General features: G+C 68.9%; 100 protein-coding genes. 62 read left to right on the top strand and 38 right to left on the bottom strand.

Annotation, left to right across the window (positions count from 1 at the left end):
* Positions 1-9 precede the first annotated feature (9 nt).
* The 15 genes from QZM72_RS12055 to asnB all read left to right on the top strand — a co-directional run bounded on the left by QZM72_RS12055 (position 10) and on the right by asnB (position 16,373).
* The gene (locus QZM72_RS12055) at positions 10-843 is read left to right on the top strand and encodes an autoinducer binding domain-containing protein (RefSeq protein ID WP_301738181.1); all 834 of its coding nucleotides are present in this window, start codon (positions 10-12) and stop codon (positions 841-843) included.
* Positions 844-1,094: 251 nt separating this feature from the next.
* Complete coding sequence (gene sctV, locus QZM72_RS12050; protein ID WP_301738179.1) at positions 1,095-3,302, top strand: type III secretion system export apparatus subunit SctV; 2,208 nt, start codon at positions 1,095-1,097, stop codon at positions 3,300-3,302.
* Positions 3,299-3,577, top strand: coding sequence for a type III secretion system export apparatus subunit SctS (gene sctS, locus QZM72_RS12045; protein WP_006480854.1), 279 nt, complete (start codon positions 3,299-3,301; stop codon positions 3,575-3,577). The genes sctV and sctS overlap by 4 nt, the downstream gene beginning before the upstream one ends.
* A complete protein-coding gene (sctC, locus tag QZM72_RS12040) occupies positions 3,577-5,622 on the top strand; it encodes a type III secretion system outer membrane ring subunit SctC (protein WP_301738177.1) in 2,046 nt (681 codons plus the stop codon). Before sctS ends, sctC begins: the two co-directional genes overlap by 1 nt.
* Positions 5,603-6,961, top strand: a complete 1,359-nt coding sequence (gene sctD, locus QZM72_RS12035) for a type III secretion system inner membrane ring subunit SctD (protein WP_301738176.1) — start codon at positions 5,603-5,605, stop codon at positions 6,959-6,961. The genes sctC and sctD overlap by 20 nt, the downstream gene beginning before the upstream one ends.
* 138 nt (positions 6,962-7,099) lie before the next feature.
* On the top strand, positions 7,100-7,312 hold the full coding sequence (locus tag QZM72_RS12030) for a hypothetical protein (RefSeq protein WP_006480857.1): 213 nt from the start codon (positions 7,100-7,102) through the stop codon (positions 7,310-7,312).
* Positions 7,313-7,436: 124 nt separating this feature from the next.
* Positions 7,437-7,913 (top strand): hypothetical protein, encoded by a 477-nt coding sequence (locus QZM72_RS12025; RefSeq protein WP_301738174.1) that lies wholly within the window; start codon positions 7,437-7,439, stop codon positions 7,911-7,913.
* 55 nt (positions 7,914-7,968) lie between these two features.
* Positions 7,969-8,853 carry a type III secretion system inner membrane ring lipoprotein SctJ gene (sctJ, locus tag QZM72_RS12020; RefSeq protein ID WP_301738173.1) on the top strand — a complete coding sequence of 295 codons (885 nt, stop codon included), beginning with the start codon at positions 7,969-7,971 and terminating at the stop codon, positions 8,851-8,853.
* Entirely contained in the window at positions 8,850-9,608 is a 759-nt protein-coding gene (locus QZM72_RS12015) for a SctK family type III secretion system sorting platform protein (RefSeq protein WP_301738171.1), read from the top strand. Before sctJ ends, QZM72_RS12015 begins: the two co-directional genes overlap by 4 nt.
* Complete coding sequence (sctL, locus tag QZM72_RS12010; protein ID WP_301738170.1) at positions 9,590-10,219, top strand: type III secretion system stator protein SctL; 630 nt, start codon at positions 9,590-9,592, stop codon at positions 10,217-10,219. The genes QZM72_RS12015 and sctL overlap by 19 nt, the downstream gene beginning before the upstream one ends.
* Positions 10,216-11,592, top strand: a complete 1,377-nt coding sequence (locus tag QZM72_RS12005) for a FliI/YscN family ATPase (protein ID WP_301738169.1) — start codon at positions 10,216-10,218, stop codon at positions 11,590-11,592. The genes sctL and QZM72_RS12005 overlap by 4 nt, the downstream gene beginning before the upstream one ends.
* Positions 11,585-12,274, top strand: coding sequence for a hypothetical protein (locus QZM72_RS12000; RefSeq protein WP_301738168.1), 690 nt, complete (start codon positions 11,585-11,587; stop codon positions 12,272-12,274). The genes QZM72_RS12005 and QZM72_RS12000 overlap by 8 nt, the downstream gene beginning before the upstream one ends.
* Positions 12,268-13,077 (top strand): type III secretion system export apparatus subunit SctT, encoded by an 810-nt coding sequence (sctT, locus tag QZM72_RS11995; protein ID WP_301738167.1) that lies wholly within the window; start codon positions 12,268-12,270, stop codon positions 13,075-13,077. Before QZM72_RS12000 ends, sctT begins: the two co-directional genes overlap by 7 nt.
* 16 nt (positions 13,078-13,093) lie before the next feature.
* On the top strand, positions 13,094-14,125 hold the full coding sequence (locus QZM72_RS11990) for an EscU/YscU/HrcU family type III secretion system export apparatus switch protein (protein WP_301738166.1): 1,032 nt from the start codon (positions 13,094-13,096) through the stop codon (positions 14,123-14,125).
* 277 nt (positions 14,126-14,402) lie between these two features.
* Positions 14,403-16,373, top strand: coding sequence for an asparagine synthase (glutamine-hydrolyzing) (asnB, locus tag QZM72_RS11985; RefSeq protein ID WP_301738165.1), 1,971 nt, complete (start codon positions 14,403-14,405; stop codon positions 16,371-16,373).
* Positions 16,374-16,429: 56 nt separating this feature from the next.
* Here asnB and QZM72_RS11980 read toward each other — a convergent pair whose 3' ends face one another.
* The 5 genes from QZM72_RS11980 to QZM72_RS11960 form a co-directional block, all read right to left on the bottom strand.
* A complete protein-coding gene (locus QZM72_RS11980; protein ID WP_301738164.1) occupies positions 16,430-29,941 on the bottom strand; it encodes an LWXIA domain-containing protein in 13,512 nt (4,503 codons plus the stop codon).
* Positions 29,942-30,192: 251 nt separating this feature from the next.
* Entirely contained in the window at positions 30,193-30,981 is a 789-nt protein-coding gene (locus QZM72_RS11975; protein WP_301738163.1) for a lytic transglycosylase domain-containing protein, read from the bottom strand.
* Positions 30,981-31,655, bottom strand: a complete 675-nt coding sequence (gene sctR / locus QZM72_RS11970) for a type III secretion system export apparatus subunit SctR (RefSeq protein WP_006480865.1) — start codon at positions 31,653-31,655, stop codon at positions 30,981-30,983. Before sctR ends, QZM72_RS11975 begins: the two co-directional genes overlap by 1 nt.
* 4 nt (positions 31,656-31,659) lie before the next feature.
* Entirely contained in the window at positions 31,660-32,799 is a 1,140-nt protein-coding gene (sctQ, locus tag QZM72_RS11965; protein ID WP_301738162.1) for a type III secretion system cytoplasmic ring protein SctQ, read from the bottom strand.
* A 401-nt stretch (positions 32,800-33,200) separates the two neighbouring features.
* Positions 33,201-33,599 carry a winged helix-turn-helix domain-containing protein gene (locus QZM72_RS11960; protein WP_089470209.1) on the bottom strand — a complete coding sequence of 133 codons (399 nt, stop codon included), beginning with the start codon at positions 33,597-33,599 and terminating at the stop codon, positions 33,201-33,203.
* A 414-nt stretch (positions 33,600-34,013) separates the two neighbouring features.
* Here QZM72_RS11960 and QZM72_RS11955 point away from each other — a divergent pair, with 414 nt between their 5' ends.
* Positions 34,014-35,216, top strand: a complete 1,203-nt coding sequence (locus tag QZM72_RS11955; protein WP_301738161.1) for a Fic family protein — start codon at positions 34,014-34,016, stop codon at positions 35,214-35,216.
* 120 nt (positions 35,217-35,336) lie between these two features.
* Here QZM72_RS11955 and QZM72_RS11950 read toward each other — a convergent pair whose 3' ends face one another.
* Both QZM72_RS11950 and QZM72_RS11945 read right to left on the bottom strand, forming a co-directional pair.
* On the bottom strand, positions 35,337-37,547 hold the full coding sequence (locus QZM72_RS11950; protein WP_301738159.1) for a xanthine dehydrogenase family protein molybdopterin-binding subunit: 2,211 nt from the start codon (positions 37,545-37,547) through the stop codon (positions 35,337-35,339).
* 2 nt (positions 37,548-37,549) lie between these two features.
* Positions 37,550-38,011: a (2Fe-2S)-binding protein gene (locus QZM72_RS11945; RefSeq protein WP_050015050.1), complete on the bottom strand. Its 462-nt coding sequence runs from the start codon at positions 38,009-38,011 to the stop codon at positions 37,550-37,552.
* Between the two features lie 181 nt (positions 38,012-38,192).
* Here QZM72_RS11945 and QZM72_RS11940 point away from each other — a divergent pair, with 181 nt between their 5' ends.
* Positions 38,193-39,116 carry an AraC family transcriptional regulator gene (locus QZM72_RS11940; protein WP_301738158.1) on the top strand — a complete coding sequence of 308 codons (924 nt, stop codon included), beginning with the start codon at positions 38,193-38,195 and terminating at the stop codon, positions 39,114-39,116.
* Between the two features lie 1,034 nt (positions 39,117-40,150).
* Here QZM72_RS11940 and QZM72_RS11935 read toward each other — a convergent pair.
* The gene (locus QZM72_RS11935; protein ID WP_301738157.1) at positions 40,151-40,342 is read right to left on the bottom strand and encodes a hypothetical protein; all 192 of its coding nucleotides are present in this window, start codon (positions 40,340-40,342) and stop codon (positions 40,151-40,153) included.
* Positions 40,343-40,977: 635 nt separating this feature from the next.
* Here QZM72_RS11935 and QZM72_RS11930 point away from each other — a divergent pair.
* From QZM72_RS11930 to QZM72_RS11920, 3 genes are all read left to right on the top strand, one after another.
* Positions 40,978-41,301, top strand: a complete 324-nt coding sequence (locus QZM72_RS11930; RefSeq protein WP_089470204.1) for a hypothetical protein — start codon at positions 40,978-40,980, stop codon at positions 41,299-41,301.
* Positions 41,302-41,412: 111 nt separating this feature from the next.
* Positions 41,413-42,003: a hypothetical protein gene (locus tag QZM72_RS11925; RefSeq protein WP_089470203.1), complete on the top strand. Its 591-nt coding sequence runs from the start codon at positions 41,413-41,415 to the stop codon at positions 42,001-42,003.
* A gap of 72 nt (positions 42,004-42,075) precedes the next feature.
* Positions 42,076-42,354, top strand: coding sequence for a hypothetical protein (locus QZM72_RS11920; RefSeq protein ID WP_301738156.1), 279 nt, complete (start codon positions 42,076-42,078; stop codon positions 42,352-42,354).
* On the opposite strand, the gene QZM72_RS11915 is transcribed toward QZM72_RS11920, so the two are convergent.
* On the bottom strand, positions 42,338-42,631 hold the full coding sequence (locus QZM72_RS11915) for a hypothetical protein (protein WP_256979757.1): 294 nt from the start codon (positions 42,629-42,631) through the stop codon (positions 42,338-42,340). The genes QZM72_RS11920 and QZM72_RS11915 overlap by 17 nt on opposite strands.
* Here QZM72_RS11915 and QZM72_RS11910 point away from each other — a divergent pair.
* The 4 genes from QZM72_RS11910 to QZM72_RS11895 all read left to right on the top strand — a co-directional run bounded on the left by QZM72_RS11910 (position 42,621) and on the right by QZM72_RS11895 (position 46,926).
* Positions 42,621-44,021, top strand: a complete 1,401-nt coding sequence (locus tag QZM72_RS11910; protein ID WP_256979756.1) for a chemotaxis protein CheA — start codon at positions 42,621-42,623, stop codon at positions 44,019-44,021. The two genes, QZM72_RS11915 and QZM72_RS11910, sit on opposite strands and share 11 nt — an antisense overlap.
* Positions 44,022-44,176: 155 nt before the next feature.
* Positions 44,177-44,761 carry a hypothetical protein gene (locus tag QZM72_RS11905; protein WP_301738155.1) on the top strand — a complete coding sequence of 195 codons (585 nt, stop codon included), beginning with the start codon at positions 44,177-44,179 and terminating at the stop codon, positions 44,759-44,761.
* 131 nt (positions 44,762-44,892) lie between these two features.
* Positions 44,893-46,290 (top strand): sigma-54 dependent transcriptional regulator, encoded by a 1,398-nt coding sequence (locus tag QZM72_RS11900; RefSeq protein WP_301738324.1) that lies wholly within the window; start codon positions 44,893-44,895, stop codon positions 46,288-46,290.
* Positions 46,291-46,419: 129 nt separating this feature from the next.
* On the top strand, positions 46,420-46,926 hold the full coding sequence (locus QZM72_RS11895) for a hypothetical protein (RefSeq protein ID WP_089470613.1): 507 nt from the start codon (positions 46,420-46,422) through the stop codon (positions 46,924-46,926).
* Between the two features lie 78 nt (positions 46,927-47,004).
* Here QZM72_RS11895 and QZM72_RS11890 read toward each other — a convergent pair whose 3' ends face one another.
* Positions 47,005-47,496 (bottom strand): hypothetical protein, encoded by a 492-nt coding sequence (locus tag QZM72_RS11890; RefSeq protein ID WP_301738154.1) that lies wholly within the window; start codon positions 47,494-47,496, stop codon positions 47,005-47,007.
* Positions 47,497-47,874: 378 nt separating this feature from the next.
* Here QZM72_RS11890 and QZM72_RS11885 point away from each other — a divergent pair, with 378 nt between their 5' ends.
* Positions 47,875-48,552, top strand: coding sequence for a response regulator transcription factor (locus tag QZM72_RS11885; protein ID WP_089470612.1), 678 nt, complete (start codon positions 47,875-47,877; stop codon positions 48,550-48,552).
* 22 nt (positions 48,553-48,574) lie between these two features.
* Here the strand turns inward: QZM72_RS11885 and QZM72_RS11880 are convergent, their stop codons facing one another.
* Positions 48,575-50,128, bottom strand: a complete 1,554-nt coding sequence (locus tag QZM72_RS11880; protein WP_089470198.1) for a methyl-accepting chemotaxis protein — start codon at positions 50,126-50,128, stop codon at positions 48,575-48,577.
* Between the two features lie 248 nt (positions 50,129-50,376).
* Here QZM72_RS11880 and panE point away from each other — a divergent pair, with 248 nt between their 5' ends.
* From panE to QZM72_RS11840, 8 genes are all read left to right on the top strand, one after another.
* Positions 50,377-51,324, top strand: a complete 948-nt coding sequence (panE, locus tag QZM72_RS11875; protein ID WP_089470197.1) for a 2-dehydropantoate 2-reductase — start codon at positions 50,377-50,379, stop codon at positions 51,322-51,324.
* 261 nt (positions 51,325-51,585) lie between these two features.
* Positions 51,586-52,545, top strand: coding sequence for an AraC family transcriptional regulator (locus QZM72_RS11870; RefSeq protein WP_301738152.1), 960 nt, complete (start codon positions 51,586-51,588; stop codon positions 52,543-52,545).
* A gap of 120 nt (positions 52,546-52,665) precedes the next feature.
* Positions 52,666-53,607, top strand: a complete 942-nt coding sequence (locus tag QZM72_RS11865) for a substrate-binding domain-containing protein (protein ID WP_301738151.1) — start codon at positions 52,666-52,668, stop codon at positions 53,605-53,607.
* 62 nt (positions 53,608-53,669) lie between these two features.
* Entirely contained in the window at positions 53,670-55,190 is a 1,521-nt protein-coding gene (locus QZM72_RS11860) for a sugar ABC transporter ATP-binding protein (RefSeq protein WP_301738149.1), read from the top strand.
* Positions 55,177-56,184: an ABC transporter permease gene (locus QZM72_RS11855; protein WP_089470194.1), complete on the top strand. Its 1,008-nt coding sequence runs from the start codon at positions 55,177-55,179 to the stop codon at positions 56,182-56,184. Before QZM72_RS11860 ends, QZM72_RS11855 begins: the two co-directional genes overlap by 14 nt.
* A gap of 46 nt (positions 56,185-56,230) precedes the next feature.
* A complete protein-coding gene (locus QZM72_RS11850; protein ID WP_301738148.1) occupies positions 56,231-57,319 on the top strand; it encodes an alcohol dehydrogenase catalytic domain-containing protein in 1,089 nt (362 codons plus the stop codon).
* Positions 57,320-57,348: 29 nt separating this feature from the next.
* Positions 57,349-58,896, top strand: coding sequence for an FGGY-family carbohydrate kinase (locus tag QZM72_RS11845; RefSeq protein ID WP_301738146.1), 1,548 nt, complete (start codon positions 57,349-57,351; stop codon positions 58,894-58,896).
* On the top strand, positions 58,893-59,651 hold the full coding sequence (locus tag QZM72_RS11840; protein ID WP_301738145.1) for an SDR family oxidoreductase: 759 nt from the start codon (positions 58,893-58,895) through the stop codon (positions 59,649-59,651). The genes QZM72_RS11845 and QZM72_RS11840 overlap by 4 nt, the downstream gene beginning before the upstream one ends.
* A 50-nt stretch (positions 59,652-59,701) precedes the next feature.
* Here the strand turns inward: QZM72_RS11840 and QZM72_RS11835 are convergent, their stop codons facing one another.
* The 9 genes from QZM72_RS11835 to QZM72_RS11795 form a co-directional block, all read right to left on the bottom strand.
* Positions 59,702-59,842, bottom strand: a complete 141-nt coding sequence (locus QZM72_RS11835) for a hypothetical protein (RefSeq protein ID WP_012339712.1) — start codon at positions 59,840-59,842, stop codon at positions 59,702-59,704.
* Between the two features lie 170 nt (positions 59,843-60,012).
* Entirely contained in the window at positions 60,013-60,597 is a 585-nt protein-coding gene (locus tag QZM72_RS11830; RefSeq protein ID WP_301738144.1) for a nucleotidyltransferase family protein, read from the bottom strand.
* A 102-nt stretch (positions 60,598-60,699) separates the two neighbouring features.
* Positions 60,700-60,963 carry a hypothetical protein gene (locus tag QZM72_RS11825; protein WP_301738143.1) on the bottom strand — a complete coding sequence of 88 codons (264 nt, stop codon included), beginning with the start codon at positions 60,961-60,963 and terminating at the stop codon, positions 60,700-60,702.
* Between the two features lie 13 nt (positions 60,964-60,976).
* The gene (locus QZM72_RS11820) at positions 60,977-61,372 is read right to left on the bottom strand and encodes a type II toxin-antitoxin system VapC family toxin (protein ID WP_089470610.1); all 396 of its coding nucleotides are present in this window, start codon (positions 61,370-61,372) and stop codon (positions 60,977-60,979) included.
* Entirely contained in the window at positions 61,369-61,608 is a 240-nt protein-coding gene (locus QZM72_RS11815) for a type II toxin-antitoxin system Phd/YefM family antitoxin (RefSeq protein ID WP_021158157.1), read from the bottom strand. The genes QZM72_RS11820 and QZM72_RS11815 overlap by 4 nt, the downstream gene beginning before the upstream one ends.
* Before the next feature lie 85 nt (positions 61,609-61,693).
* Positions 61,694-62,377, bottom strand: a complete 684-nt coding sequence (locus QZM72_RS11810; protein ID WP_089470189.1) for a Fe2+-dependent dioxygenase — start codon at positions 62,375-62,377, stop codon at positions 61,694-61,696.
* Complete coding sequence (locus tag QZM72_RS11805) at positions 62,374-63,129, bottom strand: tetratricopeptide repeat protein (RefSeq protein WP_089470188.1); 756 nt, start codon at positions 63,127-63,129, stop codon at positions 62,374-62,376. Before QZM72_RS11805 ends, QZM72_RS11810 begins: the two co-directional genes overlap by 4 nt.
* 3 nt (positions 63,130-63,132) lie before the next feature.
* Positions 63,133-65,376 (bottom strand): TonB-dependent siderophore receptor, encoded by a 2,244-nt coding sequence (locus QZM72_RS11800; protein WP_089470187.1) that lies wholly within the window; start codon positions 65,374-65,376, stop codon positions 63,133-63,135.
* 472 nt (positions 65,377-65,848) lie between these two features.
* Complete coding sequence (locus QZM72_RS11795) at positions 65,849-67,144, bottom strand: aspartate carbamoyltransferase (RefSeq protein ID WP_089470186.1); 1,296 nt, start codon at positions 67,142-67,144, stop codon at positions 65,849-65,851.
* 235 nt (positions 67,145-67,379) lie between these two features.
* Between QZM72_RS11795 and QZM72_RS11790 the strand changes: the two genes are divergently transcribed.
* Positions 67,380-67,514, top strand: coding sequence for an entericidin A/B family lipoprotein (locus QZM72_RS11790; RefSeq protein WP_050017418.1), 135 nt, complete (start codon positions 67,380-67,382; stop codon positions 67,512-67,514).
* Positions 67,515-67,615: 101 nt separating this feature from the next.
* Here QZM72_RS11790 and QZM72_RS11785 read toward each other — a convergent pair whose 3' ends face one another.
* The 3 genes from QZM72_RS11785 to QZM72_RS11775 form a co-directional block, all read right to left on the bottom strand.
* The gene (locus tag QZM72_RS11785) at positions 67,616-68,164 is read right to left on the bottom strand and encodes a permease (RefSeq protein WP_089470185.1); all 549 of its coding nucleotides are present in this window, start codon (positions 68,162-68,164) and stop codon (positions 67,616-67,618) included.
* Positions 68,165-68,364: 200 nt separating this feature from the next.
* Positions 68,365-69,297, bottom strand: a complete 933-nt coding sequence (locus QZM72_RS11780; protein WP_089470609.1) for a DMT family transporter — start codon at positions 69,295-69,297, stop codon at positions 68,365-68,367.
* 190 nt (positions 69,298-69,487) lie between these two features.
* Entirely contained in the window at positions 69,488-70,282 is a 795-nt protein-coding gene (locus QZM72_RS11775; protein ID WP_089470184.1) for an AraC family transcriptional regulator, read from the bottom strand.
* A gap of 170 nt (positions 70,283-70,452) precedes the next feature.
* Between QZM72_RS11775 and QZM72_RS11770 the strand changes: the two genes are divergently transcribed.
* A complete protein-coding gene (locus tag QZM72_RS11770; RefSeq protein WP_089470608.1) occupies positions 70,453-71,286 on the top strand; it encodes a molybdenum cofactor biosynthesis F family protein in 834 nt (277 codons plus the stop codon).
* Entirely contained in the window at positions 71,283-72,092 is an 810-nt protein-coding gene (locus QZM72_RS11765; protein ID WP_089470183.1) for an SDR family oxidoreductase, read from the top strand. Before QZM72_RS11770 ends, QZM72_RS11765 begins: the two co-directional genes overlap by 4 nt.
* Before the next feature lie 96 nt (positions 72,093-72,188).
* Here QZM72_RS11765 and QZM72_RS11760 read toward each other — a convergent pair whose 3' ends face one another.
* Complete coding sequence (locus QZM72_RS11760; protein ID WP_301738142.1) at positions 72,189-72,866, bottom strand: dihydrodipicolinate reductase C-terminal domain-containing protein; 678 nt, start codon at positions 72,864-72,866, stop codon at positions 72,189-72,191.
* A 373-nt stretch (positions 72,867-73,239) separates the two neighbouring features.
* On the opposite strand from QZM72_RS11760, the gene QZM72_RS11755 reads away from it, so the two are divergent.
* The 5 genes from QZM72_RS11755 (at position 73,240) to QZM72_RS11735 (ending at position 78,140) form a co-directional block, all read left to right on the top strand.
* On the top strand, positions 73,240-73,953 hold the full coding sequence (locus tag QZM72_RS11755; protein ID WP_301738141.1) for an SDR family NAD(P)-dependent oxidoreductase: 714 nt from the start codon (positions 73,240-73,242) through the stop codon (positions 73,951-73,953).
* Positions 73,954-74,029: 76 nt separating this feature from the next.
* Complete coding sequence (gene creB / locus QZM72_RS11750; RefSeq protein ID WP_301738140.1) at positions 74,030-74,743, top strand: two-component system response regulator CreB; 714 nt, start codon at positions 74,030-74,032, stop codon at positions 74,741-74,743.
* A gap of 15 nt (positions 74,744-74,758) precedes the next feature.
* Positions 74,759-76,210, top strand: a complete 1,452-nt coding sequence (creC, locus tag QZM72_RS11745; protein ID WP_301738139.1) for a two-component system sensor histidine kinase CreC — start codon at positions 74,759-74,761, stop codon at positions 76,208-76,210.
* 102 nt (positions 76,211-76,312) lie between these two features.
* The gene (creD, locus tag QZM72_RS11740) at positions 76,313-77,701 is read left to right on the top strand and encodes a cell envelope integrity protein CreD (protein WP_301738138.1); all 1,389 of its coding nucleotides are present in this window, start codon (positions 76,313-76,315) and stop codon (positions 77,699-77,701) included.
* A gap of 241 nt (positions 77,702-77,942) precedes the next feature.
* Positions 77,943-78,140 (top strand): oxidoreductase-like domain-containing protein, encoded by a 198-nt coding sequence (locus tag QZM72_RS11735; RefSeq protein ID WP_301738137.1) that lies wholly within the window; start codon positions 77,943-77,945, stop codon positions 78,138-78,140.
* A gap of 90 nt (positions 78,141-78,230) precedes the next feature.
* Here QZM72_RS11735 and QZM72_RS11730 read toward each other — a convergent pair whose 3' ends face one another.
* The gene (locus QZM72_RS11730) at positions 78,231-79,691 is read right to left on the bottom strand and encodes an MFS transporter (protein WP_301738136.1); all 1,461 of its coding nucleotides are present in this window, start codon (positions 79,689-79,691) and stop codon (positions 78,231-78,233) included.
* A 147-nt stretch (positions 79,692-79,838) separates the two neighbouring features.
* On the opposite strand from QZM72_RS11730, the gene QZM72_RS11725 reads away from it, so the two are divergent.
* Together QZM72_RS11725 and QZM72_RS11720 are read left to right on the top strand one after the other, a co-directional pair.
* Positions 79,839-80,711, top strand: coding sequence for a LysR family transcriptional regulator (locus QZM72_RS11725; RefSeq protein ID WP_089470607.1), 873 nt, complete (start codon positions 79,839-79,841; stop codon positions 80,709-80,711).
* Between the two features lie 60 nt (positions 80,712-80,771).
* On the top strand, positions 80,772-81,092 hold the full coding sequence (locus QZM72_RS11720; protein WP_089470175.1) for a hypothetical protein: 321 nt from the start codon (positions 80,772-80,774) through the stop codon (positions 81,090-81,092).
* A 31-nt stretch (positions 81,093-81,123) separates the two neighbouring features.
* Here QZM72_RS11720 and QZM72_RS11715 read toward each other — a convergent pair whose 3' ends face one another.
* Positions 81,124-82,026 (bottom strand): LysR family transcriptional regulator, encoded by a 903-nt coding sequence (locus QZM72_RS11715; protein WP_301738135.1) that lies wholly within the window; start codon positions 82,024-82,026, stop codon positions 81,124-81,126.
* Between the two features lie 99 nt (positions 82,027-82,125).
* Between QZM72_RS11715 and QZM72_RS11710 the strand changes: the two genes are divergently transcribed.
* Positions 82,126-83,103 carry an NAD-dependent epimerase/dehydratase family protein gene (locus QZM72_RS11710; RefSeq protein ID WP_089470174.1) on the top strand — a complete coding sequence of 326 codons (978 nt, stop codon included), beginning with the start codon at positions 82,126-82,128 and terminating at the stop codon, positions 83,101-83,103.
* Between the two features lie 358 nt (positions 83,104-83,461).
* Here the strand turns inward: QZM72_RS11710 and QZM72_RS11705 are convergent, their stop codons facing one another.
* The 5 genes from QZM72_RS11705 to QZM72_RS11685 form a co-directional block, all read right to left on the bottom strand.
* The gene (locus tag QZM72_RS11705) at positions 83,462-84,163 is read right to left on the bottom strand and encodes a DUF2848 domain-containing protein (RefSeq protein ID WP_089470173.1); all 702 of its coding nucleotides are present in this window, start codon (positions 84,161-84,163) and stop codon (positions 83,462-83,464) included.
* A gap of 49 nt (positions 84,164-84,212) precedes the next feature.
* Complete coding sequence (locus tag QZM72_RS11700; protein ID WP_301738323.1) at positions 84,213-85,532, bottom strand: MFS transporter; 1,320 nt, start codon at positions 85,530-85,532, stop codon at positions 84,213-84,215.
* 45 nt (positions 85,533-85,577) lie between these two features.
* Positions 85,578-86,267: a DUF4286 family protein gene (locus tag QZM72_RS11695; RefSeq protein ID WP_089470171.1), complete on the bottom strand. Its 690-nt coding sequence runs from the start codon at positions 86,265-86,267 to the stop codon at positions 85,578-85,580.
* A 99-nt stretch (positions 86,268-86,366) separates the two neighbouring features.
* A complete protein-coding gene (locus tag QZM72_RS11690) occupies positions 86,367-87,410 on the bottom strand; it encodes a LysR family transcriptional regulator (RefSeq protein WP_301738133.1) in 1,044 nt (347 codons plus the stop codon).
* A 100-nt stretch (positions 87,411-87,510) separates the two neighbouring features.
* Positions 87,511-88,302 carry an SDR family NAD(P)-dependent oxidoreductase gene (locus QZM72_RS11685; RefSeq protein ID WP_301738132.1) on the bottom strand — a complete coding sequence of 264 codons (792 nt, stop codon included), beginning with the start codon at positions 88,300-88,302 and terminating at the stop codon, positions 87,511-87,513.
* Between the two features lie 429 nt (positions 88,303-88,731).
* On the opposite strand from QZM72_RS11685, the gene QZM72_RS11680 reads away from it, so the two are divergent.
* The 11 genes from QZM72_RS11680 (at position 88,732) to QZM72_RS11630 (ending at position 101,644) form a co-directional block, all read left to right on the top strand.
* On the top strand, positions 88,732-89,610 hold the full coding sequence (locus tag QZM72_RS11680; RefSeq protein WP_089470168.1) for a neutral zinc metallopeptidase: 879 nt from the start codon (positions 88,732-88,734) through the stop codon (positions 89,608-89,610).
* Between the two features lie 162 nt (positions 89,611-89,772).
* On the top strand, positions 89,773-90,501 hold the full coding sequence (locus tag QZM72_RS11675) for a LuxR C-terminal-related transcriptional regulator (RefSeq protein WP_089470167.1): 729 nt from the start codon (positions 89,773-89,775) through the stop codon (positions 90,499-90,501).
* A gap of 221 nt (positions 90,502-90,722) precedes the next feature.
* Positions 90,723-92,225 carry an aldehyde dehydrogenase family protein gene (locus QZM72_RS11670; protein ID WP_301738131.1) on the top strand — a complete coding sequence of 501 codons (1,503 nt, stop codon included), beginning with the start codon at positions 90,723-90,725 and terminating at the stop codon, positions 92,223-92,225.
* Positions 92,226-92,277: 52 nt separating this feature from the next.
* Positions 92,278-93,618, top strand: a complete 1,341-nt coding sequence (locus tag QZM72_RS11665) for an aspartate aminotransferase family protein (protein WP_301738130.1) — start codon at positions 92,278-92,280, stop codon at positions 93,616-93,618.
* A gap of 237 nt (positions 93,619-93,855) precedes the next feature.
* Positions 93,856-95,358, top strand: a complete 1,503-nt coding sequence (locus tag QZM72_RS11660; protein ID WP_301738128.1) for an APC family permease — start codon at positions 93,856-93,858, stop codon at positions 95,356-95,358.
* Positions 95,355-95,960: a DUF3156 family protein gene (locus QZM72_RS11655; RefSeq protein ID WP_301738127.1), complete on the top strand. Its 606-nt coding sequence runs from the start codon at positions 95,355-95,357 to the stop codon at positions 95,958-95,960. Before QZM72_RS11660 ends, QZM72_RS11655 begins: the two co-directional genes overlap by 4 nt.
* 70 nt (positions 95,961-96,030) lie before the next feature.
* Positions 96,031-96,969, top strand: a complete 939-nt coding sequence (locus QZM72_RS11650) for a helix-turn-helix domain-containing protein (RefSeq protein ID WP_301738126.1) — start codon at positions 96,031-96,033, stop codon at positions 96,967-96,969.
* 172 nt (positions 96,970-97,141) lie between these two features.
* Positions 97,142-98,350: a porin gene (locus QZM72_RS11645; protein WP_301738125.1), complete on the top strand. Its 1,209-nt coding sequence runs from the start codon at positions 97,142-97,144 to the stop codon at positions 98,348-98,350.
* Positions 98,351-98,638: 288 nt separating this feature from the next.
* Positions 98,639-99,877, top strand: a complete 1,239-nt coding sequence (locus tag QZM72_RS11640) for an ABC transporter substrate-binding protein (protein WP_301738124.1) — start codon at positions 98,639-98,641, stop codon at positions 99,875-99,877.
* Between the two features lie 40 nt (positions 99,878-99,917).
* Positions 99,918-100,787 carry a carbohydrate ABC transporter permease gene (locus QZM72_RS11635; protein WP_124555964.1) on the top strand — a complete coding sequence of 290 codons (870 nt, stop codon included), beginning with the start codon at positions 99,918-99,920 and terminating at the stop codon, positions 100,785-100,787.
* Positions 100,784-101,644: a carbohydrate ABC transporter permease gene (locus tag QZM72_RS11630; protein ID WP_301738123.1), complete on the top strand. Its 861-nt coding sequence runs from the start codon at positions 100,784-100,786 to the stop codon at positions 101,642-101,644. The genes QZM72_RS11635 and QZM72_RS11630 overlap by 4 nt, the downstream gene beginning before the upstream one ends.
* Before the next feature lie 32 nt (positions 101,645-101,676).
* Here the strand turns inward: QZM72_RS11630 and QZM72_RS11625 are convergent, their stop codons facing one another.
* Complete coding sequence (locus QZM72_RS11625; RefSeq protein WP_301738122.1) at positions 101,677-102,699, bottom strand: LacI family DNA-binding transcriptional regulator; 1,023 nt, start codon at positions 102,697-102,699, stop codon at positions 101,677-101,679.
* Positions 102,700-102,705: 6 nt separating this feature from the next.
* Between QZM72_RS11625 and QZM72_RS11620 the strand changes: the two genes are divergently transcribed.
* Complete coding sequence (locus QZM72_RS11620) at positions 102,706-103,626, top strand: phosphatidylinositol-specific phospholipase C (RefSeq protein WP_301738121.1); 921 nt, start codon at positions 102,706-102,708, stop codon at positions 103,624-103,626.
* Here QZM72_RS11620 and QZM72_RS11615 read toward each other — a convergent pair whose 3' ends face one another.
* Positions 103,627-104,583, bottom strand: coding sequence for a prolyl oligopeptidase family serine peptidase (locus QZM72_RS11615; protein ID WP_301738120.1), 957 nt, complete (start codon positions 104,581-104,583; stop codon positions 103,627-103,629). It lies immediately after the preceding gene.
* A gap of 159 nt (positions 104,584-104,742) precedes the next feature.
* Positions 104,743-105,354 carry a LysE family translocator gene (locus QZM72_RS11610; protein WP_089470155.1) on the bottom strand — a complete coding sequence of 204 codons (612 nt, stop codon included), beginning with the start codon at positions 105,352-105,354 and terminating at the stop codon, positions 104,743-104,745.
* An 87-nt stretch (positions 105,355-105,441) separates the two neighbouring features.
* On the opposite strand from QZM72_RS11610, the gene QZM72_RS11605 reads away from it, so the two are divergent.
* Entirely contained in the window at positions 105,442-105,969 is a 528-nt protein-coding gene (locus QZM72_RS11605; protein WP_301738119.1) for a GNAT family N-acetyltransferase, read from the top strand.
* Positions 105,970-105,987: 18 nt separating this feature from the next.
* Here the strand turns inward: QZM72_RS11605 and QZM72_RS11600 are convergent, their stop codons facing one another.
* Positions 105,988-107,049: an alkene reductase gene (locus tag QZM72_RS11600; RefSeq protein WP_301738118.1), complete on the bottom strand. Its 1,062-nt coding sequence runs from the start codon at positions 107,047-107,049 to the stop codon at positions 105,988-105,990.
* An 81-nt stretch (positions 107,050-107,130) separates the two neighbouring features.
* Positions 107,131-107,439, bottom strand: coding sequence for a helix-turn-helix transcriptional regulator (locus tag QZM72_RS11595; RefSeq protein ID WP_011547377.1), 309 nt, complete (start codon positions 107,437-107,439; stop codon positions 107,131-107,133).
* 247 nt (positions 107,440-107,686) lie between these two features.
* On the opposite strand from QZM72_RS11595, the gene QZM72_RS11590 reads away from it, so the two are divergent.
* Entirely contained in the window at positions 107,687-108,397 is a 711-nt protein-coding gene (locus tag QZM72_RS11590; protein WP_089470152.1) for an HAD family hydrolase, read from the top strand.
* An 85-nt stretch (positions 108,398-108,482) separates the two neighbouring features.
* Entirely contained in the window at positions 108,483-109,652 is a 1,170-nt protein-coding gene (locus tag QZM72_RS11585) for an alpha/beta fold hydrolase (protein ID WP_089470151.1), read from the top strand.
* 152 nt (positions 109,653-109,804) lie between these two features.
* Here QZM72_RS11585 and QZM72_RS11580 read toward each other — a convergent pair whose 3' ends face one another.
* Together QZM72_RS11580 and QZM72_RS11575 are read right to left on the bottom strand one after the other, a co-directional pair.
* Complete coding sequence (locus QZM72_RS11580; protein ID WP_301738117.1) at positions 109,805-110,146, bottom strand: cupredoxin family copper-binding protein; 342 nt, start codon at positions 110,144-110,146, stop codon at positions 109,805-109,807.
* Positions 110,147-110,165: 19 nt separating this feature from the next.
* Complete coding sequence (locus QZM72_RS11575) at positions 110,166-111,110, bottom strand: metallophosphoesterase (protein ID WP_301738116.1); 945 nt, start codon at positions 111,108-111,110, stop codon at positions 110,166-110,168.
* A 254-nt stretch (positions 111,111-111,364) separates the two neighbouring features.
* On the opposite strand from QZM72_RS11575, the gene QZM72_RS11570 reads away from it, so the two are divergent.
* From QZM72_RS11570 to QZM72_RS11560, 3 genes are all read left to right on the top strand, one after another.
* Positions 111,365-111,550 carry a phosphate transporter gene (locus QZM72_RS11570; protein ID WP_089470149.1) on the top strand — a complete coding sequence of 62 codons (186 nt, stop codon included), beginning with the start codon at positions 111,365-111,367 and terminating at the stop codon, positions 111,548-111,550.
* Positions 111,551-111,636: 86 nt separating this feature from the next.
* Positions 111,637-113,388, top strand: coding sequence for an ABC transporter permease subunit (locus tag QZM72_RS11565; RefSeq protein WP_089470148.1), 1,752 nt, complete (start codon positions 111,637-111,639; stop codon positions 113,386-113,388).
* Positions 113,389-113,399: 11 nt separating this feature from the next.
* Positions 113,400-113,743, top strand: a 344-nt coding sequence (locus QZM72_RS11560; protein ID WP_301738115.1) for an ATP-binding cassette domain-containing protein, incomplete at its 3' end; no start/stop codon positions are given.

Here is a 113,743-nt window from a genome sequence, read left to right as displayed (position 1 = left end):
GGGCTCCTCATGACATATGCTGACGGCGCACCACGCGTCGAGTGGTTCTCACAAGCCGATATAGCGGCCGCTGCCGCTTATTCGAACGAATATCACGCAATCGAGCGCGACGTTTTTACCGGTATTCAAATAACGCCCGGTAAAACCGACCTGGCGTCATTCGATTTCGCGCAATGCCATGCGCGATTGCGGCAAATCGGATTCGGTACGCTCGGTTACGGCGCGTATGAAATGATCGGGCGGCGCATTCTGCGCGCGCATCTGCTGCGCGATCTCGCGCCGGCGACGTTCATGCAGCCGTTCATCGAAGGGATGCTGTACGAAAGCGACCCGCGCTTCGCGCAGGTGCGGCAAAGCGGCTTCCCGGTCGCGTGGCGGCTCGACGAGATCGAGGCGGTCGCGCAGGGCAGCGGCGACCGCAAGGTGCTGGCGCTCGCCGGCCACTTGCGTGCGCATGCAATGAACAGCGGCGTGATCTTCAGCCTGTCGGCGCCGCGCCTCGATCTGCGCGTCGCGGTGAACCTGACGTCGGAAACGCACGGCACCGAATGGATCGACGACCGCGTGATCGGCGGCGCGCTGTCGGTCAGTCTTGCCGTGCACCGCGTCGCGCTGCCGTTCCTCGAGGCGCGTGTCGCGCGCATGCGTGGCTTCGCGCTCGCCGACGAGCAGCAGCAGGTGCTCGACCGGCTCGTGCACGGGCTGTCCGACCAGGAGATCGCGAGTGCGCTGCGCACGTCGCTGCACAAGGTCGGGCACCACATCCGCTCGCTGGAAAAGCAGTTCAACGTACAGAACCGCGCGCAGCTCGCGTACCTCGCCGCGCGGCGGCTGCCGTCGTGACCTGATGCCTGCCCGATGCGCGCCGGCAGCCGCCCGGCGCGCGATGGAAGCGGTTCCGGCCGCGCGTGCCCGAACCCGCCGCCGGGTTTCGTAGTCCGATTCGATCGTCTGAGGAAAACGCGCTTTCACGCTACGAGGCGCGCTTCTTTTTCCTTCAGTTCCCGTCGCTACACTCGTCCCATTCAACGGTCCGCGCAGCACGGGGAAGGGTTGCCCGTGCCAGCCGGCGATAACGACAGGACGACGGCACGATGGCTGAACCGAAGGCGCTCCCCCGCGACTGGCAGCGGTTGTTTTCCGCCGGCCGCGGCGTGTCCGGACGGCGCCTCGGAGGCGCGTCGCCGCGCGCCGACCTGTTTCTCGCGACCTTCATCGTCGCGGTCGTCGCGCTGTTCATCCTGCCGCTGCCGCAGACCGCGCTCGACGGGATGATCTCGCTGAATCTCGCGGCGAGCGTCGTGCTGCTGACGGTGTCGACCTACGTGCCGTCGGCGGTCAGCTTCTCGTCGTTTCCCGCGCTGCTGCTGTTTACGACGCTGTTCCGGCTCGCGCTGAACATCGCGTCGTGCAAGCTGATCCTGCTGCATGCGAACGCCGGCCACGTGATCGACGCGTTCGGGCGGCTGGTGGTCGGCAACAACGTCGTGGTGGGCGGCGTGGTGTTCCTCGTGATCGCGGTCGTGCAGTTCATCGTGATCGCGAAAGGGTCGGAGCGCGTGGCCGAAGTCGGCGCGCGCTTCTCGCTCGACGCGATGCCGGGCAAGCAGATGAGCATCGACGCGGACCTGCGCGCGGGCATCATCAGCGCCGACGAGGCGCGCGAGCGCCGCGAGCAGCTCGAGCAGGAATCGCAGATGCACGGCGCGATGGACGGCGCGATGAAGTTCGTGAAGGGCGACGCGATCGCCGGCCTCGTGATCGCGTTCATCAACATCGTCGCGGGGATCGCGGTCGGCACGCTGATGCACGGAATGGACATCGGCGAGGCGCTGCAACGTTACGCGATCCTGACCGTCGGCGACGGGATGGCGTCGCAGATTCCGTCGCTGCTCGTGTCGATCGCGGCCGGCATCGTGACGACGCGCGTGGCGACGCGCGATGCGCGGCAGCGCCAGCTCGGCGAACAGCTCGGCGAGCAACTGGGCGCGCATCCGCGCGCGCTGCTGATCGCGGCGTTCGTGCTGACCGGTTTTCTCGTCGTGCCCGGTTTTCCGAAATGGTCGTTCGCGCTGATCGCGCTCGGCCTCGGCGCGTTCGCGTTCTCCCAGCTCAGGCGCAAGACGGCCGCGCCGAGCTTCAACCTGATTCATGTCGCGGGGCGCGTCGGCGCGGCCGACGACGGCCAGCCCGCGAAGGTGTCGCACGCGGCGGGCGTCACGTCGCTGATCGCGGTGTCGCTGTCCGACGACCTGCGCACGGGCCTGAACCTCGCGCAATTGCAGGCGGCGCTGTCGAGCGCGAAGGCGCGCGTCGACGCGGACATCGGCACGGTGTTTCCGCGCATCACGCTGAACGACGACGAGGGCGCGCCGGCCGGCACGTACCGGATCTACCTGCAGGACGTGCTCGCCGCGCACGGCGCGCTGAAGCCGGGCTGGCTGCTGTGGGACGGCGTCGCGCCGCTGCCCGAGCGCGCGGAGCGCCAGCCGGCCGAGGCGTTCGGCCCGTTCGCGACCGCGCTGTGGATCAAGCCGGACGGCGCGGCGCCGGACGGCAAGTGGCTGTCGAGCGAGAGCGCGCTGGCCGCGCACGTCGAGCAGATCGTGCGCCAGCATGCGGACGAATTGCTCGGCATCCAGGAGACGCAGGCGCTCGTGCATCTGGTGCGCCGCGATCATCCGGAGCTCGTCGGCGAACTGACGCGGCTCGTGCCGCTGCAGCGCGTGACCGAAGTGCTGCGCCGGCTGCTCGCCGAACAGGTGCCGATCCGCAACTTGCGCGTGATCTTCGAGAGCCTGATCACGTGGGCGCCGAACGAGCCCGACGACGTGATCGCGCTGGTCGAACTCGTGCGCGTCGACCTGCGGCGGATGATCACCGATCGTCATGCGGGCACGGCGCGCCAGCTGCGCGTCGTGCTGTTCGAGCAGAACCTGCAGGAGCGGATCGAGCGCGCGGTGATGCGCACGAAGCAGGGCAATTTCCTCGCGCTGTCGAGCGCGGTCAAGCAGGACATCGGCGAGCAGGTGCGCGCGATCGTGCAGGCCGCGCAGGCGGCCGGCCCCGGCGGCCACGGCAACGCGCCGGGCGCCGCGCGGCTCGCGGTGATGGTCGCGCTCGGCGCGCGCCGCTACGTGAAGACGATCCTGCAGCCGGTGCTGCCCGAACTCGCGGTGCTGTCGTACCAGGAAGTCGAGGAGGACGTGCAGTTGCATACGGTCGGCTGGGTGAAGAACCCGCCGGACGACGGCACGGTCGGCGCGGGCGCCGACGTGCGCGCGCCGGGAGCCGTGCAATGACGAGTTCGACGATCCTCGACCTGACGCGCCAGGCGCTGATGCTCGTGCTGCTGCTGTCGCTGCCGATCGTGCTGATCGCGACCGTCACGGGTCTCGTCGTCGCGATCCTGCAGGCCGTCACGCAGGTGCAGGACGCCAACATCGGCATCGCGGTGCGCCTGATCGCCGTGATGGTCGCGCTCGTGCTGCTGTCGGGCTGGCTCGGCGGCGAGGTGCTGCGCTTCGCGCAGCAGGCGCTGGAACGCATGTTCGTTTCTTCCACAGGAGTCCTTTGATGCGTCGACGCGTCGCCTCGATCCGGTTTCAACCGCGCAGCCTGCAACGGGCCGCGCTTGCCGTGTGCGCGACCGCGCTGCTCACGGCGTCGCTGTGCATGGCGCCCGCGCAGCATGCGCGCGCCGCGGACCTGCGCTGGCGCAACAAGCCGTTCACGATCGTCGCGAACGGCAAGAAGATCGGCGACTTCATCCGCGAGCTCGCGTCGTCGCAGGGCGTGACGGCGGTGGTCGACCCGAAGGTCGACGGCGTGATCAGCGGCCGCTTCTCCGGCACGCCGCAGCAGACGCTCGACACGATCTGCGCGACCTACGGGCTCACGTGGTACTACGACGGCTCGTTCCTGTACGTCGATCCGGCCGACCAGTCGCAAACGCAGATGATCCCGATCCCGCCGAATGCGTCCGGCGAAATCGGCCGCGCGCTGCAGGCGATGCAGATTCCGGACAAGCGCTACACGCTGGTGATCAACGATCGCGCGAACAGCGTGTACGTCGCCGGCCCGCGCCGCTACGTCGAGCTCGTGCGGCAGGCGATCGGCTCGGTCGGCGATCCGTCGGCGAACGGCGCGCATGCGGACATCCGCGCGTTCCGTCTGAAATACGGCTGGGCCTCGGACTTCACGATCAACCGCTCGGGCAAGGAAGTGACGGTGCCGGGCGTCGCGACGATCCTGCGCCGGCTATTCGGCAAGACCGGCGAAACGGTCGCGGCGCCGTCGAGCACGCCGCTCGGGCAGGCGGCGCGCCAGGTGAAGCTCGGCTCGGGGCTGACGATCGCGGTGCCGCGCCTCGATTTCCCCGACATCTCCGGCGGCCCGCGGCAGGGCGGCTATGGCGGTGCGGACGGCAGCATGGGCGGCGGGTTCTCGCCGTTCTCGAACAACGGCGGCGGCGACACGCTGCCGCAGATCGTCGCCGATCCGGCGATCAACGCGGTGATCGTGCGCGACCTGCCGGAGAACATGTACCGCTACCAGTCACTGATCGGCGAGCTCGACGAGCGGCCGCGCATCGTCGAGATCAACGTGACGATCATCGACATCAACGAGGATTCGCTCGACAGCCTCGGGATCGACTGGCGCCTGCACACGACGCACGGCGACGTGCAGATCGGCAATGGCCAGAACGCGCTGAACGGCAACACGCAGTACAACGGCGCCGGCAACCCGCCGCTGACGTTCGGCATCGGCACGTCGGAAACCGGGCAGACGGGCGCCTTCATGCCGACCGGCATCGCGTTGACCGCGTCGATCGGCGGATCGCTGCGCAACTACCTGCTCACGCGCGTGAACGCGCTCGCGCAGAAAGGCCAGGCGCAACTGCGGTCGAAGCCGAAGGTGCTCGCGCTCGACAACACCGAGGCGATCCTCGAGAACCTCACGCAGTTCTACGTGCAGGTGCCGGGCTACCAGGATTCGTCGCTGTACAGCGTGACGACCGGCACCAGCATCAAGGTGACGCCGATGATCGTCGACGAGGCGATCCGCAACGCGGCTGCCGTGTCGGGCAACCTGCAGAGCGTGATGATGTCGATCGACATCCAGGACGGCAACATCGTGCCGGGGCAGGCCGTGTCGAACGTGCCGGTGATCCAGCAGCGCAACATCGTCACCAAGACGATGATCGACGAAGGCAAGAGCCTCCTGATCGCCGGTTTCAACGACGACGAGGTGCGGCTGAACAAGAGCGGCGTGCCCTGGCTGTCCGACATTCCGCTGATCGGCAACCTGTTCAAGTACACCGACAAGTCGGGGAACCACATGGAGCGGTTCTACCTGCTGACGCCGCGCGTCGTGACGAGCGCGTCGATGTATGCGCCGGACGGCTCGCCCGTGAATCCGGGCGTCGACGGTCCGGCGAACCCGGAAGGGCTGTCGATGTATCGGCCGCCGGACAACGACGTCGCGGTGCCGCTGACGCCGAAGCCGCTGCCCGGCACGAAGTTCGGTCCGCCCGCGTTGCCGCCGCCGCCCGTGGGCGCGGCGTCGCAGCCCGCGGCGACGACCGCAGGAGTGGTCGCGCATGTCGACGAGCATCATTGATCCGCACGGCGACGGCGCGTTGCCCGGCGGCGCGGGAAGCGCGGGGGCCGGCTCGGCCGCGCTCGCGTCGCCGTGGAACCTGTGCTTCCTGAGCGGGCCGATGTACGGCCGCACGATGTCGCTCGCGCGCGGCGCGAACTGGGTCGGCACGGCGGCCGACTGCGAAGTGATCCTGCCCGATCGCGAGATCGGCGCGAAACAGGTGTGCCTGCAGGTCGGCGCGCTCGCGGTGACCGTGCAGAACCACGGCGGCGACGCCGGCGCGCCGGTGCTGTTCAACGACGAGCCGCTCGGCGCCGGCCGCCGCTCGCTGACGCCGAACGACGTCGTGACGGTCGGCTCGATCCGGCTCGGCATCGCGCGGCATGCGCAGGCGAGCGTCGCGGTGCCCGACGAAACCGATGCGCCGGCCGCCGCGCGCGAGGCCGCGTGGCTCGGCTGGCTCACGGGCGGCCTGCGCCGGCTGGGCAGCCGGCGGCTCGTGATCGCGCTGGTCGCGCTGTGGGTCGGCGTGCTGCTCGGCGCGCTCGGCTATGGCTTCGTCGCATGGTCGGGGCGCCTGCCGTGGCAGCACGAATCGGTGCTCGCGCGCACGCACCGGCTGCAGCAACTGCTGCACGCGTATCCGGAGCTGGCGGTCGCGCCGCGCGACGACGGCGTGATCGTGTCGGGTTACGTGAGCGATCCGGCCGCGCGCGAGCGCGTCGCGCAGATCGTCGCGGGCGTCGACAACGCGGCGCTCGGCAACCTCTACGTGGTCAGCGATCTGGTCGCGACCGCGCAGACCTATTTCAGCGATACGGCGCTGACGGTCACGTATCTCGGGCGCGGCCGGATCGAATTGACGGGCACGGCCGCGCGCGCGCAGATCGAGCCGCGCATCCGCAACTACATGAAGGACGCCCGGCCGGCGCTCGAGGTGGTCGATCACGTGCGCGACGCCGATGCGGCCGCGCCGCGCACGGCGACGACACTTGGCGGCACGGCGGGCATTCCGGAGATCACGACCGTATTCGCCGGCGACGGCGATCAGCGCTACATCGAGACGGTCGACGGCAGCCGCTATTTCGAAGGCGCGCGGCTGAAGGAAGGCGCGACCGTCGTGTCGATCGGCCCGGACGAAGTGGTGTTCGAGCGCAACGGCCAGCGCATCACGATGCCGCTCGGCGGGCCGCCGGCGCATGCGCCCGAGCAGGCGCCGGCGCCGCCCGTGGCGCCGCTCGCGAGCGGCGCGGCGGCGGGCGTCGCGCAGCCGGTGCCGGGGCCGACGCTGTTGCCCGATGCGCCGGCGGCGCCGGCCGTCGCGGCGGCCCGCGCATCGAAGGGCGCGACACACTAGCGTCGCGACAGGATTTGCGCAGCGCGTTTCGCGATGCGCGCATTACGCGACACGCCGCGCATGCGGCGCGTCACGTCGCCGGCGGGGCATGGGGCCGCCGCCGGAAGGTGAAGTGTGGTTCACGTAAAGGAGCGAAGCATGGGTACCTCGGCAGCAGGTGGTGTGACGAACACGGGCGACGTGCAGAAGCAGGCCGACGACCTGACCAAGACGCAGCTCGAACTGACCAAGATCAATTTCCAGGTTCAGCAATCGACTGCGACGTTCGAAACCAGCAACGCGGTGACCGCGCAGGAAGGGACGGCGAACGCCCAGGTTGCGCAACACCTGAGTTCCGCCGGCCGCGCGTGATGCCGGTCGCCGGCCGTGCCGCGCGACGCCGGATGCCGGGGCTGCCCGTGACGGGCGCTCGGCGTGGCGTACGTGCGTGCCGGCCGGCCCGTTTCCGGCTTTGCCGGTCAAGGAGGACACGATCATGTCGGTAACAGGCGTAGGCGCGGCGCCGCCGGGCGCGGCTGCGCTCGCGAGTGCCGCGCAGCAAACGGGCGCGACGTCCGATCCGGCGCAGGTGCGCCAGTTCGATGCGCTGATGCAGCCGGGTGCGTCGACGGCCGCCCCGCCGTCTGCGTCGGGCGTCGCGATGGCGCGTGCGCCGGCGGATGCGGCGCCGGCCGTGCAGATGACGCCCGCGCAGGCGAACCAGTCGTCGCTCGTCGAGCGGTTGCGCACGTACGGCAACGATCTCGATTCGCGGTACGCGAACATCGACAAGCACCGTAACGAGATGTTGACGTCGATGGCGGACAGCCGCAGCGACCCGCTGATGACGATGGTGAAGGCGATGGATTTCCAGTGGACGGCAACCACCACGATTTCGGAATACCAGTTGAGCCTGTCGGTTGCGCAGGCGGCGAACGGCTTCACGCATACGGTGCTGAAGACGCAGGAGTGAAAGCGCGCGTGCGGGCTGGAGGATCTGGCCTCACGCGCCCTGAAGCGGACAAACGATGACGACGATCGATTCGACGCCGCGCACGCATGCGTGGCGCAGCCGGGCGGCGCGCGCGCTGCTCGCGGGGCTGCTCGTGCTGTTGGCCGGGTGCCAGAAGGAGCTGTACTCGGGCCTGTCGGAGCGCGATGCGAACCAGATGATCGCGGTGCTCGGCGACGCGGGCATCAGCGCGTCGAAGGACAACGACGCGCGCGACACGTCGGACCGCAACGCGTGGCTCGTGAGCGTCGCGGACGGCGACATGCAGGCGGCGCTCACGGTGCTGCACGCGAACGGGCTGCCGAAGCCGAGCTATGCGAGCCTCGGCGAGCTGTTCCAGAAGCAGGGCCTCGTGTCGACGCCGGCCGAGGAGCGCGTGCGCTACCTGTACGGCGTGTCGCAGGATCTGTCGCGCACGCTGCAGGACATCGAGGGCGTGGTGGTCGCGCGCGTGCAGGTCGTGATTCCGGAGAACGATCCGCTCGCGGACAAGATCAAGCCGTCGTCGGCCGCGGTGTACATCCGCTACCGGCCGGGCATCGACCTGCGCGCGATGGCGCCGATGGTCAAGGATCTCGTCGCGCACAGCATCGAGGGGCTGCAGTACGACAACGTGTCGCTGTTCCTGCAGCCGGCCGCCGCGCGCGCGACGCGCGTGGACGGGATCGGCAGCGCGGTGTCGGACATCCTGCGGCTGCGCTCGCCGCTCGGCTGGCTCGTGTTCGCGTTGATCCTGCTGACCTGCGCGGTGATCGCGCTGTCGGCCGCGCGGCGCGGGATGTTCGGCGCGCGGCTCGCGGGCCTGCTCGGCGCGCCGCGCGGCGCGAACGGCGGCGGGGCGGCCGCGCAGCAGGGGGGCGGCGGGCTGCGCACGCCGGACGGCGCGCGCGACGGCGCATGAGCGATTCGCGCGCGCTGCCGTCGGGCGAGCCGTACGATGGGGCCGTCGCGTCTAAGGCGGCGCCGCTACCGTGGCTGCACCCGCTTGCGCCGCCGCCGGCCGCGCGCGCTGCCGCGTTCCATGCGCTCGTCTGCGATTTCAACCTGCGGCCCGACCGCTATCTGCACGTGACGCGCGTGCCGGCCGACTGGCCCGCGCGCTACCGTTCGCCGGACGCGTTCGGCGCGGCCGGCCGCAAACTGCTCGCGCGGCATCTGCTCGCGTCGAACGGCGTGGCCGACCGGCACGACTTCGACGTCGCGAACCCGTGCGCGCGGCTCGCGCTGCTACCGGGCGCGGCGCTCGAGCAACTGGCCGCGTATGCGGGGCTGCTGCTGCATCGCGCATGGCTGCGCGACGCGCTGGCCGGGCGCCGCATCCGCGCGGAAGTCGCGGCCCGGCTCGGCGGCGATGCGCTCGAACTCGCGCTCGAACGCGCGCCGGAATTCGGCGCGCTCGCGGAAACGCTCGAACCGTGGCGCGCCGATCCCGCCGCGCTGCCGATCGTGATCCGTGCGCGCGGCGGGCGGCTGCTCGCGGATTTCATCGGCGTGGCCGGCGAGGCCGTCGCGCGGCGCGTGCGCCTGAAATTCAACCGCGCGATCGACGACGAGGCGCCGTACTGGCTGAACCGCGCGCAGCGCGATCAGTTCGGCGAACTGATGTTCCTGTTTCTGATTCCCGAGAGGCTTGCGTCATGGGACTGGCTTTTCTGATCACGAGCGACAACCTGCAGCTGCTGTCGGAGCGCAAGGTGCTCAAGGAGCGCGAATACGCGGCGCTGCTCGACGCGTCCGCGGTGATCGCGACCGCGCATGAAGAGGCCGCGCGCATCGTCGCCGACGCGCAGCGCGAATTCGACAGGCGTCAGGCCGCCGGCTACGACGAAGGGATGCGCCGCGCGCAGCGCGAGCAGGCCGCGCAGGCGTACACGCAGGCGCTCGCCGCCACGCGCACGATGGAGACGATGAAGGACGCGATGGCCGATATCGTCGTGAAGGCCGTGCGCGCGATCGTCGGCGAGATGAGCACGCAGAAGCTGTACGAGGCCGCGCTCGCGCGGATCGCGCCGCTGGTGCGCGACGAGGCGTTCCTGATCGTGCGGATCGCGCCCGGCCGCACCGACGAGATGCGCGATGCGCTCGACGGCGCGTTCGCCGGGCAGTCGAATCGGCAGAAGATCCGCATCGTCGAGGACGCGCAGCTCGAACGCCACGCGTGCACGGTCGAGACGCCGTCCGGGCGCATCGACGCGAGCCTCGACCTGCAGATCGACGCGTTGCGCCAGGCGATCCGCCGCGACGCGCTGAAAGGCGCCGCGCGATGAACGCGCCGCTCGACGAGCCGCAATCGTTCGGCGACGACGACGGCGCACCGTTCGATCGCGGCCGCCTCGTCGGCGAACTCGACGCGGGGCTCGCGTTCTTTTCGCCGGTGTCGGTGCAGGGCCGCGTCAACCACGCGGTCGGGCAGATATTGAATGCGACGGGCATCCGCGCGCGGCTCGGCGAGATCTGCGAGCTGCGCACGCCGAACCAGCCGACGCTGCTTGCGGAGGTGGTCGGCTTCTCGCGGCAGACGACGCTGCTCACGCCGCTCGGCGACGTGGCCGGGCTGTCGCCGGAGACGACCGTCGTGCCGTCCGGGCGCGAGCATGTATTCCCGGTGGGCGAAGGGCTGTTCGGCCGCGTGCTCGACGGGCTCGGCCGCCCGCTCGACGATCGCGGGCCGGTCGCGGGCGCCGCGTGGGTATCGACGCAGCAGGACCCGCCGAATCCGCTCGCGCGCAAGCTGATCGACACGCCGTTTCCGACCGGCGTGCGCGTGATCGACGGGCTGATGACGCTCGGCGTCGGGCAGCGCGTCGGCATCTTCGCGCCGTCGGGCGTCGGCAAGAGCACGCTGCTCGGGATGATCGCGCGCGGCGCGCAGGCCGACGTGAACGTGATCGCGCTGGTCGGCGAACGCGGCCGCGAGGTGCGCGAATTCATCGAGCACAGCCTGTCGCCGGAGGTGCGCGCGCGTTCGATCGTCGTCGTGTCGACGTCCGACCGCCCGGCGATGGAGCGCGTGAAATCCGCGCTGGTCGCGACCGCGATCGCCGAGCACTTTCGCGATGCGGGCAAGCGCGTGCTGCTGCTGGTCGATTCGCTGACGCGCTTCGCCCGCGCGCAGCGCGAGGTCGGCTTGGCGAGCGGCGAGCCGCCGACGCGGCGCAGTTTTCCGCCGTCGACGTTCGCGGTGCTGCCGCGCCTGCTCGAACGCGCGGGGCAGGGCGCGCACGGATCGATCACCGCGCTGTACACGGTGCTCGTCGAAGGCGACGAGGAGTCGGACCCGATCGCCGAGGAAGTGCGCTCGATCCTCGACGGCCATATCGTGCTGTCGCGCAAGATCGCGCTCGCGAATCGTTATCCTGCGATCGACGTGCTCGCGAGCCTGTCGCGCGTGATGCCGCTCGTCGCCAGCCGCGCGCACCTGCATGCGGCTGCGCGCGTGCGCGAGCTGATCGCGAAGTATCAGGAGATCGAGCTGCTCGTGCAGATCGGCGAGTATCGCGAAGGCAGTGATCGGCTCGGCGATCTCGCGCTGCGCGCGCGCGACGCGATCGGCACGTTCTGCGCGCAGGCGTCGGACGAGGACGTGCGCTTCGACGCGCTGCTCGCGAAACTGACGAAGCTGGCGAACGATCATGTCTGACGCCGACGACCGTCTCGTGCTCGCGACGCTCGCCCGCCTGAAACGCGTGCGCGAGATGCGCAGCCAGATCGCGCGCGTCGCGGCCGCGCGTCAGCAGGGCATCGCCGCGCAGAGCCGGCACGCGCTCGCGGCCGCGCAGGCGCAGCTCGCGCAGCAGGTCGCCGCGAAGGCGGCGATCCAGACGCGGCTCGCCGACGACGTGCGCGAAGCGCGCGTGTTGCAGGACGCGGCGGCCGATACGCGCACGTTCGACCGGCATATCGGCACCGCGAACGCGTCGGTGAGCGAGGCCGCGCACGTGCATCGCGGCCACGAGGCGACGCTCGCCGACCTGCAGCGCGCCGCGCGCAAGGCGAAGGCCGCCGAGGACAAGCTGGAGAAAGCCGGCGAGAAGGCGCTGCACGCGCGCGCCGCGCGGGTCGAACGCGATGCCGACGAAGTGGCGGACGGCTACGCGGTGCGGCGCTTCGCGACGGGCGGCACCTGGGTGGCCGGCGCGGGCGATGCGGCCGTTCATGCGTTCGCGCCGCCGCAGGCCGCGGCCGCGTTCGATGCGGCCATGACCGAAGCGGCCATGACCGAAGCGGAAACGGGCGCGAACGCTGAAATCGCCGCTGAAGCCGACGCATCCGCCGCGCCCGACGATCCCGCCCCGCCCGCCGCCGCGGAGCGCCGATGCTAGACCAGGCCGCGGGTTTCAACGACGTCGCCGGCATGCTGCGGCCGCTGCTCTACGTGATGCCGCGCCTGCTGCCGATCATGTTCGTCGTGCCGGTGTTCAACGAGCAGATCATCACGGGCCTCGTGCGCAACGGGATCGCGGTGGTGATCGCCGCGTTCGTCGCGCCGACGATCGATGCCGCGCAGGTCGCGGCGCTGCCGTTCCTGATGTGGTGCCTGCTCGTCGCGAAGGAAGCGATGGTCGGCATGCTGCTCGCCGGCGCGTTCAGCGCGGTGCTGTTCGCGATCCAGGGCGTCGGCTACCTGATCGACTTCCAGACCGGCAGCGGCAACGCCGCGTTCTTCGATCCGATGGGTGGGCACGAGGGCGGCCCGACTTCCGGATTCCTGAATTTCGTCGCGATCGCGCTGTTCGTCACCGCGGGCGGGTTGCAGGTGCTCGTGCAACTGTTCGCGCAATCGTACGCATGGTGGCCGATCGGCTCGCTCGGCCCCGATTTCTCGTCGATGCTGCAAACCTTCATCGTGCGGCAGACCGATACGATCTTCGAATGGATGGTGAAGCTCGCCGCGCCGGTGACGATCGTGCTGGTGCTCGTCGAACTCGGCATCGGCCTGGTCGGGCGCGCGGTGCCGCAGCTCAACATCTTCGTGTTCTCGCAGCCGCTGAAGAGCGCGATCGCGCTGCTGATGATGGTCCTGTTCCTGCCGGTGGTGTACGCGTCGCTGCATTCGCTGCTGAGCCCCGACAGCGGGCTGATGGCGCTGCTGCGCGCGCTGTTCGCCGCGCACGGCGGCGGCTGAGCGCGCGGGAGCCGACATGGCCGAAAAGGACCAGAAGCCGACCGCGAAGCGCCTGCGCGAGGCACGCGAGAAGGGCGACGTACCGAAGAGCGCGGAAACGGTGTCGTCGGCGTTCTTCGTCGGCGTGTGCGTGGCGCTCGCGGTGGGCATCGGTTCGCTGTTCGCGCGGTTGCAGGCGCTGTTCCGGCTCGTGTTCGACGCGGTCGGCGCGGCCGATCCGTCGGCGCGGCTCGCGGTGCTGATCGACGGCGCCGCGCGCGACTGGGCGACGCAGTCCGCGCAGATCGTCGCGGCCGGGTTGCTGGCGGGGCTGCTCGCGGGCTTCGTGCAGGTGGGCGGCGTGATGGCGTGGAGCCGCCTCGTGCCGCAGTTGTCGCGGCTCAACCCGGCCGAGGGGATGAAGAACCTGTGGTCGCTGCGCAACCTCGTCAACCTCGCGAAGATGCTGCTGAAGACGGCGCTGCTCGTCGCGACGCTCGGCTGGCTGATCGTCGAGTCGCTCGATCCGTCGGTGCAGTCGGGCTTCACGCGGCCGGTCTCGATTCTCGCGCTGATCGTGAAATTGTTGATGCTGCTGTTCGGCTGGGCCGCGCTGATCTACATCGTGATGGCGTTGATCGACATCGTGCACCAGCGGCACGAATTCAACCAGAAAATGAAAATGTCGATCGACGAAGTGCGGCGCGAGCACAAGGAGGACGAAGGCGATCCGCACATCCAGGCGAAGCGCCGCCAGCTCGCGCGCGAAGTGCAGTTCGCGTCGCTGCCCGACCGGGTCGGCTATGCGTCGGTGGTCGTCTATTCGCCGCGGGTCGCGGTCGCGCTCTACTACGGCGGGATGGGCTCGCTGCCGTGGGTGCTCGCGCGCGGCGAGGGCGACGCGGCCGAACGGATCGTGCGGCTGGCCCGCGATGCGCTGCGCCCGACGCTCGCGAACGTCGGGCTCGCGCAGGCGCTGTACGAGACGACACCCGAGAACGGCACGATCCAGCCGCAGCATTTCCGCGAGGTCGCGCAGTTGCTGAAATGGGCGACCGGGGCCGCTTGATGTGACGTGGCGGCGTGCCGCGGTGACGTCATGTCGGCATGCGCTCCCTTTTTTTCCTGCCCTGCCGGCCGGCCCTCCGGCCGGATTCGATATGGCCCCGCCATGCGGCCATCCGCACGCGGCGCTTGACGTCCATTTTTTTCCGGACGGTGCCCGCATTCACTGGTGAATTATTGCTGATTTATTTCTTCGTAATATGGCTCGACCGTCATGCCCGACGGCGGGCCGCGAGGTGCGCGGTGCGTGACGGAACAGGTCAACAGGGGCAGACAAATCAATGTGCGGAATCGACGGCTTTCTGAATAGCGTCGCCTTCGATGAGGAGACAGCGCGCGGCACACTCGCGCGAATGACGGCGAGCCTTGCGCATCGCGGGCCGGACGGGCAGGGCATCTGGGTCGACCCGGAAGCCGGCATCGCGCTCGGCCACCGGCGGCTCGCGATCGTCGACCTGTCGGTGCACGGCCGGCAGCCGATGGCTTCCGCGTGCGGCCGCTACGTCCTCGTCTTCAACGGCGAAATCTACAACCATCGCGAACTGCGCGCGGAGCTCGAGCGCGCGGGGCGCGCACCGGCGTGGCGCGGCCATTCCGACAGCGAGGTGCTGATCGCGGCGATCGTCGCGTGGGGTGTCGAGGCCACGTTGCGCCGCGCGACCGGCATGTTCGCGTTCGCGCTGTGGAATCGCGCGTCGCGGGTGCTGACGCTCGCGCGCGACCGGATCGGCGAGAAGCCGCTCTACTACGGCCGGATCGGCGACGCGCTCGTGTTCGCGTCCGAGCTGAAGGCGCTGCGCGGCTATCCGGGCTTCGACGGCACGATCGACCGCGACGCGCTGTGCCTGTATCTGCGCCAGGCGAGCGTGCCCGCGCCTTACACGATCTATCGCGGCATCCGCAAGCTGCCGCCCGGCACGTATATCCAGTTTGAACATGCGCGCGACACGCCGCGCGTGCGGACGTACTGGACGCTCGAACAGGCGATCGAGGCGGGCCGCGCGCAACCGTTCGAGGGCAGCGCCGGCGAAGCCGTCGACCAGCTCGACACGATCCTGCGCCAGGCCGTCGCGCGTCAGATGGAAGCCGACGTGCCGCTCGGCGCGTTCCTGTCGGGCGGCGTCGATTCGTCGGCGATCGTCGCGCTGATGCAGGCGCAATCGGCGTCGCCGGTCGACACGTTTACGATCGGCTTTCACGAAGCCGGCTACGACGAAGCCGGTTACGCGAAGGCCGTCGCGCGCCATCTCGGCACGCGCCATACCGAGCTTTACGTGACGGCCGACCATGCGCTCGGCGTCGTGCCGAAGCTGCCGTCGATCTACGACGAGCCGTTCGCCGATGCGTCGCAGATCCCGACCTTTCTGGTGTCCGAACTGACGCGCCGGCACGTGAAGGTGAGCCTGTCCGGCGACGGCGGCGACGAGCTGTTCGGCGGCTATACGCGCTACTTCCTGACGCCGCGCCTGTGGCGCAAGCTGCATCGCGTGCCGGCGGCGGTGCGCGCGCGGATCGCCGCCGCGCTGCATGCGCTGCGGCCCGATCACGCGGACCAGCTCGCGGCCGTCGCGCAGGGAGCGTTCGGCGGCGGCGTGGAGGCGCGCGAATCGTCGTCGCGCATCGGCGATCGCCTGCACAAGCTCGGCCATGTGATGACCGCCGAGAGCCGCATCGGGCTGTACCGGCTGCTGATGTCGTCCGTGCATCATCCAGAGCGCATCGCGCTCGCCGGGCAGGAGCCGCCGACGCCGCTCGATACGGTGTCCGCGTGGCCCGCGCACCTGAGCTTCGCCGAGCAGGCGATGGCGATCGACACGCTCACGTACCTGCCGACCGACATCCTCGCGAAGGTCGATCGCGCGGCGATGGCCGTGAGCCTCGAGACGCGCATGCCGTTCCTCGATCATCACGTCGTCGAATTCGCGTGGCGCGTACCGGCGTCGGTGCGCTTGCCGGAAGGGCAGTCGAAGGCGCTGCTGCGCCGGCTGCTCGACCGGTACGTGCCGTCCGCGCTGATCGACCGGCCGAAGCAGGGCTTCTGCGCGCCCGTCGACCACTGGCTGCGCGGCGCGCTGCACGACTGGGCCGACGCGCTGTTGCGGCCGTCGCGCCTGCGCGAGGAAGGCTTCTTCGATGCGGCGGCGGTCGAGCGGCTGTGGCGCCAGCACCAGACGGGCCGGATGAACTGGCAGCACCAGCTGTGGACGGTGCTGATGTTCCAGGCGTGGCTGGAACATCAGCGGGCGGCATGATGCGGCGTGCCGCGCGCAACCGGTGCGCGCGGCGCCACGCGCACCGCGAGCCGGGATCAGCCCACGATCAGCGGCGTGCCGATCGACAGGCGGTTCGGATCGCGTGAGACCGACGGATTGAGCTGCAGGATCTCGTTGAACGCGCGCGTATCCTGCTCGCCGTGCGTCATCGCCTGCTGATCGGCGCGCGACACGTGCGCGGCGTCGAGCAGCGACTGGCGATGCTGGTCGGCGATGACCCACAGCGAATCGCCGGCGACGACGATGTAGGGCTGCGGCGACCCGGACGGTTGCGCGGTCGACGGCGTGGCGCTGGCCGACGGCGAAGCCGGCGCGGCGGGCGACGCGCTGGGCGATGCGCTCGCCGAAGCGCTTGGCGCGGCGCTTGCCGAAGGGCCGGCCGACGCGCTGGGCGACGCGCCGGGCGCGAGATTCGATTGCGACGAATTCGACGGGTTCGACTGATTCGACGAACCGGACCCCGAGCCGAAGAACGTCGTCCACAGACCTTCGATCAGCTTGTACGCGAACGCGCCGACCGGAATCAGCACGACGGCCGTCGGGATCTTCTTGATCAGCGGCGTCGCGTTCGGGAAATGCGTGTTCAGACGCCCGCCGAGCAGCAGCGCAGTGGACACGCCGGTCGCGATCGCGAGGTCGTAATGGCCGCCGCTCCACTGCACGCCGGTGCCGAGGCCGCCGTACGCGACGGCCATGAAGTCGCTCGCCGAATCGGTGAAGCGCACGATGCGGCTGCGCTTGTCGGCATTCACGCGGTGCGCGCCGATCGTGTAGACGAGGCCCGCATACGTGGCGCCGAACGCCCCGCTCGCGATGGCGGCCGAGCCGTACGCGAGATCGAACGCCCCGTGCGCGTGCACCACGCCGCTGATGCCGACCGCGAGCGTCGCGGTCGACGTGATCGCAGCGCCCGCGCGGCCCGCGATCCCGAACAGGTGACGCGGGTTGCCGGTATGGAGCTGCTGCAGCGACGTGCCGCCGACGGTGCCCTGCATCTGCGCGAGCACGTCCGCGGCGAGCGCCTTGATGTGGGTGGTCGCGTCGTCGAAACTCATCAGCCCGACGCGGTTCAGCTCGACATACTGCGCGGCCAGCGTTCGCGCTTCATTCGAGATCTGCTCGAGTTGCGCGCGCCGGTTCTGGCCGTAGTCGTGCGCACCCGAGCGCAACTGCCGCGACAGCGTCACTTCGAGCCGCGTGAGCACCGCCTGCGCGGCCTTCGGATCGCCGGCCTGCAGGCTGCGCACCGCACCCTGGTGCATGACCTGGAACACGCGGCCCAGACGCGCGCCCAGCAGGAACGACGACGTCGCGCTGCTCAGCATGTCGTGCCGCAGCACGTGCGTGGCGCCGAGCGTATCGGCGATCACGAGTGCGCCCGCCCCGGTGACGAGCGAGCTGAAGCCGATCGACTTCCACAGCTCCGCCTTGCGGAACGACGGCCGATGCACGCGCAGCGCATTGATCTGCGCGAGCGCCTGCAGTTCCTCGATCATCTTGGCCTGTTTCGGGTTCGCGGCGATCTGCCGGCCGACGCTGATCGGCTTCGACGGATCGTTCTTCAGCGCTTCGCGCTCGACCACCGATTGCCAGTACGCGCGACTGTCGGGCAGCGGCCCCGCGGGATCTGTGGTCGATACGACGGTGCCGCGTGCCGGCGCGCGGCCGCCGGCTTCCGCGAGCCAGCGTTCGCCGAAGCGGCGGGCGAGTTTTTCGGTGCGCGTGGCGGGCGGGTGATCGGCCGACGCCCATTGCGTCATCGCATGCTCGATCGTCGCCTTGCGCGCCTGGTTGACGAGCGCGGTCGTGTTGCGTTCGTACAGTTCGCCGCGCAGCGTCGCGAGCGCGTCGTCGGACAGCCCTTTCGACTTGCCGATGCGCGCGATTTCCGCGAACAGCACCTGCTGCTGGTTCGCGAACGCCTCCGGGCTCACCGGTTCGAACACGCGCGTGAGCGCATCGGCGCCGTGCAGCCGCGCGAACTTGCCGTGACGGTCGGTCTGGTAATAGTCGACGATCCGTTCCGCCAGCGCCCGCGTCAGGTCCTGGTTCGCGATGAAGTCGGCGCCGTGCGTGCCGTACGACAGCCCGACGTGCAGCCAGTCGATCGCCTTGCGGTCGAGCAACGCATCGAGCAGCTCGACGTGGCCCGCGCCCGGCACCGGCTCGAGCACGGCGTCCCATCCGTGAAAGCTCAGCATCACGTTCGGCGCGGGCTCGCCGGCGTGATTGTGCGACCACGTCTCGAACGACGTCATCAGCCGCGTGTATTCGGCATAGCTGTCGTTGGTGCCGGCGATCGTGCGGCGATCGTCCGCGGAGACGAGCGGGCGGCCCGACGCCGCTTCGAGACGAAGCTGGAAGCCGTGGCGCGACGCCGCGGTGAGCCATTTGTGCAGATGCGCGATGTCGTCGAGTTCGAGCGTGCGCGTGGTGCCGTCCGGCGCTTCGCGCGTGATCGTCGCATCGGCCTCGTTGTAGCGCGCGCCGATCGGGGATCCGAACTTGCGCGCGCGGCGGATGAACGCCGGATCGTGCTTGCCGCCGCGTGCGGCCGCGAGCGTGTGCGGATCGACCGGAATCGACACCACCGGCATCGCGCCGCCATATTGCTCGACGTAGCGCACCGCGAGCGCGGGATCGTCGCGCAGGTTGAACGCACGCGCCATCGGCGCGACGCGGTCCTGGATCTCGGCCGGCGCGCGCACGAACGCCTGGATCGCGCGCTTGTCGATCATGCGCGCCGCGCTGTGGCGCGTGGCGTACGCCTGCATCCACTTCACGAACCGGTTGTGATCGCCGCCGGGATCGGCGACCGGCCCGCGCGACGGCATGCTCGACACCTCGCGCGCGAGGCCGATGGGGATGCCGAGCGCTTTCAGCATCGGTGCGTCGGCCAGGATCGTCTGCGGTTCGTCGGTCAGTGCGAGGCCGCCGGCATCGGGCTGGTTCCTGCGTGCGGCGACCGCCTTCACGCGGTCGATCGTCGGGAACCAGTCGGCCACCTTGGCGGCGCCGTAGCGCATCACCCATTCCGCGACCGTGCTCGAACCGAGGCTCGGCTGGTAGGGCCGCAGCGTCAGCGGCTTGGCCGCCGGCGTTTTCGGCGGCTTCGGCGTGGCCGGCGCGTTCGATGCGTTTGCCGCATTCGCGGCGCGGCGGTTGCGCCGGCCGCGCTTGCCGCGCAGCGCATTGCGCACCCGGCCGGCGGGGCCCGTGGGGCCGCCGGCCGCCGGCTGCGCGGCTTGCTGGGCCGCGGCGAGGTCGGCCTGAGCGGCTTTCACGCGATCGATCTGGCCGGCGATCTGCGTGCGGATCCAGCGCGTCGCGAGGTCGAACTTCTGCGGCAGCGCATCGAAATACGACTTCTCGTCGAGCAGTTGCGTGAGTCGTTGCGCGAGCGCGGCCTTCTGCGTGGCGGTCGCGCGCGGATCGAACGCATCGGGCGCGAGCGTCGACAGCAGGAAGTGCTGGTTCGCGCCGAACGGGCCGCGCCCGAGCGGCATCTCGTCGAGCGGGCGGCCCGCGTCCGGGTGGTCACGCAATTGCTCGGCATGGTCGTACCAGAGCGCGTTGCCGTCGTGGATCGCGATGATGCCGCGGCGCGTATGCAGCGATTCGGCAACCGGATGATCGGTCTCGTACACGTACACGTAGTGATCGCCGCGCAGCGCCTTCAGCTCCAGCGCGCGCATCAGGTGCAGCGTGTTCGCGCCGCTGAAGTCGATCGCGAGCTGCTCGCTGTCCGGGACGAGCTTCGGCGGCAGGAACGGACTGTCGGCGCCTTCGATCGCGGCGATCTTGCGGCGCACGCCGGGGTCGGCTTTCGCGAGGCCGCGCTGTACGCGCGTGCCGAGTTTCTGCATCGGCGGCTTTTCGTCGCCGAGCGCCTTGCGCATTTCCGCCGGCGCGAAGCCGCCGTAGCGCTCGACCGTGTCGTGCGCGACGTCCGTCACGACGAATCGCACGCCGCGCCGGCCGCCGGACAGGTTGCGCGCGCGCCGGCGGAACGCGGCGCCGAGATCGCGCGGCGCGATCGTCGCGTCGCCGAGCGAGGTCGACTCGTGATAGGTCCAGTCGTGCGCGGCGTTGCGCGTCGCGTAGCCGAGCACCTTGCCGGTTTCCTTGTCGATCGCGTAAAGCGTCGCGCCGTCGCCGGCCGCTTTCGCCGCCTGTTTCGGCCGGCGAAAGCGCGGCGCGTCGGCCAGCGATTTCAGCGTCGTGACGACGTTTGCGTCGGGCGTCGCGGCCGCCTGCTCGGCCTCCCAGGCGCGGCCGTCGCTGCGCGCTGTGATCCGCGCGGCGCCGCCGTACTCGCGCAATTCCGCGAGCGACACGGGCGACACATAGAAATCGACGTTCGCCCGTTCCGCGCTGCCGTTGTCCTTCAGCGCGCGATAGACCGCGTCCGGGATCGGCACGGCCGGATCGGCGGACGCCTTGTCGACGAACGTACCGTGCTCGTCGGTGCGCATGCCCGCGATGAACTTCGGCTGCGCATGGCGCGCGTCGATCGACGCGTCCGGCCGCGCGTCATGCTCGGCGATCAGCACGTGCGCATTCGTGCCGAACGCATCCTTCATCTGCTGGAGCGACGCGAGTTGCGAACCGTCGATGCGGATCAGATCGCGCTTGCCGTGCGAGGCGAGGTGATCGAGCGCATGCTGGCGGCGCGCGGCGTCCGCCGTCGCCGCGGGCACCGGCGCGTTCGACGCGGGCTGAGGCGCGGGCGCCGGCATCTCGCGCGGCGCGCCGAGCGCGTGCATCGCATCGGCCTGGCTCGCGTAGTACGCGCGATAGGTCGCGTGGCCCGGCACGGACGGCGCGACGTCGCCGAAGGCGGCCGCGAGCCGGCGCAGCCCGGCTTCGTCGCCGGGCATCACGCGGTCGGTTTCGCGTGCGATCGCATCGGGCAGGCGGGCGTCTTTGGCGACGTCGATGCCGGCATCGTCGAGGATTTCGCGGCGCACCGCGAACGCGTTCGCCTGCGCGCGCGCTTCGGCCATCAGCGCGCTGTCGGTCAGCGCCTCGGGCGACGAGTGGTCGAGCGCGAGGCGGCGCGTGATCGTCTCGACCGCGTGCTGCGCTTCGTGCGCGAGCGTGTAGACGAGCGTGCCGGCGCCGTGGAACTGCCCGTCGAGCACGATCCGCTGCTTCGCGGTATCGATCCGGCTGCCGCGCCCGGGCCGGCCCACCACGATTTTCCAGCCGGCCTCGCCGGCCAGCGCGACCTGCTGGCGCAACAGGCTCGAGCGGTCGACCAGCGCATGGGCGGCCTTGGGCAGCGGCGCGCCGCCGAACCGCATCCGGATGCGCGTGATGACGGACGGCTTCTGCACGAACGCGTCGGGCGGCAAGTGCTCGGTGATGTCGGGATGCGCGAGCTCGATCGCGCCGCGCGCGATGCCGTCCTCGAGCATCACGCGCAGCGTGCCGATCTCGCGGACGATGCCTTCCACGTTCAGCTTCGGCGCATCGGTCATGACCGTCGACGGATCGCTCAGGTAGAAGTCGCCGTGCGCGTCGAACACGCCTTCGAAGTCGTAGTACAGACGGTGCTGCGCGGTGATGTCGCGCGCGCGATCGAGCTGCGCGAAGGCGTCGCGGGTGATGCGCGACGGCAGCATGCCGGCCATCACGTCGTGGCTGCTCAGCGATGCGAACGGCGCGTACATCACGGCCACGCGATCGAATGCCGCGAACGGGCCGCCGACCGTGAGCGTGCGCAGCCCGTGCGCGCGCAGCGCCGCGAGGCCTTCCTGTTCGAGGCGGATCGATTCGATGTGGCCGAGAATCGCGCGATTGTCGGTGCCCTCGTAGAGACCGATCGCATTGCGGCGGCCCAGTTCGAACACGGTCTTTTCGATGCCGGCGCCGGTTGCCGCGCCGGTGAAGCGCTCGACCGGCACGCGCGCGGCCGGATCGCCGCTCGCGTGGACGCCGTTGCCGTCAACGTCGAGCGCACCCAGGTCCGGGCGCTGGTGCGGTGCCGGATCGTAGCGCAGCCACGCGTTGGTATGGCCGAGCCGCGCCTCGGCGCCGAGCCCGACCGCGATCGTCGGCGGCGCGTAGACGGGGCGCTGCCAGACGTTCGCGAGCCAGGCGGCGGCGTCGCGGCCGTTGCGTGCCGACAGGATCACCGACGAGCCGGGCAGGCCGAGCACCGAGCGGTGCGCGAGCGTGACCTCGACCGGCGTGTACGGCCGGCCGTCCGGATCGACGAGGCGGCCTTGCGCGTCGGTGACGCCATGCACGATCACGATGCGGCCGTCGCGGTCGTAGGACAGCGGGCCTGAGCGATCGAGCGTCAGCGCGTCGACGCTCGCGACCGGCTTGCCGTCGAACGGCGATGCCTTCACCGGACGTGCGCGCGACCATGCCGTTTCTTCGGCGAGCGTCGCGGCCGTCTCGCGCGGCGCCGGCATCGTGACGCCGGTGCGCTGCGCGGCCTGCGCGTGGCGCCGATACAGCTCGCCGTAGGTGACGCCGCCGTCGAGCGACGTCGGGCTGTGCTCGAACGCGTCGGCGAGCCGCGCGAGCGAGGCGGCGTCGCCGGCCCGCGCGCGGCCGTATTCGTTGGCGATCGCGTCGGGCAGCGCGACGTGGCGGCCGACGTCGATGCCGAGGTTCGCGCGGATCTCGTCGCACACCGCGAAGGCGTTGACCTGCGCGCGCGCCTCGGCGAGCAGCGCGCTGCGCACGTAGCGCTGCGTCGAGCCGTAGTCGAGCCCGAGCGTGCCGGTCGCGGCCTCGAGCGCATGGCGGGCTTCGTGCGCGAGCACGTAGATCATCGATCCGGTCGACTGCAGGCCGCCGTCGATCGTGACGCGCCGCCGTCGCGTGTCGATCTTGCTGCCGCCGCCGGGCTTGCCGCGCACGACTTTCCAGCCAGCGTCGGCGCCGAGCCGAAGCTGCTGCGACAGCAGGCTCGATGCGTCGATCAGCCGGTACGCTTCCTTCGGCAGCGGGGCGCCGCCGAAGCGCATCCGCACGCGCGTGATGACCGACGGCTTCTGCACGAACGCATCGGGCGGCGGCGTTTCGGCGAGCCGCGGATGCGCGAGTTCGACGTGGCCGCGCTCGAGGCCCTGCGTCAGCGCGCGCTCGATCACCGCGAGCCGCTGCAACGCGGTGAAGTGCTCGCCCGCGCCCATGCCGATCGAACCCGGGTCGCTCAACAGGAAATCGCCGCCGCGCGTGAAGAGGCCTTGCAGGTCGAAGCCGATGCCCGTGCGTTCGACGACTTCGCGAATCTGCCGGATGTGCTGGAGCGCCGCGCGCGAGACCACGCGCGGCAGCGCGCCCGTCTCGAAGCCGAAGCTGTGGAATACGCCGAGCGGCCGGTACAGCACGGCGACGCGATTCAGCGCCGAGAACGGGCCGTCCATCGTCACGGTCTTCAGGCCGTACGACGCGAGATCGTCGAGCGCGATGCTCTCGTCGATCGCCGCCTCGATCTGGCGGGCTTCCGACGTATGCGGGCCGTTGTCGTACACCGCGAGCGCGGCATCGTGGCCGAGCGCGAACACGGTTTTCTCGCCGCCGGCGCCGAGCAGCTCGCCGACGTGACGCTCGACGTCGATCCGCACCGCCGGATTGCTTTCGAGGTGCACGCCTTCGGCGTCGGCCGCCAACTGCCCGAGATCGTGCGGTGCCGCGGGCGCCGGGTCGTAGCGGCGGAACACGCCGGTATCGAGCAGCGCCGCGCGTTCGCCGACCGCGTGCGGTGGCGGCGCATATACCGGCCGCTGCCACAGATTCGCGAGCCCGGCGGCAGCCGCCTCGCCACCGTGCTTCGCGGACAGCACGATCGAATAGCCGTCCTTGACGAGGAACGACGGCGCCTGGTCGAGCGCGTATTCATGCACGCCGGCCGGCTGCCCGCCAGCGAGCAGCGTGCCGTCCGGCAACGTGTCGGCGTGCAGCATCAGCACGCCTTCGTCCTGCAGCATCGTGAAGTGGCGGCTGCGCGCCGCCTGCAGATCGGCCGCCGCGGGCACGGGCCCGTCGCCGAACGGCGACGCATATTCGGCATGCGCGCGGCTCCATGCCACGCGTTCGTCGAAGCTGCGCACGCCGTGCGGCGCGTCGCCGGTCTCGCGCGTCTGCGGCGCGGGCATCCGGCGCGGGATGCCGCCGCGGCGCTTCTGCCGCGACCATACGTCGTCGTAGAAGTCGCGATAGGTCTCGCCGTCGCGGCCCGACACGGGCGCATCGGCGAAGGCGTCGACGAGGCGTCCGACCGTGCCCGCATAGTCGTGCGACGGCGCGCGCCACGCGGCGCCTTCGCGTTCGATCGCATCGGGCAGGCGCACGTGCGCGGCGATGTCGCCGCCGCCCGCGAGCTCGATTTCGTAGCGTGCCTCGAACGCGTTGATCTGCGCGCGCGCTTCGGCTTCGAGCGCCTTGCGCGTGAAGCGGCTGCGGTTGCCGTAGTCGAGGTTCAGCACGCCGGCCATCGCCTCGACCGCATGGCGCGCTTCGTGCGCGAGCGTGTACGTGATGCTGCCCGGATGCTGGAGCGCGCCGTCGATCGTCACGCGGCGCTTGCGCGGATCGATGCGGCTGCCGCCGCCGCGCTTGCCGAGCGTCACGCGCCAGCCGGCGTCCTGCAGCATGCGCAGTTGCGTGGCAAGCGTGCCCGACTGCATCGCGAGCGCCTGAGCGGCTTCGGGGAGCGCCGCGCCGCCGAAGCGCATCTGCATCCGCGCGACCCAGCCCGGCTTCGAGGCGCCGGAGTCGGGCGGGGCGGTCTCGGTCGTTTCGGGGTGCGCGGCGGCGAGGCCGATGTCGTCGTTCGCCGCGGCGCGACGTTCGCCGCCCGCTGGCGCGCGGTCGGCCCGGCCGTCGGCGTCGTCGAGCGCGCGTGTGCCGCGGTCGGCCGCGGCCGTTTCGCGTTCCGCCGTCCGCTCGGGTGCGCCGGCGCGTTCCGGCTTGACGAGCACGAGCACGCGGTTCGGCGCGCTGAACACGCCATCGAGCGCGTTGACCGCCTCGGGCGGCGCGGCCGTACGCGGCATCGCCGGTTCATTCGGGCCGCGCTTGCCGGCCAGCACGATCACCGTGTCGTCGGCCGCCGCGCGGGGCGCCGTCGGCGGCGCTTCGTCGGGCGCGATGCCGGCCGGCAGGCCGGCTTCATGGGTCGCCGCGGCCGTCTCCGGCGCGGGATCGAAGCGCAGCACGCGCGCGCTCGCGCGCAGCTGGCCGTCCGCACCGAAGGCCTCGGGCGCGGCCGCGTAGACGGGCTTCTGCCAGCGGTTCGCGAGTTCGGGCGCGAGCGCCGCGTCGTGTTCGCCGGCGACGACGATCACCGGTTCTGCGAGATCCTGCGGGCGCGGCGACGACGGCCGCGCACCGGGCGCAGCGGGTGTCGCGCCGCTGCGCACCACGTAGATCGTGCGATCGCCGACTTCCATCGGCTCGGCGCTCGGCCCGCGCGGCACGGCGATGCCGGCCGGATCGGACGTCGCCGCGCGCGTGACGGGCGCGTCGTCCGTCAGATCGACGACCTTCGCGTCGACGCGCGGCGGCGCGCCGTCCGGCTTCGCGCGCGTGCCCGGGCCAGCCGGCTCGTCGGCCGCGATGGGCCGCCAGCGCATCGATTGCGTGTCGGCGCTGCGCCGGTTGGTGCGCGCGGTCGTGCTGCTTTCGGCATCGGTTTCGTCGCGCTGCTGCTGCACGCGGGCGCGCTCCTCGCTGGTGCGGCGCGTGCTGCGCGCGTCGGCGGACACGCTCGCGGCTTCGCCTTCGGCCGCCGTCTGCGCGAGGCGGCGCGGCGCCTGCGCGCCGGCGACCGTTTGCCGGTATGCGTCGCTCGCCTGGTCGAGCACGTGTTGCAGCACGTCGAGCGGCGTCTTCGCGACGATCTTCGGCGTCACGCTCATCTCGCCGTCGGAGCCGAACGACATGCGCTCGCCGGTGCCGGTCACGTCGTCCACACGCGTGCCGTTGGTCCACGCCTTCGGCGACACCGAGACGACGGACAGCGTGCCGTCCTCGCCGAGCACCACCGATTTGCCCGGCGGCAGGCGCTTCGCGGACGCGCGGTCGAGCACGCGAATCGGCGTGTTGTCGTAGGTCAGCACCTTGTCGCCCACGCGCAGCGTGCCGTCCGGCGACACCTTGACGGCTTCGCCGTCGAGCGTCACGCGCGAGCGGCCGGCCGCGAGCGACGACGCGTCGCCGCTGTTGAGGATTCGGCCGATCGTCCGGCTATCGACGGTGACGGTCTTGCCGTCCGCCCCGCGGATCGGCACCGGCTGGCCGATGCGCGTGCGCACCGACGTCACCGCGCGCTCCTTGAGGCCGCCGGCGGCCATCAACGCGACGTTGGTGATCCCGGACTTGAGCTGCTCGCCGGCCGCCTTCTTGTCGCCGGTGACGAAATACTCGTAGCCCGCTTCGCCGAACGCCTCGACCGCGCCGCCCACGCCCGTCACGACCGCAGTGGTCCGCGCGCCGGTGGCGAGCACCGACGCGACTTTCGGCGTGCGCGTGAGCGCCGTGACCGCGCGCGTGAACAGCTTGCTGCCGGCCAGCTTCGCGGCGCCCGCCGCGCCCATCGGCACGAGGTTGATGAAGTCGGCCCGTGCACCCGGGTCGGTAAACGGATTGAGACTGCGCCCGTGGTCGGCGCGGTTGGCGAGGTCGAGGCCGGCGCTCGTCATCGTCGCGCCGATCGCGGTGTACATCATCCCCGCGCCGAGGATGTTCAGCGGCACGCCGACGATCGCGCCGATGCCGGTGCCGTCGAGCAGCGTGCCGAGGCCTTCTAGCGCCATCCCGCCGACCATCATGCCGATGTTCAGGCCCGTGCTCGTCAGCGTGTTCAGGAAACTGTCGAAGCCGCTTTCGTGATGCGCGGCCTTCGACACGAGTTGCAGCGTGCCGTCCGCGTTGTGGCCGGTCGCGATGTCGACCGTGCCGTCCGTGGACAGCTCGTTGTTGTCGATGTAATCGTTGATGTCGTCGTAGTTGCTCGCCGTCTCGTCGACGTACTGCGTGCCGTCCTTGCCGCTGACCTTGAACAGCGCGCTGGTGGTCATGCCGGCATCCTTGGCGGCGTAGACCATCGGCAACACGCTGACCTGCGTCGTCGCGCCGCCGCCGATCGACAGCAGCTTGTCGCGCACGCTGTCGATCGTCTTCAGCTTGTCCTTGTCGGTGTAGCGCGCGACGTCGTCCTTCGTCGGCGATACGGGATCCGAACCGTCGCTCGACGCCGCGTCGTTACGGACGTCCGGCTGCATGCCGAGCGCGACGCCGATCAGGTTGCGCTGCTCGTTGTCGGTCAGCTTGCCGAACGCGATCGTGCCGCCGTTGTTCGTGCTCGCGCTGACCGCGTCGAGCAGCGAATTCGACAACTCGCCGCGATGCGCTTCGTAGAAATCGTGCAGCGCCTTCTTGTAGTCGTTCTCGGCGTCCGAACCGGGGGCCGCATAGCGCAGCCGTTCGTCGAGTCCGGCGTCGAACCCGTCCATCAGCACCTGCTGGTGCGACGTTTCGCTCAGCAACTGCAGGCGCTGCACCGCGTTGTCGGCCTGCGTGACGGCCGCCTTCGCCTTGTCGAGCTCGCCCTGATACAGGTTCGGACGCGGCGCCGACGGCGCCGGGATCATGTCGTCGCCCGCGACGGTGCGAAAGCGCATCGGCGGCGGATTCGCGGCTGCCCAGTCGTCGTACTTTTTCTGCACCGACTCGAGCGTGCTCTTCGCCTGCGTCTGCTTGATGCGCGCCTGCGACAGCGCGAGTTGGGTCGCGCGCTCGTTGACCGAATCCGACATCCGGCTGTCGGCCGCGCGAATCGCGCCCGCGACGGTCTGCATGCGCTTCACGTCGAGCATCGTGGGGCCGGCCTGCGCGGCGGTCGGGCCCGACGACTGCGGCAGCAGGAACGGGCGGTCGAGCAGCGGCGACGCGGGCAGCGACGAGGCGCCGTTGGCCCCGGGCAACGTCGGCGAGGCCTGCGGCGCCGCGCTCGGCAGCGTGGGCGTGCCGGTGGGGGCGGCCGACGTGGCCGTCGACAACGACGATGCGGGCAGGCTAGGCAGGCCGTTCGCGGTCGACAGCGACGGCGTCAGCAGCGGCGACTGAAGCGCGGGTTTCGCGAATAACGATTGCGGGTTCACCTTCGCCTTGATCTGCGCGGCCTGATCGTCGTACTGCTGCGCGAGCGTCGCGCCGTACGCGACGACGAAGCCGTCGTGCGCGATGCTCGCCTGCTGCCTCGCCTGATCGAGCTTCGCATACGCATCGCCGAGGTCCGTGTCGACCTGCGGATCCTTGATCATCGCGTGCGGATTGTCCTTGTGCCACGCGTTGGATGCGTCCAGCTTCGTCGTATAGTCGGCCTGCAGCGTGTCGACCTGGCGCTGCGCGGACAGCATCTGCAGATAGCCGCCGCTCGTGTTCGCGGCCGTTTGCGCGCGGGCGAGCGCGGTCTTCGCGTCCGACACCTCGTTCGGGACGACCACCGTCGGTCCTTCCTTGCCGCTGGCCGAATCGTAGCGCTGCTGGGCGTTCGTGAGCGCCAGGCTGTCGTTGGCCGCGCCGTACGCGGCGTTCGCGTAGTTCGCATCCTTCGCGGCCGACGTGACGGCCTGCTGCGCGGCGTCCTGCGAAGCGGGCGCATCGGGCATCGTGACCTGCAGCTCCAGCGGCTGCAGCGCGTCGTTCAGCCGCCCGACGCCCGCATCGAGCGCGGCCTTGTAGTCCGGATCGGCGAGGTACGACTGGAACTGCGTATACGCGAGATTGGAATTCGCGACGTCCGCGAAGTATTTCGACGCGCCCACGGCCGCCTTCGCGCTCGCGGTCTGCCAGTCGTCGTAGAGCCGGATCTGCAGCGGGTTCTTGCAGTCGCCCGGCTGCGGCACCCAGTTCGGATCGTTCGCATGATCGGGGAAGGCGGCCAGCAGCGTCTTGAACTGCTGGTCGGCCGCGTGCTGCGCGTCGCCGGGGTCGGTCACCTTGCCGGAATCGTCGATCTTCATTCCGGCCGGCATGTCGGCGTTCGCCTGTTCGCCGTACAGGATCATGTAGCCGGCGTCGGTCGTCACGTTCAGCTCGCGCTGCGCGGTGTCGGCGGCCGTGCGCGCCTTCGCGTAGTCGGCCTGCGCGGTCTTGCGGTCGTCGGTCGTCGACTCGGGATCGCGGTTGACCAGATGCAGCACGTTCTGCGCGCCCTGCAGCGTCTGCGATGCGTTGTCGTACTGCGTCTGCGCGTCCTGGATCGCTTTCTGTACCGCGCGTGTCTTGTCGTTCTCGACGGTGATGTCGGGCGGCGGCGCCGTATATTGCGCGGCCATGCTCTGGATCAGCGACGTCGCGGACTGGATCTCGGCGTTGGTCGGTTTCGACGGATCGGTGGCGAGCGAGGCGGTGACGGGAATCGGCGGCGCGGCGCTCGGGTTCGCGGGCCCGGCGGCCGGATCGTCCTTCTTCGGCGGCGGAGGCGGCGGGGGCGGCGGTGCAACGAGCGGATTCAGCGTTTCCGACAGGAAGCGCTGCCAGTTGACACCCAGCCCCAGTCCGTCGATCAACAGCATGCTCGTCTCCGTTGAGCCGCGCGATGCGCGGCACGCGCGGCGCCCTGCACGCCGCGACGCGATCGTTCGAGTGTACGGACGCACCCGGCAACGGGAACGCCGCTGTTTCGTAGCGGCAGGAAGGAGCCGGCGCCCCGGCGCCGCGCGGGCTACGAGACGCGCGCGGCGTGCGGCAACCATGCCGCGCGTCGTCGTTCTGACCCTGAAAGCGGCGTGGGCGGCCGTGCACGCCGCCGCGCGCGATCATCCGATCACTGATCGAGACACCGCACGCACAGCCGCTTCGCCTGGCTCGCCGGCAAGCCGCGGCACATCATCACGACCGGACGCGCGTGGCACGACGGGGCGTCGGCGGAGGCGGCCGGCAACGGCAGCCTGCGCGCGCGATCGGGCGGCGTGGTCGCGGCCGCGTCCATGCGTCGCTGCCGCGCCGGCGGCGGCACGTCGCGCACCACCGGGATCGGTTCGATGCCGCCTTCGTGCGCGTTGCGCTGCGCGCTCGTGACGACGCGGCTCACGTAGCCGCTCGAGAAGCCGGTCGTGAAGTTGCCGCTGTAGTAGCACGACAGCGCCGCGCGCAACGCGGCCTGCGTCGCGCGGCCGGTGCCCGACGAGCGCGCGAAGCATTCGGTCAGGATCGCGCCGCCGGCACGCAGGTTGCGGCACGGCTCGAACATCGTCGCTTCGTCGAGCCCGTATTTCGCGAAATTGCGTTCGTTCACCTGCGCGAGCCCGACGCTGTAGCTGAAGCCGCGCGACGACAGTTCGCGCGCGGTCGCGCGCGCCTCGTCGAGCGAGGCGGGCTGGCGCGCCAGATGCCCGCCGACCACGCCGATCGCATACGGATTGAAGCCCGACTCGGTGCGCACGAGTGCCGCGAGCGTATCGGGGTCGACGTTCGGCGCGCACGCGCGTGCCAGTTGCGCGAAGCCGGCGGCGCTGCCGGCCGCCTGCGCGACGCCGGGCTGGCCGCACGCGAGCACGAGCGCGACGAGCGCGGCAACGCACGCGGCGGCGGTTCGCAGTGCGTGCGCGCGCATCATCCGGCTCCCGCGACCCGATACGACAGCACGAGCCCGTGCACGAGCAGCGACCAGCCGTCGAGCGCGACGAACAACAGCAGCTTGAACGGCACGGAGATCGTCGTCGGCGAGATCATCTGCATCCCGAGCGCCAGCAGGATGTTCGCGACCAGCAGATCGACCACGATGAACACGATGTAGATCACGAAGCCGATCTGAAACGCCTTCGTCAGCTCGGCGAGCGTGAAGCTCGGCACCAGCACGAGCAGGTCGTCGTCCTTGATGCCGTCCGCGCGGTTCTTCGGCCACACCGACGTCGCGGTGCGCACGAAGAATTCGCGATCGCGCTGCCGCGTATGCGAGACGAGGAAATCCTTGATCGGCGGCAGCGCGGCATCGGCGAGCGCGCCGATGTCCGAGGTGGACAACTGTCCCGACGCATCGAAGTGGCGCGCCTGCAGCGCGTCGCGGATCGACATCCCGACGGGCGCCATGATGAACAGCGACAGGATCAGCGCGATGCCGTTCAGCACCAGGTTCGGCGGCACCTGCTGGATCCCGAGCGCGGAGCGCAGCAGGCCGAGCACGACCACCAGCTTCGTGTAGCTCGTCACCATCAGCGCGGCGAACGGCGCGATGCCGAGCGCGGCGATCACCGCGATTAGCGCGACCGGATTCGGCAGGTTGCCCATCGTTTCAGCGCTCGCGCGGCGCGGGTTGCGTCAGCGTGACGACGCGTATGCCGAGCTTCTGGCCGACCGCGATCAGATGACCGGTGCCGATCAGCATCCCGTTCGCGACGAGATGGATCACGCTCTGGTTGATGCCCTGCTGCAGCTCGATCACGGCGCCCGGCTGCAGCGCGCTCAGCTCGCCGAGCGGCATCGACGTGGGCGGCAGCTCGAAGCGCAGGTCGACCGCGAGGCCGTCGAGGGAGCGCGGCGCGTCGGCGGGCGGTGCGTCGTGCGTCGTCGGCGGCGCGGAGTCGGTGCGGGTCGGTTCCAAAGGCATCTCCCTGATTCGTTCGACGGTCAGCCGGTTGCCCGACGGCCGTCCGGTGATTTCCCACGCCGGCGCGGCCGGCAGCCGCGCGACGCACAGCAGGTTCTGCTCGTGCGCCTGCCAGCGCTCGATCGCGATGATGTCGCCGCCGACGACGTCGGCGAGTTCGGCCGTCGTCAGCTCGGTGCGGCCGATCTCGAACACGAGCGGCACGGGCAGGCTCGCGTATGCCGCGCGCGCGTCGGCGAGCGCGGCCGGCGCGGCCGCGAAGAACACGGCCAGCGCATCCGGCGCGTCGAACAGCAGCGCGCCGTGGCCGCGCCACGCGGCGTCGGTGCGCCGCAGCTCGAACCGCAGCGCGGCCGGCGAGGCGCGCCAGGCCGGCGCGCCGTCGGGCGGCGGCAGTAATTCCACGCGCTGCCGGGTCGCCGCCTGCAGCACGGCCGTGAGCGGTGCGGCGAGATCGGCGAGCAGCGCCGCGCGGATCACGGCCGGGACCGCCGGATCGGCCGCGTCGCCGAGCCATTCGGTTTCCGCGATCGGGTCGATCCACAGCGTGCCGGCGGCCGGGCCGACGACGAAGCGGTATGCGTGCGCATCGGCGGCCGGCTCGGCGTCGACGCGCCAGCGCACCTCGTACGCGTGCTCGCCGAGCGTGACCGGGACGGCGCCGGTCGCGCAGTACGCATGCGACAGCCCGCGCGCGGCGGCGGCGGACAGGCGCGGCAGGTGGGGCGACGCGTCGAGCGCGACCGCGGCCGGCGGGGAAGCGGCGGGCATGGCCGGGTTCGCGGCGTCGCCGGCGTCGGCATTCGTCAGGAACAGCGCAGGCACGGCGGGATCGGGGCGGATTCGGCGTCGGTTCGACGGGTTGTTCTGATGCCGGCGGCGCCGAGGGGCGCGCGGCTGCTGCGTCGATTGTAGGGACGGCGATGGCCGCGTGCCGCGCCGGAATCCGTAGTCGCGGCCATCGCGCGCGGACGGCGGGAGCGGGGCGCTACGAAGCGTGACGAGGTGCGGCGGCGTGCGGTGGCGTGGGATGAAGCGGGCCGCGCGACGGCTGGCGGTCAAAGGCAACCGCCGCCCGGAGGCGGCGGTCGGGGCGCGGCCGGTTGGCCGGCCGGGCGGCGTGCAGGCCGCATCCGGCCGGCTGGCCGCGAGGGGCTGCGAATCCGCGCAGCGCGGTGGGGAGGCGTTGCCGGCGCGCCGCGAACGGGCGGCGCGCGGATGAAGCGTTACGCGTAGTCGGCGGCCATCGCGGGCTGCGGCGCCGCGCGCACGAACGGCGCCGCGTCGTGACGCTCGACGTGCGTCATCGCCGCACCGAACAGCACGAGGCGATAGCCGACCGCGTAGATCGGGATGATGCGCAGGTTCTTGTCGTGTTCGAGCTGCAGCTTCGAACGGATCCGCGAGATATGGGTGTCGAGCGTGCGCGACGACACGCCGAGCTCACGGCCCCACACGGCTTCCTGGATTGCCTGCCGCGGCACGATCTTGTTCATGTTGTCGAGCAGGAATTCGACGACGTCGAATTCGCGCGGGGTCACGTCGACGACCTTGTTGTCGATTTCGATCGTGCGGCGGACGAAGTTGATTTTTATGTTGTCGATGTACAGGTATTTGCAATCCATGGTGGCCCTCGCATGTCCGTAAAGGAGTGTTTGCGGGGTCCTGTGCAGCAACTTCCGGGCCAGGGAGCGGTTGTCGGGTGACAACGGCGTGCGGGAGCGTCGCGGGCGGCGGGGAAGCCCTGAATTTAAAAGAATTTTTAACGCGCAACGCCGGGCGCGTGATGAAAGGGCCAGAGCAATAGTGAAGGATTGTTACGTAGCATCGGGCGCGGACGTTACGGGCGTTACGTCTGACGTAACGGGGGGCGACGCCGGTAACAAGCGGCACAACTCGAGTCGGCAGCGTGCGATTGGAACCCTACATGGAACCCTACATTGGACCCTACATGTTTCACTGAAAAATCAATATAAATCAGTGGGATAAGTGATTATAATTGCCGACTTGGAACCCTACATGGAACCGTACAGCGAAGCATGACGACCGTCGCTACCTTCGAACCGTTGTTTCCCGAGGATTGCGTACTCGATCCACTGCTCGAGCAGGCCGCCGAACTCGTCGATTCTTCGCAGCGGTTACTTGCCATACGCGATACGCCGCTGGCTACCGCACTCGTGCCGCAATTGCGCGCGATGAATTCGTATTACACGAACAAGATCGAAGGCCAGCACACGACGCCTGCCAAGATCGAGGCGGCACTGCATCGGGATTATTCGACCGATATCGTCGAACGCAAGAAGCAACGTTTCGCAGTTGCGCATATCGCCGCGGAAGCTGCGCTCGAGGAGGAGTGGCGTGCGCTTTCGGTCGCGGCGTTGTTCGAGCCGGCGCGAATCTCGGCCATTCACGATCGCTTCTTTTCCTGCCTGCCTGACGACGAGCGATTGACCGCTGACGGGGATGTCGTCGTCCCGGGCGAATTTCGGCACGCGGATGTGACGGTCGGGCGCCATCTGGCGCCGGAACCGGAAATGATCGAGCCGCTGCTTCAGGCCTGGGCGACACGTTATGCCCGCATTCGCGCCAAGGAATATCAACTGATCGGCATCGCCTGTTCGCATCATCGTCTCGCCTGGGTGCACCCGTTCATGGACGGCAATGGTCGCGTGGCGCGGCTGCATTCGCATCTCGGATTGCGCGCTGCCGATCTGACCCACGGTCTCTGGTCGCCGCTTCGCGGGCTGGCGCGAGAGCATGAGCAGTATTACGCGAGGCTGAACGAGGCCGATCAGACGCGTCGCAGCGATCTGGACGGTCGTGGCAACCTATCCCAGGAAGGATTGGTCAAGTTCGCCCGGTTTTTTCTCGACTGCTGTCAGGACCAGGTCGGTTTCATGGTGCATATGACCCAGTTCGATGGAGTGACGGGACGGCTGCTGGATTTGCTGAGGTTCCTGGAAGCCAATCCGTGGACGATTCGCTCGGAAAAATCCGTGATCAAACCGGAGGCCGCTGCGCTGGCGATGGAGTTCGTGGCGCTGCGCCGAACCGTCACGCGTGCGGAATTCGCGCAGATGCTGGGTGTCAGCGACGTATTGGCGCGCAGGATCATTCGATCGCTGCTGGACTGCGGGCTGCTGACCTCGCCTTCGCATCGCGGCGAACTTTCTTTTGGATTGCCGTTGAATAGCCTCCGGTTTCTGTTTCCGAGGCTTTGGCCTGAAGTCGAGCAGGAGTGAGCGTGGCGGGCCGCGTCCTGTCACGCGGCTTCGGCCCGGATGAGCATCGCGTTCTCGCGATGCGCCGAAAAACGCCGGCCACGGGGGCCTGCCTCACCCCGCAGCCGGCGTCCCGGTACCTCAAGCCTTCGCGCTTTCCGCCGAATCGAACGGCAGCACGTAATGCCGCTTGCCCGTCGCCGCGAAGATCGCGTTCGCCACGGCCGGCCCGACCGGTGCGACGCCCGGCTCGCCGACCCCGGTCGGCGCCTCGGCCGACGGGACGATATGCACCTCGACCTTCGGCATCTCGGCCATCCGCAGCACGTGATAGCCGTCGAAGTTGCGTTGCTCGACCTGGCCGTCCTTCAGCGTGATCGCGCTGTGCATCGCCGCGCCGAGCCCGAAACCGATGCCGCCCTCCATCTGCGCGGCGACGATGTCGGGGTTGATCGCGATCCCGCAGTCCACCGCGCACACCACGCGCTCGACCTTCACCTTGCCGTCCGCGTCGACCGACACCTCGGCCACCTGCGCGACATAGCTCTTGAACGCCTCGGCCACCGCGATCCCGCGCCCGCGGCCCTTCGGCAGCGGCTTGGCCGGATCCCAGCCGGCCTTCTGCGCGGCGAGGTCCAGCACCGCGCGCATGCGCGGCTCCTTCGCGAGCAGGTCGCGGCGGAACGCGTACGGGTCCTTGCCGGCCGCATGCGCGGCTTCGTCGATGAACGCCTCGACCGCATAGGCCGTGTGCGAGCTGCCGACCACGCGCCACCACAGCACCGGCAGGCCGACCCGGGTCGTGGTGAGCTCGACCGACACGTTCGGCACCGCGTACGGCAGGTTCGCCGCGCCCTCGACCGACGTCGCGTCGATCCCGTTCTTGACCATGAACGCCTCGAACGGCGTGCCGGCGAGGATCGACTGGCCGACGATCCGGTGACGCCAGCCGACCAGCTTGCCGTCCGCGGTCACGCCCGCGTCGAGCTTGTGGAAGTACATCGGCCGGTAGAAGCCGCCCTGGATGTCGTCCTCGCGGGTCCATTGCAGCTTGACCGGCTTGCCGTCCGCGCCGAGCGCCTTCGCGATCGATACCGCCTCGACCACGTAATCCGACCACGCATTCGCGCGCCGGCCGAAGCTGCCGCCCGCATACAGCGTATGGATCTTCACCTGCTCCGGCTTCAGCCCGGCCGTTTTGGCCGCGTTGCCCTGGTCGACCGTCTGGAACTGGTCGCCGGCCCAGATCTCGCAGCTGTTCGCCGTCAGCTTGACGACCGCGTCGAGCGGCTCCATCGGCGCATGCGCGAGATACGGGAATTCGTACGTCGCGCTGATCTTGCGCGTCGCGCCGGCGATCGCCGCATCGGCATCGCCGTCCTTGCGCGCGGACGCGCCCGGCTTCTCGGCGAGTTGCCGGTATTCGCGCATCAGTTCATCCGAGCTGCGCTTTTCCGCCTTCGTTTCGTCCCAGTCGATCTTCAGCGCGTCGCGGCCCTGTTTCGCGGCCCAGAAGCCCGTCGCGACGACCGCGACGCCGCCCGGCACCTGCACGACCGAGACGACGCCCGGCACGGCCTTCGCGGCCGTCGCGTCGAACGATTTCACCGTCGCGCCGAAGCGCGGCGGTCGCTGCAGCAGCGCGACGCGCATGCCGGGGAACGTCGTGTCGAGCGTGAAATGCGCGGTGCCGTTCGACTTCGACGACGCGTCGACGCGCGGAATCCGATGCCCGATCAGCTTGAAATCGGCCGGCTGCTTCAGCGTGACCTTGTCGGGCACCGGCAGCTTCGACGCATCGGCGACGAGCGTGCCGTACGCGGCCGTCTTGCCGCTCTTCGCGTGCGTGACGACGCCGTTGGCGGTGGTCAGCTCGGCGGCCGGCACCTTCCAGCGGGCCGCCGCGGCCGACACGAGCATCGCGCGCGCCTTGCCGCCCGCTTCGCGCAGTTGCTGCCACGAGTTCGCCATGGCCGAGCTGCCGCCCGTGCCCTGCATCGTGCCGAACGCGAGATTCGCGTAGCGCTTCGCGTCGGCCGGCGCGCTTTCGACGCGCACGCTCGACCAGTCGGCGTCGAGCTCCTCGGCGACGATCGTCGCGATGCCCGTATAGGCGCCCTGGCCCATTTCGACGTGCTTCGCGATCACCGTGACGGCGCCGTCGGGCGTGATGCGCAGGAATGCATTCGGCGCGAAATCGCCGGCCGGCGCGGTCGCGGCGAGCGCGCGGCGGCCGAGGCCGGCCCAGTCGAAGCCGATGGTCAGGCTGACGGCGGCCGTGGCGCCCGCGGCTTTCAGGAACGTGCGGCGCGACGGGCGCACCGAGTCGGTGTGGTCGAGTTCGATCGTCATGGTCAGGCTCCCAGCGTCGCGGCCGCGTCGTGGATCGCGGCCCGGATGCGGGCGTAGGTCGCACAGCGGCAGAGGTTGCCGTTCATCGCGGCGTCGATGTCCGCGTCGGTCGGCTTCGGGTTCTGTTCGAGCAACGCGGTGGCCGACATGATCTGGCCGGACTGGCAGTAGCCGCATTGCGGCACCTGCAGCTTGACCCACGCGGCCTGTACGGCCTGCGCGGGCTTGCTTTGCACGCCTTCGATCGTCGTGACGTGCTTGCCCGCGATGCCGGCGAGCGGCAGCACGCACGAGCGCACCGCCTGGCCTTCGAGATGGATCGTGCACGCGCCGCACTGCGCCATGCCGCAGCCGAATTTCGTGCCGGTCAGTCCCGCATGTTCGCGAATCGCCCAGAGGACGGGCATCGACGGATCGGCGTCGAGCGTGACGTTCTTGCCGTTCAGGACAAACGAGGTAGGCATGTTGTATGTCTCCGTGGGGAAAACCCGCCGCACGGGCAGGTTAGCCGGGAGTGTGCGCGAGGAGCCGGTGTTTGCGTCTACCCAATCCTGCAAATTTATTGAACAATCCTGCAAATCCCCGGCACGCCGCAGGCCGTTTCGCTATGCTCGCGCGACACGGGAAATCTTTCGAGGATGCGTCATGGACATGACCGATATCGTGGCGTCGCGCGAATCCGGGCGGCGCGAACTGGCGTCGCTGATCGGCCGTTTCGCGCCGGCGGACGGTTCGCATTCGACGGCCGTGCCGGGCCTGATGCTGCATCGGCATACGCGGCCGGTCGATCTCGGCTGCGGCGTATCGCGCGCCGCGCTGGTGATCGCCGCGCAGGGCGCGAAGCGCGTGATCGTGGCCGGCCAGGCTTACGAATACGACACCCACAATTGCCTGATTACGTCGATCGACTTGCCGATCCTCTCGCGCGTGACGCGTGCGTCGGTGGACGAACCGTACCTGTGCCTGTCGCTGACGCTCGATCCGCAGCGCATCGTCGAGCTGGCGGCCGAGATGCGGCTGCCCGAGCCCGACGCGGGCCCGGAAGGCGAGGGGATCGCGCTCGCGGAGCTGACGCCGCCGTTGCTCGATGCGGCGCTGCGGCTGCTGCGGCTGCTCGATACGCCGGCCGATATCGCGGTCGTCGCGCCGCTGATCGAAAAGGAAGTGCTGTATCGGCTGATGACGAGCGGGCAGGGCACGCGGCTGCGGCACATGGCGATCGCGGGCAGCCAGACGCACCGGATCGCGCGCGCGATCGAATGGATCCGCGATCATTTCGCGGAGCCGATGCGCGTCGAATCGCTCGCGCAGGCGGTCAACATGAGCGTGTCGTCGCTGCACCATCATTTCAAGCACGTGACGACGCTCAGCCCACTGCAGTACCAGAAGCAACTGCGGCTGCACGAGGCGCGGCGGCTGTTGCTGCGGCAGGGCGGCGACGTCGGGTCCGTGGCGGCCGTCGTCGGCTACGAAAGCGCGTCGCAGTTCAGCCGCGAATACAGCCGGCTGTTCGGCGCGCCGCCGATGCGCGACGTCGTGCATCTGCGGAAGAAGGAACTGCTCGGCTGACGGGCGGCCGGCCATCGATCGTCATCGCACGACGGCAGCGCGTTGCGCTCGAGGACGTGTGTGGCGACGAGCGGCCCGCTGCGAGTGCGCGCGGTGCCGGCTGGCGCCACTTCGCGACTGAAATCGTTGACCGTCCTCCGACGCAGGCCTTCGTCGATCGCGAACGTTTGTGTCTCACGCATGCGTCGTCGGAACAGGGACGAGCCCACGGCGATTGCCGGATCGATACGGTTCGATGCGACGAATCGCGCGATGAATCAGGCTTTTACGAGATTGAAGGTCTGGGCGATTTTTTTAATAGAAATGTTTCAGTGATGAGAATCAAGCGGATAGCTGGCTGAAGATGTCTATTCGATGAATCGACCGTTATCGCTTCGTGGGCGAAAGGTGAGTCGAGTGGAAACGAAAAATGCATGCGACGTTTTTGTCGGGGATCGCACGTTTTCATTGGTTCGGTTATTGCGCCTGAAACATGCCGGATGGCGCGATTTTTCGCCGCGTGTCGTGGGGGTATTTTCACGGATGAATCAAATTCCTTGTGCATTTCAGGGAGAACCCGTGTTCCTGCCGTATCGGCGGCCGTTCGGCAGGAGGCACCGAGTGAACGGCCCCCGTCCGTCGGGGTAATGGACGGCATGCTGGCATGCCGCGACACGCGGTTTGTCAGCGGAAACGCGCGGACTACGCGCGGTGAGTCGAGATTCGCTTCTCAAGATTGAAACACCCGTTCGCACGGGTGTCCGCCAACGCGCGGCGAGCCGGATTCTTCCGTCAAATCACGGGATTGCGTCACGATCTTCAATGATCGCTGTAGGGCCCGCCCCGTTATCGCGATACATTCATGAAACGAAAAAACGCCGTTTCCGGAGAAATGATCAGGCCTGGCGGACGCACGCCGCATGCAATGCTCGGTGGAATATCGCATGGCATGGGGTTTGCGATATAGGCCGTACCGGCGAGCGGTCGACACGATGCAACAACGATGTGGGGGCGGCCAGTTCGTCACGAGCCTGTCGGGGAAACGGCGATGAACACTATAAGCAGTGGGATGATCCGCGCATTTCTTGCGCACCAAAGGGGTAGTGGGAACGATCGGGGTAGCGCTTGCGACGCAGTGCCAGCGTCGTCGGTAGCGCGTTGCCTGTTTCCTGCCCGCCGCGCACGCCGCGTGCTGGCGCGGCCGTCGCTTCGCGCGGCAACCCGCCGACAGCGGTGCTCGACTTCATTCAGCGTTTCCGGATGCGGTCGGCTGTTCGTTCCGGACAGCGTGGCGCCGATTCCTCTTCAACCGTGCAGCGCCGTTTCGATCGCGCCGGGCCAGCCCCGGCGTGGGGCGGACTAGATCGAACGCGCGTAGGCCGGATTGTCCGGAAGGACTTTCTTCGTCAGCTCAGGGAGCAGACATGTTGTCTGGCTGCAATGCAGGCCCGTTATCGCCCGGATGAAGGGTGCGTGTCGAGCGGGCACTGCATTTTGCGGTAGTCAATACAATCGCCAATTTTCAATTCCGGAAACGGGCGCCAGTGCGGCATTCGTTTTCGACGGGGCATTGAAAAATAGCGAGCCGAAAAAGGCGTGCGTGTCATTTCGGTTAATTGAATCAAGGTGTTTTTGAGATCTTCTCAATGATCTTAAAAATAATAGAAAACACCTACTCTGAAATTTTGGACAACGTAAAAACATAAAACTAGACTTCGGCTTGGCAAAAAATAATGTTGCCGATTTGTGATCGCAGATTTGCGAGATGGCAATTGTTTATTGATTTGATAGTGATCCTTATTTTCAAGGATTGCTTGTGGCTGGAAGGTCGATGGCGTGCGATCTTCCGTGCTCATTCTCTCCACGCCGTTAGGAGTCCACCATGAAGAAGCTTCTGATTGCAGCAGCAGTTCTGGCGGTTTCGGGTGCAGCGTTTGCCGGCAGCGGCACGGTGTCGACCAGCAACTCGTCGAGCGGCGGCCAGACGATGGCCGGGGTCACCGGGTTCGGTCACTTCTCCGCGACCGATTCGGGTGCGGCGCTCGGCGCAGCCGGCGCAATGGCTGGCGGCGGCGGCAGCGGTTCGATCTCGTACACGAACCACACCCAAACGTCGACGGTCGGTGGCTTCGGCTTCGGCGGTGCGCAGGCTGGCGGCAGCAGCGGCGCGAATGCCGGCTCGACCGGCTGGACGTATCACCACTAAGCCGCGACGCGTAGCGTTCGTCATTGGCTGGCGGGTCGGATGCCGGGCCTTGCCCCATGCGGGCAGGCCCGGCTCCGCCACCGTCGAACTTCCTCACGGCAAGGAATTGCTATGAAAGCCAAAGTCATATTAGCGACAGCGCTCACCGTCCTATCGTCGGCCGTATTGGCAGCAGGTTCGTTCACGACCAACCAGACGCAATCCGTCGCAGCGGGTGTGTCCGGTTCGGTACTGGTCGGGTCCGGCAGCTATACGAGCAATTCGACATCGACGGCTGGTGCGAGCGCTGGAAGTACCGTGACACCCGCCGGTTCCGTCGGCACGGCGTCCGCCAACCACAACTCGACCTCGACGGCCAGCGGTTTCGGCACGAACGGGGGCGCGTTTGCGGCAGGCGGCGGTATCGGTGCCGCAGGCTCGTACGGCGGAAACAGCAAAACGAACGAGAACGCAAACGCACTGTCGGGAGGGGTGACCGCCACGATCGTACTCGGCGCGAACCACTACACGGCCACGGGCGCGAACGACAACGGCAATGCCAACGCGGGTGCCGCGGGGTGGACGGGCGGGGGCGGATCGGGCGCGATCACCGGCTCGAATCACACCAACGCGTCGACCGCGTGGAGTACCGGTCCGGCCGGTTCGCCGTCCGCGTCGGGCGGAAGCCAGAGCAGTTCGAGCGCGACCGGGAGCAGTCATTAGTCAGGGGTGGGGGGCCAGTTTCCCAGCGACGCTGGTCTCTTTTTCCGCCTTGTTGTCACGTAAGGAGTTGGCATGAAGCAGAACCTGATTGCCGCCGCTCTGATGCTCGCGTCACTGACGGCATATGGCGCCGACCGTGCTGCCGATGGTGGGCAATCGACTATGCAGACGTCAAACAACCCTGCTCAGACAACCAAACCGTCAGAACAACAGTCGCTTTCGTCGGGCAGTGCCATCGGCGCACCGGGCACCCAGCAGCAGGGCATGCCGGATGGCCCGTGGTCCCAGCTGGGTAGCGGCTGGAAGCAGTTCGGGGAAGCAGCAAAAACTGAAGTCATTCAGGGGAAGTAGCACGGTTGCCTGGGTAGGAGGTCCAACCTCGTCCGGAGAGTGAAATGAACAGCAACAGGATCAAGGTGGCATGCGCGGCGATGTTCGCGATGTCCGCAATCGGTGCCCAGGCGCAAACTGCCGACTCGACTTCGAGCGCGCAATCCTCGACGTCGTCGACGGCGGTCAGCCAGGGCGGCGGCTCGAGCATGAACACGAACACCACGAGTTCGCGCGGCGGTAATGCAACGAGCAGCAGCGGGGTGCGCGGCAGCGGCAATTCGAGCGTGAACGTCAACGTGACGATGCCGTCCGGCACGGCCGGCGGCAACGTGACGCCGCAGAGCGTGAACTCGCTGCAGTCGTCCGGCGCGCCCGGCACCAACCCGTACAACACCCAGATTTCGGAAAACGTCAACTACTCGGGCACGCAGACGATCAAGACGAACCCGTCGATCCAGGCGCCGGGCCTCACGACCACGCTGTCCGATACCTGCATGGGCTCGGTGAGCGTCGGCGTGTCGTTCCCGGGGTTCGGCGCGACGGGCGGCACGACGCTGGTCGACCAGGCCTGCGTGCGGCGTCTCGATGCGCGTGAATTCCGTGCGATGGGCCTGACCGACGTGGCGCTCGCGCTGCTGTGCCAGAGCGACGCGAACCGGCGCGCGGTGGAAGCGACCGGGCACCTGTGCCCGGGCACGACCGTACCGCTCGCGCGTTCGAACGTGGCGCCCAGCGTCGAAGCGACCGTCGCGGACGACATCAAGTATCGCGATCCGATCGTGCGCAACCGGATGGGCCTGCCGCCGCTCGGCTCGGCCGCGCCGGTACCCGCGCCCGCGGCGACGCGCCCGATCGAGACGGCGTCGATGCGCGCTGCGCCGGTTTCGGTGCCGGTGCCGGCGATGGCGCCTGTCGCCGCCGCTCCGGCCGTTGCGACGCAGGCTGTTGCCGCAGCGGCCCCCGCTGTTGCAGCGCCGACGGTTGCCGCTGCAGTCCCGGCAGCCGCGGCACCTGCGGCTGCTACCACGCCCGTCGCGCCTGTTGCGGCCGCCGCCGCGCCCGCCGCATCTGTCGTGCCGGCCGTGCCGGCTGCCGCGGTCATCGCCGCGCCGGCTGTGGCCGACAAGGCATCGCCAGCGCCTGCCGCACCGGTTGCCGAGACGAAGGCGCCGGAGCCCGCGCAACCGGTCGCCGAGAAGGTGCCCGAGCCAGCGCCGGCTGTCGCCGACAAGGCCCCCGAGCCTTTACCGGCCGTCGCCGACAAGGCCCCCGAGCCCACCCCGGCCGTCGCCGGCAACGCATCGGAGCCGATGCCTGCCGCGACCGACGCCGCGCAGGCCGCGGGCGAACCGGTGGCCGAACCGATGCCGGCGGCCGCCGTCGTTGCGGCGCCTGCCGCTGACGCGAAGGCTACCGAGCCGGCGCCGCAGGCAATCGCCGAAGCGCCTGCTCCGGAAGCCGCGCAGCCTGCCGTCGCCGCGGCGCCCGCCGACATGCCGGCAGCCGCTTCTACCGTGCCGGACGCAGTCGAAACTGCTGGCACAGCGGCTGCGCATGCCGCCGGCATGCCTGCATTGACCGATCCCGCGCAAGCGTTGCCGCCCGCCACGGTCGAACAGCAGGCCGCACCGGCTGCGCCGCTCGCGCCGGCGCCGACCGTCATCTCGACGAGTACCTCGTCGTGAGCATGCGGGCCGGCCTGCCGTGCGACCGGCGCGCCGATCGCACGGCAGGCGTTCGGCCCGTTGCCCGATCGTCTTTTCCGGTTTGACGGGTGTTGTTCCGATCCCCGAGGTCAACACCTCTTTTTGCGTGACGAGGATGCAGGGAGGCCTCAATCATGAGGATCTTTTGGGTCGCTTTGCTGCTGGCCAGCGTGCAAGCCGCTGCGCAGTCGGTTTTCCAGAATCCAGCGGTCTTCGTCATCCTGAACGAGCAGACGCTCGCGAACGCCGCGAGCGTCCAGCAGGCGCTGTCGACGCTCGGCCGTCCCGACAACACGGCGTGCGCGCCGATGATGATGATCGGCGACCCGCAGATGGTCTACATGATGCCGGAGGCGGGCCACGCGCCGTCGTGGCAATCGCCGGTGTACGGCCGCGGTGCGCCGTTCGACGCGCGGAACGGGCCGAAGTCCACCGGCAAGACGGTCGGCGCGATGCAGCACGCCGAGGACATGCAGACGCAACCGTGGAGCGACGGCGGCGCGATCACGCAGAAGATCGCGGGCGAGTCGAACGTCACGGCGGCGGACCGGGTGAACGAATGGCGGCACACCGGGCTCGACAGGATCGAGACGGCCCGCGCGTCGGACGTGACGGTGAACGGCAAGACCTACCGCGCCTATCGCGACGATCTCAACGGCCAGGCGCAACCCGTCGTCGAGCCGCAGATCTACACGCAGCGCGTCGTGTTCTGCCGATGACGCATCGATTCGAGGACGGAGCGGCGTCGCGCCGCGGGATGGCGAGCCCGCGACGCGCGATCGGGAAACGGCCGCTCCGATACACAACCTTATGCGGCGAGGCGATCGTGAACCATTGCTGTCAGCTCGGCATGTCGGTCCTGCAGGATGTAGAACGGGCGTTGAGCACGCTGCCGTTCATCGCGGTCCGGCGCGACCCTGCCGCGTCGTCGCGGCCGCTCGTCTACCTGTCGCGGCAACACGATGCCGCGCTCGTCGATGTGCTCGCGTCGCGCGGCTGGGACGTGCGGCGCGCCAAAACCGTTGCGGACGCGCTGAATCTCGTCAAGGCGAACCGTCCGCACGCGGGCATCGTCGACTTCGCCGGTTTCGCGGCGCCGGACGTCGCGTCGTTCGAGACGCTGCTGCGCGACCCGCGCGTCGGCTGGGTCGCGCTCGCCGACGGCGAGCGGCTGCGCAACGTCACGATCGCGCGCCTGATCCGCCGCTGCTGCTTCGACTACGTGCGCAATGCGGCGGCCTACACGACGATCGGCTATCTCGTCGGCCATGCATACGGGATGCTGAATCTCGCGGACGGCGACCCGGCCGCGGAGGCGCCGCCGCCCGACGGCGCGATGATCGGCGCGTGCGACGCGATGCGCCGGCTGTTCGCGACGATCCGCAAGGTCGCGAACACCGAGGCGAGCGTGTTCATTGCCGGCGAATCCGGCACCGGCAAGGAGCTGACGGCGGCGGCGATCCACCGGCAGTCGTCGCGTGCCGACGCACCGTTCGTCGCCGTGAACTGCGCGGCCATCCCGGCGACGCTGCTGCAATCCGAATTGTTCGGGCACGAGCGCGGGGCGTTTACCGGCGCGCACCAGCGCTTGATCGGCCGCATCGAGGCCGCGCACGGCGGCACGCTGTTTCTCGACGAAATCGGCGACATGCCGTTCGAGAGCCAGGCGAGCCTGCTGCGGTTCCTGCAGGAGGGCACCATCGAGCGGCTCGGCGGCCACGCGTCGATTCCGGTGGACGTGCGGATCGTGTCGGCGACCCACGTCGATCTCGAGGCCGCGATGCAGGCCGGGCGATTCCGCGCCGACCTGTACTACCGCCTGTGCGTGCTGCGTATCGACGAGCCGCCGCTGCGCATGCGCGGCCGCGACATCATGCTGCTCGCCGATCACGTGCTGCGGCGCTATCGCGGCGACGGCTCGTACCGGATTCGCGGCTTCACGCCGTGCGCGATCGCGGCGATCCACAACTATCCGTGGCCGGGCAACGTGCGCGAGCTGATCAACCGGATCCGCTTCGCGGTCGTGATGACGAACGGCCCGCTGATCTCGGCCGCCGATCTCGAGCTGCGCCCGTACACGTCGCTGCGGCCGCCGACGCTCGCGCAGACGCGCCGGCAGGCCGAGCGGCACGCGATCGAGGAAACGCTGCTGCGTCACCGCCACCAGCATGCGGACGCCGCATCGGAGCTCGGCGTCTCGCGCGCGACGCTGTACCGGCTGATGAACGCGCACGGGCTGCATGGCTGACGCGCCGCGGCGCGCGACCGCTCAAGACCTCGCGGCGGCAGCCGTTAAAACACCCAACGGCCCCGGCCGGCGCGCGCGGCGATCCGCGCGCAACCGGCACGCGGCGCATCACGTTTATCCGAGGTCATCGTGGCAGAGTGCAATCACTGCGGCAGGACGTTCCTGGTCGGCGGGCAGACGATCGACGGCCGCCGCTATTGCAGCCCGGCATGCGCGCGGGCGCATCCGGTCGTCGTCGAGGCCGAACGGGTGCCCGAGGCGAAGGTGCGGCAGTACGTCGACGACTGGCGCTACGGGCCCTGCCCGATCTGCCTGCGCGAAGGGCAGCCGGTCGACGTCCACGCGTCGCATCGCGTCGTGTCGCTCGTGTTCGTCACGCGCTGGGCGACGCGGCGCCACGTGTGCTGCCGCCGGTGCGGCCGCAGAAAGCAGGCGGTCGCGCTGCTCGCATCGGCCACGCTTGGCTGGTGGGGGCTGCCGTGGGGCATCGTGCTGACGCCGATCCAGCTCGCGCGCAACCTGCTGGGCCTGGCCGCGCGCGACGCCGAGGCCGCGACGCCGCAGTTCGAGGCGTTCGTGCGGCGCAAGCTGGCCGCCCGGCGGCTCGCGCGCGCGGAGCGGGGCGCCGGCGCCTGACGCTTCGTCGCAATCCTCGCGCTCGGCCCTGCTGGCGGCCAGCGCAAGCCGTTATTACCGTTATTAGCATGAACAGCCCTATGCCGGCCGGTCGAAGCCCGATGCGACCCAGCGTTCGGCGCTGGCCTTGTTGAGCTTGAACCCGGCCGACACCTTCGCTTCGGCCAGCAGCTCGCCATACGGGTCGAACGCCTTGAGCTGCGCATACGGCTCGAACTCGTCCGGCACGATGTCGAGCGTCACCGACACATCCTGCCCGGCTTCGTCCTGCACCGTCACTTCCTTGTGCAGTAGCGCGCGCCGCTGCTGTTCGTGCCGCATCAGCACTTCGGTCGCGGTTTTCACGAGCGTGCGGAACGCGTTCGCGTCCATCGGCTTCGGGTTCTTCTTGTCGCGGCCCATGGTCCACGGCCCGACGAGCGCGGGCTCGGACTCGCCGTCCTTGACCATCTCGACGGCCCAGCCGTCGTCGTCTTCGTTCTTGATGATGCGGGCCGTCCAGCCGTTGTCGCGCCAGAGGCCGTCTTCGTGGTGGGTGGTGTCGTCGGATTGCAGGTCGGAATCGGTCATGAGGAAAGCGGGGAGATCGGGCAAGCCGGCGAAGGGGCGGTGGCGCGCGGCCGGCATCGGCGCGTCGCTCGCCGCCGGCGAGCCCGGGGTGGCATGCAAACGCGCAATTTTACCTGCTGGCCGGCCGTGCGGCGCGCACCATCGGCCATCGGGCCGATGCCGCGACGGTCGAGCGCCGGCCGCCGGGCGTCGAGCCGGGGCAAATATCAAACCCGTATTACGTCTTCTGCAGCCAATTCGTACGCCGTCCGATATCGCGCGCGGGCAGACCTTCATAGAATCGACATTCGGGCTAAAAATAGCCTGAATGTCCTTTCAACGCCCAACCGGTCGCGTGCGTGTCGCGTGGCGCGGCCGGTGAACCACCAGGAATTGCGCATGAGGAAATTCAATGTTCGCATCGTCGTCGCGTACGACTGGCCGTTGACGCTGGCCGGTATCGAGCAGATCGCAGGCGGCGCCTGCGCGATCGAGCTCGCCGCGGTCTACCGGAGCACGGCCGAACTGATCGCGTCGCTCGGCGGCGTCGACTGCGACGTCGTGCTGGTCGACTATGCGATTCGCGGCGACGAGCAGATGGACGGCCTTGCGCTGTTCGACTGGCTGCGCCGCACGCGGCCGAACGTCGGGATCGTCGCGCTGGTCGCCAACGAGAACCCGCTGATCTTCCGGTCGATCCTCGCGATCGGCGGCGTGAGCGTCGTCAGCAAGCTCGACGAGGTCGGCCATATCGTCACGGCGATCCATTCGAGCTACAGCGGCGCGACCTACCTGTCGCCGTCCGTCCGCCGCGCGGTCGATGCGCTCGGCGCGCACGGCGACGCGCCGGTGAAGCTGTCGGCGCGCGAAATCGAGGTGATTCGCCTGTATCTGTCGGGCGTGCCGATCAAGACGATCGCGCAGCGCCTGAGCAAGGGCAAGCAGACGGTCAGTGCGCAGAAGATCAGCGCGATGAAGAAGCTCGGCGCGAGCAACGACGTCGAGCTGATCCAGCGCGCGGCGGGGCTGGGGCTCGGGAGCGGCGAGGCCGCGCTGCGGGCGGGCAGCGCGGCGTGAGTGCGGGGCGGGGGGCTTGCCGTCAGGCCGGCAACGCGAACCGCGTCACCGCGTCGCGCAGCGCCTCGGCCTGATCGCGCAGCGAATGCGCGGCGGCCGCCGCCTGTTCGACGAGTGCCGCGTTCTGCTGCGTGACCTGATCCATCTCGCCCACCGCGCGGTTGACCTGCTCGATCCCGGCGCTCTGCTCGCGCGATGCGTGGCTGATTTCGTCGAGGATCTCGTTCACGCGCCGCACCGACTGCACGATCTCGGCCATCGTCTCGCCCGCGTGCGTGACGAGCGTCGCGCCGTGCTGGACCGTCTCGTTCGACGACACGATCAGCGATTTGATCTCCTTGGCCGCCGTCGCCGAGCGTTGCGCGAGCGACCGCACTTCGGCCGCGACCACCGCGAAGCCGCGGCCCTGTTCGCCCGCCCGTGCCGCTTCGACGGCCGCGTTCAGCGCGAGGATGTTGGTCTGGAACGCGATCCCGTCGATCACGCCGATGATGTCGCCGATCTTGTGCGAGCGGTCGGTGATCTCGTTCATCGTGCGCACGACGTCGTCGACCACTTCGCTGCCGCGCGTCGCGACCTGCGCGGCCTGGCCGGCGAGCGACGCGGCCTGCGCGGCGCTGTCCGCGTTCTGCTTCACGTTCGCGGTCATCTCGTCCATGCTCGACGCGGTCTGCACGAGCGCGGCCGCCTGTTCCTCGGTGCGCTGCGACAGATCGGTGTTGCCGGATGCGATCTCGCTCGCGCCGACGTTGATGTTTTCGGTGCCCGTGCGCACGCGCGACACCATGTCGATCAACCCGCCCTGCATCGTGTGCAGCGCTTGCAGCAGGCTGCCGCGGTCGTCGTGCTTCACGCTCACGCGCGCGGTCAGGTCGCCCTGCGCGATGCGCTGCGCGGCGTCGAGCGCCGTTTCGAGCTCGCCGCCGAGGCTCGCGCGGACGCTTTTCAGCACCAGCACCATCACGGCCGTCGCGATCGCGCCGAGCACGGCCGTCATCACGAGCCAGCGGCCGATGCTCGCGAGCACCGCCGAGCGCACGTCGTTCATGTACATGCCGGTCACCAGATACCAGTCCCACGGCGCGAAGCGCTGCACGGCGCTGGTCTTCTCCTGCGGCTTGTCCGCGCCCGGCTTCGGCCACAGATACTCGACGAAGCCCTTGCCGCCTTCCGCGTTGCCGGCCTTGACGATCTCGACGAACAGGTGCTTGCCGTTCGGATCGGTGAAATTCGACACGTCCTTGCCGTTGAGCTCGGTCTTGATCGGATGCATCACGATCACCGGCTTCGAATCGTTGATCGACACATAGCCGTCGGCGCCGTGGCGCATCGCGGCGATCGCCTCGAGCGCCTTCTGCTTCGCATCGGCTTCCGGCAGCGCGTTCTGCTGCGACAGCTTGTAGTAGTGATCGGCCACGCTCGTGGCCTGCGCGACCAGCGACGCAAGCTGGTCGCGGCGGTCCGCGATCATCGACGCGCGGGTCTGCCATGCGCCGAGCCCGGCGATCACGAGCAGGCCGAGCCACAGGATGACGATCATCGAGGCGAGTTTCTGATTCAGGGAGAGGTTGCGCATGGTATGAGGTCGGTCAGTCGTGGAAGCTCGCCGGAGCGGTGTGACGGGATACATGTCTTGACGGCGCGCTGTGCGTGTCGCCGTAGACGGGAAATCCCTTAGAGATAGTCATTTTCCCGCTGCCCGAGACGCGGGCGCGGGCATCTATGCATATGCATAACAGTGGCCGCTATACTGTCGGGCGATGGTTTGCGGCGCGCCCGCACGGGCGGCAGCGCGACTTCGAACGAAACCGAAAGGAGGCAACGATGCGAATTCTGGTGGTAGGAGCCGGCGCGGTCGGCGGATACTTCGGCGGCCGGCTGGCCGCGGCGGGGCGCGACGTGACATTCCTGGTGCGCGATGGCCGCGCGGCCGCGCTCGCGCGCGACGGGCTGCTGATCCGCAGCCCGCGCGGCGACCTGACACTCGCGAACGTGCAGACCGTGCGCGCGGGCGACGCGGGCGCCGGCGTCGCGCCGTTCGATCTCGTGCTGCTGAGCTGCAAGGCGTACAGCCTCGACGACGCGATTGCATCGTTCGCGCCGTTCGTTGGCCCGCGGACGCTGATCCTGCCGATGCTCAACGGAATGCGTCACGTCGACGTGCTGCGCGAGCGCTTCGACGCGTCCCAGGTGCTCGGCGGGTTGTGCGTGATCGCGGCGACACTCGATCGCGAGCAGCGCATCGTGCACCTGAACGACACGCACGGCGTGTCGTTCGGCGAACTGGCCGGCGGCGAATCGCCGCGCGTGCGCGCGGTGGCCGACGTGCTCGGCGGCGCGGGCTTCGACGCGACGCTCAGCGACGACATCGCCGCGCGGATGTGGGACAAGTGGGTGTTCCTCGCGACGCTCGCCGCGAGCACGTCGCTGTTTCGCGGGTCGATCGGCGACATTCTCGCCGCGCCGGACGGCCGCCGCCTGCTCGAGACGATGCTCGCCGAATGCAGCGCGATCGCCGAACACAACGGCCACCGGCCCGACTCGGCGGCCAGCGAGCGGATGCAGCGGATGGTGCTGACGCCGTCGCCGCTGACCGCGTCGATGCTGCGCGACGTCGAGAATCATGCGCGCGTCGAAGCCGATCACGTGATCGGCGACCTGCTCGCGCGACGCGATCCGCACGCGGCCGATACGTTGTCGCTGTTGCGGATCGCGTACAACCACCTGAAGGCATACGAGGTGCGCACGGCGCGCGAGCACGCGGCTGCGTAAGCCGGCGCGGGCGGCCGGAGCCGGCGGCCGTCCGCACCGTTCCGCGCTGCAACAAATTTGCCGGCCTGCGCCATTTCCGCGCATGGGCGGCAAAAAAGTATCGGAAATCAGGCGTAAAGTTGGTGGAGCCGCGTGCTCGATCGACCTACATTGCTTCCCATGCGACCGGTCGCGGTGCCGCGCGAGACACGCGAATCACGCGGCGCCTGCGCGCACAGCCGAACAGGCCGGCCAGCGAATCATGGGAATGGAGACGCCAACATGATGCACCCCGATCTCGAAGTGGTCGACGTGCGACGCGACGAGTCGTTCAAGGTCTGGTCGCACGGCTATCCGTATCGCACGATCCGCTGGCATTTCCATCCCGAGTTCGAACTGCACCTGATCGTCGCGACGCACGGCAAGTACTTCGTCGGCGATCACATCGGCTCGTTCGGCCCCGGCCATCTCGTGCTGCTCGGCCCGAACCTGCCGCACAACTGGGTCAGCGACATGGCCGAAGGCGAAACCGTCGAGCGCCGCAATCTCGTGATCCAGTTCGATCCGTCGTTCGTGCGCCGCTGCATGGATGCGTTTCCCGAATGCCGCGATGCGCAGGCGCTGCTCGACGACGCGCGGCGTGGCGTCGGCTTCGACGCCGCGACGAGCGCCGCGATCGCACCATTGTTCGACGAACTGTTGAGCGCGCGCGGGATGCGCCGCATCGCGCTGTTCATGACGATCCTCGAGCGCCTGTGCGATGCGGCCGAGCGCACGCTGCTCGCGAGCCCCGCGTACGACCAGGCCGATGTCACGCCGACGCGCCTGAGCCACGCGCTGTCGTATATCGGCAAGAACCTCGCGTCCGAGATGCGCGAATCCGATCTCGCGCAACTGACCGGCCAGAGCGTCAGCGCGTTCTCGCGCGCGTTCCATCGCCATACGGGCATGCCGTTCGTCCAGTACGTGAATCGTCTGCGGATTGAATCCGCCTGCCAGATGCTGCTCGCCGACGACGCAAGCATCACCGACATCTGCTTCCAGGCCGGCTTCAACAACGTGTCGAACTTCAACCGCCAGTTCCGCGCGGTGAAGGGGATGGCGCCGTCCGAATTCCGTGCGCTGCAACGCCTGAACGCGCGCAGCCGCGAGCTGGCGCTGCATGCGGCGCCGACCGGTAACCCGCTGCCGCCGCGCGTGCTGACGCCCGGTGCGCCCGAACTCATGCCGCAGCCCGGATGATCGCCGGGCCGCCGCCCGCCCGAGTTTCCCCTCGCCGTTTTACCCGCCGATCGCGTCGCTCACGTCGCGAGGGGCGCATTCACCCACGAAAAAGCCGCACACAATTCTGGAGACACCGTCATGACGCACGCATCGCCCGCTTCATCCCCCCGTCGCGCCGCCCGCCTGGCGGCCGTTGCCGCGCTCGCCGTCGCGGCGCTGTTGCCCGCCGTCGCGCACGCCGCGCCGCTGCGGATCGGCATGACGTTCCAGGAACTGAACAATCCGTATTTCGTGACGATGCAGAAGGCGCTGAACGACGCGGCCGCGTCGATCGGCGCGCAGGTCGTCGTCACCGACGCGCATCACGACGTCAGCAAGCAGGTGAGCGACGTCGAGGACATGCTGCAGAAGAAGATCGACATCCTGCTCGTGAACCCGACCGATTCGACCGGCATCCAGTCGGCGATCACGCAGGCGAAGAAGGCCGGCGCGGTGGTCGTCGCCGTCGATGCGAACGCGAACGGCCCGGTCGATTCGTTCGTCGGCTCGAAGAATTACGACGCGGGCGTGATGTCGTGCGAATACCTCGCGAAGGCGATCGGCGGCAGCGGCGAGGTCGCGATCCTCGACGGCATTCCGGTCGTGCCGATTCTCGAACGCGTGCGCGGCTGCAAGGCCGGGCTCGCGAAATTCCCGAACGTGAAGCTCGTCGATACGCAGAACGGCAAGCAGGAGCGCGCGACCGCGCTGTCGGTCACCGAAAACATGATCTCCGCGCATCCGAACCTGAAGGGCCTCTTCAGCGTGAACGACGGCGGCTCGATGGGCGCGCTCGCCGCGATCGAGGGTTCCGGCAAGGACATCAAGCTGACGAGCGTCGACGGCGCGCCCGAGGCGATCGCCGCGATTCAGAAGCCGAACTCGAAGTTCATCGAGACGACCGCGCAGTTCCCGGCCGACCAGGTGCGCATCGCGCTCGGCATCGCGATCGCGCGCAAGTGGGGCGCGACGGTGCCGAAGGCGATTCCCGTCGACGTGAAGGTCGTCGATCGCGGCAACGCGAAGGGTTTCAGCTGGTGAACGACGTGCGACGCGACGCGAAGGGCGGCGGCGCGGCCCGCGCCCTTCGCACGGAGAAGCCGATGGACACGATACTCAGGCTCAGCCACATCACGAAAAGCTTTCCCGGCGTGAAGGCGCTGTCCGACATTCATCTGGAGATCGCGCGCGGCGAGATTCATGCGCTGCTCGGCGAGAACGGCGCGGGCAAGTCGACGCTGATGAAGATCCTGTGCGGCATCCACCAGCCGGATGCCGGCACGATCGAGATCGACGGCGCCGCGCGCCATTTCGCGGATTATCACGACGCGGTCGCAGCCGGCGTCGGCATCGTGTTCCAGGAGTTCAGCCTGATTCCGCACCTCGATGCCGTCGACAACCTGTTCCTCGGCCGCGAACTGCGCAACCGCTGGGGGGCGCGCGACCGCAAGCGGATGCGCGCCGCGGCGGCCGCCATCTTCGCACGGCTCGGCGTGACGATCGATCTCGATGCGCCGATCCGCACGCTGTCGGTCGCGCAGCAGCAGTTCGTCGAGATCGGCAAGGCGCTGTCGCTCGACGCGCGCATCCTGATCCTCGACGAACCGACCGCCACGCTCACGCCGGCCGAGGCCGAGCACCTGTTCGCGATCATGCGCGAGCTGAAGCGGCAGGGCGTCGCGATGATCTTCATCTCGCATCACCTCGACGAGATCTTCGCGGTGTGCGACCGCATCACGGTGCTGCGCGACGGCCAGTACGTCGCGGCGACCGAGGTCGCGCACACCGACGTCGAGCAACTGGTGCGCATGATGGTCGGCCGCCGGATCGAGAGCAGCTTTCCGCCGAAGCCGGTCGTGCCGGCCGACGCGCCGGCCGTGCTCGAAGTCGATGCGCTGCAGATCGAGCGCGACGGCCCGGTGAACCGCTTTGCGTTGCATGAAGGCGAGATCCTGGGTTTCGCGGGCCTGGTCGGCTCGGGGCGCACGGAAACCGCGCTCGCGGTGATCGGCGCGACGCGTGCGCATCGCAAGGAACTGCGCGTGCGCGGCGCGGCGGCGAGGCTCGCCGATCCGGCCGATGCGCTGCGTGCCGGTATCGGCATCCTGCCGGAAAGCCGCAAGACGGAAGGGCTCGTCACGTCGTTCTCGATTCGCGACAACATCTCGCTGAACAACCTCGGCAAGTACCGGTCGATGCGCTGGCTGATCGACCGGCGCGGCGAGGCGCGCACCACGCACGACGTGATGCGCCGCGTCGGCGTGAAGGCGCCGTCGATCCATACCGAGGTCGCGACGTTGTCCGGCGGCAACCAGCAGAAGGTCGTGATCGCGCGCTGGCTGAACCATCACACGTCGGTGCTGATCTTCGACGAGCCGACGCGCGGCATCGACGTCGGCGCGAAAGCCGACATCTACGGGCTGATGCGCGAACTTACCGCGCGCGGCTACGCCATCATCATGATCTCGTCCGAATTGCCGGAAATCGTCGGCATGTGCGATCGCGTCGCCGTGTTCCGGCAGGGCCGCATCGAGGCGACGCTCGAAGGCGACGAGATCGATCCCGACACGGTCATGACCTATGCCACGGCCGGCACGCGAGGAGCGACCCATGAACCTGCCTGATTCTTCTTCCACGCGTTCCACGACGCTCGCGGCCGCGGCCGGCGACGCGCCGCCGCCGCGCCCGATGTGGGCGCAACTGCGCCGCTCGACGCTGTTCTATCCGCTCGTCGGCCTGATCGTCGTGTGCATCGCGATGATGATCGCGAGCCCGAGCTTCCTGTCCGCGGCGAACCTGGAAAACGTGCTGCGCCAGGTCTCGATCAACGCGATCATCGCGGTCGGCATGACCTGCGTGATCCTGACGGGCGGGATCGACCTGTCGGTCGGCTCGGTGATGGCGCTGTCGGGCACGCTCGCGGCCGGGCTGATGGTCGCGGGCGTCAACGCGGTCGCCGCGCTGGCGATCGGCATCGCGGTCGGGCTCGGCTTCGGCTTCCTGAACGGCGTATTCGTCGCGTTCGCGGGGATGCCGCCGATCATCGTCACGCTCGCGACGATGGGCATCGCGCGCGGCCTCGCGCTGATCTACACGGGCGGCTATCCGATCGACGGGCTGCCCGACTGGGTCGCGTTCTTCGGCAGCGGCAAGGTGCTCGGCATCCAGGCGCCCGTGCTGATCATGCTGGCGGTCTATGCGATCGCATGGCTGCTGCTCGACCGGATGCCGTTCGGCCGCTATGTGTATGCGATCGGCGGCAACGAACAGGCGACGCGGCTCACCGGCGTGCGGGTCGCGCGCGTGAAGCTGATCGTCTACACGCTGGCCGGGCTCACGTCGGCGCTCGCCGCGATCGTGCTGACCGGGCGCCTGATGAGCGGCCAGCCGAACGCGGGCGTGGGCTTCGAGCTCGACGCGATCGCGGCCGTCGTGATGGGTGGCACGTCGATCTCCGGCGGGCGCGGCGCGATTCTCGGCACGCTGGTCGGCGCGCTGCTGCTCGGCGTGCTCAACAACGGACTGAACATGATCGGCGTGAACCCGTACGTGCAGAACGTGATCAAGGGCGGAATCATCCTGCTCGCGATCTACATCAGCCGCGAGCGATCGCGGTAACGCTTGATTCATCCGCTATCCGAATCATTCAGGAAAGAGACAACTCATGACGACACCCGAAGCCCAGCCGCGCATGACCGCGGTCGTCTGCCACGGCCCCGAGGACTATCGCGTCGAACAGGTCGCGATGCCGCATCCCGGCGCGAATGAGCTCGTGATCCGCATCGCCGCGTGCGGCATCTGCGCGAGCGACTGCAAGTGCTACACCGGCGCCAAGATGTTCTGGGGCGGACCGAGCCCGTGGGTGAAGGCGCCCGTGATTCCCGGCCACGAATTCTTCGGCTATGTGGAAGCGCTCGGCGACGGCGCGGCCGAGCATTTCGGCGTCGCGCCGGGCGACCGCGTGATCGCCGAGCAGATCGTGCCGTGCGGCAAGTGCCGCTATTGCAAGTCGGGCCAGTACTGGATGTGCGAGGTGCACAACATCTTCGGCTTCCAGCGCGAGGTCGCCGACGGCGGGATGGCCGAGTATATGCGCATTCCGCCGACCGCGATCGTCCACAAGATCCCGCTCGGCGTATCGCTCGAGGACGCGGCGATCATCGAGCCGTTGTCGTGCGCGATCCATACGGTGAACCGCGGCGACGTGCAGCTCGACGACGTCGTCGTGATCGCCGGCGCGGGCCCGCTCGGGCTGATGATGACGCAGGTCGCGCACCTGAAGACGCCGAAGAAGCTGGTCGTGATCGACCTGATCGACGAACGGCTCGAACTCGCGCGCCAGTACGGCGCCGACGTGACGATCAACCCGCAACGCGACGACGCGCGCGAGATCGTCCGCGCGCTCACCGACGGCTACGGCTGCGACGTGTACATCGAGACGACCGGCGCGCCGGTCGGCGTGAACCAGGGGCTGGACCTGATCCGCAAGCTGGGGCGCTTCGTCGAATTCAGCGTGTTCGGCGAGGATGCGACCGTCGACTGGTCGATCATCGGCGACCGCAAGGAGCTCGACGTACGCGGCGCGCACCTCGGGCCATACTGCTATCCGGTCGCGATCGACCTGCTCGCGCGCGGGCTCGTCACGTCGAAGGGCATCGTCACGCACGGTTTCGCGCTCGAGGACTGGGACGACGCGATCCGCGTCGCGAAATCGCCCGAATCGATCAAGGTGCTGCTGAAGCCGGCCCGCTGACGGCCGGCGCGCGCCTCACCGGAGACATCATGGAATACGTGATAGGCGTCGACATCGGCACGCAGAGCACCAAGGCGCTGCTGGTCGACCGGCACGGCACGATCGTCGCGCGACGCTCGGCCGGCTACCAGCCCGATACGCCGCGCCCGCTGTGGGCCGAGCAGTGGCCGCAGGTGTGGTTCGACGCGGTGCTCGACTGCATCGCGGGCTGCGTGAGCGACGCGCGCGCGCAGGGCGTGCCGGCCGATGCGATCCGGGCGGTGTGCGTGAGCAGCCTGTACGGCGGCTCGGGCATCCCGGTCGACATCGACATGCGGCCGCTGCATCCGTGCCTGATCTGGATGGACCGGCGCGCGACCGCGGAAGTCGACTGGGTCGACGAACACGTGAACGTCGAGCGGCTGCGCGTGATCACCGGCAACGGCGTCGACAGCTACTACGGCTTCACCAAGATGCTGTGGCTGCGCGACCACCGGCCGGACGTGTGGGCGAACGTGCGGTATTTCCTGCCGCCGAACGCATATGTGATCTACCTGCTGACCGGCGAAGTCGCGGTCGATCACAGTTCGGCCGGCAATATCGGCGGCGTGTACGACGTCGCGCGCCGCGAATGGTCCGACGACGCGCTCGACATGCTCGGCATTCCGGCGACGATGATGCCCGAGCGGCTCGTCGATTCGACGGACGTCGTCGGCGGCCTGCTGTCGCAATGGACTGCGCAACTCGGGCTGCCGGCCGGCACGCCCGTCGTCGCGGGCGGCGTCGATGCGGCGGTGGCGACCTTCGCGGCCGGCGCGACGCGTACCGGGCAGCACGTCGCGATGATCGGCACCAGCATGTGCTGGGGCTACGTGAGCCGGCACGTCGATGCGCGACACGGCCTCGTCAGCATGCCGCACGTGTTCGACGAGCAGCGCGACCTGTACGTGTTCGGCGGCGCGATCACGGCCGGCGCGTCGGTCGCGTGGTTTCGCGACCAGTTCTGTCACGCGGAAATCGATGCGGCGCGGCTGCTGCCGCACGGCGATCCGCACATGCTGCTCGAGGAGGCGGCCGAGCGCGTGCCGGCCGGAGCCGACGGCGTGCTGTTCCTGCCGTACCTGATGGGCGAGCGCAGCCCGGTGTGGGATGCGAAGGCGAGCGGCGCGTTCGTCGGGCTGAGTCTCGCGCATTCGCGTGCGCATCTTTATCGCGCGGTGCTCGAAGGCGTCGCGTTCGCATTGCGCCACAACATCGAGGCCGGCCGCCGTGGCGCGGTGGCGCTGGATGATCGATTGATCGTCGTCGGCGGCGCCGCGCATTCGGCGCTGTGGATGCAGATCATCGCGGACGTGACGGGTTTTCCGGTGTGGACGATCGAGCAGGACGTCGAAGCCGCGATGGGCGCGGCGCTGCTCGCCGGTGTCGGGGCAGGGCTCGTGTCGCGCGACGACGCGCAGGGCGGCTGGGTCACGCTCGTCGAGCGCGCACGGCCCGACGCCGATCGCGCGAAAACGTACGACGCGCGTTTTGCGCTCTACACGGCGCTGTATCCGGCACTCAAGCCGATCATGCACAGGCTGGGCACATCATCATGAACACACGATTCGATTTCGGCGGGTCAACGGTGCTCGTCACGGGCGCGTCGAGCGGCATCGGCCGCGCGTGCGCGGTCGCGCTCGCGCACGCAGGCGCGCGCGTCGTCGCGGCGGCGCGCGACATGGCCGCGCTCGACGCGCTTGCCGGCGAGATTGCGTGCGATACGTTGCGCATGGATGTCGGCGGCGACGAATACGCGATCGATGCCGCGCTCGCCTCGTACGAGGCATTCGACGGCCTCGTCAATTGCGCGGGGATCGCGTCGCTCGAACCGGCGCTCGAGGTCGACGCCGCGCATTTCGATCGCGTGATGGCCGTCAATGCGCGCGGCGCCGCGCTCGTCGCGCGAGCCGTGGCGCGCAAGATGATCGAGCGCGACGGACGCGGCGCGGCGAACGCACGCGGCAGCATCGTCAACGTGTCGAGCCAGGCGGCGCTCGTCGGCCTGCCCGCGCATCTGAGCTATTGCGCGTCGAAGGCGGCGATGGATGCGATCACGCGCGTGCTGTGCATCGAACTCGGGCCGTACGGCATTCGTGTGAACAGCGTGAACCCGACCGTCACGCTCACGCCGATGGCGCAGTTCGCGTGGAGCGAACCGGAGAAGCGCGCGCCGATGCTGGCCGCGATTCCGCTCGGCCGCTTCGCGCAGCCTGACGAAGTCGTCGAGCCGATCCTGTTTTTGCTGAGCGACGCGGCGTCGATGATCAGCGGCGTGTCGCTGCCGATCGACGGCGGGTATACGGCGCGCTAGACGCGCCACGGTAGTGGCGCGCTGCATTCGCGGTGCGAGGCAGTGTGCGGCTAGACCGGATCCTTGCTCGGCGGTCCGTCCGGCTGCTGCGGGTTGTCGTGATGGCCGGGCGGCGACGAGAACGGATCGTCTTCCGGATCGCGGTTCGGGTCGGCCGGTGGCTCGGGCGTCGGGGTCGTGTGGTCGCTCATGGAGAACTCGTGGCATGCGTGACGGGATGGCGCGGCGGACGCGCCTCGTCTCCGTTATAGCCAATCGGCCGCGCGTTTGCAGCGGGATTCTTGCGACGGGTTGTCGATCGTCGGAGAATCCGCCTGTTGGCGGTGTTCGGGCGGGAGCCCGCGGGCCCGCACAATCGACGTCAGCGCAAATCCGCCGGTGTATCGACGTCGCGCAGGATGCCGGGGTCGTCGACGTCGAGCAGGGTCACCGGCGCGCTGGCGAACAGCGCGCGGGCGCCCGCGTCGCCGTCGAGGGCGGCGAGCGCCTCGAAGTGGCGCGCGGCGAAACCGACCGGATGGCCGCGCACGCCGCGATGCGCGGGCGCGACGATCGACGCGCCGTCGGCTTCGAGCGCGCGCGTGACCGTTTCGTAAGTGGAAGCCGCGATCCACGGCATGTCGCCGAGCGCGACGAGCCAGCCGCTCGCGTCGGACGCGGTGCGGACGCCGGCCGCGAGGCTCGCGCCCATGCCGCGTAGCGCGTCGGGTGCATAGACGACCTGACAGCCGGCTTCGTTCAGCAGAATCGCGAGCTTTTCGGCGCCGGGGCGCACGACGGCGATCACGTCGGCGGTGGCAGCCGCGAGATGGCGGGCGGCGGCCACCGCCACCGGCGTGCCGTCGGGAAGCCGGGCGAGCAGCTTGCTGTGCAGGCCGGTCGGGTCGAAGCGTTGACCAAGGCCGCCGGCGAGCAGGACGCCGGTGGCGAGTGACGCATAGGACATCGGCGTGCGGGGAGTGAGGCAGGTGCTGCGATTGTGCGGTAGCACACGGGGATCGGCAAGTGAGAATGTTACCGAGTCACGCGTGTCGAATCGGGAAAACCGTCACCGCGAGGCTTCTTCGAGCATGCTTTCGTCGACAGGACTGTAAATTGCATGCGATTCGTTCTGCAGGATGGCCCAATAGCGATCGCCGAACGGCCCGTGCCACCATTCGGACGGGTAATGCGTGAAGCCGGCGCGGGCACGTGGCGCGACGACGGCTGCGGGCCGCTGGCCGATATGGGATGGGGCGGCCGCGGTCGTGTTGGTCGGACGAATCGCCAATATGCGGGAGTGGGGCGGAAGATGCGCCGTGGTTCGACCCACGGGCGGGCGACGCCTACCAGAGCGTCTTGACGTGCGCGTATGCGCGGATTTTTTCGTCGCGAGTGACGAGCGGTGCGCCGAGCCGCCGCGCGGTCGCGACGATCATGCGATCGGCCGGATCCTTGTGGAACGTGCCGGGCAGATCGGTGGATTTCGCGGCGATGTCGGCATCGATCGGCACGAACCGCATGCCGTCGATTTGCGCGACGGTGGCGAGCCACGCGTCGACATCCATCGTCAGTGCGAGGCGGTCGTTGCGCACCAGCATCGCGATTTCCCACGCGGAGATGGCCGATGCGGCGAGCGCGCCTTCGCTCCGAGCGCGATCGATCGCGCTTCTCGCCTTCTTGCTGAGCGCAGGGTCGCCTGCCACCCACCACACCAATGCATGCGTATCCAGCACGATCACCGCGACGCCTCCCAATCATCTTCCGCAATCGGATCGAGAGGATTGTCGTAGCGCATGACCGACCCGCGCAATATGTCCAACGGCTGAGCTTCGCGCGAGCGATACGGCCGGATCTCGAGCGTCGGCTTGCCGTGGTCGGTGACGATCAGGCTTTCGCCCGACGCCTCGACGAGCCGGAAGTATTCGAGTGCGCGAGCCTTGAATTCGGATTTCGATACGGGAGCGTGCGGCATCATGATATGAGCATGGTCATTTGACGATGGTCATTTTAGACCCGCATTTCGACGCGGCGCAAGCGCCGTGGGGCATGACCGGCTCACGCTACGCATCCGCCCACTTCCTCAACAGGTTGTGATAAATCCCGGTCAGGGAAATGACCATCGGATCCTTCGCGCCTTTTTCGGCGGAAAGCGCCTGAATCTGCGTATCGAGCTGAAACAGCAGCGTGCGATCGCCATCGTCGCGCACCATGCTCTGAATCCAGAAGAACGACGCCACGCGTTCACCGCGCGTCACAGGCGTCACGTGATGCAGGCTCGACGCCGGATACAGCACGAGATCGCCCGCCGGCAGCTTCGCGCGATGCACGCCGTACGTATCCTCGACGCACAGCTCGCCGCCGTCGTACGCGTCGGGTTCCTCGAGAAACAGCGTCGCCGACAGGTCGCTGCGCACGCGGAAATCCGTGCCGCGCAGCAGCCGGATCGCGTTGTCGACGTGCGTGCCGAACGTCTCGCCGCCTGCATAGCGATTGAACAGCGGCGGAAACACCTTGAGCGGCAGCGCCGCCGAAAAGAACAGCGGATGGCGGGCGAGCGCATCCTGGATCGCGTCGCCCACCGCGCGCGCGACCGGCGAACCTTCCGGCAATTGCCGATTGCGTTTCGCGAGCGCCGATTGCGCGCCGGACGTCGCATTCCCGTCGACCCATTCGGCGGCATCGAGCAGGTCGCGGCATTGCGCGACTTGCGCCTGGGTCAGTACGCCGGGGATATGAAGCATCATGATGCGGGTTCCAATGCGTGCGGCGTCAATTGCATGGCCGCCGAACGAAAAGCGTCGAGCGGCGACGACACGAGATACGCGCGCATCTTCGCGATGAACGCGGGCGTCGCGGTGGCCGGCACGCGCGCGAGCCAGGCGAGCGCTTCGTCGACGCGCCCGCGTTCGGCGAGCAGCCGCGCATAGTTGAACTGGCCGCGAAAATCGCCGGCTTCGGCCGCACGGCGATAGTGGTCGAACGCGGCGTCGATATCGGCCGATACGACCCAGCCGTCCTCATAGAAGCCGCCGATCAGGTTGATCGATTTCGCATGGCCGAGCGCGGCCGCGCGGCGGAACCAGTCGAGCGCGCCGCCGCGGTTCTCGTCGACGCCGTTGCCGAGCGCAAGTGCGGTCGCGTAGTTGTACATGCCCCAGTCGAGGCCCGCCTGCGCGGCGAGCCGATACCAGTACACGGCGACCGGCGCGCAGGCGGCCGTGCCCCAGCCGAACTCGTAGCAGCGCCCGAGCATGTTCATCGCCATCGGGTGGGCGGCCCGCGCCGCGTGCCGGAACCAGTTGAACGCGGCGGCCGGATCGCGTGCGACGCCGTGCCCGTCGAGCAGGTATTGCCCGTAGACGGCCTGCGCGTCGACGATGCCGTGGTCGGCCGCCGCCGCGACCCACGCGGCGGCGCGCTCGGGCGGCCCGGCCAGGATGTCGGCGAACTCGCGCGGCGATACCGACGCGAGCGCCTTCAGCGATACGGCCTCCATCGATCAGTAGCGCGCGTTCAGCGTGACGAACGCCGAGCGGCCCGGCGCGATCGACGCATAGTGCGCCGGATACGCCTGATCGAAGTACGTGCGGTTGAACAGGTTGTTCACGTTCAGCTGCAGGTCGAGCTTCTTGTTGATCCGGTACTGCGCCATCGCGTCGAAGCGCCAGTACGACGGCACGGCGCGCAGGTTCGCGGGGTCGCCGAACACTTCCGACATGTAGAACGCGCCGCCGCCGACCGTGAACTTCGGCGTGACGTCGTAGTTCGACCACATCGTGAGGCTGTGTTTCGGCGTGTTCGGGAAGCGGTTGCCGTTGTTCGCCGCGTCCTTGCCGTTGTCGCGCAGTGCGCTCTTCATGTACGTGTAGCCGCCGAACACCTGCCACTGTTTCGTGATCTGGCCGGCGAGGCCGAGCTCGAGGCCCTGCACGCGCTTGTTGCCGACCATCGCGTACTGGTTGTTCGGCAGCGTCACGCGTGCGTTCGTCGTGTCGATCTGGAACAGCGCGGCCGTCAGCGACAGCTTGTCGTTCAGCACGTTCCACTTCGTGCCGAGTTCGATGCTGCGGTTCTTCTCGGGCGCCATCTGGTCGGCGTTCGGGCCGACGCCGCCGCGGCCCGGCGTCAGCGACTGCGTTTCGCTGCCTTCGCCGAGCAGCATGCCGGCCGGCGTCGACGACGTCGCATACGACGCGTAGATGCTGCCGTTCTGCGCGGGCTTGAACACGAGGCCGGCCTGCCAGTTGACGAGCGTGTCGTCGCGCGTCGTGGTCTTGCCGCCATTCGCCTTGGTATCGGTGAAGCGGGTCGAGTAGTCGTCGACGCGCACGCCGGCGTTGACCTGCCAGCGCGGCGTGATCTCGATCGTGTCGAAGCCGTAGATCGACTTCGTCGTGGTGCGCGCATGCGCGTAGTCGTTGTTGCGCGTGATCGAGCCGGCCCACGGATCGTTCGGGTTCGGCGACCAGAGGCTCGTGCAGTTGTAGCCCGACGCGGCGCCGATGCCTTTCTGGCAGATCTTGCCCGTGTCGGTTGCGACCTTGTACGAATCGCGCTTGCCCCATTCGCGGGACAGCTCGATGCCGGTCGTGAAGCTGTGCTTGAACGGGCCCGTGCGGAATTCGCCGAACAGCTCGGTCAGGTTCGCGAGGCTGTTGATCGAGCTGTCGCGGTTGTTGTTGCGGCGCCAGACCTTGCCGTTCACGACGTTGCCCTGGCTGTCGTCCGGCTGCGTCCAGATGTAGTCCTGCGTCGATTCCGTGTAGCGCGTGGTGTTGCGCACCGTGAGGTTCGGCGTGATGTCGTGTTCGATCCTGATCGTGCTGATGTCGGACGTGGTCTTGCGGAAGTCGCGGTCGATCAGGCCGTAGAAGTTGTGGCGATCGACGGGCGCCGGATAAATCGTGCCGACGTTCGCGGGCTTGTTCGACGTCGTGTAGAAGTACGGGATGCCGCCGTCGGGCATGTCGTCCGTCTGCAGATGGTAGTAGCTCGCGGTCACGCGCGTGGGCGTGCCGAGGCCGAACGCGATCGACGGCGCGACGCCCCAGCGCTCGTTGTTGACGGCGTCGCGGCCGGCCACGTCGTTGTTGTGGCTCATCAGGTTCAGGCGGAATGCGGCGTGATCGGCGAACTGCCAGTTGCCGTCGGCGGTGAAGCGGCGATAGCGGTCGGTGCCGAGGCCCGCGCTCGCGACGGCCGTCGTGCCGAGGTGCGGGGCCTTCGTGATCAGATTGATGCTGCCGCCGGCGCCGCCGCGGCCGCCGTACGCGCCGTCGGAACCCTTGGTGATCTCGACGCGCTCGGTGTTGAAGATCTCGCGCGTGGTGGCGCCCGTGTCGCGCATGCCGTCGACGAACATGCTGCCCTGCGTGTCGTAGCCGCGGATGAACGGACGGTCGCCGAGCGGGTTGCCGCCTTCGCCGGCGCCGAACGTGATGCCGGGCACCGTGCGCAGCGCTTCGGTCAACGTCGCCGCGCCGCTGTTCTGGATCAGTTCCTGCGGGATCACGGTGACGGATTTCGGCGTGTCGACGAGCGGCGCGGTGAATTTCGCGGAAGCGGAAAAGTCGGCCTTGTAGCTGTGCTCGGTCTTGCCCTGGATCTCGATCGGCGCGAGATGGCCGTCGGTGCTGACGGGCGTCGCGGGCGGCGTGCCGTCGGCGAACGCGGGGCTCGCGGCGAGCACGCTGCACAGGGTGGTGAATTTACCGAGCTTCAGCTCGTCGGGACGGGACTTCATGGTGCGCTTCGACCTCGCGATGTGGCCCCGGGGCGGTCGTTGCGGAAATGTGCATGCCGCCGGGAATTATTACGATTTGTTTTCAGGCGGCATTCTATGTAATTTCTTGTTGAATGAGAAGCGTTCTTGTTCTCATTTGTGGAGCGATTGTTGACGAATGTTGCGGAGGGGTTGTGAGGGGCTGGCGGGGCGGGAGGATGGCCGAACGGCCGAATGGGAAAGGCGTGACAGATGGCTTACGGTGGCTGCATCCCAACCCGGATCAAATGACAGCAAGGTGTTGGTATGACTGCATTGAAAGCAAATGTGGTGATCCTCGTCGATACCAACGTCATTTCCGAGCCGCTGCGGCGCCGGTGCTGAAAATGACAACGCGCCGTGCAAGCCGGCGCGTTGGAGGGGCGTTGCGTCACTGCGCGCGGCCCTCGAACTGAAGCAATTTCGCGTTCAGGCGCGCGATGCCGCCCGCAGCTCAATCGATTCCGTGAAACACGGCATCCTCCGGCCCAAGGTACGCCGGCGGACGCCACGTCGCATCGCGCATCGAGTGCTGGACGAGATTCTCGACACCCAGCAGCACCGCGAAGATCGCCATCCGCACCGGAATGCCGTTGTCGGTTTGCCGGAAGATCGCGAGGCGCGGGTCGCGGTTCAAATCGACCGAGAGATCGTTCGCGCCGGGCCGGCTGTCGCGCGGCAGCGGATGCATGATCAGCGTGTCGGGCTTGCATACCGAATCGACGAGCGCCTGGTTGATCTGGAAATCCGGCGTATAGCCTTCGAACGACTCGTCGGTGAAGCGCTCTTTCTGGATCCGCGTCGCGTAGACGACATCCGCGCCGCGCAGCCCGGCCGCGAGGTCGTTCGTTTGCTCGACCACATGGCCGTTCGTCGAAATCTGATCGATGATGTACGCCGGCATTTCGAGCGTCGGCGGCGACACGAGCGTGAACTTCAGCCCGCGGTACAGCGCGAGCAGCTTGACGAGCGAATGCACGGTGCGGCCGTATTTCAGGTCGCCGACCAGCGCGATGTGCGCGCCGTCGACGATCTTGCCGAGCCGCGAGAATTCGCGCTGGATCGTATACAGGTCGAGCAGCGCCTGGCTCGGGTGCTCGCCGGGGCCGTCGCCGCCGTTGATCACCGGCAGGTTGGTCGCACGGGCGAATTCGGCCACCGAGCCTTTTTCCGGATGACGGATCACGAGCGCGTCGACGTAGCCGGCCATCACGCGGCTCGTGTCGTAGATCGATTCGCCCTTGGCCATCGACGAGAACGTGAAGCCCGTCGTGTCGCACACCGAGCCGCCGAGCCGGCAGAAGGCCGCGCCGAACGACACGCGTGTACGCGTGCTGGCCTCGAAGAACAGGTTGCCGAGCACGGCGCCTTCGAGCACGCGCGAAATCTTGTGGCGCCGCGCGATCGGCTGCATGACGTCGGCCACGCGGAACAGCGCCTCGACCGAATCCCGCGAGAACTGATCGACCGAGATCAACTGCGGCTTGCCTTCGAACAGGAATTGCTTCGCGAGCCCTTGTTTGTCTACGCTTTGCGTATAGTTCTCCCCGTCCGGCGCCGAGCGTTCGACGATTTCCGACACGAAACGCTCGACGATTTCGGGCATCCCGCGCGATTCCTGCGAATCGTCCGGAAGCAGCCAGGTATCCAGCGCGCGCCGGCTGACGCCGATGCGATTCGCGAAGGCCTCGCGAGTCATGTTGAGGCGGCGCATCGCGTCGCGGAGGAAGGCTTGCTGGGGAACGGTCATCGGCGGCTCCTGGGCGGAAAATATACGCGGTGCGTATATTAGTTCCTGCCACAATGAAGTCAAGAAAAATCTTCGCGCATGCGCGGTGTGGCGCGCCGGACACGCGGCGGGGCCGTACTGGCGCGCGGCGCGGCTCTCCGTATAATCAGGTCAGGCCCCGTGTCCGGCAGCATGCCGGGCGCCACGCCACACACGATTCGCCCGATCGGGCTTGTTGATTCCAAGGAGAATGAGAATGACGCGTACGATTGCTGCAATGCTGCTGGTACTGACCGCCGCGCTCGCCGGTTGCAATACGGTCGCCGGCGTGGGCCAGGACATTTCGAAGGGCGGCCAGGCGATCAGCGATTCGGCTGAAAAGGCCAAGTAAGCCAGCCGTTCCGGCATGCAGAAATGCAGAAGGCGCCGGGCCTTCCCGCGATGGCGGGGCGGCCCGGCGCCTTTTTTGTGCGCGAGTCGACGCCGCCGGCGTCAGGTGCGTTCCACGAATGCGTAGCTGCCGTCGACCTTGCGCGGCGCGAACCAGCCGTAGTCGGGGAACAGCCGGTTGCGGACGAACCACACGTAACCGACCAGCACGACCGTGATCGCGACGCTCGGCAGCGCGCCCGCCGGATCGCGCCCGAGATCGGCGATGGCCTTCGGCATCTGCAGCAGCGACAGCACGATGAACGCGTGATACGCGCCGACACGATGGGTCGCGAAGCCCCAGATGAACAGCAGCGACAGCGGCACGGTCAACGCAAGGAATACGGTGACGAGGACGGTGCCGGCGTCGGATGCGAAGAAGTAGTACGCAAGCATCAGGCTGATGACCAGCTGGGCGATGCCGAGCGCGATCAGGATCCGGATGTGCACCCTGTTCTTGCGGCAGCGTTCGGAGTCCGGGCGCGACGCGATCAGGTGCGCGAGCACGCGATCCTTGAGCCCCTGTCCGGACAGTTCGGCCAGCGCGTCGGCCTTCCTCGTTCCCGCGGACAGCAGCACCGCGATTCTTGTTTTGGCTTCCTTCCTGTTCATTGCTTGGCGGATTGTCGTTCGAGGGTGGTCAAAGGGGCCGGCCACGCGAATATTGCATCTTGCGCAGCCGTGCGCAACGGTTTTGCGGCGCGCGGACACATTCCTGCAGTCGCCGGCTGCATGGCGGGAAGACGGAGAGCGACAGGCGAGGCGACGGCAGGGCGCGGCTGCCCTTTCCGCCGGGACGCGACGAACGCGCGTCAGTCGGTGGCGGCCCGCGCCGCGAGCGTCGTGCGCGATTCGCCGGGCGGCTCGCGCCGTCGCGTCGCGCCGACGAGCATGCCGGCGACGACGAGCGCGATGCCGGCGACACGCGTGCCGCTCAGCGCTTCGTCGAACAGCGCGACGGCGAACAGCACGGCCGAAACCGGTGCGACCGCGGTGAACAGGGCGGCCTCGGTGCCGCTCGTGCGCGCCGAACCCGCATACCAGCACAGATAGCCGAGCACGGTCGGAATCAGCGCGTAGTACGCGATCGCCGACACCGCGCCGACGGTCCAGCCGCTCGCCACCGCATGCCATTCGAACGCGGCCGGCACGAGGGCGAGCACGAAGCCGAGGCCCGACATCGCGGTGGAAAGCGCAAGCGGCGGCAACGGCGCGGCGAGCCGCCGGTTGAGCAGGATGAAAACCGCTTCGCATGCGACGGCCGCCAGTACCAGCGCATCCCCGGCAAGCGTCTGCAGCGACGGCATCGCGTGGCCTGGCGCGAACGTGACGAACAGCACGCCGGCGGTGGCGAGCGCGGCAGCCAGCCAGTCGCGCGGCGTCTGCCGCTCGCGCAGCACGACGGCCGCGATCAGCGTCGACATGGCCGGCAGCGTGCCGAGCATCACGCCCGCATCGAGCGGCGACGACAGCTTCGTCCCGCTGATCAGCAGCACCGTATAGCCGACGCCGCCCGCCGCCGCCTGGATCACGAGCAGCGCGGCGTCGCGTGCGCAAATGCGTGGCCAGCGCATGCGCTGCGCGCGCATCAGCGCGAACAGCAGCGGGGTCGCGATCAGGAAGCGCAGCGCGGCGGCCGCGAACGGCGGCAGGCCGCCCGCCGCGAGACGGCTCGCGATGACGGTGCTGCCGACACCGGCCATCGCGGCGGCGAGATAGAGATAGCCAATCAGTCGTGTCTTCATGCGCCGCATCGTCGCGTACCGGGCACGGGGCGTCTTGAACGAAATTGCAGCAGAGTGGGGCGTTGAATACGGGGCGCCGTCGACGTGCCCGGACGCAATGGGTCGCGGCCGCCGTCGAGGCGGCAACCGCCTGCGAATGCGGTGCGCCCGGCGGCCTCGCGCTGCGCGCAGGGCAGCGGGACAGTGCTACTTAACCCGCCTGCGTGAATCGCCCCGGCGTGATCCCGAAGTGGCGCGCGAACGCCCGCGTCAGGTGGCTCTGATCGGCGAAGCCGGCTTCAGCCGCGGCATCGGCGATCGGCAGGCCGCTGGCCAGCAACGTGCGCGCCAGCCGCGTGCGCGACTGGACCAGATAGGCATGCGGCGTGATGCCGAGCTCGCGCGCGAAGCCGCGCAGCAACTGGAAGCGGCTGACGCCGCTCAGGTCGGCCAGCTCGGCGAGCGATACGGGCGCGGCCGGCGCCGCGTCGAGCCGCTCGCGGGCGATGCGGACCGCCGGTGCGACGCCGGCCGTGGGCAGCGTGCGGTTTGCGTGCCGGGCCAGCAAACCGGCGACGAGCATCACGAGCGCTTCGTCGCGGGCCAGCGGCTGGGTTTCGCCTGCGACGATGCGCGCATGCAGCCGGCCGACGGCGGCCGCGAGCCGCGCGTCGCGCACGGCTGGATGCGCGAGCTCGACGGCGCCGACGCCTTCTTCCGCCGCGACGCCCGCGACCAGCGCGGGAGTGAGGTAGAGCATCCGCCAGCGCCGGCCAGTGCCGGCCTCGAGCGGCGCGCCGTCGTGCATCTCGCCGGCGTTGACCATGATCGTGTCGCCGGCCAGCGCGTCGACTTGCCCGCGGCCGCTCCACGACCGGTGCGCACCGCTGACGATCACGCCGACCCCGAATTCGTCGTGCGCGTGGCGCGGAAACGCGCGATCGGATTCGAGGCTGATCGCCTCGATGCCTTCGCCGGTGCGTCGGTAGTGGGTGACACGGTGCATGTGCGCTCCTCGCGCCGGTGGCGGCGCGGATCACGTGCACTGTAGCGCGTTCCGACGCCGCGCGCCCTTCATCCTTTTGGCCGATACCGCGCCGCGCGCGCAGCCCGCACCATGTGCACATGAGCAGCGTACACGGCCCGCCGGGCCTGAAGCTGCGCGGGAGAGGGCAGGTGGAACGACAGGATCCGGTATTCATTCAGGTGGGCGCGCTCGCGGACGGCTTCGCGCCGGACGCGAACGTCCTCGCCCCCGTCGACGCACTCGTCGCGCGGACGCTGACGCTCGACGACGCATCGGGCGCATGGCGTGTCTATACGTTCGAGGCGGGCGCGCTGCAGTGGCGCGATGCGGCGACCGATACGGAGGGCCGCGTGGCGTGCCGCGTGACGCGGCTGCGCGACGGGCTGTACTTCGTCGACTACATCGATGCTACGGCGCGGGCGACGTCGGTGAGCCTCGTGATCGATCTCGACACCGGCGTGTGGACGTCGGTCGTCGGTACGCTGCCGACGGAAGCCGACACGCGCATCGATGCGTTCACGCGCGTCGCGCGCGGGCTGCCGTTGACGGCCGTCGATGCGCAATTCCGGCACGGCACGCTCGGCGGCCACGCCCGGCCGGGGCCGCTGCATGCGCCCACGCGCGAGCTGATCGGCAAGCGGACGATGTACCGCTACAGCCCGACCGAATGCTACGAGCACATCTACCTGAACGAGAATTTCTACGCGTGGCAGTGCCTGCAGGGCGTCGAAGGCGGGCTGGCCGATGTCGACCGCTGTCATTACTTCAAGATCGCGGACGAGCTTTACTTGTTCGTGTGGCGCGAGAAGGTGGTGCCGACGCTCGGCGTCGTGCTGATCGACTTCGCGCAGCACAAGACCGACGGCAAGATCTTCGGCTATCAGGGCAGCGATTTCGGCTCGTTGTCGAATTTCCCGGTCGGCGCGTACGCGCAGGTGCTGAACGAAACCGTGCATTCGCTCGGCGACGAGGCGCAGCGATGACCGCCGTGCTCGGCGGCGGCCGCTTGCGTGCGGATTTCAGCGGCCGCGTCGTGCTCGTCACGGGTGCCGCGCAAGGGATCGGCGCGGCGATCGCGCGCCGCTTCGCGGAATCCGATGCGTTCGTCGCGGTCGCCGACCTGAATGGCGAGGCGGCAGCCGCGCAGGCCGACGCGCTGGCCGGGGCGGGCGGCGACGCACGCGCGTACCGGGTCGATGCCGCGAGCCGGGCCGAACTGGATGCGCTCGTCGCGGCAGTCGAGCGCGACGGCGGCCGGCTCGATGTCGTCATCCACAATGCCGCGTACTTTCCGTTGACGCCGTTCGCGCAGATCGACGAGCCGACGCTCGACCGGACGCTGTCGGTCAACCTGTCGGCGCTGTTCTGGCTGGCGCAGGCCGCGTTGCCGGCATTCGAGCGCGCGGGGGCCGGGCGGCTGCTCGTCACGTCGTCGGTGACGGGGCCGCGCGTCGCCTATCCGGGGCTGGCGCATTACGCGGCGTCGAAGGCCGGCGTGAACGGCTTCATTCGGGCGGCGGCGCTGGAGCTGGCGCGCCGCAACGTGACCGTCAACGGCGTCGAACCGGGGATGATCCGCACGCCGGCGGCCGGCAATCTCGGCGACGCGTCGGTCGCGGCCCAGATCGCGCGCGACATTCCGCTGGCGCGGATGGGCGAGCCGGAGGACATCGCGAACGCGATGCTGTTTCTCGCGTCGGCCGATGCGGCGTACATCACCGGGCAGACGATCGTCGTCGATGGCGGGGCGACGTTGCCGGAGAGCGGCGCGGTGCTGGCAGACGGGTAGCGGCGAGCCAGCGAGGGCGAGCGCGGCGAGGCCTCGCCGGCACAGGCGTGCGGCCCGCGCCATGGGCGCTCGTGTCACAGGCCGCCGCTGTCGCGACTACAGCCAGCCGTTGCGGATGAATTCGACGATCGAATAGCGGTGATGCTCGAGATCGTGCTGCCGCACGGCCTCGACGATGCGCGATACGCCATCCGCATAGGGCGTATCGCCGGATACGCGCGATTCGAACTGCAGGCTGCAGGCGCCGTCGTCGATGCGTATCCGGTGAACCGCATGGCGGCCGAGCTGATCGTCGCGGATGCCGAATTCGCTGCGCTGCACGGCCGGGTCGCGCACGGAGCGGATGGTTTCCGGCCGTACGCCGAGCGACTGGGCGATGCCGACGGCCGTGCCGGGCACCGAGGTCTTGCCGGCCTGATGCGACTCGGTCACGCTGATGTCGCAGTCGCGAAACAGGTGGCCGCTGGCTTCCAGCATGCTCATGAACTTGAGCATCAGGATGTTCGTGTTCGGGCACAGCACGACCGGAAAGCCGTACGTTCCGGTTTCGAGGTCGGAGCCGGTCGACAACTCGACGAGCGGCGACGCGGTGCCCTGGCAGAACGCGATCGCCGCGGCGAGTTCGCGGCCGGAGCCGGCATGGACGACGATCGACCGGGCCTCGGTTCGCGTGCTGTCCGACCACGGCATCACGCGACAGGTGGCCGGGTCGAGCTTGTGCGAGCCGAGCAACTCGTTGGCGAGCTTGCCGGTTCCGATGACGAGTACTTGCATGGGATTGACGGGTTGAGGTTCGGGATGCGAGACGGCGGTGGCGCGGGCCGTCGGGCGGGCCAGCCCGGTTGCCTCCTCGCGCGCCATGGGTGCCAGGCATCGCGCATTATGCCCGGCCGTCCGACCGCGTGCTCGTGGGCTCGCGCAGGCGTCGCCCCGTCTCGCGACGTATGAGCGGCGATCCGTTCGCGATGCAGCCACCGGCTCGCAGCCAATCTCCCGTCGACCGTTCGCCGACTTCCCCCCGGCCAGCCACGGCTCACCGACGGACGAACTGCGCCGCCGCACCGTCATCGCCGCGCGCACGAACGCGTGAACGGCGCTACGCTGTCGGCATTTCATCCCATCACCCTCGATCCAGGAGAACACATCGATGGAACACGATTTCAAAGGCAAGGTAGTCGCGATTACCGGCGGCTTCGGTCATCTGGGCGTCGCGACGGCCGCGTGGCTCGGCGAGCGCGGCGCACGCGTCGCGCTGATCGGCCGCGGCGCGGCCCCGGCGGCGCAGGCGCTGCCCGGCGTGCCGGCCGATGCGCTGCGCATCGGCGGCATCGATCTCGTCGATCCGCAGGCCGCCACGCAGGCGCTCGACATGGTCGACCGCGAATTCGGCCGGGTCGATGCGCTGCTGAACATCGCCGGCGCATTCGTGTGGCAGACGATCGCCGACGGCGATGCCGCCACGTGGGACCGCATGTACGAACTGAACGTGAAGACCGCGCTGAATGCGTCGAAGGCCGCACTGCCGTACCTGGTGGCGAGCCAGGCCGGCCGCATCGTCAACATCGGCGCGGGCGCGGCGTTCAAGGCCGGCGCGGGGATGGGCGCGTATGCGGCCGCGAAGGCGGGCGTCGCGCGGCTCACCGAGGCGCTGGCGGCGGAACTGCTCGATCGCGGCGTGACCGTGAACGCGCTGCTGCCGAGCATCATCGACACGCCGCCGAACCGCAAGGACATGCCCGACGCCGACTTCTCGCGCTGGGTCCGGCCCGAACAGCTCGCGGCGACGATCGGATTCCTGCTGTCGGCCGGCGCGCAGGCGATCACCGGTGCGTCGATTCCGGTGAGCGGCCGCGTCGCGTAGTGCGCCGGCGGAGGGCTCGCCGGGGCCGGCCGTGCGTACAATGTCGCACCGGATTGCGCGACCCGAACCCGACACCATGACTCAGCCCACCATCCTGATCGTCGAAGACGAACAGGCGATCGCGGACACGATCGTCTATGCCCTCGGCACCGACGGCATGCAGACCGTTCACTGCACGCTCGGGCAGGCGGCGCTCGACCGCCTGCGCGACACGCGTGTCGATCTCGTGGTGCTCGACGTCGGCCTGCCGGACCTCGGCGGTTTCGAGGTATGCCGGCGGCTGCGCACGTTCACCGACATTCCGGTGATTTTCCTGACCGCGCGGCACGACGAGATCGACCGGATCGTCGGGCTCGAGATCGGCGCCGACGATTACGTCGTCAAGCCGTTTTCGCCGCGTGAGCTGGCCGCCCGGGTGCGCGTGATCCTGCGCCGCTTCCATCGGGCGGCCACGGCGGAACCCGCACCCGCACCCGCACCCGCCGACGCGCCTGCCCCGGTCGCCGCCGGCTTCACGCTCGACGCGGACGGCGCGCGTGTGGCGTGGCTCGGCCACGCGCTGGACCTCACGCGCTATGAATTCGGGCTGCTCGCGCTGCTGGTCCGGCATCCGGGCCGCATCTACTCGCGCGAACAACTGATGGATCTCGTGTGGCGCGAGGCGCTCGATTCGGCCGACCGCACGGTCGACACGCACGTCAAGACGCTGCGCGCCAAGCTGCGCGCGATCGATCCCGAGCGCGACCCGATCCGCACGCATCGCGGAATGGGCTATTCGCTGCAACCGTAACGATCGACACCGCCCATGCATATCGGCCTGCGCATCTTCTTCGGCTTTTTCCTGATCGTCGGCCTGGCCGCGCTGATCACGCTGCGCGTGTTCGTGCAGGAGGTGAAGCCCGGCGTGCGCGAAGCGATGGAGGACACGCTCGTCGATACCGCGCAGGTGCTGGCGACGCTGGCGGCCGACGACATGGCGAACGGCCATATCGCCGACGGCACATTCGCACGGCAGCTCGGGAAACTGCACGAGCGCCCGGTCAGCGCGAACGTGTGGGGCATCCAGAAGAATGCGATCGGCTACCGTCTCTACATCACCGACGCGCACGGCATCGTCCGCTACGACTCGTCCGGTCGCGCGGTCGGGCAGGACTATTCGCGCTGGAACGACGTGTACCGGACGCTGCGCGGCGAATACGGCGCGCGCAGCACGCGCAGCGATCCGAACGACGATGGCAGCACGGTGATGCACGTGGCGGCGCCGATCCGGCGCGGCAACGAGATCATCGGCGTGCTGACGATCGCGAAGCCGAACCAGACGGTCGCGCCGTTCATCGCGCGCAGCCAGCGCAAGATCATGCTGTACGGCGCGTTGCTGATGGGCGGCGCGATTCTGATCGGCGTCGCGTGCACGTGGTGGCTGGTGCTCGGTCTGCGGCGCCTGCAACGCTATGCGCGTGCGATCGCGGCCGGCGAGCGCGCGTCGATGCCGCTGCAGGGCGCGAACGAACTGGCCGAACTGGGGCGCGCGGTGGAAAGCATGCACCAGCGGCTGGAGGACCGGCAGTACGTCGAAACCTACATCCACACGCTCACGCACGAGATGAAGAGCCCGCTGGCCGCGATCAGCGGCGCGGCCGAACTGCTTCAGGAAGACATGCCGGTCTCCAACCGCCGGCGTTTCACCGAGAACATCCGCCGCCAGGCCGGCCGCCTCGAACAGATGATCCGCAAGCTGCTCGCGCTGGCCGAGGTCGAGCAGAAGCAGCGGCTGTCGGTGCACGAGCCGGTCGCGCTGCGACCGGTGCTCGAACAGCTCGTCGACGATCTCGAGCCGCGCGCGCGGCAGCGCGGCGTGAGTGTGCGGATCGATGCGAACGATGCGGCCGATCCCGCGGTGGTCGACGGCGATCCGTTCCTGCTGCGGCAGGCGCTCGGCAACCTGCTCGACAACGCGCTGGATTTCGCGCCGCCAGGCAGCACGATCCGGATCGCGCTCGAGCGGCAGCCGGCGGGCAGGGCGCACGTCGCGGTCGTGCGCGTCGCGGACGACGGCCCCGGCGTGCCCGACTATGCGCTGTCGCGCGTATTCGAACGCTTCTATTCGCTGCCGCGGCCCGACGGACAGGATCGCAGCACGGGCCTCGGGCTGTGTTTCGTCCGCGAAGTCGCGATGCTGCATCGCGGCCAGATCGCGCTCGCGAACCGCGCGGAAGGCGGGGCGTGCGCGACGCTCACGCTGCCGTCGGCGGGCTGACCGCGCTTCACGCTCGCCACACATTCGCTTCACGCCGGCTTCAATCGGCCTTCACCGGGGCCGCTCATGCTGACCGTACCTCCACTCCGGTACCTGCCAGCAATGAATCGAGTCCTGTTGTTCAAGTCCATGATCACCGCGTTTCTCGCGCTGGCGATCCTGATCCCGCTGCAGATGGTCCAGAGCATCGTGCGGGAACGCGCCGATTACCGGCAGAGTGCGCTGCAGAGTATCTGGGCGAGCTACGCGGGGCCGCAGACGGTGACGGGGCCGGTGCTCGTCGTCCGTTACACGGAAGTCACGCGCGTGAGCGACGACGCGCGGGCCGGCGGCAAGGCGAAAACCGGCCTGAAAAGCGAGGCGAAGCGGCTGCTCGTGTTTCCGAAGACGCTGAAGGTCGACGGCACGCTGTCGGTCAGCGTGCGCTATCGCGGTATCCATAAAGCGCTCGTGTACGGGCTCGACAGCCGGATCACGGGCACGTTGCCGCTGCCGGACCTGAAGAAGCTGCCGCAGGCCGACGGCCACGTGAGCTTCAAGATCGACGGCGCGTATGTCGCGCTCGGCATCGGAGACCTTCGCGGGTTGAAGGCGCAGCCGGACCTGCGCATCGGCGGCAAGCGGATCGACGTGGAGCAGGGCACGCGGCTCGACAGCCTGCGCCAGGGCGTGCATGCGAACGTCGATCTTGCGGCGCTGGCGGACGCAAACACCGGCGCGGCGGTCGTGCCGTTCAGCATCGGCCTGCCGCTAGCGGGCGCCGAATCGGTCGCGTTCGCGCCGGTGGGCGACCAGAACGACTTCTCGCTGAAATCGACGTGGCCGCATCCGAGTTTCGGCGGCGAATTCCTGCCGGCCGAGCGCACGATCGATGCGCGCGGTTTCGTCGGCAACTGGCACGTGACGTCGTTCAACACGAAGGCGCGCGAGCAAGTGGCGTCCGGCAACGGCGGGGGCGAGATCGAGATGGCGTCGGTGTCGGTGATCGAACCCGTAAACGTCTATCTGCAGGCCGAACGCGCGACGAAATACGGTGCGCTGTTCGTGATGCTCACGTTCGCGAGCTTCTTCATGTACGAGCTCGTCAAGCGGCTGCGCATTCACCCGATCCAGTATGCGCTGGTCGGCCTGTCGCTCGCGCTGTTCTTCCTGTTGCTGCTGAGCCTGTCCGAGCACATTGCGTTCGGCTATGCGTATCTCGCGGCGAGCGGCGCATGCATCGGGCTGCTCGGCTTCTACCTGTCGTTCGTGCTGCACAGCGTGAAGCGCGGCGCGACGTTCGCGGCGCTGCTCGCGGTGCTGTATGCCGCGCTCTACGGGCTGCTGCTGTCGGAAGACAATGCGCTGATGCTCGGTTCGCTGCTGCTGTTCGCGATCCTTGCCGGCATCATGACGCTCACGCGCCGCGTCGACTGGTATTCGCTCGGCGCCGCGTGGCAGCCGCTGGCCGACAAGCCGGGGGCGGTGAAGCCGGGCGCGCCGGCGAAGTAAGCGCGAGGGGGAGCATGAGCGCGCGCCGGTCGGGAATATAGCGGCCGGCGCGCGTTTTCACGCGGGCCTGATGCCTTTCGCACGGCCATCCCGGGGCGACGAAACCGCGCCAGAGGAATCTCGGCGATGGCCGCGATCTCGATCAGCGGTCGGGATGGGAGAGACGCTCGGCGCGGCCGGCCGAACGCGGCGGCGGCCCGTCTCGCCCTATACTCTCCACTCCACGTTACCGGACCACGCCGTGCCGAACCCAGTTTCCGGAGATCCGTCCATCGACGATCCCCGTCCGACCCCGCCTATCCCACCCGAATTGGAAGACTGCTGCAACAGCGGCTGTTCGCCGTGCGTCTTCGACCTGTACGACGAAGCGCTCGCGCGCTATCGCGTCGAACTGGCCGAATGGGAGGCGCGACAAGCGCAGCGCGAGCATCGCGAATAAACCGGATGCCGGCGAACGGCCATGCGTTGCATGCGCCGCATCGGTTGCCGGCGTTGGACTGACGCGGCCATTTCCGTCCCGCGTCATCCGTCACGCATCCGCATGCAGCCGCCGATGCAGCGGCCCGAGCGCCATCGACAAGGCGATGCAGCCCAGCAACACGATCGTCAGCGTGAACATCGACGCCCTGAACCCCTGCACGTAATCGAGCGCGGCCGGATGCACGCCGAGCCGCGCGAAGAACACGCCGCCGATCGTCGCGGCGCCGACCGCCGCGCCGATCTGCAGCATCGCGCTGACCATCCCCGACGCGACCCCCGCGCGGGTCGTGTCGACTTCCGCGAGCACGATCCGCACGACCGACGGCAGCACGAGCCCTTGCCCGATGCCGATCGCCGCGATGCCCGCATAGAAGCCGGGCCCCGGCGCGCCGTCGCGGGCGAGCGCGGCGGCGACCGCGACGCCGCCCGCGAGCATCGCGAAGCCGAGCGTGAGCACGCGATATCCGCCGAAGCGGGCGACGAGGCGCGGCATCAGCAGCGGGCTCGCGAGGAAGCCGAGCCCGAGCGGCAGGATCGCGAAGCCGGACGCGAGCGGCGACCAGTTCAGGCAGCCCTGCAGATAGATCCCGTAGCTCAGGAAGAACGCGCTCAGCATGTAGAACAGGAACGCGAGCAGGAGCCCGAGCGCGACGACCGGGTTGCGGAACAGCCGCACGTCGAGCAGTGGATCGTGGCCGCACGCGAGCCGGCGCGCTTCGACCGCCAGCAGCGCGCCGAGCATCGGCAGCGCGCCGATGCCGCACGCGATCATCCACAGCGGCCAGCCGGCTTCCCGACCGTGCGTGAGCGGGTACACGAGCATCAGCAGGAACAGCGACATCAGCACCGTGCCCGGCACGTCGATACGCTGGCCGCGCGGCGCGCGGTTTTCCGGGATGAAGCGCCAGCTGCCGATCAGCGCCAGGATGCCGATCGGCAGATTGACGAGGAAGATCGCGCGCCAGCCGAGCCCGAACGGATGCAGGCTGATCAGCGCGCCGCCGCCGAGCTGGCCGATCACGGCCGCGAGGCCGAACGCGAACCCGTAGAAGCCCATCACGCGCACCTGTTCCTGCGGGCTGAACACGCTGCGGATCGTCGCGAGCACCTGCGGCGCGAGGATCGCGGCGAACAGGCCCTGCAGCACGCGGCCGCCGACGAGCACCGTGCCGTTGCCGGCGAGCCCGCACAGCGTCGACGCGAGCACGAAGCCGGCCATGCCGACCATGAACATGCGCTTGCGTCCGTACAGGTCGCCGAGACGCCCACCGGTGATCTGGACGACCGCGTTCGCGCACGCATAGGCCGACACGACGAGCTGCAACTCGGCCTGGCGCGCGCCGATGCCGTCGCGAATGGCCGGGAGCGCGAGATTCACGATGAAGTAGTCGAGCGGCGGCAGAATGGCGCCGACCAGCAGGACCACGAGCGCCCAGCCGTGGTGGCTGCGCGGCGTCGCCGCGGCAGTCGCGCCGGCCGGCGCGCGGGGAGCAAGGGTGTGGTTCGTCATGAGGAAAGCAGAATCCAAAAAATGAGGGCCGGGTATGCGATCGACACAGGCGGGCCGTCGACCCCTTATTTTGGATATCGCTCACGATTCGGAAAAGCGGGAAAGAGTGGTAGCATCCATCGGGTTATTCGATGGATGGGGGAGGCGATGCGCGGTTTCGACCTGGATCAGTTACGCACTTTCGCGGCGGTCGCGGACGCCGGCAGCCTGACGGCCGCCGCGCCGCTGCTGCACCTGTCGCAATCGACGGTCAGCGAGCAGGTGCGCAAGCTCGAATCGCGGGCCGGCGTGCCGTTGTTCGTGCGCAGCAAGCGCGGCGTCGAGCCGACGCCGGCCGGCTCGCGGCTGCTGCAGCACGCGCGGCGCATCGTCGCGCTGAACGAGGCCGCGTTCGACGAACTGCGCGGGCAGGCGATCAAGGGCGAGCTGCGCGTCGCGATCACCGATTACTACCGTACGAATGAAGTGGCGGGCATGCTGGCGCGGCTGCGCGAGTGCTACCCGCAGTTGAGCCTGCACGTGAGCGCGATGAAGAGCGCGGAGATCGAAGCGGCGCACGCGCGCGGGCAGATCGATCTCGGCGTGGTGATGAACATGTCGAGCGGGCCGTTCCGGCCGGTGTCGGCCGACACGCGCTGGGTGCTGCGGCGCGAACCGCTGTCGTGGGTCGCGTCGCCGGCGCTCGCCGAGCAGTTGCCCGAGCCGCTGCCGCTGGTGCTGCTGCCGGACGACTGCATGATGCATCAGGTCGCGGTGCGCTCGCTCGACGAGCAGCACACGCCGTACGTGCTCGTGCACAGCGCGTCGGGCGTCGCGGGGTTGCAGTCGATGCTCGCGGCGGGGCTGGGAGTCGGCTGCCTGTGCGCGTCGGCGATTGGCGACGGCCTGATGCGGCTCGGCCCGAAATACCGGCTGCCGCCGCTGCCCGACGCGGTGTTTTCGCTGACGCCGCCGCTGCCGGGCGAGCGCGAAACCGTTACCCAGGCGCGCGAGGTGCTGTCGCGTCAACTGCTGATGTAAAACCATGCCGCGCGACACGCGACGGCGCGTAACGAGAGGCGCGCCAGGGGGACCACAGGCATGAACGACGAACTGAAGCGCGAGATGGCCGCGAAGCTGCAGGATGCGCTGGAGCGCGTGGTCGACGAGCGTTCGCTGATCCACTTCCTGCGCGTGCTCGGCCATGACTGGCACACGGAGCGGCAGCTCGAGGCAGACTCGCCGCTGTCACCGTACGCGCACGCCGCGCTCGGCTGGGAAAACCGGTCGATCGGCGAGTACCTGGAAGCGATGATCGACTGGGCCGAGGCGTCGGAAGAGGGGCTGCGTTTCTACGACGTGCCGGACAACCCGTGGCGGCGGATCGCCGACATCCTGTTCGCCGGAAAAATCTACGAATAGCGCGGCCTGCGCGATTCACGCCCGCCGCTTTCTACTCGGCGGCTTCACCGTCCGCATACGCACGCAGCCCGTTGGCCAGTGCATCGAACACGGCGCGGCAGCGCGGGCTCGTGCGCAGGTCTTCGTGCATCACGACCCAGGTTTCCAGCCGCATCGCGGGCCCGTCGGGCAGCACGCGCACGAGCCGCGCGTCGCGTTTCGCGAGCGCCGTCTGGCAGAAGCCGATCCCGTAGCCGGCGCGGATCATCGCGAGCTGCGCGAGATTGCTGTCGGTGCGCAGCGCGAACGCGTCGCGTTTCCAGAGCGGCATGCCGCGCCCCGCCGAGCGGATGAACGGCGTGACCGTATCGAAGCCGATCAGCGCGTGATGCGCGAGTGCGTCGCTCGTCGCGGGCGCGCCGTGGTGCGCCAGGTAATCGTCGCGCGCATACAGCCCGACTTCGATGTCGCCGACTCGCCGCGCGACGAGCGCGTCCTGCGTGAGCGGCGCCATCCGGACCGCGATGTCGGCCTCGCGCTTCAGCACGTCCTGGATGCGGTCGGTCGGCACCAGTTCGATCACGAGCCCCGGATGGTCGCGCCGTAACTGCGCGAGCATCGGCGGCAGCACCTCGACGGCGATCACGTCGCTGGCCGAGATCCGCACGATGCCGCGCACGCCGGCGCCATGGCTGGCCGCCGCGCGCTCGAACGCGGCCGCCGCGCTGCGCAGCGCCTCCGCGTGGCCGCGCAGCGCGAGCGCGGCCTCGGTCGGCAGCAGGCCCGACGGCGAGCGCGTGAACAGCGTCTGGCCGAATGCGGCTTCGAGCGCCGCGACATGGCGGCCGGCCGTCGGCTGCGTGATGCCGAGCGCGCGCGCCGCGCCGGACAGCGAGCCTTCCGTCAGCACCGCGAGGAAGGTGCGGTAGCGTTCCCAGTTCAGATCGGTGGTCATGCATAAATGTATAGCCGATCTACCAGGTTCGGCAATTCCTTGCTAGTGGCCCGCGCGCCAGAATGCGTGTCGTGATGACGCCATTCAAGGAGAGCGGCAATGTTGGCAAACGCAGGCGGGACGCAACGGCAGGCACTCGTGCTGGGTGCGAGCGGCGGGATCGGCGGGGAAGTCGCGCGGCAATTGCGCGATGCGGGCTGGCAGGTGCGGGCGCTCAAGCGCGGGCTCGATGCCGAGGTCGTGGAGCGCGACGGCATCGCATGGGTGCGCGGCGACGCACTGGATCGCGATGCGGTGGTGCGCGCCGCGCGCGGCTGCAGCGTGATCGTGCATGCGGTGAACCCGCCCGGATACCGGAACTGGGCCACGCAGGTGCTGCCGATGATCGACAATACGATCGCGGCGGCCCGGGCCGCGCAAGCCACCGTCGTGCTGCCGGGCACGGTCTACAACTTCGGCGCCGATGCGTTTCCGGTGCTGCGGGAAGATGCGCCGCAGCATCCGGCGACCCGCAAGGGCGCGATCCGCGTCGAACTGGAGCGGCGGTTGCAGGACGCCAGCGTGCACGGCGTGCGGGCGATCGTCGTGCGCGCCGGCGATTTCTTCGGGCCGCAGCTCGGCAACAGCTGGTTCTCGCAGGGGCTGATCAAGCCCGGGCGGCCCGTCGCGACCATCAGCGTGCCGAGCCGCGGCGTCGGCCATCAATGGTCGTATGTGCCGGACGTGGCCCGCACGATGCTCGAGCTGATCGAGCGGCGCGAGACGCTGGAGCCGTTCGCGCGTTTCCATCTGGGCGGGCATTGGGATGAAGACGGCATGCAGATGGCGCAGGCCGTGCAACGCGTCGCGCAGCGGCACGGCATGCGGCCGGCGCTGCGCGATTTCCCGTGGTGGCTCGTGTGGGCGGCCGCGCCGTTCGTCACGACGCTGCGCGAATTGCTCGAGATGCGTTACCTGTGGCGCGAACCGATCCGGATGGACAACGCGCGCGTGACCGCGGTGCTTGGCCGCGAGCCGGTGACGCCGCTCGATACGGCGGTGGAGGCGACGCTGGCGGGGCTCGGGTGTCTCGGGTGAGCAACGGCGGGGAGCACGGGCGGCGCCCGCGCGCGGAAACGTGTCACGGTAAACCGAAGTGCCCCCGGGACCACAATTCTCCACATACCCGCGTGCGTCCGGTGCGCATCATGTCGGTCGATACCGATAAGGCGAAAACGGAGGCGCGATGGGATATTTCGGGTGGAAAATGTCGGTTGCGGGAGCAATCATGTTCACATTGAGCGGGTGTACCAACCTGGCAGGTGTGCTGTACTGCGGCAACGCGCAGTTCAACTTCCCGGACTATCACTGCTTCGAGTCGTACAGGTAGGAACAGGCGTAACGACCGACAGCCGTCGCGCCCGCGTCTCCGTCGCGTGCGGTTTTCCGCTCGCCGTCAAGCCACGACCGGCAACACCTCGACTGCATAGCGATGCGTGAGGCTGCGTCCGAGCACCGGATCGTGCAACTCCATCTCGAACGCATCGCCGTCACCCATCGTCGCGATCGTGCCGTGCACGGCGACCGTGCCGCCATACATCGCGCAGCGCGCGGGCATCGTGCGGCGATCGTCGAACCGCTGCCACAGCGCGTCGGGCGCGAGCAGGCCGCTGACCGCGCCGTGCTGGTACGCCGTTCGCTCGCCGTCGCGCGTGATCAGCCACGAACGCATCTCCAGCGCATCCCAGTGATCGGCGACATCCGCATGGCGCCACGCGTCGCGGCCGAGCGGCTTCGCGCATACCTGCTTCGACACGGCGACGCCGTACGCCTCGATTTCGCGATCCGTATGATCGGAGCCGACCGTGACCAGCGTGCCGGCCGGGCTGTCGATCAGCACGCATTCGATCTCGCCGCCCGAGCGCGTGCCGAGCACGCCGATCGACGGCGCCTGCGTGAGCAGCGCCGACGACACGCGATAGAAGCACGGCGTGGTCGATGGCGGCGCGACGCCGAGCGCCGCGAGTTCGTCGATGTGCGCGCGGATCGCGGCCGGGTCGCGGCCGGCCCAGCCGGCGATCACGACGCGTTCGATATCGACGTCGACGGCGGCTGGCGCGCCGTGCAGGGAAATCACGTTGAACGACAGGGTTGGCATGCGGATATCCGTTCGAGGTGCAAGGGAATGAACCGGCTGGCGGCGACGCTCAATCCGCGAGCGGCCGGTGCGCGGTCTCGCGCGCCGCGACGAGCGCGATCGACGTGACGACGAGCGCGGCGGTGACGTACAGCGACACGGCCGTCGTCGTGCCCGTCTGCCGGAACAGCGCGGCGATCACGAGCGGCGCGAAGCCGCCGCCGACGATGCCGGCGAGCGTGTACGCGAGCGACGAACCCGCGTAGCGCACGCGCGTCGGGAACTGTTCGGTCACGAACGCGCCTTGCGGGCCGTACATCACCGCATGGATCACGAGGCCGATCGCGACGGCCGCGACGATCGCCACGGGGCGCGCCGAATCGAGCAGCGTGAAAAACACGAACGCCCACACGATCCCGGCCAGGGCGCCGGCGAGATACACGGGACGGCGGCCGAAACGGTCCGACAGCGCGCCGAAGAACGGCACCGCGAGCGCGTTGCAGGCCGTGCCGATCATCACGGCCGTCAGCGCGACGGGGCGGGACAGGTGCAGCACGGTCGTCACGTAGGTCAGCGTGAACACGACGATCAGCGCATACAGCACGTCCGAACCGATTCGCGAGCCGCCCGCGATCAGCAGGCGCTTCCAGTGGTACTTCAGCACGTCGGCGACGGGCACTTCGGCGGTCGCGTGCGATTCGGCGAGCTGCTCGAACTGCGGCGTTTCGTCGACGCCGCGCCGCACCCAGAAGCCGAACGCCACGAGCAGCGCGCTGGCCGCGAACGGCACGCGCCAGCCCCACGACAGAAAGTTGTCGGACGTGGTCGACAGCGTGACGAGCGCGATGCAGCCGGTGCCGAGCAGCGTGCCGAACGACGGGCCGATCTGCGTCCACGACGCGGACAGCCCGCGCCGTTTCTGGTCGCCGTGCTCGACCGACAGCAGCACCGCGCCGGCCCATTCGCCACCGAGCGCGACGCCCTGCACGAAACGCAGCGCGACGAGCAGGATCGGGCTCAGGATGCCGGCCTGCGCATAGGTCGGCAGCGCGCCCATCAGCGCGGTCGTCACGCCCATCAGCACGAGCGTGAGCATCAGCACCGCGCGGCGGCCGATGCGATCGCCGAGGTTACCGAACACGAAGCCGCCGAGCGGGCGCGACACGTAGCCGACCGCATAGGTCGAGAACGCGAGGATCGTGCCGGCCAGCGGATCGACCGACGGGAAGAACAGATGGTTGAAAACGAGTGCGGCGAGCGTGTTGTAGATCGTGAAGTCGTACCACTCGAGCGACGTGCCGATCATGCTCGCGGTCGCGAGTCGGCTGTTGCGGACACGGTGGGGCGTGTGGGCGGCGGGCTGGGCGAGAGTGCTCATGGTATCGGGCAGGTCGTGACGGGTGACGGGGCCGGCGTGGGTGCCGGCGTCGAGCGTTCAGGCAGGCAGCGCGGCAGCGGTGGCCGGTTCGGCTTCGGCCTCGCGGTGCGCAGCCGGCAGCGGTGCGGCGGCGCGCCACAGCAGCTCGAAGGTGCGTACGTCGTCGTGTCCGGCGAGCGTGGCGGCCACGCGGCGCGCGGCTACTGCGTCGCTGCCTTCGATCAGCACCAGCGCATCGGCGGCGGGCCGGGCCGCCGCCGCGGCGCCGATCGGTGCGGACAAGTCCGGCGCGGTGCGGAACAGCCGCGCGGCGTGGATGCCCGGTTCCTGCAGTGCGGCGTCGAAGCCCTCGCGCAGCTGCGGCACGTCGATGCGATCCGGCGGCAGCACGAAGAGCGCGAGATGCGCGCCTTCGCCGTCGCCGGCTTCGATCGTCAGTTCGCCGACGCGCCGCTGGGTGCCCGTCATGCGTTCGAAGTTCGCGAGCGACCACGCGGTCTGCTGCGTGAATGCGCGCCGGTACGCGTCGCCGCGGAACACGTCGAGCGCGTCCGTCACGTACAGCGCGAGGTATCGGCGCGGGCCGCCGTCGGTCGCGCGAAACCGCCGCGCATGCGTGAAGCCGGGAATCGCGACACGCTCCTGCATGTGCTCGCGGTCGTACCACGCGTTGAAATCGGCTTCGTGCGCGGGGTCGATATCCGTCCAGACGCAAAGCTGGCCGTGCGGAAGGGAAAGGCGGGTCATCGCGGCGTTCCTCGTGACGGGTAGGTCGGGAACCCCAGTGTCCTGAAGACGGCCCGTGCCCGTCCAACAAGAAAACAAATTCGCGGTGAACAGGTTTTCTTATGAGCGGCGCGAGCGCCGTGTTGCGGCAGGCGGGGCGGGCGAGGCGGCTTTCGTCGTGCGCTTCGGCTTCGTTTTCGCGGGCGTATTCGTCTTTGTCGCGGTTGCCCTGCGCGCGGGCATTGTATCGACTCGATCGGAGGCGGCCGGCTTCGCGAGGTTCGCGGCAGCCGCCGTCGCACGCGCCACTTCGCTCGCGAGTTCCGCGACACGCGCGGCGACCGGCAGCCCCTGGCTGCGGTACGTCGCGACGAGCGGCAGCGCCGGGAATTCGGGCTCGACGTCGAGCAGTTCGAGCGTGCCCTCATGCAGTTCGCGCCCGATGATCGCAGGCGGCAGCGCAGCCACGCCGAGCCCGTCGGCGACGAGGCGGATCATCGCGGCGACCGACGTGATGCAATTGATGCTGGCCGGCCGTTCGACCGCCGCGAACAGCCGCTCGATCGTCGCGTGCGGCCCCGAGTGCCGCGAGAAGCTGATGATCGGAAACCCGGCCAGGCGCGCGGCGTCGAGCGGCTGGCCGCCGAGCCCGAGGCGCGGGCTCGCGGCCCAGCGCACTGGGAATTCGCCCAGCGGCAGATTCGTGAAGTCCGGGCCCGGCACCGGATCGGTCTGCAGGATCAGGTCGACGCCGTCGGTGCTCAGCAGGCGAATCAGGTGCAGCGTCGTGTCGCTCGTGATCTCGACGTCGAGGCGCGGATAGCGCTCGCGCAACTGCGCCATCAGCGCGGGGAACCAGCTGTGCACGATCGATTCGATCACGCCGATCCGGATCAGGCCGGCGTCGCTCGCCGCATCGATGTCGCGCCGCATTTCGCCGTCGAGCCGCACGATCCGCTCCGCGTAGGCCAGCATGCGCCGGCCCGCGGGCGTGAGCGTGGCCGAGCGCGTGTTGCGGTCGAACAGGCGCACGTCGAACGCTTCCTCGAGCGATGCGATGCGGCTCGACACGGCCGCCTGCGTCGTGTGCAGTTTCTCGGCCGTGAGCCGGAAGTTTTCCAGCTTCGCGAGCCAGACGAAGGTTTCCAGAAACCGGATGTTCATCGCATTCCGAACGGTGAGGCAGGGCCGCGCCAGGCGGCGGATCGGGACGATGTTAACGGATTCGGAAGCGGTCAGGCACGCGTGACGCGTTCCTGCGGCGTCAAAGCCGGTCGAATGCGAGCGTCGGCACGTCGACGACCGTCGCGCCGCCGTCCGCGACGAGCGTCGCGCCGGTCACGAACGACGCGTCCGGCGATGCCAGGAACGCGCAGACGGCCGCGATCTCGTCGGGATCGGCCGCGCGCCGCAGCGGCACGTCGGCGCTCACGCGTGCGTATGCATCGTCGAGCGAATCGCCGTGCGCGGCCATCAGCGGCGCCATTTCCGCATCGGCCATCGGCGTGCGGACCCAGCCCGGGCAGACGGCGTTCGCGCGCACGCCGTGCGGGCCGTAGTCGCGTGCGAGCGATCGCGCCAGCCCGAGCAGCGCGTGCTTGCCGACCGTGTAGCCGCATACGCCGGGGCCTGCCGCGAGCGCCGCGATCGACGCGACCAGCACGATATTGCCGCGCTGCGCGATCAGGTCGGGCAGGCATGCGCGTGCGCTGACGAATGCGGTGTCGAGGTTCGCGTGCATCGCGTCGCGCCACTGCGCGTCGTCGGTTTCGTCGGCGCGGCCGATGCCATGGCCGCCCGCGCATGCGACGAGCGCGTCGATGCGGCCGAAGCGTTCGGCGATGCGCGGCAGGAAGCCGGCCCAGTCGGCGGGGCTGGCGGCGTCGCCGGCCAGCGCGAGGCCGCCCGTTTCGGCAGCCAGTGCGTCGAGCGGCGCCTGGCGGCGACCGATCAGCACGACGCGCTCGTCGCGGCGGGCGAAGCGGCGCGCGCACGCGGCGCCGATGCCGGTGCCGGCGCCGGTGATCGCGATCGTACGGGGTGGCGGGTGTGTCATGTCGTGCTCCGGGAAGATGCGTTCCGGCTACTTTAGGCGGCGCCGGCACGCGCCGGTATCCGCCGAAAGGATGAACGGGCGCCGTCCGGACGGCCAGGCGCGGCCACCGTGGCCCATTTTGCAAAGGCTGACGATGTCCGCCGCCGAATCGCTCTATCCTCCACATTTTTGCGATAAGCCGCGAAAGCCCGGCAAAATAGCGTGAGCGGCCGCGCGCGACGACGCGCGCCCGTCGGCCGGCCGATTCCGTCGTACGAATGGTGCGGCCGGCACGGGCGCGCCAAGCAATGGCGCGGCAGGCCGGATCGACGGGAACGGGCGTCCGATGCGCAGGTATCGCGTCCGCCGACGGCGCATGTCGCCACGGCGTATCGCCCGGTTGCGCGCTGACGCGGCCGGGCCATCGACAAGAACAGGGAGGGGCCGGCAATGAGGCTGGACGACGAAAGAGAAAGCGCCAACGTCGAGGATCGACGCGGCGGCGGCGGGTTCGGCGGCGGGCGCGCGACGATCGGCATCGGTACGATCGTGATCGCGCTGGCCGCATCGTATTTCTTCGGGATCGACCCGCGCGTCGTGCTCGAGGGCGCATCGGCGCTGCAGGGCCGCCAGCAGCAGGCGCAGCCCGCGCCGACCCAGCACCAGGGCGCGCCGGCGAACGATCCCGGCGCGGTGTTCACGCGCAAGGTGCTCGGCAATATCGAACGCACGTGGACGGGCGTGTTCAACACGCAGCTGCACGCGCAGTACGAACCGCCGAAGCTCGTGATGTTCACGAACTCGACGCCGACCGCGTGCGGCACCGGCCAGACCGCGATGGGGCCGTTCTACTGCCCGGGCGACCGCAACGTATATATCGATCTCGGCTTCTACGACGAGCTGCGCAAGCGTTTCGGCGCGGGCGGCGATTTCGCACAGGCCTACGTGATCGCGCACGAAGTCGGCCATCACGTGCAGAACCTGCTCGGCATCGCCGACAAGGTCGACGCCGCGCGCCGGCGCTCGAGCCAGACGCGCGCGAACGCGCTGTCGGTGCGGATGGAGTTGCAGGCCGACTGCTTTGCCGGCGTGTGGGCGAATAACGCGCAGCGCGCGAACCAGCGGCTGATGGAGCCGGGCGACTTCGAGCAGGGATTGAAGGCGGCGGCCGCCATCGGCGATGACCGGCTGCAGCAGCAAGGGCAGGGCTACGTCGTGCCCGAAAGCTTCACGCACGGCACGAGCGAGCAGCGCGTGTACTGGCTGCGGCGCGGGATGGAGTCGGGCGAGGTGAGCGCCTGCGACACGTTCGCCGCGAACGCTCGCTGAAACGAGGCGCGGATTCCTTCGCGCGCCCGTATCGTCCCGGTCGAACCGGCCGCCCTGGCCGCCCCGGGACGAATTGCCGATTTGCGCTCACTGGCGCGTTTCGGCGCCACTAGGCTGGCAAGGCAGTCGAAATTCGACGCCTTCGCGTGCCCGCCGATCCCCATGCCGACCTTCTCCGCTCCCGCCGACCACGCTCCCGCCGACTGGCAACGCGCGCTGCGCGCGTGCGTGGACGCATTCGACGCATTCGCGAGCCCGTCCGCAATCGTGTTCTACCGGCTCGACCAGGGCGGCGAGGCAGCCGATTTCGAACTGTTCGGGATGCCGGAATCGATGCACCGCACCTATGTCGCGCGCTACCGGATGCTCGATCCGCTGCATCCGTCGCGCTGCGCGGCCGGCGAAAGCGCGGTCGTCACGCTCGCGTCGCAATTGCCTGACGAACGACGCGGCGCGTCCGCGTACTGGACCCGCTTCCTGCGTCGGCACGACGTGGCCGACGTCGTCGAAATCTGGCTGCGCGACGCGGGCCGCACGGTGGGCGCGTTTTCGCTGTTGCGCTTCGGCCTCGGTGACGCGCACGGCAACGGCACGGCGGGGCGGTTCGCCCCCGGCGAGATCGACGCGCTTGCGCGTCTGCAGCCGGTGGCCGAAGCCGCGCTGAGCCCGCTGCTGCGCGCCCGGCGCGGGATTCATCGGATCGCCTGCGAGGAACGGCTCACCTACCGCGAGGAGCAAATCGCGCGGCTCGTGCGCGACGGCCGCTCGAACAAGGAGATCGCGCGCGACCTCGCGCTCGGGCAACCGACGATCAAGACTCACCTGATGCGGATGTATCGGAAGCTGGGCGTGTCGAATCGCACGGAGCTGGTCGGCGCGCTGTTCCTGTAAGTTTTTCCCTCTCCGCAATCACATCGCGTCATTCCGTTGGACGATAACGCGGCGTTCGTCCGGTGCGACGCCACGCTTGCGCGCGTCCGGCTCACACGCATCTGATTCCCCCACGCGCTGCCAATTTGCGCTCACCCGGCGTGAATCCTCGTCGATACAGTGGTCCTACGCCCGCGTGCTCACCGGCACACGGTCCAGCCACGACAATCAACGAGACGCCCATGAGCAACACGAACTTCGTCGCCGTCAGCGACACCGTGCGCACCTTCGTTGCGCGCGACTTCGGCCTCTTCATCGACGGCGCCATGCAGCCCGCGCACGCGGCGGCGCGGCTCGACGTGCACGACCCGGCCACGGGCGAGCGGCTCGCGACCGTCGCCGATGCAGACGCACACGACGTCGACCGCGCGGTCGCCAGTGCGAAACGCGCGTTCGACGCGCGCGTCTGGAGCGGGCTGCGGCCGGCCGACCGCGAACGCATCCTGCTGAAACTCGCGGACCTGATCGAAGCCGACGCCGAAACGCTCGCGCAGCTCGAAACGCTGAACCAGGGCAAGTCGATTCACGTGTCGCGCGCGGTCGAAGTGGGCGCGAGCGTCGAATACGTGCGCTACATGGCCGGCTGGGCGACCAAGATCACCGGCCAGACGCTCGACGTGTCGATCCCGTTCCCGCCCGGCGCGCGCTATACGGCCTATACGCGCAAGGAGCCGGTCGGCGTGGTCGCCGCGATCGTGCCGTGGAATTTCCCGCTGATGATCGCGGTGTGGAAGCTGATTCCCGCGCTCGCGGCCGGCTGCACGATCGTGCTGAAGCCGTCGCCGGAAACGCCGCTCACCGCGCTGCGCCTGGCCGAACTCGCGCGTGAAGCCGGCGTGCCGCCGGGCGTGTTCAACGTCGTCACGGGCGGCCGCGTCTGCGGTTCGGCGCTCGCGAGCCACCCGTCGATCGCGAAGATCTCGTTCACCGGGTCGACCGCGACCGGCAAGCTGGTCGGCGCGGCGGCCGTGCAGAACATGACGCGCTTCTCGCTGGAACTCGGCGGCAAGAACCCGATCGTGATGCTCGACGACGTCGACGTCGCGCACGCGCTCGACGGGGTGGCTGCCGGCGCATTCTTCAACCAGGGGCAGGTGTGCGCGGCCGCGTCGCGCATCTACGTGCATCGCAGCAAGTTCGCGCAGCTCGCGGACGGCCTCGCGGGCGTCGCGCAGTCGATGAAGCTCGGCGCGGGCCTCGACACGACCGCGCAGATCAACCCGCTCGTGTCCGCGCACCATCGCGACAAGGTCGTCCAGCACATCGAAGGCGCGCGCCGCGCGGGCCTCACGTTCCTCGCGGGCGGCACGCCGGCCGACGACCTGCCCGGCTATTACGTGAAGCCGGCCGTGATCGCCGATCCGCCCCCGGACAGCGCGATCGTCCACGACGAGGTATTCGGCCCGGTGATCGTGGTCGTGCCGTTCGACGACGCGGCCGATGCGGTGCGCCTCGCGAACGCGTCGCCGTACGGTCTCGCCGCGAGCATCTGGAGCAACGACCTGACACGCGTGATGAACCTCGTGCCGCGGATCGAAGCCGGCACCGTGTGGGTGAACTGCCATATCCCGCTCGATCCGTCGATGCCGTTCGGCGGCTACAAGCAATCGGGCATCGGCCGCGAATTCGGCCAGTACGCGATCGAAGGCTTCACCGAAACCAAATCCGTCTGCATCGCGCACTGACGCGCGGGCCAATCCCAAAACCGCGAAAACCGATCCGACCGTGGAGATTGCAATGAGCTACAACGAAGCGAAATTCTGGCATCCGATGCTGCACCCGAACGACATGAAACAGCGCAAGCCGATCCGCATCGTGCGCGGCGACGGCTGCTACGTATTCGACGAAACCGGCAAGCAGCTCGTCGACGGCGTCGCGGGCCTGTGGAACGTGAACGTCGGCCACAACCGCCGGGAAGTGAAGGACGCGATCGTGCGCCAGCTCGACGAACTCGAATACTTCCAGCTGTTCGACGGCATTTCGCATCCGCGCGCGGAGGAGTTGTCGAAGAAGGTGATCGACATGCTCGAACCGGAAGGGATGCGCCGCGTGCTGTACAGCTCGGGCGGGTCGGACTCGATCGAGACCGCGCTGAAGATCGCGCGCCAGTACTGGAAGGTGCGCGGCCAGGCGGATCGCACGAAGTTCATCTCGCTGAAGCAGGGGTATCACGGCACGCATTTCGGCGGCGCGTCGGTGAACGGCAATACGGTGTTCCGCCGCAATTACGAGCCGAACCTGCCCGGCTGCTTCCACGTCGAGACGCCGTGGCTGTACCGCAACCCGTTCACGCAGGACCCGGAGGAACTCGGCCGGATCTGCGCGGAAATGCTCGAGCGCGAGATTCAGTTCCAGAGCCCGGACACCGTCGCCGCGTTCATCGCGGAGCCCATCCAGGGCGCGGGCGGCGTGATCGTGCCGCCGGCCAATTACTGGCCGCTGGTGCGAGAGGTGTGCGACCGCTACGGCGTGCTGCTGATCGCCGACGAGGTCGTGACGGGCTTCGGCCGCAGCGGCAGCCTGTTCGGCAGCCGCGGCTGGGGCGTGCGCCCGGACATCATGTGTCTCGCGAAGGGGATTTCGTCGGGCTACGTGCCGCTCGGCGCGACGGTCGTGAACGCGCGGATCGAGGACGCGTTCGCCGCGAACGCCGATTTCGGCGGCGCGATCATGCACGGCTACACATACGCCGGCCACCCGGTCGCATGCGCGGCCGCGATCGCGAGCCTCGACATCGTCGTGAAGGAAGACCTGCCGGCGAATGCGGCGAAGCAGGGCGCGTATCTGCTCGAAGCGCTTCACTCTTTCCCGGAACGCTTCGCGGCGGTCGGCGAGGTGCGCGGCAAGGGGCTGATGCTCGCGCTCGATCTCGTCGCGAACAAGGACACGCGCGAGCCGATCGACCCGCTGTCGGGCTATGCGAACGCGGTCGCGGAAGTCGCGCGCGAGAACGGCGTGCTGGTGCGCCCGGTCGGCACGAAGATCATCCTGTCGCCGCCGCTCGTGATCCAGCGCGAGCAGCTCGACCGGATCGTCGACGCGCTCGCGGCCGGTTTCGAGGCCGTGCCGTTCGCCTGATGGCCTGACCGCGCGACGGCCAACCCGAGGCGGCGGGTAAACGCCATCGCGGGTTTGCCGATTTGCGCTATGACCGGATTATTTTGCCTGCGTATTTTTTCGACATCGGATCACGCCGTGATCGACGAGGGGCCCCGGAATCGACGCGCTGAAGCACCGCCCGGGGCCGACCGCACAGCATCTGGCCCCGACCGCCGACGAAGCGCCGGTTCGGGGCAACCCACGAAGGAGACAACGATGTCGGGATGGTCGGGAATGACCGGCGCCGCGGGCGATACGTCCGCCGGTGCGTCGGCTGAAGCAGGCGGCGGCACCGCATTGAACGCCGGTGCGGTCGGTTTTCCGACCGCGCTGGCGAGCGCGGTCGGGCTCATCATGGCGAGCCCGGTGATCCTCACCGCGACGTCGGGCTTCGGGATGGGCGGCTGGGCGTTCGCGGTCGCGATGATCATCGCGTTCGTGATGATGCAGGCGCAGGCCACCACGTTCTCCGAAGCCGCCGCGATGCTGCCGACGGCCGGCTCGGTTTACGATTACCTGTCATGCGGGCTCGGCCGCTTCTGGGCGATCACCGGCACGATCTCCGCGTATTTCCTCGTGCACGTGTTCGCCGGCACCGCGGAGACGATCCTGAGCGGCATCATGGCGCTCGTGAACTTCGAATCGTTGAACGCCGCGCTCGAGAAGCACAACAGTTCGTGGCTCGTCGGCGTCGGCCTCGTGGTCACGTTCGCGATCACCAACATCATCGGCATCAAGGTGTTCAGCAAGCTCGAGATCGTGCTGACGGCCGGCATGTGGCTGTCGCTGATGATCTTCGGGATTCTCGGTCTCGCTGCGGCGCCGGCCGTGCATCTCGACGGCTGGTTCGGCGGCTCGGAAGTCGGCACGTCGGTCCCGGCCGTGCTGTCGCTGGTCGGGATGGCGATGTTCATGTTCGTCGGCTGCGAGTTCGTCACGCCGCTCGCGCCCGAAATGAAGGCGCCGGGCCGCACGATCCCGCGTGCGATGGCGCTCGGCCTCGTCGGCGTCGCGATCTGCATGTTCCTGTACGGCGCGGCGATCCGCCGCCAGGTCGCGAACGTGCCGGTGAGCCCCGACGGCCTCACGCACCTGCTCGACACGCCGGGCGCGATTCCCGCGTTCGCGCTGCAGGTGCTCGGGCCGTTCGGGCGGATCTGGTTCGGCATCGCGTTCCTGTGCGCGGGCGCCGCGACGATCAACACGCTGATGGCCGGCTTGCCGCGCATCCTGTACGGGATGGCGATCGACGGCGCGCTGCCGCGCTATTTCGCATACCTGCATCCGCGTTTCAAGACGCCGGTGGTCGGCATCGTCGCGTCGGCGATCGTGCCGATCTTCCATGCATGGCTGATCAACGGCAATCTCGACAGCATCCTGCACCTCGTGCTCGCCGCGACCTGCGCATGGGGCACCGCGTACCTGCTCGTCACCGCGTCGGTCGTGATGTTGCGCATCCGCCGCCCGGACCTGCCGCGGCCGTACCGTTCGCCGCTGTTCCCGCTGCCGCAGATCGTGTCGAGCGTCGGGATCGTGCTCGCGATCTGGTACATCACGCCGCCCGGCATGAACGCGCGCGACATCTACGTGCCGTTCGGCGCGATGCTGGGGCTCACCGCGTTGTATGCGCTGTTCTGGACGCTCGTCGTGCAGCGCCGGCATCCGTTCAGGCCGGTGCCGGTGGAGGACGTGCTGCGCAACGAGCACGTCGCATCGTGAAGGCCGCGCTCGTCCGGTGGCGCGCGGCGCCCGATGCGCCGCCGCCCGGCCATCGGCCCGGCGCGATCGCCGCGCGCGTGCTCGCCGATCTGCGGGCCGTGCGCGATGCGGACGATGCCGGTGGCGTCGGCGGCGTCGGCGGCGTCACGGCGCGGCTGCCGAACGGCGTGCGCGTGAGCGTCGACGAGTGCATCGAGCGCCAGTTCCTGATGCATACGGTCAACGTGATGGTGACGGTGGCGGCTGACGGCCCGGCCGCGCAGGGCGGCGCGCGCGTGCGGCAGACCGGCTGGTTGCGCCGCACGGGCATCGATGCCGCGCTTGTGTCCGGATGCGACCCTGTGTTCGTCGACACGCTGGCCGCGCTGCTTGCCGAGCCGGCGCTGGCCGGCGCGCTGCAGCGGCTGCACCTGACCGACTGCGCGATCGGCGCGCGCGACGGCCGCTGGACCCTCGCGATCGTGCCGTTCGGCGGCAGCGAGATCGTGAACCGGATGCCGTCGTTTCGCCGTTACGTCAGGCTGATCGACGAGCAGGCCGCCGCGCTGTCGGCGGCCTGTCTTGCGTTCGAAACCGTACTACGCAGGATTTTGCGAGGGTAAGCTGTGGCGATGCGTGCCGTGCGAACCCGGCGGCCGCATCCAGCACCCAAGGGTTTTACCGGAGACGCCGATGCTGTTCCAGTCACGCTCACACGAAGACGTGCACGATCACGGGCTCGCGATCGCGGGCTGGCATCAGGTGTACCGTCAGATGACGCCGGGCCGCTTCAAGGGCACCGTCACGCAGGTGCTGTACGACGATTTCCACTTCTTCCGCGAGACGACCAACCGCCGCGTCGCGCAAACCGGCCTCGCACCGGTCGGGCGCACGTCGCTCGCGGTGCCGCTGTCCGTGCCGCTCGCGGGGACGTTCCAGGGCCAGCCGGTCGACGGCTATGCGCTGCTCGCGCTGCGCGCCGGCGAGGATTTCGAATTCCACACGCCGGAAGGGATGGGGCTCGTCGGGATCAGCGCGGCGTCCGACATGGTCGACGAGCTGTGCGAAGCCGAATTCGGCGCGGCCGCCGCGCGCAGGCTGCGGCACGTGACGCGGCTGTCCGACGCGCAGGGCGTCGCGCTCGGCGCGCGGCTGTCGGCGCTGATCGACGATGCGCAGCGCAACCCGGGTTGCCTCGAATATGCGGCCACCCGCAAGATGTTTCGCGACGCGATGCTCGGCATGTTCCTCGATGCGCTGGAACACGGCATCGACGTCGAGCGCCGCGACATCACGCACGCCACCTACAGCGATATCGTGAGCCGCTGCGAGAAGCATCTGCGCGAGCGGCCCGAAGAACCCGTCACCGTGCTCGAACTGTGCCGCGTACTGCGCTGCAGCCGCCGCACGCTGCAGACGAGCTTTCAACGCGTGGCCGACGTCACGCCGGTCGGCTACCTGCGCACGATCCGGCTGAACGCGGTGCGCCGCCTGCTGCGCACGACGTCGGCGCAGCAGCTCGGCGTCGGCGAAGCCGCCGCGAGCTGGGGCTTCACGCATCTCGGCTATTTCGCGCGCGAGTATCGCGACCTGTTCGGCGAGCTGCCGTCGCAAACCTTGCGTCCCGACTGACGCCTTCCCACCGTGGCGCCGCCGCCGGGCGCCGTCGTGTATTGCCCGTCCCCATCACGGTTTGCTGATTTGGGATAGAGGTCCGGAATTTTCGCTGGATAAAGTCCTGCCAACCCATATCGACAACACCGTCGGTTTGCACTGCCAACCGATGACCATTGAGGGGCGGGACATGAAGAACGGACGACGACTGGCCGCGGCCGCGGCCATGCTGGGCTGCCTGCACGCACACGCGCAGACTTCGGGAAGCGTGACGCTGTACGGCACCGTGGACACCGGCATCATCTACTCGACGAACCAGCAGTTCACGCGCGCCGACGGCAGCACGGGCGGCGGCCATGCGTGGCAGATGGGCGGCGGCAACCTCGTGCCGTCGCGCTTCGGCTTCCAGGGCGCCGAGCCGCTCGGCGGCGGCCTCGATGCGGTATTCACGCTCGAGCAGCAATTCCTGTCCGCGAACGGGCAGGCGCTGCAGGGCGGCACCGCGTTCAGCCGGCAGGCCTGGGTCGGGCTGCGCCAGGACGGGATCGGCACGCTCGGCCTCGGCCGGCAATACGACTCGTACACCGACATGCTCGGCGCGTACGTATCGAGCAACAACTGGGCGACGCCGTACGGCTCGCATCTGGGCGACGTCGACAACCTGAATGCCGCATTCAACTTCAACAACGCTGTGAAGTTCACCAGCGCCGATTTCAACGGCCTCACGTTCGGCGGCACGTTCAGCTTCGGCGGGCAGGCCGGCGATTTTTCCGCGAAGCGCGGTTATGCGGTGGCCGCGACGTACACGCGCTCGCCGGTGGCGTTCTCGGTCGGCTACCTCGACCTGCATCAGCCGCTCGACGCGGCGCTCGGCGGCACGAGCGGCTATATCGGCGATTTCGCGTGCAGCAACCCGGGAGCGATGTATTGCCTGCTCCAGGATGCCGGCTCGATGCGCGCGTTCGGCGCGGGCGGGTCGGTCACGCTCGGCGCGGCGACGGTCGCGCTGACCTACACGCATACGCGCCTCGGCGACAGCCGCTATTTCTCCACCGCCGCGCAGCCGCGCACGCAGGCGTTCACGTTCGACATCGGCGAGCTGAACGTCACGTACATGTTCACGCCGGCATGGCAGGGCGGCGTCGCGTATATCTTCAACGCCGCGCATACGGACGGGCGCGGCACGACGCGCTTCCACCAGTTGAACGTCGGCACGAACTACAGCCTGTCGAAGCGCACCGCGCTGTATGCGGTCGCGATCGGCCAGATCGCGAGCGGCACGGGGCTCGGCACCGACGCGGACGGCAACGCGGCGAACTATGCGCAGATTCCGGTGCTCGCGAACAGCAATTCGAGCCGGCAACTGGCGGTGATGGCGGGGATTCGTGTGAACTTTTGACGCTGAATGCGGTTGGCGGCGGCACGCCGGTCGCGTGCCGCCGGCGCATGGAGGCGGAGACGGTCGGATGATGGAAAGCGATGTCTGAAAAAACCGTCCGTCTGCTCGACTGAACGGGCCTGGAGAGGGAATGCGTGCGTCAGGTCGCCCGGTTTTGCGGGTTGCCACAATACCTTCACGGTCTGCGTGAACAATGACGACGCTTCAGGCGACCCGACGTGTCGCCGGCGTTGCACACGTGTGCAACGCATGACCGTTCCGCTCCACACGCCGATCGAGAGAGACCACATGACCCTGCTGAGTCGCCTGCGCGCGCTGTCCGCCGCCGTTGCGTTATCCGTTGTCGCCACGCACGCCTTCGCGGCGGATCTCGTCATCGCGGGCCGCGACGACATCTACGGCAAGGGGCTCGCCGACGCCGTCGCCGGCTTCACCAAGCTGCACCCGGGCACCGACATCGAATTGCTCAAGCTGCCGAACGCGAACCTGTACCAGAAGCTGAAGCTGTCGATGCGCGAAGGCACCGGCGCGTACGACCTCGTGATGATGGACGACACGTGGGCGCCCGAATTCATCGGCAACGGCTGGCTGAAGCCGCTGCCTGCGTCGCTCGCCGACGCCGATCTCGTGCCGTCCGCCGTCGCGCTCGGCCGCAACGCGGCGGGCGCGCTGTACGCGCTGCCGATCGTCGGCAACGTCGAGATGTTCGCGTACCGCAAGGATTTGCTCGCGAAGTACAAGCTGCAACCGCCGCGCAATTGGGACGACGTGCTGAAGATCGCGCGGACCGTCGGCGGCGCGGACAAGAGCGTGTCGGGCGTCGTGTTCCGCGGCACGAAGGGCAACCCGGTCGTCACGGGCTTCCTGCCGATCCTGTGGGCATACGGCGGCGACGTGTTCGACCGTGCCGGCAACGTGACGATCGATTCGCGCGAAGCGCAGGCCGCGCTGAAGACGTTCCTCGCGCTGAAGGCGTTCGCGCCGAAGGACGTCGACGTGTACGGCGCGGCCGAAGTGCGCGACGCGCTGCAGCGCGGCACGGCCGCGCAGTCGATCGAGGTGTGGCCGGCTTGGGTGCCGGCGCTCGACGATCCGAAGCAGTCGCGCGTGGTCGGCCAGATCGCGCTGCAGCCGCCGCCCGGGCAGACCGCGGGCCCGGCGCCGATGCTCGGCATCTGGCAGATGGGCATTCCGAAGGACGCGCCGCACGCGAAGCTCGCGCAGGACTTCCTCGCTTACCTGAGCTCGCGCGATACGCAGACGCGCCTCGCCGGCATCGGCATTCCGCCGACCCGCCGCAGCGTGTTCAACGATCCGGCGCTGGTGCGCCAGTACCGCTGGTATCCCGATCAACTGAAGGCGCTCGAGGCCGGCCGTGCGCGGCCGCGCGTGACCGACTGGCAGCAGGTCGAGAGCATTCTCGGCGACCAGTTGCAGCTCGCGCTGACGGGGCAGGCCGCGCCCGACGCCGCGCTGCGCCAGGCGCAGCAGAAGATCGCGCAGGCGACGGCCGCGGCCGGCAAGTGACCGCGCACGTCGACGTCGACCCGCTGACCGGAGGTCGCGCATGAAAGCCTTCGGCCGCAGCCTGCCGTTCGTCGCGCTGCTCGGGCCCGCGCTGCTGGTGCTCGCCGCGCTCGCGTTGTATCCGGTCGCGCAGGTGCTGATCGACTCGTTTTGCCGGGTCGACTATTCGGCGGGCCATCGCGCGTTCGCGGGGCTCGCGAACTATCGCGCGGTGCTCGGCGACGACGCGTTTACGGCCGGCTTCGGCAACACGCTGCGCTTCACGATCGTCGCGTCGCTGGCCGAAGTCGCGCTCGGCTTCGGCCTCGCGCTGCTGTTCGTGCGCGCGTTTCCGGGCCGGCGCATCGCGCTGCCGCTCGCGATCCTGCCGATGATGCTGTCCACGCTCGTGTGCTCGGCGATCTGGCGCAACTGGCTGAACTTCGACGGATTCCTGAACGCGCTGCTCGCCGCGTTCGGCATCGAAGGCGTGCGCTGGCTGTCCGATCCGCATCTCGCGCTGTGGTCGCTCGCGCTCGTCGACGTGTGGCAGTGGACGCCGATGGCGTTCCTGATCGTGCTGGCCGGGCTGCAATCGATTCCGCAGGAGCTGTACGAAGCCGCGCGCACCGACGGCGCGAGCGAGTGGCAGTGCCTGCGCGACGTCACGCTGCCGCTCGCGGCCCCGCAGATCGGCCTCGCGCTGCTGCTGCGCTCGATCGACACGTTCAAGCTGTTCGACAAGGTCTATGCGCTGACGGGCGGCGGCCCCGGCAATGCGACGCAGACGCTGTCGACCTATATCTACGACACGGGCTTCCGCTTCTTCAACGTCGGGCCGGCGAGTGCCGCGTCGGTGCTGATGCTCGCGGCGTCCGCGCTGCTGGTCTCGGGGTACGTATGGCAGACGGTTCGCAAGCGGCGCGCATGACGACGCAAGCCGCAGGCATCTCTCGCGCACGAACGGGCGCTGCATTCGGTCACGCGGTGCCATGGGCGCTGCGCGTCGTCGCGCTCGCCCTGTTGCTGTTGCCGTGCCTGTGGATGGCCGGCGCGGCCTTCATGCCGACGCTCGAACGTCTCGATCATCCGTTGCGGATCTGGCCGGCCGCGCCGACGCTCGCGCATTTTGCGTCGGTATGGTCGAAGGGCATCGGCGCGCCGCTGTTCAATTCGCTGCTGGTCGGCTTCGGCACGACGCTGCTCGCGCTGGCGCTCGCGTTTCCGGCCGCGTATGCGCTCGTGCGGCTGCGGTTTCCGGCGCGGCTCGACCTGCTGTTCCTGATGCTCGTGCTGGCGTTGAAGCTGATGCCGCCGATCACGATCGCGGTGCCGCTGTTCGCGCTCGCGAAGCGGCTGCACCTGCTCGATTCGACGCTCGGCCTGATGCTCGCGTACCAGATCTACGCGTTGCCGATGGCGATCTGGATGCTGCTCGCGTTCGTGCGCGACGTGCCGATCGAATACGAGGAAGCGGCGTGCATCGACGGCGCGGGGCTCGCGCGGCGGCTCGTGCAGATCGTGCTGCCGCTGTGCGCGCCGGGGCTGATCGCGACCGCGATTTTCGTGTTCATCGCGGCGTGGAACGAATTCCTGATCGCGCTGCTGTTCGTGTCGACGCCGAGCCGCTTCACGCTGCCGCTCGCGATCGCCGGCTACGTGACGGAGAACGGCATCGACTGGGGCGACCTGATGAGCGCGGGGCTGATCGCGTCGCTGCCGACGCTGGCCGTGGCCGGCTATGTGCAGCGCTACCTGTTGCGCGGGTTCGCGGGCGGGCTGAAGTGACGCGCGGCTTGGCCGCGTCCCGTCCTGCGTCGTCACGCGCAACTGTCGCGCACCACCTGCGTGACCGGCACCACGCGCGTGCGCGACGGGCCGTCGAACGTCTGCATCCGGTCGGCGAGCAGGTCGATCGCCGCGTGCGCGAGGCCGCGCGTGTCCTGCCGCAGCGTCGTCAGCCGATACGCATCGTATTCGGCGGCGGGAATATCGTCGAAGCCGATCACGCGCAGGTCGTCCGGCACGCACAAGCCGAATTCGCGACGCGCGACGTCGATCACGCCGAGCGCGAGCAGGTCGGACGAGCAGAACACGCCGTCGGGCCGCTCGCCGGTCGCGAACAGTCGCCGCGCGGCGTCGACGCCGCTGGCGTGGGTGTCGGACGGTGTATCGAGCACGCGTACGAGCGTCGCGTCGGAGGCATCGCGTGGCCCGAGCGCCTGCTCGAACGCCGCGGCGCGCGTGCGCGCGCTGTAGCTGGTGCCGCGCGGCCCGACGAACGCGAGCCGGCGCGCGCCGGCCTGCACGAGCCGCTGCGCGGCGCAGGTGGCGGCCGCCGCGTTGTCGCTGACGACCACATCGGCGCCCGGCAGGTTCGCTTCGCGGTTGATCATCACGACCGGGATCCGGTGTTCGAGATACTGTTGCGCGACCGACAGCGGCGGCGACGCGGACGTCATCACGAGCCCCGCGATCCGGTAGCTGAGCAGTTGTTCGAGCGATTGCCGAACCTGGCGCGGATCCTCCGCATTGGTCACGAGCGGCGTGAGCGCGCGCTGCCCGAGCACGGCCATCAGGTCCGACAGCAGCCGCGCGCGAAACGGGTTCTCGAATCCAGCCGTCACGACGCCGATCATGCTGCTGCGCTGCGTGATCATGTCGCGCGCGATGAGGTTGACCTGATAGCCCAGCGCACGCGCGGCGACCATCACGCGTTCGCGCGTTTGCGGCGCGATGCTTGCCGTTGGGGAGAACGCGCGCGACACTGCCGAGCGCGAGACGCCGGCCCGCGCCGCGACATCCGAGGCCGTCACCCACGGTTTTCTTTCCTTGTCATTCATCGATTCATGATCCCTTCGCGCCACGATACGTGCATGCCGCCTGCCGACTGGATGTCGGCGCTCGACGACGCGCGGCCGCTGCATACGCTGACCCTACCGGGCAGCCATGACACCTGTGCGTATACGGTCGACGATTTACTCGTGCGCACGCAGCGTGCGCCGCTCGATGCGCAGCTCGCCCACGGCGTGCGGCTGCTCGACATCCGCTGCCGGCACGTGCGCGATGCATTCGACATCCATCACGGCGGCATCGCGCTCGGCATGACGTTCGACGACGTGCTGGCCACCTGTACGCGCTTTCTCGAAGCGCATCCGCGCGAATGCATCGTGATGTCGGTCAAGGACGAGTGGCCGGCGCATGCATGCACGCGCGGTTTCGATGCGACGTTCGATGCGCATCGCGCGCGGCATCCGCGGCTGCGCTGGCATGCCGGCGGCACGCTGCCCGCGCTCGGCGACGTGCGCGGCGCGGTCGTGTTGTTGCGGCGCTTTCGCAGCGGCCGGCCGCTCGGCATCGACCTGACCGCGTGGCCCGACAACGCGACGTTTACGATCGACCATCCGGACGGCGCATTCGTGATTCAGGACGAATATCGCGTGCCGGTGGCCGCGTCGATCGCGTGGAAGTGGCGCGCGATCGACGCGCTGCTGACGCATCTGCCGCTGCCGGACAGCGGCCGCTGGGCGATCAGTTTCTGCAGCGGCACGGGGATGGGCGCGAATCCGTCGGTGGTCGCCCGTGGGGATGGCCGCGTGCAGGGCATTCATGCGCGACTGGCCGAACGCTTGCGCGAGCAGCCCGGCCCGTACGGTGCGATGCTGCTCGATTTCTGCGATGACGACGACTGGGGGTTGGTGCGTGCGTTGATCGAATGCAACGACTACACGCCGGAGCAGGGTGTCTGGCGCAAGGCGTTTCGCTGTTAGTCAGCGAAGATTCGCGTTGAAGAACGCGAGTGCTTGGGCGTCGAACGTCTGGTGAAAGGCGACGCGATCGAATCCGTTCGCATCGACGCACACACGTGGCGACATGCGTTTCAATGCGTCGGAACACGGCGCGACGAACGCGAAATGCGCGGCGTTCCGGACCACGTGGAACTCCGGCCGCCGTGGCAACAGGCCGGCCAGCGCGGGGACGGTGGCCGGTTCGACGCCGTCGCCCCCTTCTTCCGAGGCCCAGAGCTGGATCGGTGCCCGGACGTTCTTCACCGTGTCGGCGGCCGGGAATTCGTCGAGCGGATCGGCCAGCACGTAGGCCTTGATACGCGGATCGCGGGCCGGGGTGGGAAGAACGAGGTCCCGGTCGCGAATCTGTCGGCAGATCAGCCAGGTCGGGTCCGTGCACGCGACCGGCGCATGCACGTAATCGGGATTGCCGCCGGCCAGCACCAGCCCGGTATAGCCGCCGCGCGAAAAACCGAAGAAGCCGATCCGGGTGGGATCGATTCGCGCGGCGTCGGCCGAGCGGGCGAGCATGTAGTCGACCAGGCGCTTGATGTCGACGGGGCGTTCGACGAACTCGTGAATGTCGTCCGCGCGGCTCATGTCGAGCGCGGTGTCGCCGGGATGGTTGATGGCCGCGACCACGTAGCCCGCATCGGCGAGCGTTTGCGCAAGATCGTGATGGCCGAGAAGCGTGCCGCCATGCCCGTGCGAGATCACGACGAGCGGCAGCTTGTCACCGACGGTCGGGCAGTCGCGCCGTCCTTTCAATTCGAAAGGACCGATCGTGAGCGTCTGGGCGGCATCCGCGCAGGGTGTCCACACGGCCGCCTTCAGTTCGGGGCCGATCGCATCGGCCGGGATCCGGATGAACTTGACACCGGCCGCGTGCGCGACCGTGGCGGACAGGCAGAGCAGGACAGCCGACAGCCAGCTTTTCATGTTGAATCCCTCCAGGGGCATGACTGGATCGCTGTTGCCGATCGCCGGCCGGGCCAGCGCGCGGGGATTCCGGAATCGATAGTGCGGCGAGTGGGGCGGGAGTTCGCACGGGCGGTGACATCACGGGCGGCAGGCGTTGGCGTCGTGCGGCGCGCCGGACTACCGCGTCGCGATCGCCACCGCCGCGCCGGCCATCGCGGTCGCGCTCGTGCGGTTCGCGATCCGCTTTGCGCGCGCCGACGTCAGGAAGGCGCGGGCTCGCGACGCGAGCAGCGACCAGAAACAGTCGGCCAGGATCAGCACCGCGAGCATCGTGCCGACCAGTTCGGCCCACGCGCCGACGCCGACGTGCGTGAGATCGACGATGGTCGGCAGCAGCGCGAGATAGAAGATCATGATCTTCGGATTGCCGAGCGTGACCAGCATGCCGGCGACGAACATGCGCCACGGCGACTGGCCGCGCGGCAGGTCGTCCGCATCCGTGCCGGTCGGCGCGGTCCACATCTTCCACGCGAGGAACAGCAGGTACGCGACGCCGAGCAGCTTCAGCACGGTCAGGCCGGTCGCGAACGTGTGCGCGAATGCCGACAGCCCCGCGACCGCGAGCGTGAGCCACAGCGCTTCGCCGAGCCACATGGCCGCGAGGAACGGCAGCACGTCGCGCACGCCGTTCGTCAGCACGCGCGCGACGAGCGCGGCGACGCTCGGGCCGGGCGTGCCGGCGGTGACGAGCAGGGCGAAGGCGAAGACGGCGAGTGCGGACAACGTCATGGCAAGCCTCGTAGGTGGGGCGTTCGAAACGTCTGAAGTTTCGATTATAGTGACGGCCGTTCCAGACTGCCTGCCTGAATTGCCGTCATGCCTGCATCGATCCTGATTCGTCCCGCCACGCGTGAAGACGCGGCCGCGATGGCCGCCGTGGAAGTCGCCGCCGCGCAGCGGTTTCGCGAGATCGGCATGGCCGACATCGCCGACGGCGAGCCGACCGATGCGGCTGCCGTGCTCGAGCGCATCGACGGGGGCCGCGCGTATGTGGCGGTCGATCCGCCACGCACGTGCGTAGGGTTCGCGTTCTACCGGCTGCTCGATGCGCGGCGGCTGTATCTGGAGGAACTGGACGTCGCGCCGTCGCATGCCGGACAGCGGATCGGCGCGCGCCTGATCGAGCAGGCGAGGGCGCGTGCGGCGCGGGAGCACGTCGAGCAGGTGGTGCTGTCGACGTTTCGCGACGCGCCGTGGAACGCGCCGTATTACGCGCGCCTCGGTTTCCGGATCATCGACGATGCAGCGCTCGACGACGCGCTGCGTGCGATCCGCGCGCACCACGTCGCGCTGGGTCTCGATGAAACGCGGCGCGTGTTCATGCGGGCGGACGTGCACGCCTGAACCCGCGCCGTTCCATCGTCAGGCCGCGTCGCTCAAGGCCGGGTAGTCGGTGTAGCCCGTTTCGCCTTTCGCGTAGAACGTCTCCGGCACCGGCTGGTTGAGCGGCGCGCCGATTTCGAGGCGGCGCGGCAGGTCCGGGTTCGCGATGAACAGCTTGCCCCAGGCGATCGCGTCGGCGCTGCCGTTCGCGAGCGCGGCCTGCGCGGTGTCGAGCGTGAACTGCTCGTTCGCGATCAGCGGGCCGCCGAACGCTTCCTTCAGGCGCGGGCTCAACTGGTCGCCCGAATACGATTCGCGCGTGAAGATGAACGCGATCTTGCGGCGGCCGAGTTCGCGCGCGACATAACCGAACGTGGCTGCCGGATCGGAATCGCCCATCGTATGCGCGTCGCCGCGCGGGGCGAGGTGCACGCCGACCCGGCCGGCGCCCCACACGTCGATCGCCGCGTCGACCACTTCAAGCAGCAGGCGCGCGCGATGCTCGATCGGGCCGCCGTATGCGTCGGTGCGGCGGTTGGTGCTGTCCTGCAGGAACTGGTCGAGCAGGTAGCCGTTCGCGCCGTGAATTTCCACGCCGTCGAAGCCCGCTGCCTTCGCGTTCTCCGCGCCCTTGCGGTACGCGGCGACGATGCCCGGAATTTCGTCGAGTTCGAGTGCGCGCGGCGTCACGAACGGACGCGGCGGACGCACGAGGCTGACGGTGCCGCCCGCGGCGATCGCGCTCGGCGCGACCGGCAGGTCGCCGTTCAGGAACATCGGATCGGAGATCCGGCCGACGTGCCACAGTTGCAGCACGATGCGCCCGCCGGCCGCGTGCACGGCCTGCGTGATCTGCTTCCAGCCCTCGACTTGCTCGTCGGACCAGATGCCCGGCGTGTCGGCATAGCCGACGCCTTGCGGCGTGACCGACGTCGCTTCGGTAATGATCAGGCCGGCCGACGCGCGCTCGGCGTAGTAGCGCGCCATCAGCGCATTCGGCACGCGCGCCGCGCCCGCACGGGAGCGGGTGAGCGGCGCCATCACGATGCGGTTGGGCAGGGTCAGGTCGCCGAGGGTAACGGGATCGAACAGCGTGGGCATGGCAAATAACCTCTTCACGAAAGGCGGGGAAGCCTGCGCGTCATGCGCGATGGCGCCCCGCATGGCCGGTTCGGCCGTTGGCTAGAGTTCGCGGCGCAGGGCGTCGAGAAATGCGTCGATGACGGCCTCGTTGCGCTGGAAGAATGCCCACTGGCCGATCCGCGTCGACGTCACGAGCCCCGCGCGCTGCAGCGTCGCGAGGTGCGCGGAGACGGTCGACTGCGACAGCCCGCAGCGCGCGTCGATCTGGCCCGCGCAGACGCCGTGTTCGTACGGCAGCGTCTGTTGCGGAAAATGCTCGCCGGGCGTTTTCAGCCAGACGAGGATCTCCCGGCGCACGGGGTTCGAGAGCGCTTTCAGGATCGCGTCGATGTCGAGTTCGGTCGGCATGGAAGACTGGGTGTTTCGATCGGGCAAACGAGTATCGTCGATGGGCGAATCTTATATCGTATTTTGACGATATGCTTGAAAGCACTGCCGGCAATGGGGTTGATAGGAAGCCGTCATCTCGGGGCCGGATGAGCGGCGACGTGAGCCGACGTCGACGGAACCGGCGCTTTCGGGTCGTCTTGCCGGCAATCTCACTCCCCGCCCGCGTAACATACGTGGCGTCGTGCTTGATTCATGGAGTCCTTTCATGTCTGTCCGGGCCGTCATATTCGATTTCGACCTGACGCTCGCGGATTCGTCCGCCGCGATCGTCGCGTGCACCGAGCACGCGTTGCATCAGCTCGGCGCCGCCGGCTCCGTGCCCGCGCAGATCGGCGCCGTGATCGGGCTGCCGCTGCCGGACATGTTCCGTGCGTTGACGGGCGAAACCGGCGCGGCGCGGGCCGATGCGTTCGCGCGGCACTTCGTCGCGCGCGCCGACGAGATCATGGTGCCCGGCACGCGGATCTATCCCGAAGTGCCGCCGCTGCTCACGGCGTTGCGCGAGCAAGGGCTCGCCGTCGCGATCGTGTCGTCGAAGTTTCGCTACCGGATCGAGGCGATCCTCGAGCGCAACGGCTTGCAATCGCTGGTCGACGTGCTGATCGGCGGGGAAGACGTGCAGCGCCACAAGCCGGACCCTGAAGGGCTCGTGCAGGCGCTGGCGCGGCTGGGCTTGCCTGCTGCCGCGGCAATCTACGTCGGCGACCATGCGGTGGACGCACTGGCAGCCGAGCGTGCCGGCGTGCCGTTCGTCGGCGCGGTGAGCGGCATGACGTCGTTCGACGCGTGGGCGCGCGTCGGCAAGCGCGCGGTGCCGACGCATATCGGCGAACTGGCCGGGATCGTGCAGCAGATGCGGTGCCGCTCGGGCGAACGGTGCGTCGACGCCGAACGCGGTGCGCAGCCGGCCGGCTGACCGGTTGTTCGCCACGGACCGGCGGCGCGCGACGGATTCTGCGACCATCGCCGTTCAAGTCATATCTGCCACCCGAGCCGCCGCCATGTCCGTCTTCTCCGTCGCGTTTGCCCGTCTCCGACGCTCGTGTGCGCTGCCGGCCACGCGTACCCTGTCATACGCCGTTCCGTTCGCGGTAGCCTGCGCCGCCGCGTGCACGCTGGCCGGCGCGCAGCCGGCCGAAGCCGCCACGGCCACGCGGCGCGAACGTCTCGAAGCGCCGGTCAAGGCCGTCGCCGATCAGCGCATGGCCGTCGATACGCCGCAGGGCAGCGCGATGCTGCCGGTCTACGCCGACCATCCGCTCGACCGGGCCGCGCCCGACGTCACGCGCGTGTTCATCGTGATTCACGGCACGCTGCGTAATGCCGATGCGTACTACGCATCGGGGCGCGCAGTCGTCGCAAAGGCCGGTGCGGCCGGCGCGGGCACGATGGTGGTCGCGCCGCAATTCCTGACACGCGCCGACGTGCGCGCGTTTTCGTTGCCCGTATCGACGCTCGCGTGGACGCAGGAAGGATGGAAGGGCGGCGAACCGGCACGCCAGCCGGGCCCGATCAGCTCGTTCTCGGCGCTCGACGCGTTGCTCGCGCATTTCGCCGACCGCGGCCGGTATCCGTCGTTGTCCTCGGTCGTCATGATTGGCCACTCCGCCGGCGCACAATTGCTGCAGCGTTATGCCGTGGCCGGGCGGGAAGGCGACGCGCTCGCGCGTACCGGCATTGCCGTGCGCTACGTGGTCGCGAACCCGTCGAGTTACCTGTATTTCGACGACGACCGACCGAATGCCGAAGCACTGGCCGGCGGCCTCTGCCCGCGCGCGACCGAATGGAAGTACGGGTTGAAGTCGGCGCCGCCTTACGTTGCGTCGCAGGACGTGCGCGATCTCGAGACGCGCTACGTCGCGCGCCATGTCGTGTACCTGCTCGGGCAGGCCGACACGAATCCATACACGCATTTCATCGACCGTTCATGCGCGGCGATGGCGCAGGGGCCGTACCGGCTGGCGCGCGGGCTCGCCTATTTCGATTACCTGAAGAAGCGGCATCCGGACGATCTCGCGCAACAGGTCGTCGAAGTGCCGGGTGTCGGGCATGACGGTCTCGGCATGTTCACGTCCGCTTGCGGGCTGGCCGTGCTGTTCGGGCACGCGGTGCCGCAGTCGTGTCCGGTCGTCGCCGGCACCGCGCCGGACCTGCGCGCAGCGGGGCAGTGAGGCTGCATGCAAGGCCCGCCCGCGACGAACGTCGATCGACCGGAAAATGCAGGAATCGTAGGCGGCGCCGCGTGCGTCGCGGGCGAAGGGGGCGACGGCCATTGAAGGCGGCAGCCGCCCGTCGTTCGCCCGCGCGTTCGTGGCAAGCCGCGTCATTCGACGGTGACCGTCTCCTTCATGTACGGATGAATCCCGCAGAACACCTTGTAGACGCCCGGCTTGTCGAAGCGGAACGAATATGTTTCGTCCTGGTCGAGCGCCTTCGAATGAAAGATGCCGGCGTCGTTGACGACGGTATGCGGCTCCGCGTCGAGGTTCTTCCACGTGATCGTCGTGCCGGCCTTGATCGTGGTCGACATCGGCGAGAACATGAAATTGCGGATCGTCACGAGCGGGCCGGCCGGGCCCTGCGCGAACGCGGCGGGCGACGTGCCGGCGGCCGCGCCGCACAGCATCAGCACCGCGAGGATTCGAGAGGGATTGAAGCGGATCATATCGGTCTCCTCATATTTGTCACGCGAGCGTCGCGTCGTGCAGCGACGACGCAACCGGATGGCCGGTGAATTCGACGGTCGTCACGCCGAGCATCGACGGCAGCCGGTCGTGCGGCACCGTGAGTGGCACGGGGCCTGGCCCGTTGCCGGCCGTCGGCTGCGGGAACGCGGTCGAGCGGGCGGTATGAAACGTCACGTTGCCCTCGACCTTCGACACGATCTGGTGGATGTGCCCGTTCAGCACGGTGACCGAGCCGAAGCGGCGCAGCAGCGCCATCGTCTGCGGCGCGTCGCCGGTGCCCCAGCCCCACGGTTCGTAGATGGTCCACATCGGCATGTGCGAGAACACGACGATCGGCGTGCTCGACGAGCGGCCTTTCAGGTCCTGCGCGAGCCACGCGAGCTGTTCGTCGCCGAAGCTGCCGAGCCCGTTCGGCTTGAAGTGCATCACGTTGACGAGCGCGATGAAATGCACGCCCGCGTGGTCGAAGCTGTAATAGCCGCGATTATCCGACGCCTTGCCGAACCGGCCGAAATATTCGGCGCCCGAACCGTCGGTGACGTCGTGTTCGCCGGGCACCGTGTGCAGTTCCGGCACGCGCAGCGCGGACAGCAATTGCGACGCGTGGTCGAATTCCTCCGGCTTGGACAGATGCGTGATGTCGCCGGTGTGGATCGCCAGCGCGGGCAGCGCGGGCATCCCGTTGACGAGATCGATCGTCTGCTTCAGCGTGGCCGACACGTCGGGATTCGCGTCCTTGTTGAAGCCGATGTGCGTATCGCTGATCTGCACGAACAGCGGCCGGCCCGTGTCGGCCGGTCGTGCATCGCCGGTCTGCGCGAGCGCGAGGTCGAACGGCGTGAGGATGCCGCCCGACAGCGTGAACAGCGTGCCGAGCCCGCCGAAGGCCATGCACTGCAGGGCCTTGCGGCGCGACGGGCGGGTGGGGAGCGATGAAGACATGTCAGCCTCGCATTCGTGTGACGAAATCGGACGGCCGGATCGTCCTGGAATAAGCCGGCGCCTTCGCCTGCAATACCGGCGAAGCGGCGGATTTATTCCCGATCGTTGCGAGATCGAACCTCCGTGCGGGCGGCCGACGGCGCGATGCGCGACGCCCGCCGGATGACCCGTCAATGTCCTGTAAGTGACACGTCACATTTGCGTCACGGCCGCCCGATAGCCTCCCACTCCGAATCATCTCTCCGGAGCCCTTCATGGCGAACCTCGCGGCAACGGACACGGGCGGTGCGGTCGGTCGCCGCATGCGCACCTTGGGCCTCGTGCTGTCTTTTCCGATCATTGCCTGCGGCATCGTCCCTGTCGGCAGTCATCCCGGTGCCCGTCTCCGCCTCGTCAAGGAAGGCTCGGTGCTGCCGCTCGCACTGCACGGGCAGTCCTGATTCGCCCCGCGGCTGCGGCGCCGGCTGCGCGGCACGCGTCCGGACCCATCGATTTTTAATTCAACACAAGACACAAGACGCTACCGATGGATATCCGTTTCTTCGATCCGAATCGCACCGCCAACGCGTCCGCGTGGCGCGTGCTGCCCAACCGCTGGGACGCGGTCGCGTTTCCGCTGATCATCGGCATACTCGCGATGGCGATCGTCGGTTTTCACGAGACGATGGCGCCGATCGGCGTGCTGCAGACGCAGAAGATCTCGCTCGATCCGTCGAACCTCCCCGAATATGCGCTGCGCACCACGCTGCGGATGCTCGCCGCGATGGTCGCCTCGCTCGCGTTCACGCTCGTCTACGGCACGCTCGCCGCGAAAAGCCGCCGTGCGGGCATGGTGCTGATCCCGATCCTCGACATCCTGCAGTCGGTGCCGGTGCTCGGCTATATCTCGTTTACGGTCACGTTCTTCCTCGCGCTGTTTCCGGGGCGCGTGCTCGGCGCCGAACTGGCCGCGATCTTCGCGATCTTCACGAGCCAAGCGTGGAACATGACGTTCAGCTTCTACCAGTCGCTGCGCACGGTGCCGCGCGACCTGAGCGAAGTGTCGCGCGGTTTCCACCTGACGCCGTGGCAGCGCTTCTGGAAGCTCGAAGTGCCGTTCTCGATGCCGGGCCTGATCTGGAACATGATGATGTCGATGTCGGGCGGCTGGTTCTTCGTCGTCGCGTCGGAGGCGATCACCGTCGGCAACCAGACGATCACGCTGCCGGGCATCGGCGCGTATCTCGCGCAGGCGATCTCCGACAAGAATCTCGGCGCGGTCGGCTGGGTGATCGTCGCGATGTCGGTCGTGATCCTTGCCTACGACCAGTTCCTGTTCCGCCCGCTCGTCGCGTGGGCGGACAAGTTCCGGATGGAGAACACCGCGTCGGGCGATGCGCCGCAATCGTGGCTGCTCGACATGATGCGCCGCACGCACCTGATCCATCAGTTGCTCGTGCCGGCCGGCTGGCTGCTGTCGCAGGCCGCGCGGGTTCCGCTGCGCGTGCCGTCGCCGGGTACGCGCGCGCGCCGCGCATCGTCGCCTCGTTCGTCGCGCATCGGCGACATCGCGTGGGCCGCGTTCGTGATTGTGCTGACGGCGTACGTCGCGTGGCGCGTCGTCAGCTTCGTCGCGACCGGCGTGACGATGGCCGAGGTCGGCCACGTGCTCGTGCTCGGGCTCATCACGCTGCTGCGCGTGCTGGTGCTGATCGCGATCGCATCGGTGATCTGGGTGCCGCTCGGCGTGCTGATCGGATTGCGCCCTAAGCTGGCCGAGAAGATCCAGCCGCTCGCGCAGTTCCTTGCCGCGTTCCCGGCGAACCTGCTGTTTCCGGTGTTCGTGATCGTGATCGTCCACTTCCGCCTGAACGCGGACATCTGGCTGTCGCCGCTGATCGTGCTCGGCACGCAGTGGTACATCCTGTTCAACGTGATCGCCGGCGCGATGTCCTATCCGAACGATTACAAGGAAGCGACGAAGAATTTCCGCATCCGCGGCTGGCAGTGGTGGCGCCAGGCGATGCTGCCCGGCATCTTCCCGTACTACGTGACCGGCGCGATCACAGCGTCGGGCGGCGCGTGGAACGCGAGCATCGTGTCCGAGTTCGTGCAGTGGGGCGACACGAAGGTCGTCGCGCACGGCCTGGGCTCGTATATCGCGCAAACGACCGCCGCCGGCGATTTCCCGAAGATCATCCTCGGCATCGCCGTGATGTCCCTGTTCGTTACCTTGTTCAACCGCCTGCTGTGGCGTCCGATGTACGCCTATGCGGAATCCCGGCTCCGTCTCGATTGAGAGTAAGCGCGATGCAAAATTCGACCGTTATCAACGCCCCCGTCAAGACGTCCCAGCCGCTGCAGCCGCCGCGGCTCGGCGAAGAAATCCTGCGCGTCGAGCACGTGAACCGCGGCTTCAACAAGACCCAGGGCGAGCTGCTCGTGCTCGACGACGCGAACCTGTCGCTGCGCGAAGGCGAGATCGTCGGCCTGCTCGGCCGCTCGGGGTCGGGCAAGTCGACGCTGCTGCGCATCATCGCCGGGCTGATCGAGCCGACCGGCGGCGAGGTGACCTATCTCGGCAAGCCGCTGCGCGGCCCGGCCGAGGGCGTCGCGATGGTGTTCCAGACCTTCGCGCTGTTCCCGTGGCTCAC

This window comes from Burkholderia sp. AU45388 (assembly GCF_030481585.1).
GTDB lineage: Bacteria > Pseudomonadota > Gammaproteobacteria > Burkholderiales > Burkholderiaceae > Burkholderia > Burkholderia sola.
Note: the sequence above shows the minus strand (reverse complement) of the source record. Positions and strands in the feature narration are given on the sequence as shown.

Excerpts from the sequence above, each read along its gene's own strand:
- QZM72_RS11900 (WP_301738324.1), top strand. The coding sequence starts at position 44,893 with ATGTCGGTCCTGCAGGATGTAGAACGGGCGTTGAGCACGCTGCCGTTC.
- QZM72_RS11665 (WP_301738130.1), top strand. The coding sequence starts at position 92,278 with ATGAGCTACAACGAAGCGAAATTCTGGCATCCGATGCTGCACCCGAAC.
- QZM72_RS11585 (WP_089470151.1), top strand. The coding sequence starts at position 108,483 with ATGTCCGTCTTCTCCGTCGCGTTTGCCCGTCTCCGACGCTCGTGTGCG.
- QZM72_RS11620 (WP_301738121.1), top strand. The coding sequence starts at position 102,706 with ATGATCCCTTCGCGCCACGATACGTGCATGCCGCCTGCCGACTGGATG.
- QZM72_RS11705 (WP_089470173.1), bottom strand. The coding sequence starts at position 84,163 with ATGCCAACCCTGTCGTTCAACGTGATTTCCCTGCACGGCGCGCCAGCC.
- QZM72_RS11630 (WP_301738123.1), top strand. The coding sequence starts at position 100,784 with ATGACGACGCAAGCCGCAGGCATCTCTCGCGCACGAACGGGCGCTGCA.
- QZM72_RS11890 (WP_301738154.1), bottom strand. The coding sequence starts at position 47,496 with ATGACCGATTCCGACCTGCAATCCGACGACACCACCCACCACGAAGAC.
- QZM72_RS12000 (WP_301738168.1), top strand. The coding sequence starts at position 11,585 with ATGTCTGACGCCGACGACCGTCTCGTGCTCGCGACGCTCGCCCGCCTG.
- QZM72_RS11860 (WP_301738149.1), top strand. The coding sequence starts at position 53,670 with ATGGACACGATACTCAGGCTCAGCCACATCACGAAAAGCTTTCCCGGC.
- sctJ (WP_301738173.1), top strand. The coding sequence starts at position 7,969 with ATGACGACGATCGATTCGACGCCGCGCACGCATGCGTGGCGCAGCCGG.
- QZM72_RS12055 (WP_301738181.1), top strand. The coding sequence starts at position 10 with ATGACATATGCTGACGGCGCACCACGCGTCGAGTGGTTCTCACAAGCC.
- creB (WP_301738140.1), top strand. The coding sequence starts at position 74,030 with ATGACTCAGCCCACCATCCTGATCGTCGAAGACGAACAGGCGATCGCG.
- QZM72_RS11845 (WP_301738146.1), top strand. The coding sequence starts at position 57,349 with ATGGAATACGTGATAGGCGTCGACATCGGCACGCAGAGCACCAAGGCG.
- QZM72_RS11595 (WP_011547377.1), bottom strand. The coding sequence starts at position 107,439 with ATGCCGACCGAACTCGACATCGACGCGATCCTGAAAGCGCTCTCGAAC.
- QZM72_RS11755 (WP_301738141.1), top strand. The coding sequence starts at position 73,240 with ATGGAACACGATTTCAAAGGCAAGGTAGTCGCGATTACCGGCGGCTTC.
- QZM72_RS11795 (WP_089470186.1), bottom strand. The coding sequence starts at position 67,144 with ATGACCGTTCCCCAGCAAGCCTTCCTCCGCGACGCGATGCGCCGCCTC.
- QZM72_RS11685 (WP_301738132.1), bottom strand. The coding sequence starts at position 88,302 with ATGACACACCCGCCACCCCGTACGATCGCGATCACCGGCGCCGGCACC.
- sctL (WP_301738170.1), top strand. The coding sequence starts at position 9,590 with ATGGGACTGGCTTTTCTGATCACGAGCGACAACCTGCAGCTGCTGTCG.
- QZM72_RS11815 (WP_021158157.1), bottom strand. The coding sequence starts at position 61,608 with ATGATGCCGCACGCTCCCGTATCGAAATCCGAATTCAAGGCTCGCGCA.
- QZM72_RS11625 (WP_301738122.1), bottom strand. The coding sequence starts at position 102,699 with ATGAATGACAAGGAAAGAAAACCGTGGGTGACGGCCTCGGATGTCGCG.
- QZM72_RS11670 (WP_301738131.1), top strand. The coding sequence starts at position 90,723 with ATGAGCAACACGAACTTCGTCGCCGTCAGCGACACCGTGCGCACCTTC.
- QZM72_RS11720 (WP_089470175.1), top strand. The coding sequence starts at position 80,772 with ATGAACGACGAACTGAAGCGCGAGATGGCCGCGAAGCTGCAGGATGCG.
- QZM72_RS11940 (WP_301738158.1), top strand. The coding sequence starts at position 38,193 with ATGGACATGACCGATATCGTGGCGTCGCGCGAATCCGGGCGGCGCGAA.
- QZM72_RS12025 (WP_301738174.1), top strand. The coding sequence starts at position 7,437 with ATGTCGGTAACAGGCGTAGGCGCGGCGCCGCCGGGCGCGGCTGCGCTC.
- QZM72_RS11615 (WP_301738120.1), bottom strand. The coding sequence starts at position 104,583 with ATGAAAAGCTGGCTGTCGGCTGTCCTGCTCTGCCTGTCCGCCACGGTC.
- QZM72_RS11855 (WP_089470194.1), top strand. The coding sequence starts at position 55,177 with ATGAACCTGCCTGATTCTTCTTCCACGCGTTCCACGACGCTCGCGGCC.
- sctS (WP_006480854.1), top strand. The coding sequence starts at position 3,299 with ATGACGAGTTCGACGATCCTCGACCTGACGCGCCAGGCGCTGATGCTC.
- creD (WP_301738138.1), top strand. The coding sequence starts at position 76,313 with ATGAATCGAGTCCTGTTGTTCAAGTCCATGATCACCGCGTTTCTCGCG.
- QZM72_RS11840 (WP_301738145.1), top strand. The coding sequence starts at position 58,893 with ATGAACACACGATTCGATTTCGGCGGGTCAACGGTGCTCGTCACGGGC.
- QZM72_RS12030 (WP_006480857.1), top strand. The coding sequence starts at position 7,100 with ATGGGTACCTCGGCAGCAGGTGGTGTGACGAACACGGGCGACGTGCAG.
- sctC (WP_301738177.1), top strand. The coding sequence starts at position 3,577 with ATGCGTCGACGCGTCGCCTCGATCCGGTTTCAACCGCGCAGCCTGCAA.
- QZM72_RS11645 (WP_301738125.1), top strand. The coding sequence starts at position 97,142 with ATGAAGAACGGACGACGACTGGCCGCGGCCGCGGCCATGCTGGGCTGC.
- QZM72_RS11905 (WP_301738155.1), top strand. The coding sequence starts at position 44,177 with ATGAGGATCTTTTGGGTCGCTTTGCTGCTGGCCAGCGTGCAAGCCGCT.
- QZM72_RS11790 (WP_050017418.1), top strand. The coding sequence starts at position 67,380 with ATGACGCGTACGATTGCTGCAATGCTGCTGGTACTGACCGCCGCGCTC.
- QZM72_RS11730 (WP_301738136.1), bottom strand. The coding sequence starts at position 79,691 with ATGACGAACCACACCCTTGCTCCCCGCGCGCCGGCCGGCGCGACTGCC.
- QZM72_RS11925 (WP_089470203.1), top strand. The coding sequence starts at position 41,413 with ATGAAAGCCAAAGTCATATTAGCGACAGCGCTCACCGTCCTATCGTCG.
- QZM72_RS11930 (WP_089470204.1), top strand. The coding sequence starts at position 40,978 with ATGAAGAAGCTTCTGATTGCAGCAGCAGTTCTGGCGGTTTCGGGTGCA.
- sctR (WP_006480865.1), bottom strand. The coding sequence starts at position 31,655 with ATGGGCAACCTGCCGAATCCGGTCGCGCTAATCGCGGTGATCGCCGCG.
- QZM72_RS11690 (WP_301738133.1), bottom strand. The coding sequence starts at position 87,410 with ATGAACATCCGGTTTCTGGAAACCTTCGTCTGGCTCGCGAAGCTGGAA.
- sctT (WP_301738167.1), top strand. The coding sequence starts at position 12,268 with ATGCTAGACCAGGCCGCGGGTTTCAACGACGTCGCCGGCATGCTGCGG.
- QZM72_RS11610 (WP_089470155.1), bottom strand. The coding sequence starts at position 105,354 with ATGACGTTGTCCGCACTCGCCGTCTTCGCCTTCGCCCTGCTCGTCACC.
- QZM72_RS11835 (WP_012339712.1), bottom strand. The coding sequence starts at position 59,842 with ATGAGCGACCACACGACCCCGACGCCCGAGCCACCGGCCGACCCGAAC.
- QZM72_RS11600 (WP_301738118.1), bottom strand. The coding sequence starts at position 107,049 with ATGCCCACGCTGTTCGATCCCGTTACCCTCGGCGACCTGACCCTGCCC.
- QZM72_RS12015 (WP_301738171.1), top strand. The coding sequence starts at position 8,850 with ATGAGCGATTCGCGCGCGCTGCCGTCGGGCGAGCCGTACGATGGGGCC.
- sctD (WP_301738176.1), top strand. The coding sequence starts at position 5,603 with ATGTCGACGAGCATCATTGATCCGCACGGCGACGGCGCGTTGCCCGGC.
- QZM72_RS11680 (WP_089470168.1), top strand. The coding sequence starts at position 88,732 with ATGAGGCTGGACGACGAAAGAGAAAGCGCCAACGTCGAGGATCGACGC.
- QZM72_RS11960 (WP_089470209.1), bottom strand. The coding sequence starts at position 33,599 with ATGGATTGCAAATACCTGTACATCGACAACATAAAAATCAACTTCGTC.
- creC (WP_301738139.1), top strand. The coding sequence starts at position 74,759 with ATGCATATCGGCCTGCGCATCTTCTTCGGCTTTTTCCTGATCGTCGGC.
- QZM72_RS12005 (WP_301738169.1), top strand. The coding sequence starts at position 10,216 with ATGAACGCGCCGCTCGACGAGCCGCAATCGTTCGGCGACGACGACGGC.
- QZM72_RS11775 (WP_089470184.1), bottom strand. The coding sequence starts at position 70,282 with ATGCACCGTGTCACCCACTACCGACGCACCGGCGAAGGCATCGAGGCG.
- QZM72_RS11945 (WP_050015050.1), bottom strand. The coding sequence starts at position 38,011 with ATGCCTACCTCGTTTGTCCTGAACGGCAAGAACGTCACGCTCGACGCC.
- QZM72_RS11590 (WP_089470152.1), top strand. The coding sequence starts at position 107,687 with ATGTCTGTCCGGGCCGTCATATTCGATTTCGACCTGACGCTCGCGGAT.
- QZM72_RS11605 (WP_301738119.1), top strand. The coding sequence starts at position 105,442 with ATGCCTGCATCGATCCTGATTCGTCCCGCCACGCGTGAAGACGCGGCC.
- QZM72_RS11675 (WP_089470167.1), top strand. The coding sequence starts at position 89,773 with ATGCCGACCTTCTCCGCTCCCGCCGACCACGCTCCCGCCGACTGGCAA.
- QZM72_RS11660 (WP_301738128.1), top strand. The coding sequence starts at position 93,856 with ATGTCGGGATGGTCGGGAATGACCGGCGCCGCGGGCGATACGTCCGCC.
- QZM72_RS11935 (WP_301738157.1), bottom strand. The coding sequence starts at position 40,342 with ATGAAGTCGAGCACCGCTGTCGGCGGGTTGCCGCGCGAAGCGACGGCC.
- QZM72_RS11760 (WP_301738142.1), bottom strand. The coding sequence starts at position 72,866 with ATGCAAGTACTCGTCATCGGAACCGGCAAGCTCGCCAACGAGTTGCTC.
- QZM72_RS11635 (WP_124555964.1), top strand. The coding sequence starts at position 99,918 with ATGAAAGCCTTCGGCCGCAGCCTGCCGTTCGTCGCGCTGCTCGGGCCC.
- sctV (WP_301738179.1), top strand. The coding sequence starts at position 1,095 with ATGGCTGAACCGAAGGCGCTCCCCCGCGACTGGCAGCGGTTGTTTTCC.
- QZM72_RS11580 (WP_301738117.1), bottom strand. The coding sequence starts at position 110,146 with ATGATCCGCTTCAATCCCTCTCGAATCCTCGCGGTGCTGATGCTGTGC.
- QZM72_RS11920 (WP_301738156.1), top strand. The coding sequence starts at position 42,076 with ATGAAGCAGAACCTGATTGCCGCCGCTCTGATGCTCGCGTCACTGACG.
- QZM72_RS11650 (WP_301738126.1), top strand. The coding sequence starts at position 96,031 with ATGCTGTTCCAGTCACGCTCACACGAAGACGTGCACGATCACGGGCTC.
- QZM72_RS11990 (WP_301738166.1), top strand. The coding sequence starts at position 13,094 with ATGGCCGAAAAGGACCAGAAGCCGACCGCGAAGCGCCTGCGCGAGGCA.
- QZM72_RS11955 (WP_301738161.1), top strand. The coding sequence starts at position 34,014 with ATGACGACCGTCGCTACCTTCGAACCGTTGTTTCCCGAGGATTGCGTA.
- QZM72_RS11570 (WP_089470149.1), top strand. The coding sequence starts at position 111,365 with ATGGCGAACCTCGCGGCAACGGACACGGGCGGTGCGGTCGGTCGCCGC.
- QZM72_RS11950 (WP_301738159.1), bottom strand. The coding sequence starts at position 37,547 with ATGACGATCGAACTCGACCACACCGACTCGGTGCGCCCGTCGCGCCGC.
- QZM72_RS11695 (WP_089470171.1), bottom strand. The coding sequence starts at position 86,267 with ATGACCCGCCTTTCCCTTCCGCACGGCCAGCTTTGCGTCTGGACGGAT.
- QZM72_RS11715 (WP_301738135.1), bottom strand. The coding sequence starts at position 82,026 with ATGACCACCGATCTGAACTGGGAACGCTACCGCACCTTCCTCGCGGTG.
- QZM72_RS11765 (WP_089470183.1), top strand. The coding sequence starts at position 71,283 with ATGACCGCCGTGCTCGGCGGCGGCCGCTTGCGTGCGGATTTCAGCGGC.
- QZM72_RS11885 (WP_089470612.1), top strand. The coding sequence starts at position 47,875 with ATGAGGAAATTCAATGTTCGCATCGTCGTCGCGTACGACTGGCCGTTG.
- QZM72_RS11640 (WP_301738124.1), top strand. The coding sequence starts at position 98,639 with ATGACCCTGCTGAGTCGCCTGCGCGCGCTGTCCGCCGCCGTTGCGTTA.
- QZM72_RS11710 (WP_089470174.1), top strand. The coding sequence starts at position 82,126 with ATGTTGGCAAACGCAGGCGGGACGCAACGGCAGGCACTCGTGCTGGGT.
- QZM72_RS11975 (WP_301738163.1), bottom strand. The coding sequence starts at position 30,981 with ATGCGCGCGCACGCACTGCGAACCGCCGCCGCGTGCGTTGCCGCGCTC.
- QZM72_RS11865 (WP_301738151.1), top strand. The coding sequence starts at position 52,666 with ATGACGCACGCATCGCCCGCTTCATCCCCCCGTCGCGCCGCCCGCCTG.
- QZM72_RS11575 (WP_301738116.1), bottom strand. The coding sequence starts at position 111,110 with ATGTCTTCATCGCTCCCCACCCGCCCGTCGCGCCGCAAGGCCCTGCAG.
- QZM72_RS11810 (WP_089470189.1), bottom strand. The coding sequence starts at position 62,377 with ATGATGCTTCATATCCCCGGCGTACTGACCCAGGCGCAAGTCGCGCAA.
- QZM72_RS11870 (WP_301738152.1), top strand. The coding sequence starts at position 51,586 with ATGATGCACCCCGATCTCGAAGTGGTCGACGTGCGACGCGACGAGTCG.
- QZM72_RS11830 (WP_301738144.1), bottom strand. The coding sequence starts at position 60,597 with ATGTCCTATGCGTCACTCGCCACCGGCGTCCTGCTCGCCGGCGGCCTT.
- asnB (WP_301738165.1), top strand. The coding sequence starts at position 14,403 with ATGTGCGGAATCGACGGCTTTCTGAATAGCGTCGCCTTCGATGAGGAG.
- QZM72_RS11800 (WP_089470187.1), bottom strand. The coding sequence starts at position 65,376 with ATGAAGTCCCGTCCCGACGAGCTGAAGCTCGGTAAATTCACCACCCTG.
- QZM72_RS11565 (WP_089470148.1), top strand. The coding sequence starts at position 111,637 with ATGGATATCCGTTTCTTCGATCCGAATCGCACCGCCAACGCGTCCGCG.
- QZM72_RS11980 (WP_301738164.1), bottom strand. The coding sequence starts at position 29,941 with ATGCTGTTGATCGACGGACTGGGGCTGGGTGTCAACTGGCAGCGCTTC.
- QZM72_RS11725 (WP_089470607.1), top strand. The coding sequence starts at position 79,839 with ATGCGCGGTTTCGACCTGGATCAGTTACGCACTTTCGCGGCGGTCGCG.
- QZM72_RS11850 (WP_301738148.1), top strand. The coding sequence starts at position 56,231 with ATGACGACACCCGAAGCCCAGCCGCGCATGACCGCGGTCGTCTGCCAC.
- QZM72_RS11785 (WP_089470185.1), bottom strand. The coding sequence starts at position 68,164 with ATGAACAGGAAGGAAGCCAAAACAAGAATCGCGGTGCTGCTGTCCGCG.
- QZM72_RS11805 (WP_089470188.1), bottom strand. The coding sequence starts at position 63,129 with ATGGAGGCCGTATCGCTGAAGGCGCTCGCGTCGGTATCGCCGCGCGAG.
- QZM72_RS11880 (WP_089470198.1), bottom strand. The coding sequence starts at position 50,128 with ATGCGCAACCTCTCCCTGAATCAGAAACTCGCCTCGATGATCGTCATC.
- panE (WP_089470197.1), top strand. The coding sequence starts at position 50,377 with ATGCGAATTCTGGTGGTAGGAGCCGGCGCGGTCGGCGGATACTTCGGC.
- QZM72_RS11780 (WP_089470609.1), bottom strand. The coding sequence starts at position 69,297 with ATGAAGACACGACTGATTGGCTATCTCTATCTCGCCGCCGCGATGGCC.